The 115,026-nt window shown below is 71.0% G+C and carries 101 protein-coding genes and 1 pseudogene (1 of these 102 only partly in view); 63 read left to right on the top strand and 39 right to left on the bottom strand.

Annotated features, from left to right (window positions below; genetic code table 11):
* From ADL25_RS46175 to ADL25_RS16020, 3 genes and pseudogenes are all read right to left on the bottom strand, one after another.
* Window positions 1-149, bottom strand: partial view of a hypothetical protein gene (locus tag ADL25_RS46175; RefSeq protein ID WP_079050383.1) — the 5' portion only. Its footprint begins 118 nt before the window's first position; the window shows 149 of its 267 coding nt (coding positions 1-149); the start codon lies at window positions 147-149; the stop codon falls past the left edge of the window.
* A 29-nt stretch (window positions 150-178) separates the two neighbouring features.
* A pseudogene (locus ADL25_RS46170) lies at window positions 179-355 on the bottom strand (leucine zipper domain-containing protein); the annotation flags it as partial.
* A 69-nt stretch (window positions 356-424) separates the two neighbouring features.
* On the bottom strand, window positions 425-2,008 hold the full coding sequence (locus ADL25_RS16020; protein WP_059128403.1) for a hypothetical protein: 1,584 nt from the start codon (window positions 2,006-2,008) through the stop codon (window positions 425-427).
* A gap of 280 nt (window positions 2,009-2,288) precedes the next feature.
* Between ADL25_RS16020 and ADL25_RS16015 the strand changes: the two genes are divergently transcribed.
* A complete protein-coding gene (locus tag ADL25_RS16015; RefSeq protein WP_059128402.1) occupies window positions 2,289-3,323 on the top strand; it encodes a phosphotransferase in 1,035 nt (344 codons plus the stop codon).
* A 48-nt stretch (window positions 3,324-3,371) separates the two neighbouring features.
* Here ADL25_RS16015 and ADL25_RS16010 read toward each other — a convergent pair whose 3' ends face one another.
* The 4 genes from ADL25_RS16010 to ADL25_RS15995 all read right to left on the bottom strand — a co-directional run bounded on the left by ADL25_RS16010 (window position 3,372) and on the right by ADL25_RS15995 (window position 7,276).
* Window positions 3,372-4,142, bottom strand: coding sequence for a succinate dehydrogenase/fumarate reductase iron-sulfur subunit (locus ADL25_RS16010; protein ID WP_059128401.1), 771 nt, complete (start codon window positions 4,140-4,142; stop codon window positions 3,372-3,374).
* Window positions 4,139-6,088, bottom strand: coding sequence for a fumarate reductase/succinate dehydrogenase flavoprotein subunit (locus tag ADL25_RS16005; RefSeq protein WP_059128400.1), 1,950 nt, complete (start codon window positions 6,086-6,088; stop codon window positions 4,139-4,141). Before ADL25_RS16005 ends, ADL25_RS16010 begins: the two co-directional genes overlap by 4 nt.
* The gene (locus tag ADL25_RS16000) at window positions 6,088-6,921 is read right to left on the bottom strand and encodes a hypothetical protein (protein WP_059128399.1); all 834 of its coding nucleotides are present in this window, start codon (window positions 6,919-6,921) and stop codon (window positions 6,088-6,090) included. Before ADL25_RS16000 ends, ADL25_RS16005 begins: the two co-directional genes overlap by 1 nt.
* 64 nt (window positions 6,922-6,985) lie before the next feature.
* Window positions 6,986-7,276, bottom strand: a complete 291-nt coding sequence (locus tag ADL25_RS15995; protein ID WP_059128398.1) for a hypothetical protein — start codon at window positions 7,274-7,276, stop codon at window positions 6,986-6,988.
* Between the two features lie 390 nt (window positions 7,277-7,666).
* Between ADL25_RS15995 and ADL25_RS15990 the strand changes: the two genes are divergently transcribed.
* From ADL25_RS15990 to ADL25_RS15960, 7 genes are all read left to right on the top strand, one after another.
* Entirely contained in the window at window positions 7,667-9,727 is a 2,061-nt protein-coding gene (locus ADL25_RS15990) for an ABC transporter family substrate-binding protein (RefSeq protein WP_059128397.1), read from the top strand.
* 171 nt (window positions 9,728-9,898) lie between these two features.
* Window positions 9,899-11,806, top strand: coding sequence for a translational GTPase TypA (typA, locus tag ADL25_RS15985; protein WP_059128396.1), 1,908 nt, complete (start codon window positions 9,899-9,901; stop codon window positions 11,804-11,806).
* Between the two features lie 602 nt (window positions 11,807-12,408).
* Complete coding sequence (locus ADL25_RS15980; RefSeq protein ID WP_059128395.1) at window positions 12,409-14,034, top strand: peptide ABC transporter substrate-binding protein; 1,626 nt, start codon at window positions 12,409-12,411, stop codon at window positions 14,032-14,034.
* Window positions 14,035-14,178: 144 nt separating this feature from the next.
* Window positions 14,179-15,111 (top strand): ABC transporter permease, encoded by a 933-nt coding sequence (locus ADL25_RS15975; RefSeq protein ID WP_059128394.1) that lies wholly within the window; start codon window positions 14,179-14,181, stop codon window positions 15,109-15,111.
* Window positions 15,104-16,048: an ABC transporter permease gene (locus ADL25_RS15970; protein ID WP_059128393.1), complete on the top strand. Its 945-nt coding sequence runs from the start codon at window positions 15,104-15,106 to the stop codon at window positions 16,046-16,048. Before ADL25_RS15975 ends, ADL25_RS15970 begins: the two co-directional genes overlap by 8 nt.
* A gap of 11 nt (window positions 16,049-16,059) precedes the next feature.
* Window positions 16,060-17,118 carry an ABC transporter ATP-binding protein gene (locus ADL25_RS15965; protein ID WP_059128392.1) on the top strand — a complete coding sequence of 353 codons (1,059 nt, stop codon included), beginning with the start codon at window positions 16,060-16,062 and terminating at the stop codon, window positions 17,116-17,118.
* Window positions 17,111-18,259 carry an ABC transporter ATP-binding protein gene (locus tag ADL25_RS15960; RefSeq protein ID WP_059128391.1) on the top strand — a complete coding sequence of 383 codons (1,149 nt, stop codon included), beginning with the start codon at window positions 17,111-17,113 and terminating at the stop codon, window positions 18,257-18,259. Before ADL25_RS15965 ends, ADL25_RS15960 begins: the two co-directional genes overlap by 8 nt.
* A gap of 123 nt (window positions 18,260-18,382) precedes the next feature.
* Here ADL25_RS15960 and ADL25_RS15955 read toward each other — a convergent pair whose 3' ends face one another.
* The 6 genes from ADL25_RS15955 to ADL25_RS15930 form a co-directional block, all read right to left on the bottom strand.
* Window positions 18,383-19,369: an ABC transporter ATP-binding protein gene (locus ADL25_RS15955; protein ID WP_059128390.1), complete on the bottom strand. Its 987-nt coding sequence runs from the start codon at window positions 19,367-19,369 to the stop codon at window positions 18,383-18,385.
* Window positions 19,366-20,364, bottom strand: coding sequence for an ABC transporter ATP-binding protein (locus ADL25_RS15950; RefSeq protein WP_059128389.1), 999 nt, complete (start codon window positions 20,362-20,364; stop codon window positions 19,366-19,368). Before ADL25_RS15950 ends, ADL25_RS15955 begins: the two co-directional genes overlap by 4 nt.
* Window positions 20,361-21,275 carry an ABC transporter permease gene (locus tag ADL25_RS15945; RefSeq protein ID WP_059128388.1) on the bottom strand — a complete coding sequence of 305 codons (915 nt, stop codon included), beginning with the start codon at window positions 21,273-21,275 and terminating at the stop codon, window positions 20,361-20,363. Before ADL25_RS15945 ends, ADL25_RS15950 begins: the two co-directional genes overlap by 4 nt.
* Window positions 21,272-22,345, bottom strand: coding sequence for an ABC transporter permease (locus ADL25_RS15940; RefSeq protein ID WP_107116623.1), 1,074 nt, complete (start codon window positions 22,343-22,345; stop codon window positions 21,272-21,274). Before ADL25_RS15940 ends, ADL25_RS15945 begins: the two co-directional genes overlap by 4 nt.
* 30 nt (window positions 22,346-22,375) lie before the next feature.
* Window positions 22,376-24,232 carry an ABC transporter substrate-binding protein gene (locus ADL25_RS15935; protein WP_059128387.1) on the bottom strand — a complete coding sequence of 619 codons (1,857 nt, stop codon included), beginning with the start codon at window positions 24,230-24,232 and terminating at the stop codon, window positions 22,376-22,378.
* 322 nt (window positions 24,233-24,554) lie between these two features.
* Window positions 24,555-25,298: a class I SAM-dependent methyltransferase gene (locus tag ADL25_RS15930; RefSeq protein WP_059128386.1), complete on the bottom strand. Its 744-nt coding sequence runs from the start codon at window positions 25,296-25,298 to the stop codon at window positions 24,555-24,557.
* A gap of 433 nt (window positions 25,299-25,731) precedes the next feature.
* On the opposite strand from ADL25_RS15930, the gene ADL25_RS15925 reads away from it, so the two are divergent.
* The 5 genes from ADL25_RS15925 to ADL25_RS15905 are packed head-to-tail and all read left to right on the top strand — an operon-like array spanning window position 25,732 to window position 31,346.
* The gene (locus tag ADL25_RS15925) at window positions 25,732-27,354 is read left to right on the top strand and encodes a peptide ABC transporter substrate-binding protein (protein WP_059128385.1); all 1,623 of its coding nucleotides are present in this window, start codon (window positions 25,732-25,734) and stop codon (window positions 27,352-27,354) included.
* A gap of 34 nt (window positions 27,355-27,388) precedes the next feature.
* Complete coding sequence (locus ADL25_RS15920) at window positions 27,389-28,312, top strand: ABC transporter permease (protein ID WP_059128384.1); 924 nt, start codon at window positions 27,389-27,391, stop codon at window positions 28,310-28,312.
* Complete coding sequence (locus tag ADL25_RS15915; protein ID WP_059128383.1) at window positions 28,305-29,285, top strand: ABC transporter permease; 981 nt, start codon at window positions 28,305-28,307, stop codon at window positions 29,283-29,285. Before ADL25_RS15920 ends, ADL25_RS15915 begins: the two co-directional genes overlap by 8 nt.
* Before the next feature lie 5 nt (window positions 29,286-29,290).
* Entirely contained in the window at window positions 29,291-30,283 is a 993-nt protein-coding gene (locus ADL25_RS15910; protein WP_059128433.1) for an ABC transporter ATP-binding protein, read from the top strand.
* Window positions 30,270-31,346: an ABC transporter ATP-binding protein gene (locus tag ADL25_RS15905; protein ID WP_059128382.1), complete on the top strand. Its 1,077-nt coding sequence runs from the start codon at window positions 30,270-30,272 to the stop codon at window positions 31,344-31,346. Before ADL25_RS15910 ends, ADL25_RS15905 begins: the two co-directional genes overlap by 14 nt.
* 219 nt (window positions 31,347-31,565) lie before the next feature.
* On the opposite strand, the gene ADL25_RS15900 is transcribed toward ADL25_RS15905, so the two are convergent.
* Entirely contained in the window at window positions 31,566-33,728 is a 2,163-nt protein-coding gene (locus ADL25_RS15900) for a prolyl oligopeptidase family serine peptidase (RefSeq protein ID WP_059128381.1), read from the bottom strand.
* Between the two features lie 203 nt (window positions 33,729-33,931).
* On the opposite strand from ADL25_RS15900, the gene ADL25_RS15895 reads away from it, so the two are divergent.
* From ADL25_RS15895 to ADL25_RS15860, 8 genes are all read left to right on the top strand, one after another.
* On the top strand, window positions 33,932-34,126 hold the full coding sequence (locus ADL25_RS15895) for a hypothetical protein (RefSeq protein WP_059128380.1): 195 nt from the start codon (window positions 33,932-33,934) through the stop codon (window positions 34,124-34,126).
* A gap of 79 nt (window positions 34,127-34,205) precedes the next feature.
* Window positions 34,206-35,129 carry an N-acetyl-1-D-myo-inositol-2-amino-2-deoxy-alpha-D-glucopyranoside deacetylase gene (gene mshB, locus ADL25_RS15890; protein ID WP_059128379.1) on the top strand — a complete coding sequence of 308 codons (924 nt, stop codon included), beginning with the start codon at window positions 34,206-34,208 and terminating at the stop codon, window positions 35,127-35,129.
* Complete coding sequence (locus ADL25_RS15885) at window positions 35,129-35,545, top strand: DUF6113 family protein (protein ID WP_059128378.1); 417 nt, start codon at window positions 35,129-35,131, stop codon at window positions 35,543-35,545. The genes mshB and ADL25_RS15885 overlap by 1 nt, the downstream gene beginning before the upstream one ends.
* 225 nt (window positions 35,546-35,770) lie before the next feature.
* Window positions 35,771-37,903: a hypothetical protein gene (locus ADL25_RS49000; protein ID WP_059128377.1), complete on the top strand. Its 2,133-nt coding sequence runs from the start codon at window positions 35,771-35,773 to the stop codon at window positions 37,901-37,903.
* A 134-nt stretch (window positions 37,904-38,037) separates the two neighbouring features.
* On the top strand, window positions 38,038-38,961 hold the full coding sequence (locus ADL25_RS15875; RefSeq protein ID WP_059128376.1) for an ABC transporter ATP-binding protein: 924 nt from the start codon (window positions 38,038-38,040) through the stop codon (window positions 38,959-38,961).
* Window positions 38,958-39,701, top strand: coding sequence for an ABC transporter permease (locus ADL25_RS15870; RefSeq protein WP_059128375.1), 744 nt, complete (start codon window positions 38,958-38,960; stop codon window positions 39,699-39,701). Before ADL25_RS15875 ends, ADL25_RS15870 begins: the two co-directional genes overlap by 4 nt.
* Before the next feature lie 5 nt (window positions 39,702-39,706).
* Window positions 39,707-40,900, top strand: coding sequence for a sensor histidine kinase (locus ADL25_RS15865; RefSeq protein WP_059128432.1), 1,194 nt, complete (start codon window positions 39,707-39,709; stop codon window positions 40,898-40,900).
* Window positions 40,897-41,511 (top strand): response regulator transcription factor, encoded by a 615-nt coding sequence (locus ADL25_RS15860; protein ID WP_059128374.1) that lies wholly within the window; start codon window positions 40,897-40,899, stop codon window positions 41,509-41,511. The genes ADL25_RS15865 and ADL25_RS15860 overlap by 4 nt, the downstream gene beginning before the upstream one ends.
* A 79-nt stretch (window positions 41,512-41,590) precedes the next feature.
* On the opposite strand, the gene ADL25_RS15855 is transcribed toward ADL25_RS15860, so the two are convergent.
* Both ADL25_RS15855 and ADL25_RS15850 read right to left on the bottom strand, forming a co-directional pair.
* On the bottom strand, window positions 41,591-42,442 hold the full coding sequence (locus tag ADL25_RS15855; RefSeq protein ID WP_059128373.1) for a transglutaminase-like domain-containing protein: 852 nt from the start codon (window positions 42,440-42,442) through the stop codon (window positions 41,591-41,593).
* Window positions 42,443-42,459: 17 nt separating this feature from the next.
* Window positions 42,460-43,560, bottom strand: a complete 1,101-nt coding sequence (locus tag ADL25_RS15850) for a GNAT family N-acetyltransferase (protein WP_059128372.1) — start codon at window positions 43,558-43,560, stop codon at window positions 42,460-42,462.
* A 140-nt stretch (window positions 43,561-43,700) separates the two neighbouring features.
* Between ADL25_RS15850 and fdxA the strand changes: the two genes are divergently transcribed.
* A complete protein-coding gene (gene fdxA, locus ADL25_RS15845) occupies window positions 43,701-44,021 on the top strand; it encodes a ferredoxin (protein WP_043443616.1) in 321 nt (106 codons plus the stop codon).
* A gap of 218 nt (window positions 44,022-44,239) precedes the next feature.
* On the top strand, window positions 44,240-45,331 hold the full coding sequence (locus ADL25_RS15840; RefSeq protein WP_059128371.1) for a bifunctional succinyldiaminopimelate transaminase/glutamate-prephenate aminotransferase: 1,092 nt from the start codon (window positions 44,240-44,242) through the stop codon (window positions 45,329-45,331).
* Window positions 45,332-45,407: 76 nt separating this feature from the next.
* On the opposite strand, the gene ADL25_RS15835 is transcribed toward ADL25_RS15840, so the two are convergent.
* Window positions 45,408-45,857 (bottom strand): hypothetical protein, encoded by a 450-nt coding sequence (locus ADL25_RS15835; protein ID WP_059128370.1) that lies wholly within the window; start codon window positions 45,855-45,857, stop codon window positions 45,408-45,410.
* A gap of 323 nt (window positions 45,858-46,180) precedes the next feature.
* Window positions 46,181-47,137, bottom strand: coding sequence for a hypothetical protein (locus ADL25_RS15830; protein WP_059128431.1), 957 nt, complete (start codon window positions 47,135-47,137; stop codon window positions 46,181-46,183).
* A gap of 95 nt (window positions 47,138-47,232) precedes the next feature.
* Between ADL25_RS15830 and dapE the strand changes: the two genes are divergently transcribed.
* The gene (dapE, locus tag ADL25_RS15825; protein WP_059128369.1) at window positions 47,233-48,312 is read left to right on the top strand and encodes a succinyl-diaminopimelate desuccinylase; all 1,080 of its coding nucleotides are present in this window, start codon (window positions 47,233-47,235) and stop codon (window positions 48,310-48,312) included.
* A 114-nt stretch (window positions 48,313-48,426) separates the two neighbouring features.
* The gene (locus ADL25_RS15820) at window positions 48,427-49,185 is read left to right on the top strand and encodes a TIGR00730 family Rossman fold protein (RefSeq protein ID WP_059128368.1); all 759 of its coding nucleotides are present in this window, start codon (window positions 48,427-48,429) and stop codon (window positions 49,183-49,185) included.
* Between the two features lie 79 nt (window positions 49,186-49,264).
* Here ADL25_RS15820 and folP read toward each other — a convergent pair whose 3' ends face one another.
* A complete protein-coding gene (gene folP / locus ADL25_RS15815) occupies window positions 49,265-50,125 on the bottom strand; it encodes a dihydropteroate synthase (protein ID WP_059128367.1) in 861 nt (286 codons plus the stop codon).
* 151 nt (window positions 50,126-50,276) lie between these two features.
* On the opposite strand from folP, the gene ADL25_RS15810 reads away from it, so the two are divergent.
* Window positions 50,277-50,624, top strand: coding sequence for a DivIVA domain-containing protein (locus tag ADL25_RS15810; protein ID WP_059128366.1), 348 nt, complete (start codon window positions 50,277-50,279; stop codon window positions 50,622-50,624).
* Window positions 50,621-51,202, top strand: a complete 582-nt coding sequence (locus ADL25_RS15805) for a DNA-3-methyladenine glycosylase I (protein WP_059128365.1) — start codon at window positions 50,621-50,623, stop codon at window positions 51,200-51,202. Before ADL25_RS15810 ends, ADL25_RS15805 begins: the two co-directional genes overlap by 4 nt.
* Before the next feature lie 23 nt (window positions 51,203-51,225).
* On the opposite strand, the gene ADL25_RS15800 is transcribed toward ADL25_RS15805, so the two are convergent.
* Window positions 51,226-52,029 (bottom strand): enoyl-CoA hydratase/isomerase family protein, encoded by an 804-nt coding sequence (locus ADL25_RS15800; protein ID WP_059128430.1) that lies wholly within the window; start codon window positions 52,027-52,029, stop codon window positions 51,226-51,228.
* Window positions 52,030-52,401: 372 nt separating this feature from the next.
* Between ADL25_RS15800 and ADL25_RS46165 the strand changes: the two genes are divergently transcribed.
* On the top strand, window positions 52,402-52,569 hold the full coding sequence (locus tag ADL25_RS46165) for a DUF3117 domain-containing protein (RefSeq protein WP_003966491.1): 168 nt from the start codon (window positions 52,402-52,404) through the stop codon (window positions 52,567-52,569).
* Between the two features lie 161 nt (window positions 52,570-52,730).
* Here the strand turns inward: ADL25_RS46165 and ADL25_RS15795 are convergent, their stop codons facing one another.
* The gene (locus tag ADL25_RS15795) at window positions 52,731-53,414 is read right to left on the bottom strand and encodes an O-methyltransferase (protein ID WP_079050381.1); all 684 of its coding nucleotides are present in this window, start codon (window positions 53,412-53,414) and stop codon (window positions 52,731-52,733) included.
* A 240-nt stretch (window positions 53,415-53,654) separates the two neighbouring features.
* Between ADL25_RS15795 and sigE the strand changes: the two genes are divergently transcribed.
* The 5 genes from sigE to ADL25_RS15770 all read left to right on the top strand — a co-directional run bounded on the left by sigE (window position 53,655) and on the right by ADL25_RS15770 (window position 58,862).
* Window positions 53,655-54,353, top strand: coding sequence for an RNA polymerase sigma factor SigE (gene sigE / locus ADL25_RS15790; protein ID WP_059128364.1), 699 nt, complete (start codon window positions 53,655-53,657; stop codon window positions 54,351-54,353).
* On the top strand, window positions 54,350-55,339 hold the full coding sequence (locus ADL25_RS15785; protein WP_059128363.1) for an anti-sigma factor family protein: 990 nt from the start codon (window positions 54,350-54,352) through the stop codon (window positions 55,337-55,339). The genes sigE and ADL25_RS15785 overlap by 4 nt, the downstream gene beginning before the upstream one ends.
* 139 nt (window positions 55,340-55,478) lie before the next feature.
* The gene (locus ADL25_RS15780) at window positions 55,479-57,320 is read left to right on the top strand and encodes a trypsin-like peptidase domain-containing protein (RefSeq protein WP_079050380.1); all 1,842 of its coding nucleotides are present in this window, start codon (window positions 55,479-55,481) and stop codon (window positions 57,318-57,320) included.
* A 199-nt stretch (window positions 57,321-57,519) separates the two neighbouring features.
* Window positions 57,520-57,963 (top strand): sec-independent translocase, encoded by a 444-nt coding sequence (locus ADL25_RS15775; RefSeq protein ID WP_059128362.1) that lies wholly within the window; start codon window positions 57,520-57,522, stop codon window positions 57,961-57,963.
* Between the two features lie 242 nt (window positions 57,964-58,205).
* Window positions 58,206-58,862: a hypothetical protein gene (locus tag ADL25_RS15770; protein WP_181923151.1), complete on the top strand. Its 657-nt coding sequence runs from the start codon at window positions 58,206-58,208 to the stop codon at window positions 58,860-58,862.
* Between the two features lie 82 nt (window positions 58,863-58,944).
* Here ADL25_RS15770 and ADL25_RS15765 read toward each other — a convergent pair whose 3' ends face one another.
* Genes ADL25_RS15765 through ADL25_RS15755 form a run of 3 tightly spaced genes read right to left on the bottom strand, consistent with a single transcriptional unit; the run spans window position 58,945 to window position 61,967 of the window.
* Window positions 58,945-60,078, bottom strand: a complete 1,134-nt coding sequence (locus tag ADL25_RS15765) for an Mrp/NBP35 family ATP-binding protein (RefSeq protein WP_059128360.1) — start codon at window positions 60,076-60,078, stop codon at window positions 58,945-58,947.
* A 43-nt stretch (window positions 60,079-60,121) separates the two neighbouring features.
* Window positions 60,122-60,697 carry a DUF1003 domain-containing protein gene (locus tag ADL25_RS15760; protein WP_107116619.1) on the bottom strand — a complete coding sequence of 192 codons (576 nt, stop codon included), beginning with the start codon at window positions 60,695-60,697 and terminating at the stop codon, window positions 60,122-60,124.
* A complete protein-coding gene (locus ADL25_RS15755) occupies window positions 60,687-61,967 on the bottom strand; it encodes a magnesium transporter MgtE N-terminal domain-containing protein (RefSeq protein ID WP_059128359.1) in 1,281 nt (426 codons plus the stop codon). Before ADL25_RS15755 ends, ADL25_RS15760 begins: the two co-directional genes overlap by 11 nt.
* Window positions 61,968-62,141: 174 nt before the next feature.
* On the opposite strand from ADL25_RS15755, the gene ADL25_RS15750 reads away from it, so the two are divergent.
* Entirely contained in the window at window positions 62,142-62,894 is a 753-nt protein-coding gene (locus ADL25_RS15750) for a hypothetical protein (RefSeq protein WP_059128358.1), read from the top strand.
* A 70-nt stretch (window positions 62,895-62,964) separates the two neighbouring features.
* Here ADL25_RS15750 and ADL25_RS15745 read toward each other — a convergent pair whose 3' ends face one another.
* Window positions 62,965-63,474, bottom strand: a complete 510-nt coding sequence (locus ADL25_RS15745; RefSeq protein WP_059128357.1) for a hypothetical protein — start codon at window positions 63,472-63,474, stop codon at window positions 62,965-62,967.
* Between the two features lie 23 nt (window positions 63,475-63,497).
* Complete coding sequence (locus ADL25_RS15740; protein ID WP_059128356.1) at window positions 63,498-64,616, bottom strand: magnesium and cobalt transport protein CorA; 1,119 nt, start codon at window positions 64,614-64,616, stop codon at window positions 63,498-63,500.
* A gap of 517 nt (window positions 64,617-65,133) precedes the next feature.
* Between ADL25_RS15740 and ADL25_RS15735 the strand changes: the two genes are divergently transcribed.
* Window positions 65,134-65,718 carry a suppressor of fused domain protein gene (locus ADL25_RS15735; protein WP_059128355.1) on the top strand — a complete coding sequence of 195 codons (585 nt, stop codon included), beginning with the start codon at window positions 65,134-65,136 and terminating at the stop codon, window positions 65,716-65,718.
* A 40-nt stretch (window positions 65,719-65,758) separates the two neighbouring features.
* Here the strand turns inward: ADL25_RS15735 and ADL25_RS15730 are convergent, their stop codons facing one another.
* Window positions 65,759-67,018, bottom strand: coding sequence for an MFS transporter (locus ADL25_RS15730; RefSeq protein ID WP_059128354.1), 1,260 nt, complete (start codon window positions 67,016-67,018; stop codon window positions 65,759-65,761).
* 168 nt (window positions 67,019-67,186) lie between these two features.
* Here ADL25_RS15730 and ADL25_RS15725 point away from each other — a divergent pair, with 168 nt between their 5' ends.
* The 3 genes from ADL25_RS15725 to ADL25_RS15715 all read left to right on the top strand — a co-directional run bounded on the left by ADL25_RS15725 (window position 67,187) and on the right by ADL25_RS15715 (window position 69,570).
* Window positions 67,187-67,828 (top strand): DUF6758 family protein, encoded by a 642-nt coding sequence (locus ADL25_RS15725; protein WP_059128353.1) that lies wholly within the window; start codon window positions 67,187-67,189, stop codon window positions 67,826-67,828.
* Between the two features lie 109 nt (window positions 67,829-67,937).
* Complete coding sequence (locus ADL25_RS15720) at window positions 67,938-68,816, top strand: PHP domain-containing protein (RefSeq protein ID WP_059128352.1); 879 nt, start codon at window positions 67,938-67,940, stop codon at window positions 68,814-68,816.
* A 148-nt stretch (window positions 68,817-68,964) separates the two neighbouring features.
* On the top strand, window positions 68,965-69,570 hold the full coding sequence (locus ADL25_RS15715) for a MarC family protein (protein ID WP_059128351.1): 606 nt from the start codon (window positions 68,965-68,967) through the stop codon (window positions 69,568-69,570).
* 86 nt (window positions 69,571-69,656) lie between these two features.
* On the opposite strand, the gene ADL25_RS48085 is transcribed toward ADL25_RS15715, so the two are convergent.
* Entirely contained in the window at window positions 69,657-69,809 is a 153-nt protein-coding gene (locus ADL25_RS48085; RefSeq protein WP_107116618.1) for a hypothetical protein, read from the bottom strand.
* A 251-nt stretch (window positions 69,810-70,060) separates the two neighbouring features.
* On the opposite strand from ADL25_RS48085, the gene ADL25_RS15710 reads away from it, so the two are divergent.
* The gene (locus tag ADL25_RS15710; RefSeq protein WP_059128350.1) at window positions 70,061-70,957 is read left to right on the top strand and encodes an NYN domain-containing protein; all 897 of its coding nucleotides are present in this window, start codon (window positions 70,061-70,063) and stop codon (window positions 70,955-70,957) included.
* On the opposite strand, the gene ADL25_RS15705 is transcribed toward ADL25_RS15710, so the two are convergent.
* On the bottom strand, window positions 70,954-71,832 hold the full coding sequence (locus ADL25_RS15705) for an alpha/beta fold hydrolase (protein WP_059128349.1): 879 nt from the start codon (window positions 71,830-71,832) through the stop codon (window positions 70,954-70,956). The genes ADL25_RS15710 and ADL25_RS15705 overlap by 4 nt on opposite strands.
* A gap of 134 nt (window positions 71,833-71,966) precedes the next feature.
* The gene (locus ADL25_RS15700; RefSeq protein ID WP_234380936.1) at window positions 71,967-74,078 is read right to left on the bottom strand and encodes a DEAD/DEAH box helicase; all 2,112 of its coding nucleotides are present in this window, start codon (window positions 74,076-74,078) and stop codon (window positions 71,967-71,969) included.
* A gap of 463 nt (window positions 74,079-74,541) precedes the next feature.
* Here ADL25_RS15700 and ADL25_RS15695 point away from each other — a divergent pair, with 463 nt between their 5' ends.
* Window positions 74,542-75,279, top strand: coding sequence for a ferritin-like fold-containing protein (locus tag ADL25_RS15695; RefSeq protein WP_181923152.1), 738 nt, complete (start codon window positions 74,542-74,544; stop codon window positions 75,277-75,279).
* A gap of 146 nt (window positions 75,280-75,425) precedes the next feature.
* Here the strand turns inward: ADL25_RS15695 and ADL25_RS15690 are convergent, their stop codons facing one another.
* From ADL25_RS15690 to ADL25_RS15675, 4 genes are all read right to left on the bottom strand, one after another.
* Window positions 75,426-75,695: a hypothetical protein gene (locus ADL25_RS15690; RefSeq protein ID WP_059128346.1), complete on the bottom strand. Its 270-nt coding sequence runs from the start codon at window positions 75,693-75,695 to the stop codon at window positions 75,426-75,428.
* 196 nt (window positions 75,696-75,891) lie between these two features.
* Window positions 75,892-76,119 carry a DUF3107 domain-containing protein gene (locus tag ADL25_RS15685; RefSeq protein WP_059128345.1) on the bottom strand — a complete coding sequence of 76 codons (228 nt, stop codon included), beginning with the start codon at window positions 76,117-76,119 and terminating at the stop codon, window positions 75,892-75,894.
* Between the two features lie 154 nt (window positions 76,120-76,273).
* Entirely contained in the window at window positions 76,274-76,918 is a 645-nt protein-coding gene (locus ADL25_RS15680) for a TetR/AcrR family transcriptional regulator (RefSeq protein WP_059128344.1), read from the bottom strand.
* Between the two features lie 356 nt (window positions 76,919-77,274).
* Window positions 77,275-77,496: a hypothetical protein gene (locus ADL25_RS15675; RefSeq protein WP_059128343.1), complete on the bottom strand. Its 222-nt coding sequence runs from the start codon at window positions 77,494-77,496 to the stop codon at window positions 77,275-77,277.
* A gap of 206 nt (window positions 77,497-77,702) precedes the next feature.
* Between ADL25_RS15675 and ADL25_RS15670 the strand changes: the two genes are divergently transcribed.
* The 12 genes from ADL25_RS15670 (at window position 77,703) to moeZ (ending at window position 92,333) form a co-directional block, all read left to right on the top strand.
* Window positions 77,703-78,782, top strand: coding sequence for an alpha/beta fold hydrolase (locus ADL25_RS15670; protein WP_059128342.1), 1,080 nt, complete (start codon window positions 77,703-77,705; stop codon window positions 78,780-78,782).
* 8 nt (window positions 78,783-78,790) lie between these two features.
* On the top strand, window positions 78,791-80,200 hold the full coding sequence (locus ADL25_RS15665; protein WP_234380935.1) for a DUF3152 domain-containing protein: 1,410 nt from the start codon (window positions 78,791-78,793) through the stop codon (window positions 80,198-80,200).
* Between the two features lie 56 nt (window positions 80,201-80,256).
* Window positions 80,257-80,349, top strand: coding sequence for an Ms4533A family Cys-rich leader peptide (locus ADL25_RS51875; protein WP_319113919.1), 93 nt, complete (start codon window positions 80,257-80,259; stop codon window positions 80,347-80,349).
* Window positions 80,350-80,526: 177 nt separating this feature from the next.
* Complete coding sequence (locus ADL25_RS15660; protein ID WP_059128341.1) at window positions 80,527-82,239, top strand: ABC transporter substrate-binding protein; 1,713 nt, start codon at window positions 80,527-80,529, stop codon at window positions 82,237-82,239.
* 4 nt (window positions 82,240-82,243) lie between these two features.
* Window positions 82,244-83,260 carry an ABC transporter permease gene (locus ADL25_RS15655; protein ID WP_059128340.1) on the top strand — a complete coding sequence of 339 codons (1,017 nt, stop codon included), beginning with the start codon at window positions 82,244-82,246 and terminating at the stop codon, window positions 83,258-83,260.
* Window positions 83,257-84,255 carry an ABC transporter permease gene (locus tag ADL25_RS15650; protein WP_059128339.1) on the top strand — a complete coding sequence of 333 codons (999 nt, stop codon included), beginning with the start codon at window positions 83,257-83,259 and terminating at the stop codon, window positions 84,253-84,255. The genes ADL25_RS15655 and ADL25_RS15650 overlap by 4 nt, the downstream gene beginning before the upstream one ends.
* Window positions 84,252-85,868: a dipeptide ABC transporter ATP-binding protein gene (locus tag ADL25_RS15645; RefSeq protein ID WP_059128338.1), complete on the top strand. Its 1,617-nt coding sequence runs from the start codon at window positions 84,252-84,254 to the stop codon at window positions 85,866-85,868. The genes ADL25_RS15650 and ADL25_RS15645 overlap by 4 nt, the downstream gene beginning before the upstream one ends.
* Before the next feature lie 220 nt (window positions 85,869-86,088).
* Window positions 86,089-87,819 carry a GT4 family glycosyltransferase PelF gene (gene pelF, locus ADL25_RS15640; protein ID WP_059128337.1) on the top strand — a complete coding sequence of 577 codons (1,731 nt, stop codon included), beginning with the start codon at window positions 86,089-86,091 and terminating at the stop codon, window positions 87,817-87,819.
* Window positions 87,816-89,213, top strand: coding sequence for a hypothetical protein (locus tag ADL25_RS15635; protein ID WP_059128336.1), 1,398 nt, complete (start codon window positions 87,816-87,818; stop codon window positions 89,211-89,213). Before pelF ends, ADL25_RS15635 begins: the two co-directional genes overlap by 4 nt.
* Before the next feature lie 182 nt (window positions 89,214-89,395).
* Complete coding sequence (locus tag ADL25_RS15630; RefSeq protein ID WP_059128335.1) at window positions 89,396-90,355, top strand: NAD-dependent epimerase/dehydratase family protein; 960 nt, start codon at window positions 89,396-89,398, stop codon at window positions 90,353-90,355.
* The gene (locus ADL25_RS15625) at window positions 90,343-91,092 is read left to right on the top strand and encodes a spherulation-specific family 4 protein (RefSeq protein ID WP_059128334.1); all 750 of its coding nucleotides are present in this window, start codon (window positions 90,343-90,345) and stop codon (window positions 91,090-91,092) included. Before ADL25_RS15630 ends, ADL25_RS15625 begins: the two co-directional genes overlap by 13 nt.
* 62 nt (window positions 91,093-91,154) lie before the next feature.
* Entirely contained in the window at window positions 91,155-92,333 is a 1,179-nt protein-coding gene (gene moeZ, locus ADL25_RS15620; protein ID WP_059128333.1) for an adenylyltransferase/sulfurtransferase MoeZ, read from the top strand.
* Between the two features lie 120 nt (window positions 92,334-92,453).
* On the opposite strand, the gene ADL25_RS15615 is transcribed toward moeZ, so the two are convergent.
* From ADL25_RS15615 to ADL25_RS15600, 4 genes are all read right to left on the bottom strand, one after another.
* Entirely contained in the window at window positions 92,454-92,840 is a 387-nt protein-coding gene (locus ADL25_RS15615) for a DUF4440 domain-containing protein (protein WP_059128332.1), read from the bottom strand.
* A gap of 104 nt (window positions 92,841-92,944) precedes the next feature.
* A complete protein-coding gene (locus ADL25_RS15610; RefSeq protein ID WP_059128331.1) occupies window positions 92,945-94,480 on the bottom strand; it encodes an alpha/beta hydrolase in 1,536 nt (511 codons plus the stop codon).
* Window positions 94,481-94,645: 165 nt separating this feature from the next.
* Entirely contained in the window at window positions 94,646-96,211 is a 1,566-nt protein-coding gene (locus ADL25_RS15605) for an alpha/beta hydrolase (RefSeq protein ID WP_059128330.1), read from the bottom strand.
* Window positions 96,212-96,335: 124 nt separating this feature from the next.
* Window positions 96,336-99,155 carry a lysylphosphatidylglycerol synthase transmembrane domain-containing protein gene (locus tag ADL25_RS15600; RefSeq protein ID WP_059128329.1) on the bottom strand — a complete coding sequence of 940 codons (2,820 nt, stop codon included), beginning with the start codon at window positions 99,153-99,155 and terminating at the stop codon, window positions 96,336-96,338.
* Window positions 99,156-99,341: 186 nt separating this feature from the next.
* Between ADL25_RS15600 and ADL25_RS15595 the strand changes: the two genes are divergently transcribed.
* From ADL25_RS15595 to ADL25_RS15565, 6 genes are all read left to right on the top strand, one after another.
* Window positions 99,342-99,704 (top strand): MGMT family protein, encoded by a 363-nt coding sequence (locus tag ADL25_RS15595; protein ID WP_059128328.1) that lies wholly within the window; start codon window positions 99,342-99,344, stop codon window positions 99,702-99,704.
* 308 nt (window positions 99,705-100,012) lie between these two features.
* Window positions 100,013-103,345: an ATP-dependent helicase gene (locus ADL25_RS15585; RefSeq protein WP_079050377.1), complete on the top strand. Its 3,333-nt coding sequence runs from the start codon at window positions 100,013-100,015 to the stop codon at window positions 103,343-103,345.
* A gap of 143 nt (window positions 103,346-103,488) precedes the next feature.
* Complete coding sequence (locus tag ADL25_RS15580; protein WP_059128325.1) at window positions 103,489-107,238, top strand: ATP-dependent helicase; 3,750 nt, start codon at window positions 103,489-103,491, stop codon at window positions 107,236-107,238.
* 10 nt (window positions 107,239-107,248) lie between these two features.
* A complete protein-coding gene (locus ADL25_RS15575; RefSeq protein WP_059128425.1) occupies window positions 107,249-108,652 on the top strand; it encodes a dipeptidase in 1,404 nt (467 codons plus the stop codon).
* A 152-nt stretch (window positions 108,653-108,804) separates the two neighbouring features.
* Window positions 108,805-109,758 (top strand): NAD(+) diphosphatase, encoded by a 954-nt coding sequence (nudC, locus tag ADL25_RS15570; RefSeq protein ID WP_181923154.1) that lies wholly within the window; start codon window positions 108,805-108,807, stop codon window positions 109,756-109,758.
* A gap of 16 nt (window positions 109,759-109,774) precedes the next feature.
* Window positions 109,775-110,383, top strand: coding sequence for a class I SAM-dependent methyltransferase (locus tag ADL25_RS15565; RefSeq protein ID WP_059128323.1), 609 nt, complete (start codon window positions 109,775-109,777; stop codon window positions 110,381-110,383).
* Window positions 110,384-110,427: 44 nt separating this feature from the next.
* Here the strand turns inward: ADL25_RS15565 and ADL25_RS15560 are convergent, their stop codons facing one another.
* Entirely contained in the window at window positions 110,428-110,670 is a 243-nt protein-coding gene (locus ADL25_RS15560; RefSeq protein ID WP_059128322.1) for a mycoredoxin, read from the bottom strand.
* A gap of 298 nt (window positions 110,671-110,968) precedes the next feature.
* Here ADL25_RS15560 and ADL25_RS15555 point away from each other — a divergent pair, with 298 nt between their 5' ends.
* From ADL25_RS15555 to ADL25_RS15535, 5 genes are all read left to right on the top strand, one after another.
* Entirely contained in the window at window positions 110,969-113,224 is a 2,256-nt protein-coding gene (locus tag ADL25_RS15555; protein ID WP_324614050.1) for an ATP-dependent DNA helicase UvrD2, read from the top strand.
* 169 nt (window positions 113,225-113,393) lie between these two features.
* A complete protein-coding gene (locus ADL25_RS15550) occupies window positions 113,394-113,711 on the top strand; it encodes a hypothetical protein (protein ID WP_059128321.1) in 318 nt (105 codons plus the stop codon).
* 175 nt (window positions 113,712-113,886) lie between these two features.
* Complete coding sequence (locus ADL25_RS15545; RefSeq protein ID WP_019072119.1) at window positions 113,887-114,255, top strand: WhiB family transcriptional regulator; 369 nt, start codon at window positions 113,887-113,889, stop codon at window positions 114,253-114,255.
* A complete protein-coding gene (locus ADL25_RS15540; RefSeq protein ID WP_059128320.1) occupies window positions 114,252-114,578 on the top strand; it encodes a hypothetical protein in 327 nt (108 codons plus the stop codon). The genes ADL25_RS15545 and ADL25_RS15540 overlap by 4 nt, the downstream gene beginning before the upstream one ends.
* A gap of 142 nt (window positions 114,579-114,720) precedes the next feature.
* A complete protein-coding gene (locus ADL25_RS15535; RefSeq protein ID WP_059128319.1) occupies window positions 114,721-114,945 on the top strand; it encodes a hypothetical protein in 225 nt (74 codons plus the stop codon).
* Window positions 114,946-115,026: the final 81 nt, after the last annotated feature.

Here is a 115,026-nt window from a genome sequence, read left to right as displayed (position 1 = left end):
TCCTGTTGCACGTCCTTGAGCTGGCACCCGTACTTGATCTCGTCGCCCGACTTGACCAGGACGTCGAGGTCCAGACCCAGCTGCGGCTTCTTGTACTCGAAGGCCAGGTTTTCCACCCCGCGCGACTTAAGCTCCGCGGCGTACTCCATGGCTTGATGAACGGCGGGCATCATGCCCTTCGCTTGCGGTCGGCCCACCGCTGAGCCGTGGTGGGCGAGACCTGGAAACGTTCGGCGGCCCGCCGCAGCGGCCAGTCGTCATCGACCACGCAGCGGGCCAGACGCAGACGTCCGGTCTCGGTCAGGCGTGCATTACGGTGGGCACGAGGGCCTTTCTGTTGGTGTAGACGTCGCAATCCACACCGAACCGGAAGGCCCTCGCCCGTTCAGGATTCCCCAGCCGACAACCTCCTTGGACAGAACAGCTAGGGCGCTCTCGTCTCGTCCGGGAGCGGGCTCTGCGGTGGTGCCGGCCGGAACAGTTCACCCCCGTCGCGCCGCCCCCGTGTGCCCGGTCCGCCGTAGCTCGCGGGACCGCCGTCGCCCGGGTGGCCCGGTCGCTCGGCGGTCCGGTGGGGAGCGTCGAGCAGGATGCCGCCGAGCACGGCGCCGCCCGTCCACAGTCCCTCCCCGTACGGAGTCCCGTGGGCCCGCACGTCGCGCTCCGCGAGCTGCCGGGCCCGCCGGGCGAGCGCATCGGCCTCGCGGGCGTCGGCGAGGGCGTCGGCGGGCGCGAGGACGGGGGGCGTCTCGGTGTTCTCGGCCGCGTGCAGCCGCCGCTCCGCCTCGGCGAGCCGTGTCCGCGCCTCGCAGTGGACGGCACCGCGATGGGTCGTCACATGGTCCGACGCGGCACGGACGGCGGCGCGGGCGACGAGCAGGGCCCGCTGGAGCCGCGCAAGCGCGCGCGACCCGTCCGGCACCCGGTGCAGTGCCCGGTCCAGCCCGGTCGCCACCTGCTCGATCCGGCGCAGGGCGTCGAGCGGGTCATGCTCACGGGCGTCCCGCTCGCCCGTCGGGCCCGATCCCTCGCCGTCTGCCTCCTCCCGCACCGCCGCCACCACCGACTCCCCGTGCGAGATCCGGCCGTGCAGATCGGCTCGGGCCGTCCCGGTGTCCGGTTCTGCGCGGGCCTCCGCCAGATCGGCCTCCGCGGCGGTCGCAGCGGCGGGCAGCTCTCGCGCGGCGGCGCTCAGGTCCGCAGCGTGCCGGGTGACACCGTCGAGGAGCAGCACCGCCTGGTCGACGGCAGCCTCGGCCGCGCGCAGGGCGGCCACCGCGTCCTCCGTCCCGCCCCCGTCCAGGGCCTGGCGGGTCCGGTTGAGGCAGGCCGTGGCGAGGACGAGCCGGTCCTTCGCCTCCTCGTTGTGGCCCGCGACCGGGAGATACGCGGTGAGCGCATATCGCTCGCGCAGCCCGGCCAGCGTGCCGTCCGCCTCCGCGACCCGTGCCCTCAGCTCCCGGAAGCGTGTCTCGGTGTGCTCCAGCGCCTGGGGCGCCGTGCGTTCCAGCGCGCGTATCTGGTCGAATCCGGCGGCCGCCGCGTCCAGCCGCAGCCCGGCCGCCTCGCACCGCGCGAGGATCTCCTCCAGCAGCACCCGCGTGCGGCCCTCCCCGTCGTCGAGCCGCTGCCGCACCAGGAAGGCGTGGGCCAGTTCCGCCGCGGCGAACTCCAGCGCCTCGGCGGACGGACGCACCGCCTCACTCCCCGACAGGGCCTCGGCCGCCGCGAGTTCCTCCCCGCTGGTGCGTACGCAGTCGTCGGTCAGGACCAGCAACCGCTGTGCCCGGCGGTCGAGTTCGTCCAGCGGCACGACGGCGGCCGCACCCGTGCCCGGTGTCGTGCGGGTCGCCGTACGGCGTATGCGCCGTATCGACGCGTACGCCGCCACGGCGACGGCGGCGACCACGGCGACCAGCGGGAGCACCAGGTCGGCGTCCGAGGTGGGGTTCCGTACGATCCCGGTCACCGCGACCACGACCACCGGCACCAGCACCGTCGCACACACGACCGGCGCCCTCCGCACGGCGCGGTACGCGGCGGCCCTGCACGGCCGGCGTCGACGGTGGGTCGGCGTCACAGTTCGGAGCGTATGGCCCATGGCGCGGCACCGCGAGCGGGATGCGCCCGATGTGGCAGGCACGAACCCCCGGAAAGGATGTGGCCCTCCGTGACGCGTCGGTGCCATGATCCGGAGAAAACCTCACGGGGGGCTTGATGCCGCACGTCATGCCGCAGGGCGCCGTCCCGGCGGTCCTGGTCCACCCCGGCGTCGTCGGCGCGTCCGCATGACGGCCGCCCGCAGCGCCCTCACCCGCGACGACCTGGCCCCCCTCGCCCGAGCGGCGCTCGGCCGCACCCGTGTCCTCACCGGGGTGCGCCGACTGCGCGGCGGCAGCAAGAAGGGCGTCTACCGTCTCGCCCTCGACGACGGCTCCACCGCGGTCGCCTACGTCTGGTCACCGGACGAGGACTACTGGGACGAGCAGCCCGCCGACCCCCGCGACCCCTTTTCGCATGCCTCGGGCCTCGACCTGTTCACCGCGTCGTACGAGCGGCTGACGGCCGTGGGCGTCCGCACGCCCCGCCTGCTGCTCGCCGACCCCACCCGTACGCATCTCCCGGCCGACGCGGCGGTCGTCGAGGACGTGCCCGGTGGCAGCCTGGAGGAACTGCTGGAGCACGACCCGAATGCGGCGGCGGCCACGCTGGCGGAGCTCGCCCGAGCGCTGCACGCGATGCGCGGCCACATCGCTCCCGCCTTCGGCAAGGTCGCCGTCGTCGACCGCGGCGGCAGCGCGTACGGCGGTTCGTGCGAGGCGGTCGTACGGGACCGCGCGCTGCGGCACATCGAGGAGACCGCGGACCGTGAGCCCCGTGTCGCGGCGGTACGGGAACGGCTCAGGGACCGGGTGCACGCGCTCGCCGCGGCCGTCCGCCCGCGCGCCCGCCACTGCCTCGTCCACGGCGAGCTCGGCCCGGACCACGTCCTGGTGGACGGGGAAGGCCGGCCGGTGCTGATCGACATCGAAGGCCTCATGTACTTCGACGTCGAGTGGGAGCATGTGTTCCTGGAGCTTCGCCTCGGCCCGCGCCACGCCCACCTGAAGCCCCGTGACCTGGACGAGGACCGGCTGCGGCTGTACCGGTCGGCCATGCACCTTTCGCTCGTGGCGGGCCCGCTGCGCCTCCTGGAGGGTGACTTCGAGGACCGGGAGCCGATGCGGGCGATCGCCGAGTACAACCTCCAGCGGGTGCTGGAGAGCCTGGAGGACCGACCACCGGGCATCGGCGTCCGCCGACCGCGGCCCTCGGATCCGTGACGGCCCGCACGGTCGTCGAGGTCACGGGCCCGCACCCCCCGACGACCGTTACGAGGACCGCCTCCTGATCTTCGACCCCAGCCAGACCAGCGGGTCGTACTTGCGGTCCACCGCGCGTTCCTTCAGCGGGATCAGGGCGTTGTCCGTGATGTGGATGCCCTCGGGGCAGACCTCCGTGCAGCACTTGGTGATGTTGCAGTAGCCGAGACCGTGTGCGTCCTGGGCGGCGCGTTTGCGGTCCAGGCCCGTGTCGTCGGCCGCGTCGAGCGGGTGCATGTCCAGTTCGGCCATCCGCATCAGGAACCGCGGGCCCGCGAAGACCTGCTTGTTCTCCTCGTGGTCGCGCACCACATGGCAGGTGTCCTGGCACAGGAAGCACTCGATGCACTTGCGGAACTCCTGGGAGCGTTCCACGTCCTCCTGCATCATGCGGTACTCGCCGGGACCGAGGTCGGCGGGCGGCACGAAGGACGGGATCTCGCGCGCCTTGCGGTAGTTGAAGCCCACGTCCGTCACCAGGTCGCGAATCACCGGGAAGGCCCGCAGCGGCGTCACCGTGATCGTCTCGTCCCGGTCGAACACCGACATCCGCGTCATGCACATCAGCCGCGGCCGTCCGTTGATCTCCGCCGAACACGAACCGCACTTGCCGGCCTTGCAGTTCCAGCGCACGGCGAGGTCCGGCGTCTGGGTGGCCTGCAGGCGGTGGATGATGTCCAGCACCACCTCACCGTCGTTGACCTCGACCTTGAAGTCCTCCAGGTCGCCGCCCTGCACATCGCCCCGCCACACCTTGAAACGGGCCTTGTAGCTGCTCACTCGTACAGCTCCTCTTCGGCGAGGTACTTGACCAGCTCCTCCTTCTCGAAAAGGGCGAGCAGATCGGGGCGGATGGGTTCGGTGGTCTCCGAGGTGAGGGTGATCTGGCCGCGGACCGGGTCGGTCGCCGCCAGCCCGCCGGTGGGATCGGTGAGCGCGCACAGCAGATTGAGGCGGCGCCAGGCGCGTTCCATCGCGGGGTAGTCCTCACGCGTGTGGCCGCCGCGCGACTCCGTGCGCTCCAGAGCGGCCCGCGCCACGCACTCGCTGACCAGCAGCATGTTCCGCAGGTCCAGGGCGAGGTGCCAGCCCGGATTGAACTGCCGGTGCCCCTCGACGCCCGCCCTGCGCGCCCGCACCCGCAGCTCCGCCAGCTTCTTCAACGCCTGCTGCATCTCCGACTCGCGGCGGATGATGCCCACCAGGTCGTTCATGGTCTGCTGGAGCTCCTGGTGGAGGGTGTAGGGGTTCTCCGGCGGGCGGCTCCGCTCCTCGATGTCCTCGCCGGGCACCGGTCCCTCGGCCGAGAACGGGCGCAGGGCCTCCGCCGCCGCCGTGTCCACCTGGACGTCGTCCACCGTGGGGCGCGCCGTCGGCCCTGTCGCGTACTGGGCCGCGTGCAGGCCCGCGCGCCGCCCGAACACCAGGAGGTCGGAGAGCGAGTTGCCGCCCAGCCGGTTGGAGCCGTGCATGCCGCCTGCCACTTCTCCGGCGGCGTACAGGCCCGGGACCCCGCGGGCCGCGGCAGTGTCCGAGTCGACGGCGACACCGCCCATCACGTAGTGGCAGGTCGGGCCGACCTCCATCGCCTCGGCGGTGATGTCGACGTCGGCCAGTTCCTTGAACTGGTGGTACATGGACGGCAGCCGGCGCCGGATGACCTCGGCGGGCATGCGGGTCGAGACGTCGAGGAAGACTCCGCCGTGCGGGGAGCCGCGGCCCGCCTTCACCTCGGCGTTGATGGCGCGCGCGACCTCGTCACGGGGGAGCAGCTCGGGCGGACGCCGGTTGTTGTCCGGGTCCTCGTACCAGCGGTCGCCCTCCTCCTCCGTCTCCGCGTACTTCTCCTTGAAGACGTCGGGGATGTAGTCGAACATGAACCGCTTGCCCTCGGAGTTCCTCAGGACTCCGCCGTCGCCGCGCACCGACTCGGTGACGAGGATCCCCTTCACCGAAGGCGGCCAGACCATGCCCGTGGGATGGAACTGCACGAACTCCATGTTCAGCAGCGGGGCCCCGGCGAGCAGCGCCAGCGCGTGCCCGTCCCCGGTGTACTCCCACGAGTTCGACGTCACCTTGAAGGACTTGCCGATGCCGCCCGTCGCGATGACGACGGCGGGCGCCTCCAGGACGAAGAAGCGGCCCGACTCGCGCTCGTACGCGAAGACGCCCGACACCCGGTCCCCGTCCTTGAGGATCCTGGTGACCGTGCACTCCTGGAAGACCTTCAGCCGGGACTCGTAGTCCCCGGTCTCCTTCTCGTCCTCCTGCTGGAGCGCCACGATCTTCTGCTGGAGTGTGCGGATGAGCTCCAGGCCCGTACGGTCGCCGACGTGCGCGAGACGCGGGTACTCGTGGCCGCCGAAGTTGCGCTGCGAGATGCGCCCGTCCTTCGTGCGGTCGAAGAGGGCGCCCCAGGTCTCCAGCTCCCAGACCCGGTCGGGTGCCTCCCGCGCGTGCAGTTCGGCCATCCGCCACTGGTTGAGGAACTTCCCGCCGCGCATGGTGTCGCGGAAGTGCACCTGCCAGTTGTCGTGCGGGTTGGCGTTGCCCATCGACGCCGCGATGCCGCCCTCCGCCATCACCGTGTGCGCCTTGCCGAACAGCGACTTGCAGATCACGGCGGTACGGGCGCCCCGCTCACGGGCCTCGATGGCGGCCCTGAGGCCGGCGCCGCCCGCGCCGACCACGATCACGTCCCACTCCTGCCGGTCGACCACGGACATCAGAAGAACCTCGGATCGTCGAAGGCGCCGGACGCCACCAGGTACACGTAGAAGTCGGCGAGTGCCACGCTGACCAGGGACGCCCATGCGAGGAGCATGTGCCGGCCGTTCAGCCGACTGACGAACTGCCAGGCCCCGTAGCGCACCGGATGCTTGGAGAAGTGCTTGAGCTTGCCGCCGACGATGTGCCGGCAGGAGTGGCAGGAGAGGGTGTAGGCCCAGATCAGCACGATGTTCACCAGGAAGACCAGGGTGCCGAGCCCCATGTGGCCCCAGCGGTAGTGCTCGTCGCGGAAGGCGAGCACGGTGTCGTACGTGAGCACACCCGCCACGAGGAGTGCCGCGTAGAAGAAGTACCGGTGGATGTTCTGCAGGATGAGCGGGAAGCGGGTCTCACCGCTGTACGTGCGATGCGGTTCCGCCACCGCGCAGGCCGGGGGCGACAGCCAGAAGCCGCGGTAGTAGGCCTTGCGGTAGTAGTAGCAGGTCAGCCGGAAGCCGAGCGGGAAGATCAGGATGATGATCGCCGGCGAGATGCCCCACCAGCTGCCGAAGAGATCGGCGTTGGGGCCCGCGTGCATGGTCCGGCACCGCTCCGCCAGACACGGGGAGTAGAACGGCGAGACGTACGGCGCCGCGTAGTAGTCCGCATCGGCGAAGGCGCGCCAGGTCGAGTACACGACGAAGGCCAGCAGCCCGGCCGCGGTGGCGGCCGGTGCCAGCCACCAGCGGTCGGTGCGCAGATGCGGGGCGGTGATCGCGGCGCGCGTCCCGGTCCGCACGCCGCCGAGTGGATGGTCTTCCGTGCCGGGGGGTTCCGTATCAGTGGCCAACGCACCTTCTCCTCTGTCGGGGGCTCGGCTCGCCTACTCCGTCGGGACGGGGTTCCGCACCGGCTCAGGGGGCGTGCCGGTCACGGGCGCCGAGACCCTCGTCGTCGGAGTCCGTCCACAGCGTGCTGTCGTACGGCGTGTCAGGGATGGTGACGAGATCGGGCCGCCGGGTCGAGGCAGCGGTGGAGGCCGTCTCGCGCAGCAGTGCCACGCTCTCGCGCAGATGGTCGGTGTCGGTGCGGACACGGCGTATGTCGAGCCCACCACCGCCGATCTGTTGCTCCAGCCGACCCACCGACCGGCAGAGCTCGTCGAGGCAGCGCTGGACGGATGTCAGTTCGTCGTGCACGGACATGACGTGACCTCGCTTCCACGGGTCCTGGGGACCAGGGTGGCAACGCGCGTGCGCCTGCGAGTGTCGCGCGTCACACCGGCCGGTGTGAAGGGACGTGCAGTGATTGGCACCGGCGTGTCGCCGTGTACGAGTGCAAATTCGAATCGCCGGCCCGTCGGGGGCCGGAAGGGGCACGGCCTTTCGGGGAAGGCGCGGGGCCCGGGCCCGGGGATCCGGCCTCCGTGTGTGTGTGAGCCAGTCGGGTGACCTTCCCGGCCCACGTCGTCGTGTCGCCGCACGGCCCTCAACTCCGTCCTCTTCAGTGGGTCCATAACATCTGATCAGATCCAAATACCCCAAACCGGATCATAACCCCGCTCATCGGGCGAGCGGCTCCCGGAGGTGGACGTGATGTCCCACGATGTCGTCGGACTGCGCGCGGTGCTGCGCTCGGCCGCATTCCTCACCGCGGGGGCCCTCGCGGTGTCCGTGCTCGCCGGGTGCAGCTCGGACGAGGAGAAGAGCAAGCCGGTCGCCGCGCAGGACATCGCCCCGGCCTCCCGCTCGCTCGTCTCGGACGGTGGCGTGCTGCGCTGGGCCGTCGACTCGGTACCCGCCACGCTCAACGCCTTCCAGGCGGACGCCGGCCCCGCGACCGCCCGTGTCGCCGGGGCCGTGCTGCCCTCGATGTTCCGCCTCGACGCGAACGGCCGCCCCCAGCGCAACCCGGACTTCCTCGAGTCCGCCAAGGTGGTGTCAACCGAGCCCAAGCAGGTGGTGGTCTACCGCCTCAAGCAGCAGGCCGTCTGGAGCGACGGCCGGGAGATCGGTGCCGACGACTTCGCCGCCCAGTGGCGTGCCCTCTCGGGGAAGGACAGCGCGTACTGGACCGCCCGCAACGCGGGTTACGACCGCATCGAGAAGGTCGAGCGGGGCGCGAACAACCTCGAGGTCAAGGTCACCTTCAGCAAGGCCTACGCCGACTGGAAGTCCCTGTTCTCGCCGCTGTACCCGAAGGACGTCATGGGTACCCCGAGCGGCTTCAACGACGGGGCGAGGAGGACGCTGAAGGTCACCGCCGGCCCGTTCGCCCTTCAGAAGGTCGACCAGAAGGCGGGCGAGATCACCCTCAGCCGCAATCCGCGGTGGTGGGGCAACCCCGCCAAGCTGTCCGGGATCGTCCTCGTGGCCGTCCCGCGCGACAAGCGGTCCGACGCGGTCGCCGCAGGGAAGGTCGACATCGCCGACGTCGACCCGGAGGAGGCCGGCCGGATCAAGGCCGCAGGCAGCTCCGCACAGGGCTCTGCCGCGGGCGACCAGCGCTATGTGGTCCGCAAGTCCCTGGAACCCGCCTACACCCAGCTGGCCCTGAACGGATCCCGGGGGCCGCTCTCCGACGAGCGCGTGCGGCGGGCCGTGGCCCGCGCCATCAACCGCACCGAGCTGGCCGGACTGGTCCTCAAGCCGCTCGGGCTGCCCGCCGTGCCGGTCGGCAGCCACCTCGCCCTCTCGGGGCAGGACGCGTACGCCGACAACAGCGGAGCCCTGGGCGGCCAGGACACCAAGCAGGCCAAGGCGCTGCTGAGCGAGGCGGGCTGGGTGTCCGGCGGGCCCGTCAAGGAGAAGAAGACGGCCGGAACCGAGGCCAAGAAGCCGCAGGCCTCGGCCGAGCCCACGAAGGCTGCCCGCTCGGCGGAGCCCACGAAGGCGACCGGCTCGGCAGAGCCCAGCAAGGCCGCCGGGGCGAGCCAGAACAAGAACGCGGACCGTCCGGCCGGGACCGCCGCGGACGACGGCAAGGGGTACCCGGGCAAGGACCCCGGGGACCATCCGAAGAAGCAGGGCGGAATGCCGGGGGCGTACGCGCCCGAGGGCACCGCCGCTCCGGCCGGCGGCGCGATCAAGACGTTCGCCAAGGACGGCAAGGCCCTGGAGCTGCGGTTCGTGCTGCCGTCCGGGGCGGGCTCCCAGAGCCTGCGGACGGTCGGCGACCGTATCGCGAGCATGCTGGAGAAGGTCGGCATCCGTGTGGCGATCACCAAGGTGCCGGACGACAGCTACTTCAAGGACCACATCGCGTCCGGGGACTACGACCTGGCGCTGTACTCATGGCCCGCGTCCGCGTTCCCCGCGACCGACGCCCGGCCGATCTACGCCAAGCCGGTACCCGCCGCCGACGGCTCGCTCACCATCGAGCAGAACTACACGCGGGTGGGCACCGACCAGGTGGACCAGCTCTTCGACGAGGCGATGGTCACGCTGGACGAGTCGGACGAGCGGAACCTGGTGCGCAAGGCGGACGCCCGCATCTGGGCCGCCGCCGGGTCGATCCCCCTCTATCAGCGCCCCCAGCTCATGGCGACCCGCGCGAACCTGGCCAACGCCGGTGCGTTCGGCTTCCAGACCCCGATCTACGAGGACATGGGCTTCCTGAAGAAGGGGGCGAAGCCGTCGGCGAGCCCCTCGTCGTGACCGTGGGGGCGGGTCGGTGCAGCGTGCCTGGTCGCAGGGCCTGACCTGTACCCGGCAAGCCCGGACGGCGGCCTCCCTTTACCATGGGACAAGGCCGAGGCGCTGTTCAGCCCGGCAGGCCGGCGCTAACGATCGCGCAGGCCGTCCTCACACCCGGGAGTACGCCACATCATGGCCACGCGCCACGACATCCGCAACGTCGCCATCGTCGCCCACGTAGACCACGGCAAGACGACCATCGTCGACGGCATGCTGAAGCAGGCCGGTGCCTTCGCCGCTCACCAGCTCGAGCAGGTCGACGACCGCGTCATGGACTCGAACGACCTGGAGCGTGAGAAGGGCATCACGATCCTCGCCAAGAACACGGCGGTGAGTTACCACCCCAAGGACGGCGGGGACCCGATCACGATCAACATCATCGACACCCCCGGCCACGCCGACTTCGGCGGCGAGGTCGAGCGCGGTCTGTCGATGGTGGACGGTGTCGTCCTGCTCGTGGACGCCTCCGAGGGCCCGCTGCCGCAGACCCGCTTCGTGCTGCGCAAGGCGCTCCAGGCCCGGCTGCCCGTCATCCTGTGCATCAACAAGACGGACCGCCCCGACGCCCGTATCGACGAGGTCGTCAACGAGACGTACGACCTGTTCCTGGACGTGGACGCGGACGAGGACCAGATCGAGTTCCCGATCGTCTACGCCTGCGGCCGTGACGGCATCGCGTCGCTGACCAAGCCGGAGAACGGCACGGTCCCGGCCGACAGCGACAGCCTGGAGCCGTTCTTCTCCACGATCCTCGAGCACATCCCGGCCCCGACGTACGAGGACGACGCGCCGCTCCAGGCCCACGTCACCAACCTCGACGCCGACAACTTCCTCGGCCGTATCGCGCTGCTCCGCGTGGAGCAGGGCGAGCTGCGCAAGGGCCAGACCGTCGCCTGGATCAAGCGCGACGGTTCGGTCAGCAACGTCCGCATCAGCGAGCTGATGATGACCGAGGCCCTCACCCGCAAGCCCGCGGAGAAGGCCGGCCCCGGTGACATCTGCGCCGTCGCCGGTATCCCCGACATCATGATCGGCGAGACCCTCGCCGACCCGGAGAACCCGGTCGCGCTGCCGCTGATCACGGTCGACGAGCCCGCGATCTCGATGGTCATCGGTACCAACACCTCGCCGCTCGTCGGCCGGGGCGGCACCGGCAAGGGCGCCAACGCCAAGGCCACGGTCAAGGACCGCAAGGTCACCGCGCGCCAGGTCAAGGACCGCCTCGACCGCGAGCTGATCGGTAACGTCTCGCTGCGGGTCCTGGACACCGAGCGTCCGGACGCCTGGGAGGTGCAGGGCCGCGGTGAGCTGGCGCTCGCCATCCTGGTGGAGACCATGCGCCGCGAGGGCTACGAGCTGACCGTCGGCAAGCCGCAGGTCGTCACCAAGGACGTCGACGGCAAGGTCCACGAGCCCGTCGAGCGTCTGACGATCGACGTGCCCGAGGAGCACATGGGCGCGGTCACGCAGCTCATGGGCGTCCGCAAGGGCCGTATGGACAACATGTCCAACCATGGCTCCGGCTGGGTGCGCATGGAGTTCGTCGTGCCCTCGCGCGGTCTGATCGGCTTCCGTACGGAGTTCCTGACCGGCACGCGCGGCACGGGTATCGCCCACTCCATCCACGAGGGCCACGAGCCCTGGTTCGGCCCCCTCCAGACCCGTAACAACGGCTCGCTGGTCGCCGACCGCTCCGGCAGCGTCACCGCCTTCGCGATGACCAACCTCCAGGAGCGCGGCACGCTCTTCATCGAGCCCGGCACCGAGGTGTACGAGGGCATGATCGTCGGCGAGAACTCCCGCTCCGACGACATGGACGTCAACATCACCAAGGAGAAGAAGCTCACCAACATCCGGTCGGCCACGTCGGACATCGCCGAGTCGATCGTGCCGCCGCGCAAGCTGTCGCTGGAGCAGTCCCTGGAGTTCTGCCGCGACGACGAGTGCGTCGAGGTGACCCCGGAGTCCGTCCGCATCCGCAAGGTCGTCCTCGACCAGCGCGACCGCGCCCGGGCCGCCAGCCGCGCCAAGCACGGCTGACGAGTTCCCTGAACGGCCGGGTCCCAGGCGGGGCCCGGCCGTCGCTTTGCGGGAAGGGATAGGGAAAACCCTTCATTCCGGTGAGGCACCTGTGTGAAGCGCCGGATGCGTCTACTCTGCTTGGCGATATGCGCCCGGTCGGCGCCGCGTGGGCGGCCGGAGTGACGAACTCGGCACGGGTGCGTCCAGCGGAACGGGACGGCGTGTGCACTCTGCGTGCCGGGGCCAGGGCAGCCTTGGGGGCCCTCCCGGACACCCATTCTAAAAGCAACCGAATTATGAGTCCCCACTGTCCGGAATACGGACACCTCACACCGGTAGATGTGTAACAAGTCCGTTTCGCATGGATCTTTCGGGTAACGCTTTGTCCGGATTTTGGAAGAAGTACACGCCAGGTGTGATCGAACCGAGACCTTAGGAATGTGGTTCGGCCACGATTTCTGCCAGATAGTTAGGCGCGTAGAGCTCGGATCAACGGGTCATGCGCTGCTGGCGGCGCCGACTCACGAGCGCGGGGCACTTGACTATCCACAGCGCCGATGGCGGTGGCGTGTCATATGCCTCTCCATGCGGTGAACCATTGGACTCATGAGGAGGAACCCATGCGCGGTGCGAAGAGCGCCAAATGGGTCGCGATAGCCGCGGTTGTGGCGCTGGGCGTGACCGCCTGTGGTGGTGGCGGCGGAGACAAGGGCAGCGACAGCAAGGCCGCGATCGACCCGAACGGCAAGTTCTCGGTCGAGGTGGGCGAGCCGCAGAACCCCCTGCAGCCGGCCAACACGATGGAGTCCAACGGCAGCATCGTCATCAAGTCGCTCTTCGCGGGTCTCGTCGACTACGACGAGAGCGGCAAGATCGTCTACGTCAACGCGGACTCGATCGACTCCAAGGACAACAAGACCTTCACGGTCAAGCTGAAGTCGGGCTGGAAGTTCCACGACGGCACCCCGGTGACCGCCGACTCCTACGTCAAGGCGTGGAACTGGGCGGCCAACCCGGCGAACAAGCAGACCAACAGCTTCTGGTTCTCCGACATCCAGGGCTACGACGACGTCGCCCCGGCCAAGGGCGCGCCGAAGGCCGACAAGATGTCCGGCCTGAAGGTCGTCGACGACAGCACCTTCACGATCACGCTGTCGAAGCCGATCCCGTACTTCGTCTACAAGCTCGGCTACGAGGTCTTCGACCCGCTGCCGGAGTCCTTCTACAAGGACCCGAAGGCCGCGGGTGAGCACCCGATCGGCAACGGCCCGTACAAGTTCGTCAGCTGGCAGCACAAGAAGCAGATCGAAGTTGCCAAGTTCGCCGACTACAAGGGCCCGAACGCCGCGAAGAACGGCGGTGTGCTCTTCAAGAACTACACCAGCCTCGAGACGGCGTACGAGGACCTGAAGTCCAGCAACGTCGACGTCCTGCGCCAGATCGCGCCGAAGGACCTTCCCGTCTACAAGACGGACCTCGGCGACCGCGCGGTGGACAAGGCGTACTCGGCGATCCAGACCATCGCCGTCGCCTTCTACACCAAGCAGTGGAAGGACATCGACCCCAAGGTCCTCCAGGGCCTGTCGATGGCGATCGACCGCGACACCATCACGAAGACCGTGCTCCAGGGCACCCGTGAGCCCGCCACCGGCTGGGTCGCCAAGGGCGTCCTCGGTTACCAGCCGAACGCGGCCGGCGATGTCACCACGTACAACCCCGCCAAGGCCAAGGAGCTCATCAAGGCCGGCGGCGGCGTCCCGGGCAACGCCATCTCCATCCAGTACAACGCCGACGGCGGCCACAAGGAGTGGGTGGAGGCGGTCTGCAACTCCATCACCAAGGCCACCGGCGTCAAGTGCACCGGCGACTCCAAGGCCGACTTCCAGGCCGACCTGAACGCGCGTGACGCGCACCAGGTCAAGTCGCTGTACCGCTCGGGCTGGGTGCTGGACTACCCGTTCAACTCCAACTTCATCCGCGACCTGTTCGGCACCAAGTCGGACGGCAACCAGGGTGGCTTCTCCAACAAGAAGATCGACGACGAGATCGCCGCTGCCGACAGCGCGAGCTCGCTGGACGAGTCGGAGAAGAAGTACCAGGAGATCGAGAAGCAGCTGCCCGACTACATGCCGAGCATTCCGCTCTGGTACTACAAGGTCAACGCGGGCTACTCGGACAAGGTCACCGGCGTCGCGTACGCCCAGGACGGCGACCCGATCCTGACCGGCGTTCAGGTCAAGAAGTAACCGCAATCGACCGTTTGTCCCGGGGCGCGGCGGCACCGCGCCCCGGGGGACGGCAGCGGCCGGGGGGCCCTTTCCGCGCGCATCGTTCAACGGTGCGCGGGGAAAGGGCCCGACGGCTGCCGCCGTGACTGACATGGAGGCACGATGGGGCGCTACGTCGCACGACGACTGCTCCAGATGATCCCGGTGTTCATCGGGACAACCTTGCTGATCTTCCTCATGGTCTACGCGCTGCCCGGTGACCCCGTACGAGGGCTGTTCGGTGACAAGGGCGGCAGCCCGCAGGTGATTGCGCAACTGAGGCATCAGTACGGTCTGGACCAGCCGATCCTGGTCCAGTACTGGCACTACATGAAGAACATGATCCTGCACGGCGACTTCGGCACGCAGATCGCCAGTGGCAGGCCCGTCACGGACGTGCTCGGTGACGCGTTCCCCGTCACCCTGCGGCTCGGTGCGCTGGCGTTTGTGATCGAGTTCGTCCTGGGCATCGCTCTGGGCATCACGGCCGGCCTGCGTGCCGGACGCGTCACGGACAACGCGATCCTGCTGGTCACCCTGCTGCTGATCTCGGTGCCGGTATTCGTGCTCGGCTACATCCTCAAGGTCGTCTTCGCGTTCAACCTGAACTGGTTGCCACCGAACGTCAATGACTCGACGAACATCAACGAGTTGTTGATGCCGGCCATTGTGCTGGCGACCGCGTCACTGGCGTATGTGACCCGGCTCACCCGTACGTCGATCGCCGAGAACCTCCGCGCCGACTACATCCGCACGGCCATCGCCAAGGGGCTGCCGAAGCGCCGTGTGGTGGGTGTCCACCTCATGCGCAACTCGCTGATCCCGGTGATCACCTACCTGGGTACCGACATCGGTGCGCTGATGGGCGGTGCCGTCGTCACCGAGGGGCTGTTCAACATCCAGGGTGTGGGTGGCACGATCGCCCAGTCGATCGTGCGCCGCGAGGGCACCACGCTCGTCGGCCTGGTGACGATCCTCGTCATCGTGTACCTCCTCGCCAACCTGCTCGTCGACCTGCTCTACGCGGTCCTTGACCCGAGGATTCGCTATGCCTGACGTGACCAAGACCGACATCAAGAACGCTGTGGCGTCCGGTCCCCAGGCGGCGCTGCAACTGCCCGAGCCCAAGCCGGAGAAGTCCCGCAGCCTGTGGGGCGACGCCTGGGGGGACCTGCGCCGCAGCTGGATCTTCATCGTCTCGTCGGTGCTGATCGTCATACTCCTGCTGATCACCTTCTTCCCGGGGTGGTTCACCGGAGTCGACCCCACCTCGGGCGACCTGGCCAAGCACTTCCTGCAGAAGCCCCGGCTGGGCAACATCGGCTCGCCGGACTGGCTGGGCTACGACCAGCAGGGCCGCAGCGTCTTCGCCCGTGTCATCTACGGCACCCGGGCATCCATCGCCGTCGGCTTCGGCACCACCATCGCCGTGACGGTCGTGGGCGGCCTGGTCGGCATGATCGCCGGTTACTTCGGCGGCATCGTCGACTCGGTCCTGTCGCGACTGACCGACGTGTTCTTCGGCATCCCGTTCCTGCTCGGCACCATGGTCGTGCTCAACTCCTTCCAGGACCGCACGACCTGGGTCGTCATCGGCGCGCTCAGCTTCTTCGGCTGGACGCAGATCGCCCGTGTGATGCGCGGTGCGGTGATCACCACCAAGCAGGCCGACTATGTGCACGCCGCCCAGGCCCTGGGCGCGAGCACCCCGCGCATCATGTTCCGGCACATCCTGCCGAACACGCTGGCTCCGGTGATCGTCGTCGCCACCATCTCGCTCGGCATCTACATCTCCGCCGAGGCGACCCTGTCGTACCTGGGCCTCGGCCTGAACGGCGTCTCGTGGGGCAACGACATCTCGGACGGCGGCAACCAGATCCGCGTGGCGCAGTGGATCATGCTCTATCCGTCGATCATGCTCATCATCACTGTGCTGGCGTTCATCATGCTCGGTGAGGCGGTCCGCAACGCCCTCGACCCGAAGATGCGCTGAGGGAGGCGTACGTGACCACCATCGAAGAAGTCGTTCCCGTTCCCTCGCCGCGCGACGGCGGGACGGACGGCACCCCACTGCTCGAGGTGCGTGACCTGCACGTCGAGTTCCACACCCGTGAGGGCGTGGTCAAGGCCGTCAACGGCGTCAACTACAGCGTGAACGCCGGTGAGACGCTCGCGGTGCTCGGTGAGTCGGGCTCCGGCAAGTCCGTCACCGCCCAGGCGATCATGGGCATCCTCGACATGCCGCCGGCGAAGATCCCCCAGGGGGAGATCCGCTTCCGCGGCCAGGACATGCTGACCATGTCCGGTGAGGACCGCCGCAAGATCCGCGGACAGCGGATCGCCATGATCTTCCAGGACGCGCTCAGCTCCCTGAACCCGGTGCTGAGCGTCGGGTACCAGCTCGGCGAGATGTTCCGGGTCCACCAGGGCCTGTCCAAGAAGGAAGCCAAGGCCAAGGCGATCGAGCTGATGGACCGGGTGAAGATCCCGGCCGCGGCCGCCCGCGTGAACGACTACCCCCACCAGTTCTCGGGCGGTATGCGTCAGCGCATCATGATCGCGATGGCTCTGGCCCTGGAGCCGGACCTGATCATCGCCGACGAGCCCACCACGGCTCTCGACGTGACGGTCCAGGCGCAGGTCATGGATCTGCTCGCGGAACTCCAGCGCGAGTACAACATGGGCCTGATCCTCATCACCCACGACCTCGGCGTCGTCGCCGACGTCGCCGACAAGATCGCGGTGATGTACGCGGGCCGCATCGTGGAGCGTGCCCCGGTCCACGAGCTGTACAAGCGTCCCGCGCACCCGTACACGCGGGGTCTGCTGGACTCGATCCCGCGCCTGGACCAGAAGGGCCAGGAGCTGTACGCGATCAAGGGTCTGCCGCCCAACCTGCTGCGCGTCCCGAGCGGCTGCGCCTTCAACCCGCGCTGCCCCAAGGCCCAGGACGTGTGCCGCACCCAGGTTCCGGACCTGCTGCCGGTCACCGAGCAGGACGGCACCGAGCTGGTGGGCCGCGCCTCGGCATGCCACTTCTGGAAGGAGACGATCCATGGCTGAGCTCAGCAAGACCGACGAGCCGCAGGACGCCACGCCGAACGTCTCCGAGGTGGACGTCGTCGACGCGCGCACCGAGGAGGAAGCGGTCCACGCGATCGAGGCCCCCGTCGAGCGCGGCGAGCCGATCCTGCAGGTGCGCAACCTGAAGAAGCACTTCCCGCTCACCCAGGGGATCCTGTTCAAGCGGCAGATCGGTGCCGTCAAGGCGGTCGACGGTGTGTCCTTCGACCTGCACCAGGGCGAGACCCTGGGCATCGTGGGCGAGTCCGGCTGTGGCAAGTCCACGGTGGCCAAGCTCCTGATGAACCTGGAGCGGGCCACCGCGGGCGAGATCTTCTACAAGGGCCAGGACATCACCAAGCTGTCCGGGCGCGCATTGAAGGCCGTGCGCCGGAACATCCAGATGGTGTTCCAGGACCCGTACACCTCGCTCAACCCCCGTATGACGGTGGGCGACATCATCGGCGAGCCCTTCGACATCCACCCCGAGGTGGCGCCGAAGGGTGACCGGCGGCGCAAGGTCCAGGAACTCCTGGACGTCGTCGGCCTCAACCCCGAGTACATCAACCGCTACCCGCACCAGTTCTCCGGCGGTCAGCGCCAGCGCATCGGCATCGCCCGCGGCCTCGCGCTCAACCCGGAGATCATCATCTGCGACGAGCCGGTCTCCGCACTGGACGTGTCCGTCCAGGCGCAGGTCATCAACCTGATGGAGCGACTGCAGGACGAGTTCAACCTCTCCTACATCTTCATCGCGCACGACCTGTCGATCGTCCGGCACATCTCGGACCGTGTGGGCGTGATGTACCTCGGCAAGATCGCCGAGATCGGTTCGGACGAGCAGATCTACGATCACCCGACGCACCCCTACACGCAGGCGCTGCTCTCGGCGGTTCCCGTGCCGGACCCGGAGGCCCGTGAGGACCGCGAGCGGATCATCCTCACCGGTGACGTGCCGTCGCCGGCCAACCCGCCGTCCGGCTGCAGCTTCCGCACCCGTTGCTGGAAGGCGCAGGAGAGGTGTGCCTCGGAGGCTCCGCTCCTGGCGATTCCCGAGCGTTTCAAGGGCGCGGACTCGCCGGCGGCCCACGAGTCGGCCTGTCACTTCGCCGAGGAGAAGGACGTCGTCCACGCCGCCTGACCCCTGGTCGACCCCGGTTCCCGGCACGCCTCGTCCGAGGTGTGCCGGGAACCGGCGTTTCGGGGCCCGTACGACATCGCCGGGCCCCGGTGAATCGGTGGCCGGGGCGGGTCTAGGCGAGGTCTAGGCGGTCACGCCCGCCCGTGCCCAGTGGCAGGCGACCTGGGCCCCCGCCGCGCCGTCCAGCACCGCCAGGTCCCTGGTGCGGCATGCGTCCGCGACGCCCGCCGCCTCCGCCTCCCCGCCCGCCAGAATCTGGCAGCGGGCGTGGAAGCGGCAGCCGGTCGGGATGCGGGCCGGGTCCGGGGGCTCGCCGGTCAGGACCACCGGGGCGCCCGGAGCCTCCGGCAGCACCGACAGCAGCGCCTGGGTGTAGGGGTGACGGGGGGCCGTGAGCACCTGCTCCACGTCACCCGTCTCCACGATGCGGCCCAGGTACATGACCGCGACCCGGTCCGCGATGTTCCAGGCGAGACCCAGGTCGTGGGTCACCACCAGTGCGGACAGGCCCAGTTCGGCCCGCAGCCGCAGCAGCAGCGCGAGGATCTCGCCACGCACCGAGGCGTCCAGCGAGGCCACCGGCTCGTCGGCCACGATGAGTTCGGGTTCGAGGACCATCGCGCCCGCGATGACGACCCGCTGACGCTGGCCGCCGGAGAGCTCGTGCGGATACCGCAGGAAGAACCGCTCGGGCGGCCGGAGACCGGCCCGGTTCAGTGCCTCGGTGACGGCGGCCCGCTCGTCACCTCCGTGACCGTGGATGCGCAGCCCCTCGGCCACCGCGTCGTAGACCGTGTGCCGAGGGTTCAGCGAACCGCTCGGGTCCTGGAGGACCAGCTGGACCCGTTTCCGGTACGCCTTCAGGGCACGGGAGGAGTAGTCGAGCGGCGTTCCGTCGAACGTGACGCGTCCCGCGGTCGGGGGGACCAGGCCGAGCAGGGAACGAGCCAGCGTCGTCTTGCCGCACCCCGACTCGCCGACCAGCGCCACGATCTCGCCGGGCCGGATCTGCAGGTCCACGCCGTCCACCGCCCGGGCGGGCGGCATGCCGTGCCGGCCGGGAAAGGTGACGTGCAGGCCCTCGACACTGATCAGTGGGGCGGTCGTCATGAGGTGCTGCTCCTCACGTCTGCTTCCTCCTCGGTCACCGCGCTGTCCGGCGCCACGTGTACGCAGGCCGCCCGCCGCCGCTCTCCCGCCTCCCGCAGGGCCTGGTCCTCAGTGGCGCAGACGTCCAGCACGACCGGACAGCGGGGATGGAAGGCGCACCCGGACGACAGGGCCGCGGGGTCCGGCGGATCGCCCGGCAGTCCGCGGGGCGCGAACCGCGACGCAGGGTCGCCGATCCTCGGGAACGCCTCCGACAGCGCCCTGCCGTAGGGGTGGCGGGCGTCGTCGTAGACCTGCCGCGCGGGCCCCTCCTCGACCACCCGTCCCGCGTACATCACGGCCAGGCGGTCACAGGTGTCGGCGAGAACCGCGAGATCGTGGCTGATCATGATCAGACCCAGGTCCTGATCGCTGACCAGACGCTCGATCAGACGCAGGATCTGGGCCTGGATCATCACGTCAAGCGCGGTGGTCGGCTCGTCGGCGACGATCAGGCGCGGGTCGCAGGCCAGCGCCATGGCGATCATCACGCGCTGCCGCTGACCGCCGGAGAGCTCGTGCGGGTAGGCGTTCGCACGCGCTGCGGGCAGGCCCACGTGCTCCAGGAGCTCGCCGGTCTTCCTTCTCGCGCCCGCCGCGGTCGCCTTGCGGTGCAGCAGGATGGGCTCGGCGATCTGGTCGCCGATGCGATGGACGGCGTTCAGGGAGTGCATCGCGCCCTGGAACACGATGGAGGCGCCGGCCCAGCGCACCGCGCGCACCCGGCCCCACTTCATCGTGAGCACGTCCTCGCCGTCGAGCAGGATCTCGCCGCCGATCCGCGTCCCGGGCGGCAGCAGCCGCAACAGTGCCAGCGCCAGCGTGGACTTGCCGCAACCCGACTCGCCCGCGACACCGAGCTTCTCGCCCGCGGCGAGGGAGAGGTCGACGCCCCGTACGGCGGCCGCGCCGCCCGGGTAGGTCACCTCGAGGTTCCTGACATCGAGCAGACTCAACGGGACACCCCCAGCCTGGGGTTGAGGACGGACTCGACCGCGCGCCCGCACAGCGTGAAAGCCAGGGCGACGATCGCGATGGCGATGCCCGGCGGCACGAGGTACCACCAGTCGCCCGAGCTGACCGCCCCCGCCTCCCTCGCGTCCTGCAGCAGCCCGCCCCAGGAGACGATCGTTGGGTCACCGAGCCCGAGGAACGCGAGCGTCGCCTCGGCTAGAATCGCGGTCGAGATGATCAGCGTCGTCTGGGCGAGCACCAGCGGCATGACGTTGGGCACCACATGGCGCGACATGATGTGCCAGTGGCCGCCGCCCAGCGCCTTCGCGCGCTCGATGTACGGCCGTGACTCGACGGCCAGTGTCTGCGCCCGCACCAGTCTCGCGGTCGTGGGCCAGGTCGTGACCCCGATCGCCAGGATGATCGTGCCGAGCGAGCGGGACATCACGGTGGCGAGCGCGATGGCGAGCACCAGCGTCGGCATCACCAGGAACCAGTCCGTGATCCGCATGATCACGGTGGCGTACCAGCCGCGGAAGTGCCCGGCGGTGACACCGATGAGCGCCCCGATGGCCACCGACAGCACGGCCGCGAGCAGTCCGACGAGCAGCGAGACGCGCGACCCCCAGACGACCAGACCGAGCAGGTTGCGCCCGAACTGGTCGGTGCCGAGCGGGAAATGGAGGCTGGGGCTCTCCAGCGGCTTTCCGGGGGCGTCCGTCACGCTCTGCACGTCGGAGCCGACCGTCAGCGGCGCGGTCAGGGCGACCAACGCGAAGAGCACCAGTGCGGCGAGCCCGAACAGGCCCGCGCGATGCGTGCGGTACTCCCGCCAGAAGCGGGCGGTGGCGGCGCGGCGCCGCTGCCGGGCGAGGGCACGGGGAGCGGCGGTCGTGGCGGTTTCGGCGGTCATCGGCCCACCCTGGGGTCGAGCAGCGGATAGAGCAGGTCGGCGAGGGTGTTCATCACGATCACCGCCGCCGCGAAGACGAAGAACAGGCCCTGCACGAGCGGCAGGTCGGGCACGCTCAGCGCCTGGTAGAACAGCCCGCCGAGACCCGGCCAGGAGAAGACGGTCTCCACCAGGATGACGCCGGCGACGGTACGGCCCAGATTGACGAAGACCAGCGTCACGGTCGGCAGCAGCGCGTTCGGGACGGCGTGCCGGCGCCGTACGAGATCGTCCCTGAGGCCCTTGGCGCGCGCGGTCGTCAGATAGTCGCTGCCCATTTCGTCGAGCAGCGCCGACCGGGTGACGAGCAGCGTCTGCCCGTACTCCACCGCCACCAGGGTGACGACCGGCAGGACGAGGTGGTGGGCGACGTCCAGGACGTAGGCGAAGCCCTCCTTGCCGCCCGATTCCATGCCGCCGGTCGGGAACAGCCCCGGGACGGGGCCCACCCCGACGGACAGCACGATGATCAGGAGCAGCCCCAGCCAGAAGGACGGGATCGAGTAGAGGGTCAGGGCCAGACCGGTGTTGAGACGATCGCCCAGTCTGCCGTGCCGCCAGGCCGAGCGGGTGCCGAGGTAGACGCCGAGTGCGGTGTACAGGACGAAGGCCGTGCCGGTGAGCAGCAGGGTGTTGGGCAGGGCTTCGGTGATCTTGTCGAGGACGGGCGCCCGGAACTGGTACGAGGTCCCGAGGTCGCCGGTCAGCGCCTTGCCGCAGTAGTCCGTGAACTGCTGCCACAGCGGCAGGTCGAGCCCGAACTCCCGCCGGTAGGCGGCGATCTGCTGGGCCGAGACCGGGCGCCCTCCGGTCATGAACTTCACCGGGTCGCCGGGGATCAGCCGGAAGAGGAAGAAGCTGGTGACGAGGACGGCGAGCAGGGAGACGGCGGCGCCCGTCAGCTTGCCCGCCACATAGCGCAGATACGCGGTGGTGGTACGCGCGCGTGGCCCGCGGCCCGCCGCGGACCCGGTGTCTCCCGGGTCTGCGGCGGGCCCCTCGACCAGCGCGGGTGTCGCTTCAGCGGTCATGAGCACTCACTCGGTCGGTGGCCGGCCGGACTATTCGCGGTCTTCGGCGGTGACCCGGCGGCGCATCGCAAAGACCACCGCGAGGCCGACGAGGACGACGACGCCCGCGACGATTCCGATGATGACGCCCGTGGACGTGGACTCGCCCGAAGAGTCACCGGAGTTCGCCGGAACGGCTGACCACCAGCTCCAGTAGCCGTCCTGGCCGTAGATGTTGCCCGCCGCGGACGGCATGGTCGTGATCGACTTGATCTGGTCCGTGCGATAGGCCTCGACCGCGTTCGGGTAGGCCATGACGTTCATGTACCCCAGGTCGTACAGCCGCGACTCCAGCTGCTTCACGAGGTCCGCCCGCTTGGCCGGGTCGTACTCCGCGAGCTGCCGTGCGTAGAGGTCGTCGTACTCCTTGTCGCAGATGAAGTTGTCGGTGGCGCCGGTGTCCTTGGGAGTGGCCGGGAGCGCACCACAGGTGTGGATGGAGAGCACGAAGTCGGGGTCGGGATTGACCGACCAGCCGTCGAACGCGAGGTCGTAGGTGCCCGCGAGCCAGGGATCGGTCACATTGTCCAGGCAGTTGAGCGTGACTCCGATGCCGAGCTTCCCCCACCATTCCTGGAGGTACTTGCCGACCGCCTTGTCGTTGGGATCGGTGGCATGGCACAGGACGCGGTAGTTCAGCGGCTTGCCGTTCTTGCCGACACGCTTGCCGTCGGCGTTCTTCTTGTAGCCCGCCTGATCGAGGAGCCGGCCCGCCGCGGCGGGATCGTAGGCGAGCTCCTGGCCGGCCGTCGGCTGCCAGAAGTACGTCGAGAAGCGCGGCGGGATGTAGCCCTTGCCCTCGACGGCATGGCCCTGGAAGACCTTGTCGATCACGGCCTTGCGGTCGACCGCCATGAACAGCGCGTGGCGTACCCGCTCATCCAGCAGGGACGGGTCGCCGTCACCGAACTTGCTGCCGTCCTTCGCCTGTGCGCCCGGATTGGTGGCGATGGCGTAGAAGCGGCGCCCCGGCCCCTCGTTGACGTGGATGTTCTTGTCGCCCTTGAGGGAGGCCGCCTGGGCGGGCGTCAACGAGGGCGAACCGGCGACGAAGGAGACCTCGCCCTTGCGCAGGGCGGCCACCGCCGCGTCCTGGTCCTTGTAGTACCGGAAGACGAGCTCGTCGAACTTCGGTGCTCCGCGCCAGAAGCTCTTGTTGGGCTTCAGACGCACATAGCTGTCGGGCTTGTAGTCGGTGAGCACGAACGGCCCGTCGCCGACGATGGGAAAGCTCTTGTCGTTGTTGAACTTCGAGAAGTCCTTGACGCTCTCCCAGACGTGCTTGGGCACGATCGGCACGTCGAGCGCGGTCATCGTGGCCTGAGGCTTCTTCAGCTCGATGACCAGCTTGGTGGCGCTGGGTGCCGTCACCTTCTCGAAGTTGGTGACGAAGCTGCCGTTGGCGGTGGCGGCGCCCTCGTCGGACATCATCTTGTTGAACGTCCAGGCCGCGTCCTCGGCGGTGACCTGCTTCCCGTCCGACCACTTGGAGTTGGACCGGATGGTGTACGTCCAGGTCAGCTTGTCCGGCGACGACTCCCACTTGGTGGCCAGACCGGGGATGACGTGGGCGTCCTTGGGGTCGTAGTTGGTCAGGTACTCGTACGTCAGCCGGTGGATGCTCGTACTGACCAGACGACTTGCGAGGAACGGGCTGAGTGAGTCGACGCTCTGGGCGACCGCCACGGTCAGGACCGTCTTGTCCTTCGCCACCGCCTGTTGGGGGGCGGGGGCGAGCGATGTCGCGACGGCGGCCGAGAGTGTCAGGGCGGCGGCCAGGAACCGATATGTACGGGGTGATCTGCCCGGGCTTCGGCGCCCAGAGCCGTGCTCGTTGTGCGTGCTCATGGTCGTGACCTCGCGTCATGTGGTGCACGGGTACAGCTCGTTGGACTGGCCCGATCGGGTCGGATCGGGGGGTGGAGGCGGCAGGGTGAAGCCGTGTCTATCAGTGGCGGTCTGCACGCGTCAACGGCACGTGAATACCGCGTGGCCTGCGGAAACGCCGCGTTGACGGCCGGGCTGGAGCCATTGGTTTATACCTGTGATGCCCCCCTGGTGGGAGCCTGGCGAAACGATCGTGCAGACCGCCCGGCGCAGGTGCCGGGGACGGGGGACGCGCGGATCGGCCGAGCCGCGGACCGGGCACCGCGGGGAGTCCGGCGGAGTGCTACCGGCCGCCGGGCCGTGCGACGGTGATGATCTCGGGGCTGGTCGGAGTGAGGGGACTCCGCTCCCAGTCCCCGTACTGCTCGAGCACGGTGAGCCCGGCCCCGTTCAGGAACCGTGACAGGGTGCCCTGTTCGAGGAAGCGCAGTGTGCCCCGGCTGATCCGCGGGCGTTCCCATGCGGTGCCGTCGAAGGTCGAGGTGTACGTGACCCGGTCTCCGCGCACCGGCGTCTCCACGTGGTGCCGGACGCTCACGACACCCCTGTCGCCGAGCTCCGCCTCGTGGACGTGGTCCGAGGTCCACGACTCCCAGGCCCGGGCCCCCGGGTTGCGGGTCTCGAAGACGAACCGCCCGTCGGGGGCGAGGGCTTCGCGCACCCCGTCGAGACAACTCTCCAACTCTCCGTCGCCGACGAGCTCCTGAAAGGCGTGTCCGGTCATCACCACCAGATCGAAGGCGTTGTGCCACCGATGCGAGCGGAAGTCGCCGAGCACCCACTCGACACCGGGTACCCGTCGGCGTGCCTGGACGAGCATCGCGGCGGCGGGATCGAGTCCGCACAGCCGACCGTCGTGCCCGTTCTCCCGGGCCCGCGCCAGCAGCACGCCGGTCCCGCACCCGACGTCCAGAACACGCCGCGCGGACATCACAAGTCCCAGGTAGAAGTCGTGACTTGGACCCCACGGATTGAGGGCGTCGTACAGTCCGGCGAGGGCGGCATCGGAGAACGCGCGGTCGGCCATTCTGACAGCTTCTCAGCTACGAGCCGGGTTCGGGCGGACTGTACGCGATCTTTATCGATCGTGAGCAGTTACGTGGTCCTCGTGTCAACCGGGCGCAAACATGCTTCCGGATCCGCGTCCCCGGGGTCGGCGGAGGGGGGTGTCGGGCGGCGATCGCGGGCGGCCCGCGCTCCCGGTCGGCCGTCGGCCCGCCGCCGATGTGCCGCGCCGGCCGGGGCGGCACGGAGGGGGTCCACCGCCGGGCGGGCCGGCGTGCGGTGACACCGGCACGCCGGGCACGCCCAGGTGCCCATCGGGGCGTGCCTGCCATCCGGATGACGTCCGGTCCTCAGGGGTGGCGTGCGGGAGTGATATGTCCGCTGAATGCTGATATGGACCGATGACGTGCAGCGCTATGGCGCTGGAGGTACGGCCCACTCCGAGGAGGCACCCCATGCGTGGAGCCAGGCACGCACTGTGGGCGGCGTGTGCGGCTGCGGCGGTCCTCCCGGCGGCCGGCTGCGGCGGTGGCGGGAGCGGCGCCGGTGGTCCCGAGGTGTTCAGCGCCTCCTGGGGTGATCCGCAGAACCCGCTGGAGCCCGCCAACACCAACGAGGTCCAGGGCGGCAAGGTCCTCGACATGCTCTTCCGCGGACTGATGCGCTACAACCCGAGGACCGGTGCGGCCGAGAACATGCTCGCGCAGCGCATCGAGACCTCGGACTCGCAGAACTTCACCGTCACCGTCAAGGACGGCTGGACGTTCAGCAACGGGGAGCCCGTCACGGCCAGGTCCTTCGTCGATGCCTGGAACTACGGCGCCGATCTGAAGAACAACCAGAAGAACGCATACTTCTTCGGATACATCGAGGGGTACGACAGGGTGCACCCGGAGACCGGCACCCCGACGGCCCACACCCTCTCCGGGCTCAAGGTGACCGGCCCCCGAACCTTCACGGTCAGACTCAACCAGAAGTTCTCGACATTCCCGGACACTCTGGGCTATGCGGCTTTCGCCCCGCTGCCCAGGGCGTTCTTCGACGACCACGCGGCCTGGGTGAAGAGACCGGTCGGCAACGGCCCGTATCTGATCAAGTCCTACACCAGGGGCTTCATGATGTCGCTCAGGAAGTGGAACAGGTACCCGGGCCAGGACAAGGCGCAGAACAACGGGGTGGACCTACAGGTCTACACCGACAGCAACACCGCCTACACGGATCTGCTGGCCGGGAACCTGGACCTCGTCGACGACGTGCCCGCCCCGCAGCTGAAGTTCATCAGGACCGATCTGGACGGCCGGTACATCAACGCCCCGGCCGGCATCATCCAGACGCTCGCCTTCCCGTACTACGACCCCTCGTGGAACAAGCCCGGGACGGCGAAGGTCCGTACGGGCCTGTCCATGGCGATCAACCGGGACCAGATCACGGACACGATCTTCCAGAAGACCCGTACGCCGGCCACCGACTGGACCTCCCCGGTGCTCGGCACGGAAGGCGGCTTCCAGGACGGTCTGTGCGGTGACGCCTGCCGGTACGACCCGGTCCGGGCAAGGAAGCTGGTCCGGGAGGGCGGCGGGTTGCCCGGCGGCCAGGTCAGGATCACCTACAACGCGGACAGCGGCTCGCACAAGGAGTGGGTGGACGCCGTGTGCAACTCCATCAACAACGCCCTCGGCAACGACAAGGCCTGCGTCGGCAACCCGGTCGGCACCTTCGCCGACTTCCGCAACCAGATCGGCCGGCGCAGGATGCCGGGGCCGTTCCGGGCGGGCTGGCAGATGGACTACCCGCTGATCCAGAACTTCCTGCAGCCGCTCTACTACACCAACGCCTCCTCCAACGACGGCGCGTGGTCGAACAAGGACTTCGACAAGCTCGTCGACCGGGCGAACGCGGAGAGCGACCGGGCCGCGGCCGTGAAGCTGTTCCAGCAGGCCGAGGGGGTCGTACGGGACAACATGGCCGCCATCCCGCTCTGGTACCAGAACGGCAGCGCGGGCTATTCGCCGCGCCTGTCCCATGTGGCGCTCAACCCGTTCAGCGTGCCCGTCTACAACGAGATCAAGGTCGGCTGAGCCACCCGGCTGCCCGCTACCTCCGGAGGCCCCCATGGGACGGTACGTCGTCCGGCGTCTGCTGCAGATGATTCCGGTCTTCGTCGGCGCCACGCTGCTGATCTTCCTGATGGTGAACGTGATGGGAGACCCCATCGCGGGCCTGTGCGGTGAGCGCCGGTGCGACCCCGCCACAGCGGCCCAGCTGCGCCACGAGTTCGGCCTCGACAGGCCCGTGTGGCAGCAATACGCGACCTACATGGGGAACGTCTTCACCGGTGACTTCGGCACGGCCTTCAACGGTCAGCGGGTCACCGAGCTCATGGCGACCGCCTTCCCCGTCACCATCCGGCTCACCGTCGTGGCGATCCTCTTCGAGATCGTCGTCGGGATCGTGCTCGGGGTGGTCACCGGGCTGCGCCGCGGGCGGCCCGTCGACACGACGGTGCTGCTGCTGACCCTCGTCGTGATCTCGGTGCCGACGTTCGTCACCGGGCTGCTGCTCCAGTTGCTGCTGGGCGTCACATGGGGCTGGATCCGGCCCTCCGTCTCCCCGCAGGCCGCCTTCGGCGAGCTGATCGTGCCCGGTCTGGTGCTGGCGTCCGTCTCCCTCGCCTACGTCACCCGGCTGACCCGGACCTCCATCGCCGAGAACAAGCGCTCCGACTACGTCCGTACGGCCGTCGCCAAGGGGCTGCCGCGTCATCGGGTGATCACCCGGCATCTGCTGCGCAACTCGCTCATCCCCGTCGTCACCTTCATCGGAACCGACATCGGCGCCCTCATGGGCGGCGCCATCGTCACCGAGCGGATCTTCAACATCCACGGGGTGGGCTACCAGCTCTACCAGGGGATCCTCCGGCAGAACACACAGACGGTGGTCGGCTTCGTGACCGTCCTCGTGCTCGTCTTCCTGATCGCCAACCTGCTCGTCGACCTCCTGTACGCCGTACTCGACCCGAGGATCCGCTATGCCTGAACAGTCCCACGAGCCCGAGGGAGCCATCGCCGGGACCGGTATGGGCGGCGGGATGGACCTCGCCACGAGCGAGGCGACCACCCTCGAGAAGACACCGGGAGGCCCCCAGGGCACCGGTCCGGCGGCCAGGCCGCGCAGTCTGTGGTCCGACGCCTGGCGCGACCTGCGCCGCAATCCGGTCTTCGTCGTCTCCGCCCTGTTGATCCTCTTTCTCGTCGTCATCTCGGTCCGGCCGTCCCTGATCACCTCGGGAAACCCGCTCCAGTGCGAACTCGCCCGCTCCCAGGAGGGCGCACGGGCCGGGCACCCGTTCGGCTTCGACGGCCAGGGGTGCGACGTCTACACCCGCACCGTGTACGGTGCCCGCGCCTCGGTCACCGTCGGGGTCTGCGCCACGCTCGGCGTGGCGCTGCTGGGGTCGGTCCTGGGCGGGCTCGCCGGTTTCTTCGGCGGCGCATGGGACGCGATCCTGTCCCGGACCACCGACGTCTTCTTCGCCATCCCGGTCGTCCTCGGCGGTCTGGTCCTCCTCTCCGTGGTGACCAGCAACACGGTCTGGCCGGTCGTCGGGTTCATGGTGCTGCTCGGCTGGCCGCAGATCTCCCGCATCGCCCGGGGGTCGGTCATCACCGCCAAGCAGAACGACTACGTCCAGGCGGCGCGCGCCCTCGGCGCCTCCAACTCCCGCATCCTCCTGCGCCACATCGCGCCCAACGCGGTCGCGCCCGTGATCGTGGTGGCCACCATCGCGCTCGGCACCTACATCGCGCTCGAGGCGACCCTGTCGTACCTGGGCGTCGGGCTGAAACCGCCGAGCGTGTCGTGGGGGATCGACATCTCCGCCGCCTCGCCCTACATCCGCAACGCCCCCCACGCGCTGCTGTGGCCGTCCGGCGCCCTCGCCGTCACCGTGCTCGCGTTCATCATGCTCGGCGACGCCGTGCGCGACGCCCTCGACCCCAAGCTGAGGTGAGCGCCGTGCTGCTCGAAGTGCGCGATCTGCACGTGGAGTTCCGGACCAGGGACGGGATCGCCAAGGCGGTCAACGGCGTCAGCTACGCCGTGGACGCCGGCGAGACCCTGGCCGTGCTCGGCGAGTCCGGCTCCGGGAAGTCCGTCACCGCACAGGCCGTCATGGGCATCCTCGACTCGCCGCCGGGCCGGATCACCGGCGGCGAAGTCCTCTTCCAGGGGCAGGATCTGCTCACCCTGAGGGAAGGCGAGCGGCGCAGGATCCGCGGCGCCCGGATGGCCATGATCTTCCAGGACGCGCTGTCCGCCCTCAACCCCGTGCTCACCGTGGGCGCCCAGCTCGCCGAGATGTTCGTCGTGCACCGGGGGATGTCGGCGAAGGACGCCCGCGCCAGGGCCGTGGAGCTGATGGACCGGGTGCGGATCCCGGCCGCCGCGCAGCGCGTGCGCGACTATCCCCACCAGTTCTCCGGCGGTATGCGCCAGCGCATCATGATCGCCATGGCGCTGGCGCTGGAGCCCGCGCTGATCATCGCGGACGAGCCCACCACCGCCCTGGACGTCACCGTCCAGGCCCAGGTCATGGATCTGCTCGCCGAGTTGCAGCGCGAGTACCGCATGGGTCTGATCCTCATCACCCACGACCTCGGTGTCGTCGCGGACGTCGCGGACCGGATCGCCGTCATGTACGCGGGCCGGATCGTGGAATCGGCTCCCGTGCACGACATCTACAAGGCACCGGCCCACCCCTATACCCGGGGACTGCTCGACTCCATCCCGCGGCTCGACCAGAAGGGCAGACAACTCTACGCGATCAAGGGCCTGCCGCCGAACCTGATGGCCATCCCGCCCGGCTGCGCCTTCAATCCCCGCTGCCCCATGGCCCAGGACGTGTGCCGCACCGATGTGCCGCCGCTCTACGAGGTGGCCGGCGACCACGGGGGCGAGCGGGTGAGCGCCTGCCACTTCTGGAGGGAGTGCCTGCATGACCGGTCCTGAGCCGATCCTCGAGGTGAGCGGGCTGCTGAAGCACTACCCGCTCACCCGCGGAATCCTGTTCAAGAAACAGGTGGGTGCCGTCAAGGCGGTCGACGGGGTCGACTTCACCCTGGCCCGGGGGGAGACCCTGGGCATCGTCGGCGAGTCCGGCTGCGGGAAGTCGACGCTCGCCAGGCTGCTGGTCAACCTGGAGGCGCCGACCGCCGGTTCGATCCGTTACCGCGGCGAGGACATCACCAGGCTGTCCGGGCGGGCCCTGAAGGCCGTGCGGCGCAACATCCAGATGGTCTTCCAGGACCCTTACACCTCCCTCAACCCCCGGATGACCGTGGGGGACATCATCGGGGAGCCGTACGAGATCCATCCCGAGGCGGCGCCCAAGGGGGACCGGCGTCGGCGGGTGCGGGAACTGCTCGACGTGGTGGGGCTCAATCCCGAGTACATCAACCGCTACCCGCACCAGTTCTCCGGCGGCCAGCGTCAGCGCATCGGCATCGCGCGAGGGCTGGCGCTGCGTCCGGAGATCATCGTCGCCGACGAGCCGGTCTCCGCGCTCGACGTGTCCGTACAGGCGCAGGTGATCAACCTGCTGGCGACGCTCCAGGCCGAGTTCGGGCTGTCGTACGTCTTCATCGCGCACGACCTGTCGATCGTGCGGCACATCTCCGACCGGGTCGGGGTGATGTACCTCGGGCGGATCGTGGAGACCGGCAGGGACGCGGAGATCTACGACCACCCGACGCACCCCTACACACAGGCCCTGCTGTCCGCCGTCCCGGTGCCCGACCCCCGGGCGCGGGAGCACCGGGAGCGGATCATCCTGAGCGGTGACGTGCCGTCCCCGACGGACATCCCCTCCGGCTGCCGCTTCCGCACCCGCTGCTGGAAGGCCCGGGAGCGCTGCGCGCTGGAGGTGCCGCCGCTCGCGGTCCCCGAGGAGTTCCGGCTGACGACGGGACCGGCCGCACACGACTCGGCGTGCCACTTCGCGGAGGAGAAGCGGGTGGTGCCCCCCGAGGGACCGGCGGCGTCCGGGGACGAGCCACACACGGAGCCCGCATAGGCGGGTAAATGCACACAAAGGTCGTTAACAAGCAGGCAACTTCGTCGACGCCGTTCCGATATACGGACGCAGGACAGTGAACGACGTACGGCCGTGCGGGTGCCGTCAACGGGCCGGGGTGTACATGTCACCCCGGCCCGTTCTGCCGCGGCCGGTCCCAGCGCGCCGGGCCGGCGTGGTTCCTTTCGGCCCCCGGTGGCGTTGCGTCGCGGTGTCCGGTCAGCGGTCCCCGTGCTCCGGCTCCTGGGACTTCCCGTCGTCCGGCACGAGTCCCAGTGCGCGGCGCAGGAAGTCCAGTTGGAGCAGCAGCAGGTTCTCGGCGACGGTCTCCTGCGGGGTCATGTGGGTCACGCCGGACAGCGGCAGCACCTCGTGCGGGCGGCCCGCGGCCAGCAGGGCGGAGGACAGCCGCAGGGAGTGGGCCACCACCACGTTGTCGTCCGCCAGGCCATGGATGATCATCATCGGGCGCACCGGCTCCGCGGCTTCCACCAGGCCCGCGTCGTCGATCAGGGAGTTGCGGCGGTAGACCTCGGGCTGCCGTGCCGGGTGCCCCAGATAGCGCTCCTGGTAGTGGGTGTCGTACAGCCGCAGATCGGTGACCGGTGCGCCGACCACCGCCGCGTGGAACACATCGGGGCGGCGCAGGGCCGCGAGCGCCGCCAGATAGCCGCCGAAGGACCAGCCGCGGATCGCGACGCGGCTCAGATCCAGGGGGAAGTCGCCGGCGAGGGCGTGCAGCGCGTCGACCTGGTCCTCGAGCACGACCGCCGCCAGGTCTTCGTGCACCGACTTCTCCCAGGCGGGGGAGTGGCCCGGAGTGCCCCGCCCGTCCGCCACGATCACCGCGAAGCCCTGGTCGGCGAACCACTGCGAGGTGAGGTGCGGGTTGTGCGCGGCCACGACACGCTGCCCGTGCGGGCCCCCGTACGGGTCCAGGAGGACGGGGAGGGGGGTGTCACCGGAGTAGTCCGTAGGCATAAGCACGGCGCATGGGATTCGGCGTGCGCCCCCCTGTGTGAGCGTCACGCGCGGGGACAGACCGGGATGTTCCGCATGGGACGTCACGATCGCCGCCCTCTTGCCGTCGTGCAGCACCTGCGCCTGGGCGCCCGCACGGTCGAGCGTCGAGGAGACGAGCACGGTCACGCCGCCCGAACGTACCGCCGTGTGCACACCGGGCTCCTGCGAGACGCGTTCCATGCCGAGCTCGTTGACCCGGTACACATGGACCTCGCCGATCTCCGGATCGGTCGCCGCCTCGCCGGCCGACGCGGCCACGAGCACGTCGTCGGCCGTCACGTCGAGCACGGCCCGTACATGCAACTGGCCTCCCGTGAGCGGGCGTTCGCCCACCGTGAGTACCCGTGCGCCGCCCTCGTCGGCGATGCGCACCAGCTGTCCCGAGGGGCTCCAGCACGGGACACCGGGGAAAAGTTCCAGCCAATGTGGATCTTCATCCGCGTGCACCATCCGGGTCGCCCCGGTGTCCGGATCGACGGCCAGGAACAGCTGGCTGTGCTGGTCCCGCGCCTGCACCAGGATCAGCGGCGCACCGGCCGCTGACCAGTGCACTCGCGCCAGATACGGGTAGTGCGCCCGGTCCCAGACGACCTCCGTGCGTGCTCCGTCGAGGTCCACGACGAACAGGCGCACCTCCGCGTTGTCGGTGCCCGCCGCCGGATACGCGACCGGTTGCGGCTCCCTCTCCGGACGGGCCGGGTCGGAGATCCACCACCGGCGCACCGGCGTGTCGTCCGCGCGCGCGACGAGCAGCCGATCGGACGCGGGCGACCACCAGAAGCCCCGTGAACGCCCCATCTCCTCGGCCGCGACGAACTCGGCCAGCCCGTAGGTGACCGACTCCGACTCCGGTTCGGCCAGCACCCGGTCGCCCTCGCCCTCGGCGCCGACGACGCGCAGGGCGCCCCGGGCGACGTACGCGACGTGCCTTCCGTCGGGTGCCGGGCGCGGGTCGACCACCGGTCCGGGCACGGGCAGTTCCGATGCGGTGCCGGCCCGGAGTTCTGCCGTGAAAAGCCGCCCTGACAAGGCGAAAGACGCCAACTCGACGGCGTTGTCGGTGGCGTAGTCGACGATGCCGGCACCGCCCTCGCGGCTGCGTTCCCGGCGGGCTCGCTCCTCCGGCGGCAACTCCTCCTCGGCGCCGCTGAGGAGCGCGCCGGGATCGGCTGCCGGGCGTTCCGTGCCGCTCGCGAGGTCGAGGACCCACAGCTGGTGCGTGCGGTCCGCGCCGGACGCGGAGCGCAGGAACACGACGCGGGAACCGTCGGGTGCGACGGTGAAAGCACGCGGCGCGCCGAGCGTGAACCGCTGGGTCCGCGCGTGCCGTCGGGGGAAGGAAGCAGGCTCGGTCGTCATGCCCCGACCATATTGGCCATGCGCCCCCTTGTGCGGCCGTGCGCCGATCGATGCGCACGTACGGATAGTTATGATCACTACCGCATAGTGGGTATGAACCCGCTGGCATCCAGGTGGATTTATCTGCGTGGATTTGTCCGTACGGTTCACTGCCCCGACAGTCCGACTCCCGTGCCCTTGTGGATCCTTGGAGGTGAGCCGCCGTGGCACTCTCGATTTCGGCGGTGGTGCTGCTGGCGATCGTCGTCTTCCTTCTGATCAAGAAGTCAGGGCTGAAGGCAGGGCACGCGATCGTGTGCATGCTGCTCGGGTTCTATCTCGCCTCCTCGACCGTCGCCCCGACGATCAGCGAGTTGACGACGAACATCGCGGGGATGATCGGGAGCATCAAGTTCTGACCCGCTGATCCGCTGCCCGCGCACCCGCTGACCTCGGCCGGGGGAGGCGCGCGCCGGGCCGCCTCGTAGGGTGGAGGCCATGACGGATCTGCCCGACCGGCGTCTGCTCCTGGTGCACGCGCACCCGGACGACGAGTCGATCAACAACGGCGCGACCATGGCCAGGTACGCGGCCGAGGGCGCCCGGGTGACGCTGGTGACCTGCACCCTCGGTGAGGAGGGTGAGGTCATCCCGCCCTCCCTCGCCCGGCTCGCGCCCGACCGGGACGACGCGCTGGGCCCGCACCGCGCCGGCGAACTGGCCGCCGCCATGGCCGAGCTCGGCGTCACCGACCACCGCTTCCTCGGCGGTTCCGGCCGCTACCGCGACTCCGGGATGATGGGCGCCCCGCAGAACCACCGGCCCACCGCCTTCTGGGCCGCCGACCGCGACGAGGCGGCCGGTCACCTGGTGGCGGTCGTCCGGGAGGTGCGGCCCCAGGTCCTCGTCACCTACGATCCGAACGGCGGCTACGGCCACCCGGACCACATCCAGGCCCACCGCGTCGCCATGCGCGCCGCGGAGCTCGCCGCCGACCCCGGCTTCGGGCCGGACCTCGGCGCACCCTGGGACATCGCCAGGATCTACTGGAACCGTGTGCCCCGGCCGGTCGCGGAGGCCGCCTTCGCCCGGCTCGGCGAGGCGCTCGACAAGACACCCTTCGCCAAGGCGGGGACCGTCGAGGACATCCCCGGCGTGGTCGACGAGGCGGTGGTCACCACGGAGATCGACGGCGCGGCCTTCGCCGCCGCGAAGGCCGCGGCGATGCGGGCGCACGCCACCCAGATCGAGGTCGCCGAGCCGTGGTTCGCCCTCTCCAACGCCCTCGCGCAGCCCCTGTTCACGACCGAGTACTACGAGTTGGCGCGCGGCGAGCGGCGTGAAACGGTGCTTCCATCGGCCGGGAACCGGAGAAGTGCCGGCGCCCGCGAGACGGACCTGTTCCAGGGAGTGACCCCATGATGTCCGACGGCAAGCAGACGAGTGCGCTCGCCCAGCCGCTGAGGCCGCCCTCGATCGGTCGGACCGCCGCCTGGCTGGGCCTGTTCCTGCTCGGTGCGCTGGCCGGAGCGGCGGGTGCGCTCGTGCAGTCCGGGTGGTTCCCCGGCGGGTTGCTGCTCGCGCTCGTGGGCGCGGCCGGAGTCTTCGTCGGCGGCGGGAAGGCCATCGGGACGCGTGCGGGGGCCGTCGCGCCCGCCGCGGGCTGGGTGGTCGCCGTCATCCTGCTCACCGCCAGCCGTCCCGAGGGGGACTTCCTGTTCGGTGCCGGCGTCGGTTCGTATCTCTTCCTGCTCGGCGGAATGGCCGTCGCTGTGATCTGCGCCACCCTGGCCCAGGGGCGGCAAACGGGCGGACCGGGCGTCCGACTTGGCAAGTGACGTACCGGTTCGTCGTCCGGGGCGCGGGATGCCCTCCGGGAAAACGGTGGGCGCGCGTGGGGGTCCCGTGCGGGTTTCCCCAGCGGGCGCGGTATGCGGGCGACGCGCGGCCAGTATGGTGGTGCGCGCCGCCGCGCCTTCCCCGTGCCCTCGGCTTCGCCCGAGCAGGGGGATCCCACCTGTTGAGGTCGAAACAGGCGGTGGAGCCAACCGGGAGAACCTGCCTTGAGTCGTGAAACTGACAGTTCGTCCGCCGGACCCAACGGCCGCGGCGGAGCCGCCTACCCGTCCGGGACGCCGCCGTACGGGACCCCCATGGCTTCCGAGGACGGTCTCGCCCCGGGCCGTCCGGCCACGCAGCCGGAAGAACGCAAGACCGAGACCACACTGACGACGCGGATCCGGATCAACATCCCCGGGTCGCGGCCGATCCCGCCGGTCGTCGTGCGCACGCCCGTCGCGGGCGGCGACACCGCGGACGAGCCGAACGTCGACACCCCGCCGCCGAGCCCCGTGAGCCCGCCCGGCAACGACACCCCCGCTCAGCCCCCGGCACCGGCCGAGGAGAAGGCCAGCGACTGGTTCGCGCCCCGCAAGCCCTCGGCGGCCAAGGGCCCCCAGGGCGGCGGGTCGACCAATGGCGCCGGCATGCCGACGGGCGGTATACAGAGCCCGGACGCGGCCCGGCCCGCGCCCGGCGGGCCGGGAGCCTCCGGCGCACGGCCGGGTGGGGGCACGGGCGGCACGGGTCCGCTCGGCGCACGCCCGGGCGGCACGAACGGCAAGGGGCTTCCGGGCGCCACCGGCGCGGGACCCGTCGCGCCGGGGCACGGCGGTGGCACCGGCTCCTTCGACGTCTCCGAGGCGGTGGCCGCCACCACCGCGTCGATGCCGGTCATCCGCCCCGACGGCGGCACCGAACCCGGCCGTGACGGTCTGCCCTACTTCTCCGAGCCCGGCTCGCAGCATCCGTCGGGCCCCACCGGCGGCCCGGTCACGGGCGACGGACCCGTCGTCCCGCCCGTCGGCGGCCCCGGCACGGTCCCCGGTAGGCCGGGCCCGATGACCCCTGGCAATCAGGGTGCGCCCGGGGGCGGCCCCTTCGGTCCCGGTGGGCCGGGCGCGCACGGTGCCGGCGCGGGACAGGGACGTTCCGGCGGCCTGAGCGACGACACGGCGATCCTCACGCCGCAAAGGCCCGCGCCCGATTCGGGCGGTCAGGGCTTCGGCGGCCCCGGCGACCACATCTCCGGGCACACCGTCACCAGTGGCATCCCGGTCGTCCCGCCGGGCGCCCAGAACGGCCCGTTCGCGCCCACCCAGCCCGAGACGCCGGCGCCGCACACGCCGCCGAAGTTGCCCGACCCCGCCAAGGCGCAGACCTCCGCGGGCGCGAGGCCGGCCAAGAAGAAGGGGCGCAGCAAGACGGTGCTCCTGGTCGGCGCGCTGGTCGTCGTGGCCGGTGTGGCCTACGGTGCCGGGCTGCTGATGAACCACTCCGACGTGCCCAAGGGCACCACGGTGCTCGGCGTCGACATCGGCGGCGGCACGCGCGACGAGGCGATCCAGAAGCTCGACGACGGGCTCGGCAGCCGTACGGCCAAGCCGCTCCAGCTGTCGGTCGACGGCAGGACGACCGCCCTCAAGCCGGACCAGGCGGGCCTGCAGCTCGACAGCAAGGCCACCGTCGCCGCCGCCGCGGAGAGCGACTACAACCCGATGTCGGTGATCGGCTCCCTCTTCGGACAGGAGCGCGTGATCGATCCGGTGATGCCGGTCGACGAGGAGAAGCTGCAGGCCGCCCTCGAGGGTGTCGCCGGGGGCAGCGGTTCGATGACCGAGGGCGGGATCAAGTTCGAGTCCGGCAAGGCCGTCGCCGTGTACGGCAAGGAGGGCAAGGGCATCGACGTCGGCGCCTCGACCGCGGCCGTCGAGCAGGCGTACCGCACCCAGGTGGAGACGAACAGCGCCGCGCCCGTGAAGGTCCCCACGACCACCCGCAAGCCGACGGTCTCGAACGCCGAGGTCGACCGGATGATGAAGGCGTTCGCCGAGCCGGCGATGTCCGGCAACGTGACGGTGCGCACGGACGCGGTGCACACCATCTCCTTCAGCCCCCAGAACTCCCTGTGGAAGTTCCTCGGTGTGAAGGCCGTCAACGGCAAGCTCGTCGACACCTATGACAGGGCGGCGCTGCAGGAGCTGTACGGCAACACCTTCGACGGCGTGCTCATCAACCGTGGCACCGGCAAGAAGACGGCGGTCACGGTGGAGGACGTGATCGGGGCGCTCCGGCCGGCGCTGCTGGCGAAGACCCCGGCCGCACGGATCGCCACGATCGAGACGAACCCGAGCTGACCGAAGCGGCACAGAAGGGCGCCCGGTCCCGACCGGGCGCCCTTTCGCCGTCGTGTGCGGCATGACATCTGTCATGCCGGAGTGACGACGCCCGGCACTGCCCCGCGGGGCCCGGGCACCGCCACGATGGGGCCATGACGACGACACGTACGACCACCGGACCGGTGGTCGGGTTCGACCGCGTGACCAAGGCCTACGGGGACGTCCGGGCCGTCGACGGGCTGTCACTCGAGCTGCACCCGGGCGAGACGGTGGCCCTGCTCGGGCCGAACGGGGCCGGCAAGTCGACCGCCCTCGACCTGCTGCTCGGCCTCAAGCACGCCGACGACGGCACGGTCCGGGTGTTCGGGACCGGCCCGCGCGAGGCCATCGTCGCGGGGCGCGTGGGCGCCATGCTGCAGAGCGGTGGCCTGATGGACGAGGTCACCGTCGCCGAGCTGGTCAGGCTCGCCTGCGATCTGCACCCGAAGCCGTACAAGCCCGCCGATGTGCTCGCCCGCGCGGGCATCTCGCAGATCGCCGACCGCAAGGTCAACAAGCTCTCCGGAGGTCAGGCGCAGCGCGTCCGCTTCGCCCTCGCCACCGCGGGCGACAGCGATCTGATCGTCCTCGACGAGCCGACCACCGGCATGGACGTGGCGGCCCGCCAGGCATTCTGGGCCACCATGCGCGAGCAGGCGGATCAGGGACGCACGGTGCTGTTCGCCACGCACTACCTAGAAGAGGCCGACGCGATCGCCGACCGGGTCCTGGTCCTGCACCGCGGGCGGCTCCTCGCCGACGGCACCGCCGCCGAGATCAAGGCGAAGGCGGGTGCCCGCCGGGTCTCCTTCGACCTGGAGGGCACGATCGACGAGGCTCCGCTGCGCGCGCTGCCCTTCCTGACCTCGATAGACGTCTCCGGGCAGACCGTCCGCATCCAGTCCACCGACGCCGACGCCACCGTCCACGCGCTGTACGGCCTCGGTGTCTACCCCCGCAACCTCGAAGTCGCCGGTCTCGGGCTCGAGCAGGCCTTTGTCGCCATCACTGAGGCCGAGGAGGCCCGGCAGTCATGAACAGCCTCATCAAGCTGGAACTCGCCCGCGCACTGCGCAACCGCAAGTTCCTGTTCTTCTCGGTGATCTACCCCTCGGCCCTGTTCCTGCTGATCTCGAGCACCTCCGGCGGTCCGACCACCAAGGTCACCGGGAGCGATCTGACCGTATCGACGTACATGATGGTCTCCATGGCGTCCTTCGGTGCCCTGACCGCCGTGCTGATGGGCAACAGCGAGCGCATCGCCAAGGAGCGGGAGAACGGCTGGGTGCGGCAGCTGCGGCTGACCACCCTGCCCGGGCGCGGCTACGTCCTCGCCAAGACCGCCAGCGCGGCCGTGGTCAGTCTGCCGTCCATCGTCGTCGTCTTCGTGGTCGCGGCGGCCCTGAAGGACGTCCGTCTGGACGCCTGGCAGTGGCTCGCCCTCACCGGGGCCATCTGGGCAGGCAGCCTGGTCTTCGCCGCGCTCGGTGTGGCCATCGGCTACCTCGCCAGCGGTGACGCCGTCCGCCCGATCACCATGATCACCTACTTCGGCCTGTCGATCCTCGGCGGCCTGTGGTGGCCGTCGGCGGTCTTCCCGGGCTGGCTGCAGGACATCGCGAAATGGCTGCCCACCCATGCGTACGCTGCCCTCGGACAGGCCATCGAACAGAGCCGGGCCCCGCACGCCGAGGACATCGCCGTCCTCGTCGCGTTCTTCGTGCTGTTCGCGGGTGGGGCGGCCTGGCTGTACCGGAAGGACACGCTGAAGGCGTGAGCGCGATGACAGAGGACCCGCGGACCCACGAAGCCCGGGCGGAGCGGCTGATGCGTCTCGGGCAGTCGCCCAGCAACCGTCCCGAACTGCTGCGCAAGTCGCTGTGGATCGGCGTGTGGCTGGTCTTCCTCAGCTCGCCGGTCCACGACCTCGCCGCCGGGAACCACGCCACCGCGGGCACCGTGGCCGGCTGGCTGGGCCTTGTGGCCTTCGTCGGGGTCTATCTGATGCTCGTCTTCCGGAACATGGGACGTCCGAGCTCCCGCCCGTTCGCCGGTGGCCTCATCGTCGTCCTCGCCGTTCTCGCCGCCGCGCTGTCCTTCTCGCTCGGCTCGGCCTGGCTCGGTCTCTTCGTCTACGTCTCCGTTGCCTGCGGGGCGACCCTGCCGCTGCGGACGGCCTACTGGACGATCCCCGTCACGGCCGCCGCGATGCTCCTCATCGCACTGCGCCTCGGCGAGGACGACCTGTGGAGCCTGGTCGTCCTGGTGCTGCTCATCGGGTACGCGATGACAGGCGTCGGCCAGCTGATCCGGACGACGATCGAGTTGCGCAAGGCCCGGGCCACCGTCGCCCAGCTCGCCGCCAATGAGGAGCGGTTGCGGCTGGCCCGTGATCTGCACGACCTGCTCGGCCACTCGCTCTCCCTGATCACCCTGAAGAGCGAGCTCGCCGGTCGCATGCTCCCCGGCCATCCGGACAAGGCGGCCCAGCAGGTGGCCGACATCGAACAGGTCAGCCGCCAGGCCCTCGTCGACGTGCGCGAGGCGGTCACCGGCTACCGGCGCCCCCGCCTGGCGGCCGAACTCGCGGGGGCACAGGTCGCCCTGACGGCCGCCGGGGTCACGGCGCAGGTGCCGGCGGAACCCGACCTCGCCGGCGTCCCGGAGGACAACGGGTCCGCCCTGGCCTGGGCGCTGCGCGAGGCGGTCACCAACGTCGTACGGCACAGCGGCGCGGAGCGCTGCACGGTGGAGGTGCTCCGGCGGCAGACCCTGGACGGCCCGGTGCTGGAGCTCTGCGTGGAGGACAACGGCTCGGGCGGCTCGGGCAGGGCCCCCGGAAACGGGCTGACCGGTCTGACCGAGCGGCTGGAGAAGGTCGGCGGGACGCTGGAGGCGGGCCGCGTCAAGCACGGATTCCGGCTGGTCGCCCGCGTGCCGGCCGACAGCGGGGCCGACGTAGGATCCGGGGCATGAGCCGCACGATCAAGGTCCTGCTCGCCGAGGACCAGTCGATGGTCCGGGAGGCGCTGGCAGCGCTGCTGGGGCTGGAGGAGGACATCGAGGTCGTCGCCCAGGTCGCCCGCGGCGACGAGGTGCTGGCGGCGGCGCGCGCCCACGGGGTGGACGTGGCGCTGCTCGACATCGAGATGCCCGGTGCCACCGGGATCGAGGCGGCGGCCGAACTCCGACGGGAGTTCCCGGCCCTCAAGGTGGTCGTCCTCACCACGTTCGGGCGGCCCGGCTACCTGCGCTCCGCGATGGAGGCGGGCGCCGACGCCTTCCTGGTGAAGGACGCGCCCGCGGCCCAACTCGCCGAGGCCGTGCGGAAGGTGCTCGCCGGTGAGCGCGTGATCGACCCGACACTGGCGGCGGCCGCCCTCGCCGACGGCGCCAATCCGCTGACCGACCGCGAGCGCGAGGTGCTGCGCGCGGCGGCGGGCGGCGCCACCAACGCGGAACTGGCCGCGGCGCTGCACCTGTCCCAGGGCACGGTCCGCAACTACCTCTCGACGGCGATCCAGAAACTCGCGGTGCGCAACCGGGCGGAGGCGGTCCGGATCGCGCGCGAGAAAGGGTGGCTGTAGCGCCCGTACGGGGCTCGGCCACCGTGCCCCACTCGGCCGCGCACGTGGCACGGCACCGCCACGGTGTCCGGCCGAGTCCTCAGTTGAGCATCGCCCGGGCCGCCTGGGCCTGACCCCGCATCCGGTCGGCGGCCTCCTCGTCGACGGCGGACAGCACGTCGGCATACGCGTCGAGTTCCGCGGCCCCTTGCAGGAATTCCCCTCGCTGCACGAGCAGTTGAGCGCGCTCGTAGCGCAGCCGTGCCGGGTGGGCAGGCAGCAGCAGCGACAACTCGACTGCCCACAGGGCGACATCCGACCGTTCCGGTCGGGCGGCGGCCCACGCGCGTACGTTGTTGAGCACCCGCAGCACGACCTGAAGCGGATCCGCGGGCGCGAGCATCGACGGTTCGAGCGGCGCTCCCGTGGCCCCGGCGACCAGCATCCCGGCGTCGTCGCCCGACAGCACCCGGCCCCCGTCGAAGGGGTCGGCCAGGACCTGGTCCGCCACCGGGCCGAACCCGACGACGAAGTGGCCGGGCAGCGCGACCCCGTACACCGGTGCGCCCGCCCGCCGCGCCACCTCGATCCACACCACCGACAGCAGGATCGGCAGCCCGCGTCGCCGGCGCAGCACCTCGTGCAGCAGCGAGGACTGCAGCCGCTCGTAGTCGGCGGGGGCGCCGTGGAACCCGTGCCGCTCGCCGAGCAGCCCGGCGAGGGCGCTCGCCCAGGCCCCGGGCCCGCCCGGTGCGAACGGCAGCTGTCCGGCCAGCCGGTCCAGCTCGATCTGCGCGGCGTCCATCCCGGGCTCGTCCAGCGTTCCGTCCGCCGCCGCGCACACGAGCAGGCACAGGGCCGCGAGATCGGGCCGCGCGGAGCGGGCCTCTTCGCCGAAACGGCGCCGCACCTCGGCGGCCCGTTCCGGCTTCGGGGGATAGGGGGCGTGCATGGCGGTCCCGAAACCTCTCACACCACCGGTCCCGGACCCGTGACCACCCGGCCGCCGGCGTCCGGACCGCGGGAGCCCTCCGGCTCCCGGTAGTGGTGATAGGCATGATGCGCCTCGAAGCCGAGTCCCGTGTACAGCGTACGCGCGCCCTCGTTGTCGTCCTCCACCTGGAGCCAGGCCGCCGAGGCGCCCTCCTGGAGCGCCTGCCGGGCCAGTGCGGCCATCACGGCCGTGGCGAGGCCACGTCGGCGCTGCTCCGGGTCGACCTCCACGGCCGCGAAACCGGCCCACCGTCCGTCCACCACACATCGCCCGATCGCCGCAGGCGGGGCACCTTCCGCGCCGGGCACCGCCGCGAACCACACCGAGGGCCCACTGCCCAGTACCTCCAGGGCCACCTCGCCCAGCCCCCTGCGCCGGTAGCGGGCGAGCCACAGCTCGTCCACGGTGCGTGACAGCACGACTCCGGGCGCCTCACGGTCCGCCAGGGGCGCCAGTGCACCGGTCCACAGCTCCGCGGTGACCTCCCGTGTCCAGCCACGAGCCTCCAGCTCCGCGCGCAACGGTTCCTGGGTGCCCTGCGCCCCGGTGGCGAGCTGTATCCGGGCCGGCAGGCCGCGCGCCGCGTACCAGCGCCGTACGGCCGCCAGCGCCTCGTCCAGCGGTGTCCCGGGATCGCCGAGGGGCAGCACCGAATTGGCCCGGCGGGTGAATCCGGAGGCGGCACGCAGCTCCCAGTCGCCGATCCGCTCCCGCTCCACCGGCTGCCACGCCCGGGCGGAGATCCGCGCCAGCTCCTCGTAGAAGGCCACGGGCCCCCTGGGGCGCGCCGGGGCCGCCGCGGCCCGTCGCGACGCGTCCGCGCGGGGACGGGCGGCCGGGGGTGCCGCGGGCACGACCTTGCCCGCGACCAGTGATGATTCGGCGATCCTGACGCTCTGTCCGTCCCGCCGCGTGATCATGAGCACACCGTCGTCCCATGATGTGAGAACACCGACCGTATCGGTGAACCTCTCACCCTCGGCGGCATGTTCGCTCCACCGCCGTACGGAGACGCGTTTTCCCACGTCAGCGGCGGTGATTCGGACCTCGAGCCGTCCGCCCGCAGAGATTTCCACAGGTCAGTTCACCCCTCCTGTTCGGATCATGCCCAGGAACGGAGATACTAGGTGCGGGCATCGACGACGCCGCGCTCCCGCGCGCCAGGCGGCGGAGCCTGAAGAGGCCCGCCAGCGCCCTACCGAGGAGGAACGACAGCGTGACCTACGTCATCGCAGAGCCTTGTGTCGACGTCAAGGACAAGGCGTGCATCGAGGAGTGCCCGGTCGACTGCATCTACGAGGGCCAGCGGTCCTTGTACATCCACCCGGACGAATGCGTCGACTGTGGAGCCTGCGAGCCGGTCTGCCCGGTCGAGGCCATCTTCTACGAGGATGACACTCCCGAGGAGTGGAAGGACTACTACAAGGCGAACGTCGAGTTCTTCGACGAGCTCGGCTCGCCCGGTGGTGCCAGCAAGCTGGGGTTGATCGAGCGCGACCACCCCTTCATCGCGGCGCTGCCCCCGATGAACCAGTAAGCGACGGGGCGCACCGGTGCCGGGCGTCCGTGTGCACACAGGCCCGAAGGGCCGAGCACGGGCGGGCCCCCGGCACCGGCCGACGCGCCCCGGAAGCAGAATGGGCCGACGCCGCCTCGGTCCCTTACGGTGCCCGCCGCGCCGCACGGGACCGAGGCGTTCGGCGCCCACAGCCTCGAAAAGGGCGCCCGTCGTAGCAGAAAGTGAGCCCGATCCCCGTGTCAGCAGTATCCGACCGGCTTCCGGCCTTCCCCTGGGACAAGCTGGAGCCCTACAAGAAGACGGCCGCCGCGCACGCGGGCGGAATCGTCGACCTGTCCGTCGGCACTCCGGTCGACCCGGTTCCCGAGCTGATCCAGAAGGCGCTCGTGGCGGCCGCGGACTCCCCGGGCTATCCGACCGTCTGGGGCACGCCCGAGCTGCGCGACGCGATCACGGGCTGGGTGGAGCGCCGCCTGGGCGCCCGGAACGTCACCCACCGCCATGTGCTGCCCGTCGTCGGCTCCAAGGAACTCGTCGCCTGGCTTCCGACCCAGCTGGGTCTCGGTCCGGGCGACACGGTCGCGTACCCGCGCCTGGCCTATCCGACATACGAGGTCGGAGCGCGCCTGGCCCGCGCGGACCACGTGGCCTACGACGACCCGACCGAGCTCGACCCGGGGAACCTGAAGCTGCTGTGGCTCAACTCGCCGTCGAACCCGACGGGCAAGGTGCTGGCCAAGGAGGAACTGGCCCGGATCGTGTCCTGGGCGCGTGAGCACGGCGTGCTGGTCGTCTCCGACGAGTGCTACCTCGAACTGGGCTGGGAGGCCGATCCGGTCTCCGTCCTGCACCCGGACGTGTGCGGCGGTTCGTACGACGGCATCGTCGCGGTGCACTCGCTGTCCAAGCGGTCGAACCTCGCAGGCTACCGGGCGGCGTTCCTGGCGGGTGATCCGGCGGTCCTCGGCCCTCTTCTGGAGATCCGCAAGCACGGCGGCATGATGACGTCGGCACCGACGCAGGCGGCCGTGGTCGCCGCGCTGGGCGACGACGCGCATGTGCGTGAGCAGCGCGAGCGCTACGCCGCCCGCCGGACGATGCTGCGCGAGGCCCTGCTGAAGCACGGTTTCCGCATCGAGCACAGCGAGGCGAGCCTGTATCTGTGGGCGACCCGCGACGAGTCGTGCTGGCAGACGGTCTCGCACCTTGCCGACCTGGGCATCCTGGTCGCTCCCGGTGACTTCTACGGTCCCGCGGGCGAGAGGTTCGTCCGGGTGGCCCTGACGGCCACGGACGAACGCATCGCGGCGGCGGTGGAGCGGCTCTAGGCCGACGGCCGACAGGCCCGGAGGGGGTCCGGGGCGCCGCCGCCCCGGACCCCCTCCGGCATACGGCGTGCCCCGCTCAGCCGCCCAGCGGCAGGCCCTGCACCGGCAGCTGTCCCGGCAGCCCGGTCCTGGCGGTCCCGCCGAGCAGACCACCGGCCTGGCCCGTGGCGTCCGCCGCCACCTTCTGTGCGACCGGCGCGGCCTTCCTGACGACGTTTCCGCCGGTGGCGTTCGCGGTCGGTGCCACCTTCTTGACCGTCCCGCCGCCGGCCTTGACCGTCCGGCTGCCGGCTTCACCCGCGAGCCCGGTGACCTTCTGGGCCGCACCGTCGACCTTCTGGGCCGCGCCGTCGACGCCGGTGCCCAGCTGTGCGTTGTCCAGGGCCGTCAGCCCGGCGAGCTCCGGGTTGGCCGGCAGGTCGGTCGTCGCCGCGCAGGCGGAGCCGGCCGCACCGACCACGGGCGCCGCTCCCGCTGCGATGAGCAGCGCGACACGGGCGATCCGGCGGGTCAGGGGGAGGGACATGATGCTCCTTGACGGGAGAGAACGGTGAAGTGTCCGTCACCACCCAGAGGTTGATCGTTCCGGGATCGGACGCAGTGACTACCGCTCGAAGCCCTCGAAGGTTGCGGTGCCCAGATGTAAAGAGTTGGCAATGTGTCGCATTATCGGGTGGGGAGGAAATCGGGCAAACGGCGTCCCGTCGGAAAGGTCGCCGAATCCTTACAGCCCTTTGCCCCCAAGGGTTTCGGCGGATACCGCGACGGTCGCGCGTAAAACGGCGCGCCCCGTCGACGAGGCGCGCCGCGCAGTACCCGGAAGGGTGAGGTGCCGTACTGCTGCCCGGGTTATTCGCCGGTGACGATACGGACTTCGGATTCCGACGCCTTCGCGTCGGAGCCACCGGCGGCACGCCACTCGTCCGCGAAGCCCCCGCGCGACCACTCGCGGCCCGCGTAGGAGACGCGCGCGATGTGCAGCGCCGAGGAGTTGGCGACAGCCCAGTGCGCCAGCTCCCAGCCGCGCTCGCGGACGGTGCCCGAGGCCGTGGACTTCCGGGGCACCGGGACCGTCACGGCGTCGGCGGCGGACGTCACCGCGGCCATGGGGGAGGACGTCGACCTCCCCTTGCCCACCTCCGCGCCGGCCGTCTGCAGCACGTCGCGCCCGAAGTCCCTGACGAGCGCGGCCCGTACGGCGTCGGGGCCGCCGCCCACCGTCGGTGTGGGGCGTCCCTGGCAGGTCAGCGTGGCGGCCGCGTGCCCGGTCAGTGCGGCGGCGAGCAGCACGGCGTCGGGCTCGTGCTTCGCGTACGCCTCGGGATAGCCGCTGCGCTGCACGCGCTGCGCGGCCACGGTGAGCGGCAGCCGGGAGTAGTCGGGGACCTTGGCCAGGTGGTCGTAGAACACGCCTGCCGCGTACGTGGGATCCATGATCTGCTTGCCGGTGCCCCAGCCCTGCGAGGGGCGTTGCTGGAACAGGCCGAGCGAGTCCCGGTCGCCGTGCTCGATGTTGCGCAGTCCAGACTCCTGGATCGCGGTCGCCAGGGCGATGGTCACGGCGCGCTCCGACATTCCCCGTGTGGTGCCGACGGCGGAGATCGTCGCCGCGTTGACCGCCTGCTCGGGGGTGAACTCGTACGACGCCTGGTCGCCCTTGGCCGATACGACCCGGCACTTCGGCGCGGCCGAGCCGGTGAGGTACTGGACGGTGAGGTAGCCGGCTACGGCGACCAGGACCACGAGGGCCGCCCCGAATCGGAGGAGGCGGCCGCGGCGTTTGGGCTTGGGGGACGGCTCTGACACCCGTACAAGGTACTGGAGCAGACCCATGGGTATGCCGGGGTTGTGGACAACTCGTGGTGCAGGTGTGTGCGGCCGGGCGCGCTAGGGTCGACGGCATGGCGGACACCCCTCTTGACCTCACGCTGGACGCCGCGCGGCTGACCGCGCGGCTCGTCGACTTCCCCTCCGAGAGCGGCAATGAGAAGTCGCTCGCGGACGCGATCGAGGCCGCCCTGCGCGATCTGCCCCATCTGACGGTCGATCGGCACGGCAACAACGTCGTGGCCCGGACGCGTCTCGGACGGCGGGAACGCGTCATTCTGGCGGGCCACGTCGACACGGTCCCCATCGCGGACAACGTGCCCTCCCGCCTCGACGGGGACGGCGTGCTGTGGGGCTGCGGCACCTGCGACATGAAGTCGGGCGTCGCGGTCCAGCTCCGTATCGCCGCGACCGTCCCGGCACCCAACCGCGACCTCACGTTCGTCTTCTACGACAACGAGGAGGTCGAGGCGCACCTGAACGGTCTCGGGCATGTGGCGGACGCCCATCCCGACTGGCTGAAGGGCGACTTCGCGGTGCTGCTCGAGCCGTCCGACGGCCAGGTCGAGGGCGGCTGCCAGGGCACGCTTCGGGTCGAGCTGAGGACCAGGGGCGAGCGGGCCCATTCGGCGCGCAGCTGGATGGGCTCCAACGCGATCCATGCGGCGTCCCCGATCCTGGCCCGACTGGCCGCCTACGAACCGCGCTACCCGGTGATCGACGGCCTGGAGTACCGGGAGGGCCTGAACGCGGTCCGCATCTCGGGCGGGGTCGCCGGAAACGTGATCCCCGACGAGTGCGTGGTCACGGTCAACTTCCGCTACGCCCCCGACCGCACCGAGGAGGAGGCGATCGCCCACGTCCGGGACGTTTTCGCGGACTGCGGGGTGGAGGAGTTCACGGTCGTCGACCACAGCGGCGGCGCCCTGCCCGGGCTCTCGCACCCCGCCGCGGCGGCGTTCATCGAGGCGGTCGGCGGCACCCCGCAGCCCAAGTACGGGTGGACGGACGTGTCCCGCTTCAGCGGGCTGGGCGTCCCGGCGGTCAACTACGGACCCGGGAACCCGCATTTGGCGCACAAACGGGACGAGCGCGTCGACACGGCCAAGATCCTCGCCGGGGAGGAGCGCCTGAGGGCCTGGCTGACCTCCTGACCTGCCGCCGGTTGTGGGGAACGTCGCTTCATGGCGGTCATGCGGGCGTACCCCGTCCTTAACCCGCGTGGATCTACGCTGGGGTGGAACGACGCCCGAGCGGAGGGAGCGCACATGCCTACCGGCAACCCCGAGGGCAAGAAGGTGCCGCCGGACGAGCAGCGGCTCGGACCGGTGCTGCGCAGACGCGGCCAGGTGACGAGGAGCACCACCGACCAGCGGCTGCTGGACGCGGGTGGACCCTCGGACTGGGTCCACACGGATCCGTGGCGTGTCCTTCGCATCCAGTCGGAGTTCATCGAGGGATTCGGCACGCTGGCCGAACTCCCGCCCGCGATCAGCGTGTTCGGCTCGGCGCGGACAGCGGTGGACTCGCCCGACTACGAGGCGGGCGTGCGGCTCGGGCGCGGCCTCGTGGAGGCCGGCTGGGCGGTGATCACCGGGGGTGGCCCCGGGGCGATGGAGGCGGCGAACAGGGGCGCCTGCGAGGCCAAGGGGATCTCGGTCGGCCTCGGCATCGAGCTCCCCTTTGAGCAGGGGCTGAACCCGTACGTCGACATCGGGCTGAACTTCCGCTACTTCTTCGTGCGCAAGATGATGTTCGTGAAGTACGCGCAGGGGTTCGTCGTCCTGCCGGGCGGCCTCGGCACGCTGGACGAGCTCTTCGAGGCCCTGACCCTGGTCCAGACCCAGAAGGTGACCCGTTTCCCGATCGTGCTGTACGGCACGTCGTACTGGGGCGGCCTGGTGGACTGGCTCAAGCACACCCTGGTGGCCGAGGGGAAGGCGACGGAGAAGGACCTGCTCCTGTTCCACCTGACGGACGACGTGGACGAGGCGGTGGCACTCGTCTCCAAGGAGGCCGCGCGCTAGGGCCCGTCGGCACCCCGGAGTGCGCCGCGTACCCGCGCGCACCCCGGGCCTCGCCGGAGGCCTCCCCCGCCCGGGCGGGCTACGCCAGCCCGCGGCGGGCCACGGCGGGCGGGCGGTGGCCCGCGATGGACGCCACCATGTCCAGGACCTGCCGTGTCTCGGCCACCTCGTGCACCCGGTACACCTGCGCCCCCAGCCACGCCGAGACCGCCGTGGTCGCCAGCGTCCCCAGCACGCGCTCCTTCACCGGCCTGTCCAGCGTCTCGCCCACGAAGTCCTTGTTGGACAGTGACACCAGCACGGGCCACCCGGTGGCGGTCATCTCCTCCAGCCGCCGCGTCGCCTCCAGGCTGTGCCGGGTGTTCTTCCCGAAGTCGTGGCCCGGATCGATCAGCACCGACTCACGCGGCACGCCCAGGGCGACCGCCCGCTCGGCCAGCCCCAGGGTCACCCGGAGGATGTCGGCCATCACATCGTCGTAGGTCACCCGGTGCGGACGGGTCCGCGGCTGCGCGCCCCCCGCGTGGGTGCACACCAGCCCCACCCGGTACCGCGCCGCGACCTCGGCGAGCCGCGGGTCGACACCGCCCCACGCGTCGTTGAGCAGGTCCGCACCCGCCTCGCACACCGCCTCGCCGACCTCGTGGCGCCAGGTGTCCACGCTGATCACGACGTCGGGGAAGCGCCGCCGCACCTCCGCGACGAAGCCGACCGTCCGCCGTGCCTCCTCCTGGGCCGTGACCTCTACGCCCGGTCCCGCCTTGACCCCGCCGATGTCGATGATCGCGGCGCCGTCCGCCACCGCCTGTTCCACGCGCGCGAGGGCGGGCTCGTCGCGGAACGTGGCCCCCTGGTCGTAGAAGGAGTCCGGGGTCCGGTTCACGATCGCCATGATCACCGGCTCGTGCTCGCCGAATTCCCGCCTGCCCAGCCTGAGCATCCCCTGTGACCTCTTCCGTGCGTCCCGTTCCTTCGCCGCCTGCGACCTTAATCGTCGGTGCCGCATGGCACGATCTGACCCAGACGGATTCGACGTCGGCAATTCCGCGTCGGCGCGCAGCGCGCCGGCACCGAGCGTGGGGACCTCACCGATGTACATGTTCTTGTTCCTGGTCGTCGCGCTCGCCGTCGTGGTCGCCGCGGTGACACTGGCCGTGGTGGGCGGCGGCGAGAGCGCACCCCTGCCGGAGGCGGCGCCCGAGCGCTACGACGACCCGCTGCCGCCCGACCGCCCGGTCGGCCGCGCGGACGTGGAGGCCCTGCGCTTCCCGCTGGCCGTCCGCGGCTACCGCATGGCGGACGTGGACGACGCGCTCGGCCGCCTCGGCGCCGAGATCGCCGAGCGTGACTCCCGCATCGCCGATCTGGAGGCCGCGCTCGCCGGTTCCCGCCGGCACGGCGTCCCCATGGACAAGCCGGCCGAGGGGGAGCAGCGATGAGCGGCGCGGCCGTCCCGGGGCCCGACGGTGTGCTGCGCTGCCCCTGGGCCCTGTCCACCGAGGACTACGTGGCCTACCACGACGAGGAGTGGGGACGCCCGGTCCGCGGTGACGACGCGCTGTACGAGCGGCTGAGCCTGGAGGCCTTCCAGTCCGGGCTGTCGTGGATCACGATCCTGCGCCGCCGCGAAGGCTTCCGCGCCGCCTTCGCGGATTTCCGGATCGCCAAGGTGGCCGCCTTCACGGAGGCCGACCAGGAGCGCCTGCTGGCCGACCCGGGCATCATCCGCAATCGCGCCAAGATCTCGGCGACGCTCGCCAACGCGCGGACCCTGGCCGACTGGGCCCCCGGCGAGCTCGACGAGCTGATCTGGTCGTTCGCGCCGGACCGGGCCTCACGCCCCGCACCGAGGACACTCTCCGACGTACCGGCGGTCACCACCGAGTCGACCGCTCTGTCCAAGGCGCTCAAGGGGCGCGGCATCCGGTTCGTCGGCCCTACGACGGCGTACGCGCTGATGCAGGCCTGCGGGCTGGTGGACGACCACCTCGCCGACTGCGCCGCCCGGAGCAGCTGACCCCGGGCGGCGTGCGGCCGTCCTCAGCGGCCCACGTACTTCGGCCTCTCCTTGCCGACGAACGCCCGCACCGCGATGGTGTGGTCCTGCGAGGCTCCCGCGCGGCTCTGCAGCTCGTCCTCCTTCTCGAGAGTCTCGTCGAGGGAGTGGGCGAGGCCGAAGGCGAGGGACTCCTTCAGGGCGGCGTAGGCGAGCGTCGGCCCCTCGGCCAGCGAACGGGCCACCTTCTCGGCCTCCGCACGCAGCTCGGCCGCGGGTACCAGCCGGTTCGCGATGCCCCACTCGTAGGCCTGCTGGGCACTGACGCTGCGCGGGAAGAGCAGCAGGTCCGCGGCGCGGGAGGGGCCGACGACCCGCGGCAGGGTCCAGGAGATCCCGGAGTCCGCGGTGAGCGCGACCCCGGCGAACGAGGTGTTGAAGGCCGCCGTGTCCGCGACGATCCGGTAGTCCGCCGCGAGGGCGAATCCGAAGCCGGCCCCGGCCGCCACCCCGTTCACGGCGGCGACCACCGGCTTCGGCGCTCCGGCCAGCGCTCGCACGATGGGGTTGTAGTGCTCCCGCACGGTGCTCATCACGCCGGCGTCGGAGCCGGAGTCCTGGGCCTGGAGCAGTCCGATGTGCTCCTTGAGGTCCTGCCCCACGCAGAAGGCGCGGTCCCCGGCGGCGGTGAGCAGGATCGCGCGCACGGCCTCGTCGGCCGCCGCCTCCCGGGCCGCATCCCTGAGGGCGACCTTGGTCGCGATGTTCAGGGCGTTCATCGCCTCGGGGCGGTTCAGCGTGATCGTCGCGAGTCCGTCGCTCACCTCGTAGAGCACGGTGTCGGCCATGGTGGTCCCCTCCGGTGTCGCGGCTCCGTCGTACCCGTCGGTACGCCCTGCGTCGAAGGACAGCATGGCGGAGATCATCGCCCGGGGAATGGAACGGTCGTGTGACCTGCGTCAAAGAATTCCGGTGCGCGTCCGGGACGCAGATGTCCGTGCGGGAGCGAAGTATTACAGCCACATCGCCGAATTGAGTGGTTTTGCTCGCGCGTGTTGCCCAAGCGATGCCGACTGATGTTGGTCATCGGGTCCTGGGATGCGGGATAATGGCTTGGAAGCAATGTGTTCGATGCCGGTGTCGCGTGTCCTGTGAAGGACCGCCCGCCTTTCGGTGGGCCGTCGGCTGACGATGAGCTGGTTTCAGGAAGGGGAACGAGCATGGCGGCCATGAAGCCGCGGACGGGCGACGGCCCGCTCGAGGTGACCAAGGAGGGGCGGGGCATCGTCATGCGCGTTCCGCTCGAAGGCGGCGGTCGGCTCGTCGTCGAGTTGACCCCTGACGAGGCCGACGCGCTCGGCGACGCCCTCAAGAAGGTTGTCGGCTGACGACGCGCCACCGACCACGGTTTTCGGTCGCCCCGGCATCGTACGCGGTGCCGGGGCGGCTGTTTTCGAGGGGTGGGGTCCCCGTCCTTCCAGGGGATACGGCCTGCTGCTGCGGCGCGTGCGCCGGCCGGCGGACCGGACGCCGTCCGCGGTCCGTTGCCTCAGCGCTTGACCGCGCAGAGCAGCCCGTCGCCCACCGGCAGCAGCGAGGGCACCAGGTCCGCGCTCTCGCGCACCGCACGCAGCAGTTCCCGCAGGCGCAGGACCTCGGTGGGCTGGGGCCCGGAGCCCACCGTGCGCCCGTTGGCGAAAACGCCCTCGAAGACGACGAGCCCGCCCGGGCGCAGCAGACGCAACGATTCGGCGAGGTAGTCGAGGACCTCGAGCCGGTCGCCGTCGCAGAAGACGAGGTCGTAGCCGGCGTCCGCGAGCCGGGGCAGCACGTCCAGTGCGCGCCCCGGAATGATCCGGGCGCGATTGCTGGCGAAACCGCAGGCGCGGAAGGCCTGGCGCGCGAACTGCTGGTGCTCCGGCTCCGGGTCCACCGTGGTCAGCACCCCGTCCGGTCGCATGCCGTGCAGCAGATGGATCCCGGAGACACCGCAGCCGGTCCCGATCTCCGCCACCGCCTTCGCGTCCACGGTGGCGGCGAGCACCCGCAGCGCGGCGCCCGTGCCGGGCGACACCGAGCGCAACCCCGCTTCACGGGCCCGCTCACGGGCCCAGTGCAGCGCGTCGTCCTCGGCGACATAGGCGTCGGCGAACGCCCAGCTCGTCTGCCGGTTGCCGGTAATGACCCTCTCCTGTCCCCGTGATTGCCTGGGCGTGACTGTATCCGTTGCCACCGGGAACCCGCAGATGGGACCAGGCGTTTACAGGGGTGGGAAGAGTGACGGGGGAAAGACGGGGGCAAACGGATGGAACCGGACGCCGAGCACGTGATCACGCAGCCGCATCAGCTCACATCAATCTCTCGCAAAACCGCTTATCCGGAGCTAACGGACGAGGTGGCTATGGTAGGGGCTCCACTGGACACCACCAGAGCCGACAGGGGAGGTGCGGCTGCGCCCGTGGATCGGGGAGGGGTGCTACGGCGCCTCCTCAGGTCGTCGGGTGAGCCGAAATCCGTGACCGACATCGCTGACAACGACCACGCTTCAGACACCGCGCAGACCGCGACTTTCGCCACCGACGCGGACTCGCAGGCGTGGACTCCGCCCACCTGGGAGGAGATCGTCAGCACGCACAGCGGCCGGGTCTACCGGCTGGCGTACCGCCTGACCGGAAACCAGCACGACGCCGAGGACCTCACGCAGGAGGTCTTCGTCCGGGTCTTCCGCTCCCTGTCGACGTATACGCCCGGCACCTTCGAGGGCTGGCTGCACCGCATCACGACGAATCTCTTCCTGGACATGGTCCGCCGCAAGCAGCGCATCCGTTTCGACGCGCTGGGCGAGGACGCCGCCGAGCGGCTGGCCAGCCGTGAGCCCACCCCGCAGCAGGTCTTCCACGACGCGCACTTCGACGCGGACGTCCAGCAGGCGCTGGACACGCTCGCCCCGGAGTTCCGTGCGGCCGTCGTCCTGTGCGACATCGAAGGACTGTCGTACGAGGAGATCGCCGCGACCCTGGGCGTCAAGCTCGGCACGGTCCGCTCCCGTATCCACCGCGGCCGCTCGCAGCTGCGCAAGGCCCTGGCGCACCGCTCGCCCGAGGCCCGCGCGGAGCGCCGTTCCTTCGTGCCCCGCGTTCCCGCGCTGGGGGGAGGGGGCGCGAGCGCGTGAGTGGATCCCGACGGCCGACACCGGCAGAACAGCACCTGGGGGACCGACTCTCCGCCCTCATCGACGGGGAGCTCGGTCATGACACGCGTGAGCGTGTGCTGGCCCATCTGGCCACCTGCGCGAAGTGCAAGGCCGAGGCGGACGCGCAGCGCCGGCTGAAGAACGTCTTCGCGGAGGCGGCACCGCCGCCTCCGTCCGAGAGTTTCCTCGCCCGTCTGCAGGGCCTGCCCGCGGGGGGTGACGTCGACGGCGGTGGTACGCCGCTCGGCGGGGGAGGATTCGGACGACGGCTCCCGACCGCCACCGGGCTGCCCACCGCCCCGGGCGTCTTCGGAGTGACGCCGGAGCCCTTCGCATACGTCCCCGCCGGGCCGCACGCGACGGCGCTCTCCCCCTCCGACGACAGCGCCCTGTCCGCGGAGGGCGGCTTCCGTATCCATCAGGTGGGCCGCCCCGACGCCGAGCGGTCCGCCTCGCGCGGGCTGCGGTTCGCGTTCGCCGCCGCGGGCGCCGTCTCGCTGGCCGCCATCGCACTCGGCGGGGTCTCCACCGGCATCACGACCGACTCGGGTGTGGAGGCGCGCGGGGGCTCCGGCAGCGGAAGCAACGTGACCCCGATGCGTTCGCCGGGCACAGGCGGGGCCACGGCGCCCGAGACCCAGCGCCGGCGCTCAGGTACCCCGCTGCTCGGTCAGCGCACGCTCGACCGGACGCCCGCGTCCACGGAGGCCTCGGCCCCGCTGCTGCCCGGAGTCTCCACACCGGGAGTCCAGGACGCCTCGGAGATCCGTGCCCTGACCGCCCCCGTGGTCGCCGGGGCCGCCGCGATGTCCCCGCTCATACGTCCCCTGACCGCGACCGCTCCGGCCGCGCTGACCTCGTGGTCGACCGCCCCCGCGATCATGGCCCCCGCGGCGCCCTCCGCCCCGGTGCCGACCTCGTCCGCCTCCTCGTCCCCCACACCCACCTCGCGCATCGCCCGCTGAACGCGGCATCTGCGCGGCTCGCCCGGGAACCTGGTTGAATCCGGAGTGGGCCGCGCTCAGCCGATCTTCCGGGCGCGGAATCGACGATCGAGCCGCGACCGCCGGTGCCGCAGTGCCGCGGCCCGGGTGTGGGGAGAGCATGGACGAGGGGAAGCCGGTCCCCCCAGGGGATCCCGAGACACGGCTGCCCGAGGTGCCCACCGGCGCCGAGGCGGCCTCAGGCGTGGCCGGGCGCGAGCCGTCCGCCGAAGCGGAGGGCCCGACGGGCACCGGCCGGACGAAGGGCACGAGCGACGACGGCGACTACGAGCTGAGCCGTCCCCTCGCTGCACAGGTGCGTGCGGGAGCCCACCGCGACGGGGACTTCGAGCTGCAACGCCCTGCCGCCTCCGCACCGCCCGAGGACGGGGACGCTCGCCCCGGGACGCGGCCCGGGTCCCCCGGCTCCACGACCGCCGATGCGGTGAGCGCCGGTACCGCGGAGCGGTCCGCCCCCGAAGCAGCCCTTCCCGACCCGGCCGGCGCCCCGCACACGGCCTCCACCGACCGCCCCGAGCCCCTGCACGCCGGTGACCCCTACGGCACCCCGCCCTACGGCGAACCGGGCCCCTGGGCGCCCGCCCCGCCGGTCCAGCACCCTGCGCGCGCGGCGGAGACCGTGGCGCCGGGAGCCGTGCCCCCCGCGGCCGCGCCCCAGGGCGCGGCACCGATGCCTGACGCGACCGCGCCGGTCCCGGCCGAGTCCGCCTCCGGCGCCGCCCTCCCGGCGAACCCGGCCCCCTACCCCACGGCCTGGCAGAACTACGACCCCTGGGCGTCCGGGTCGCCCTTCCAGCTGAACGGCACCCCGGCCCCCGGCGACGAGCGGCGTCGCGGGCGGCGCCGGCGCACGCTGGTGCTCGGCGCCGCACTGATCGCACTCGTGGCCGGAGGGGCCGGCGGTGTTGTCGGTGCCGCGCTCGAGCGCGACGGCGGTGCGGGGGACATCCGGTTGCCGCAGGCCGGTCCCGAGCCCACGGGGCGTGCCTCGGACAGCGTCGCCGGGATCGCCGCGCAGGCACTGCCCAGCGTGGTGACCCTGCACGTCAAGGGCACCGACGCCGAGGGCACCGGCACCGGGTTCGTCCTCGACGGGCGCGGACACATCCTCACCAACAACCACGTCGTCGAACCCGCCGGAACGGGCGGCCGGATAAGCGTGACGTTCAACGGGGGCGAGACGGCCGCGGCGACCGTCGTCGGCCGGGACGCCGGCTACGACCTCGCCGTCGTCGAGGTCGAAGGCGTGCGCGGACTGAGGCCCATGCCCCTCGGCAACTCCGACAACGTCCAGGTCGGTGATCCGGTGGTCGCCATCGGAGCGCCCTTCGACCTCGCGGGCACCGTCACCTCCGGGATCATCAGCGCCAAGGAGCGGCCGATCACGTCCGGCGGCGAGAAGGGCGACGGGAGCGATGTGTCGTACGTCGACGCACTGCAGACCGACGCCCCCATCAACCCCGGAAACTCCGGTGGACCGCTCCTCGACACCAGGGGCCGGGTCGTCGGCATCAACTCCGCCATCCAGTCGGCCGGCAACGGCTCCGCACAGGGAGGTCAGGCCGGCTCCATCGGGCTCGGCTTCGCCATCCCGGTCAACCAGGCCAAGCGCGTCGCCGAGGAGCTGATCAACACCGGGCGGGCCACCCACCCCGTCATCGGTGTCACGCTCGACATGAACTACGCGGGGGACGGCGCACGTGTCGGTAGCGGGGGCGCGAACCGCGGCCCCGCCGTCACCAAGGGCGGTGCCGGGGACAAGGCAGGCATCGAACCGGGCGACGTCATCACCGGGGTGGACGGCGTGCGCATCCACTCCGGCGAGGAACTCATCGTCAAGACCCGCGCCCACCGCCCCGGCGACCGGCTGACGCTCACCGTCGTCCGCGACGGCAGGAAGCGGACGATCTCGCTCGTCCTCGGCTCCGCGGGCGGCAATTGACCCGAACCTCACGAAGACACGTCCGAAACCCGACCCTTAAGGCAAACATCCCGGAAAACCCGTCGTGTACACGCGGTCCCGGTGCCGGGACGGTACCGGTACGACGGGAACGCCGGGTACCGTGGATCCGGCCCGGACCACGGAAGACCCGCACAGACCACCGAGTGCCGAGGACCGAGGACATCGCAAGGAGCTTCAGGTGTTCAATGACATAGGACCGCTCGAGCTGGTGACGCTCGTTGTCCTCGCCGTGCTCGTCTTCGGTCCGGACAAGCTCCCGAAGATGATCCAGGACGTCACCCGGACCATTCGCAAGATCCGGGAGTTCTCCGAGAACGCCAAGGACGACATCCGGAGCGAGCTGGGCCCCGAGTTCAAGGACTTCGAGTTCGAGGACCTCAACCCCAAGACGTTCATCCGCAAGCAGCTGGAGAACGACGACCTGGGGCTGAAGGAGATCCGCAACGGCTTCGACCTCAAGAAGGAAATGGCCGAGGTCACGGACGCGGTCCACGGCCGGGAGTCGGAGACCCCGTCCTCGTCGTCCTCGTCGTCCTCGTCGTCCGGCTCGGTCGACATGACGAAGAAGCCGGAGAAGACCGACCCCGACGAGCGCCCGCCCTTCGACGCGGACGCCACCTGAGCCGTTCGCGCCCGCCGCGGCGGGACGTGACACCCGCCGTGATGTGACACAGGTCATACGGCGATCGGTGGGTGCGCGGCGATATCACGACGCTCAAAAGGCCGTACGCGCCGGGCGTTTTCCTGCTGTTCGGACTGGTGTGGCTATGCTGCCCAGTTGTTGTGCGGACCGATTTCGGAGCCAGGACGCCCGTGGGGGGCGGGCCGCTCGGGTCCGACGAGAGCGAGGAGGCGTCCGGGCAGATGGAGACGACGAGTCGGGTGGGCACTCAGCCGCCGGCCGCGGAGGGCGGACATCAGCTTCCCTTCGCCCGGCGTGCGGTCGACGGGTATCTCCGGGCGTCCTTCCCCTGGTACGGCCTCGACGAGGCGTTCACGGGCCCCCGCTGGCTGATGCAGGTGGGCACCGGGGCCGACGGCGTCGTGGAGCACGGATCGATCGGACACGGCGAAGAGCCCTCCGTGCGCAACGAGGCCAGCGAGGACAAGGAGCGGTTCGCGGTCGTGGTCACCGTGGCCGCCAACCCGGTACGGCACAGCCCTGACGGCACCGGCCTGCTGGAGGCCACGTCGGTCTCCTCCGCGGCCTGGCTCGCGGGAGTGGGACTGCTGTCGGTCACCTGGCCCGGGCAGATGGACCACGGTCTGCGGGACGACTGGCTCGACCAGCAGACCGAGACGGCATGGGCCCTCGCCGACGACCTGTCCGGCCCCGCGTGGTCCAGCCTGTCGCTGCCCGTGGACGGCGTCCCGACGGCCTTCCACTACCGCGAGTCCGAGTTCGGCTGGGTGCTGGCCGGTTCGACGCAGGCCGGGGTGCACGTGGGCGCCTACGGCAGAGGGATGAGCGCGTACGGTCTCGGTTTCTCCGCGGTCAAGGACATCGCGGCCTACGCATAGCCGGGACGACGCCGATGGGGGCGCCGTCCCGCTCGGACGGCGCCCCCATCGGCGTACGGCACGTGGAACGACCCGATCGGCCCTAGAACTTGTTCCTCGGGGTGATCCCCAGCGACATGCCCGCGAGGCCGCGCTGACGCCCGCCCAGCTTGCCCGCGATCGCGAGCAGGGCCGAGCCGGCCGGAGAGTCCGGATCGGTCAGCACCACCGGCCTGCCGTCGTCACCGCCCTCGCGGAGACGGACGTCGATGGGGATGGAGCCGAGCACCGGGACCGTGGCACCCGTGGTGCGGGTGAGGCCGTCGGCGACCAGCTGGCCGCCGCCCGTGCCGAAGACGTCCACCATCTCGCCGCAGTGCGGGCAGGGCAGGCCCGCCATGTTCTCGACCACACCGACGATCTTCTGGTGGGTCTGGACGGCGATGGAGCCCGCTCGCTCCGCCACCTCCGCCGCCGCCTGCTGCGGGGTGGTGACCACCAGGATCTCCGCGTTCGGGACCAGCTGCGCCACCGAGATCGCGATGTCGCCGGTGCCCGGCGGGAGATCGAGCAGCAGCACGTCCAGGTCACCCCAGAAGACGTCCGCCAGGAACTGCTGGAGCGCGCGGTGCAGCATGGGGCCGCGCCAGACGACCGGTGCGTTGCCGGGTGTGAACATGCCGATCGAGATGACCTTCACGCCGTTCGCCTGCGGCGGCATGATCATGTTCTCGACCTGGGTCGGCCGGCCGTCGGCGCCCAGCATGCGCGGCACGCTGTGTCCGTAGATGTCGGCGTCCACAACGCCGACCTTCAGGCCGTCGGCCGCCATCGCGGCCGCCAGGTTCACCGTCACCGAGGACTTGCCGACGCCGCCCTTGCCGGACGCCACCGCGTACACACGGGTGAGCGAGCCGGGCTTGGCGAAGGGGATCTCACGCTCGGCCTGGCCGCCTCGCAACGCGGTCGCCAGCTCGCGGCGCTGCTCGTCGCTCATCACGTCGAGCGTGACGTCCACCCGGGTGACGCCCTCCACGCGGGAGACCGCGTCCGTGACGCGCTGGGTGATCGTGTCGCGCATGGGGCAGCCGGAAACCGTCAGGTACACGGTGACCGCGACCGCTCCGTCCGCACCGATCTCCACCGATTTGACCATCCCCAGTTCGGTGATGGGTCGCTGGATCTCGGGGTCGTTCACCGTCGCCAGTGCCTCGCGCACCGCGTCTTCCGTAGCCATAACCACGATGGTACGGCGCTCGACGGGGGCCCGGAACGCCCCGTCAGCGGTCGTCTACGTCACGTCCGCGGCCGCGTTCCGCCGGGAATACGTGGTGGCCGTCGGGCCGCCCGCCGTTCAGATCCTTGACGAGGTCCTGGAGTTCGGAGCGGATCCAGTCACGGGTGGCGACCTCGCCGAGACCCGTGCGCAGCGCCGCGACCTCCCGGGTCAGGTACTCGGTGTCCGCGATCGACCGCTCGTTCTGCTTGCGGTCCTGCTCCAGGTTGACCCGGTCGCGGTCGTCCTGGCGGTTCTGCGCCAGCAGGATCAGCGGGGCCGCGTAGGAGGCCTGGAGGGACAGCATCAGCGTTAGGAAGATGAAGGGGTAGGGATCGAAGCGCAGAAAGTACGGGGCGGTGATGTTCCAGACCAGCCAGATGATGATGACGACCGTCATCCAGACGATGAACCGCCCGGTGCCCAGGAAGCGCGCGATGCGCTCCGACAGGCGGCCGAACGCCTCGGGGTCCCACTCGGGCAGGATGCGGGTGCGCCTGCGCTGCGGCTGGTCGAGCCGGATGCGGGAGCGGGTGGCGGCGGTCGCGCCGGAGGGCGTCTTCTCGCGGTCAGGCACCATCGGGGGCCCCCTCGTCGACCAGGTGGAACTCCGTCTCGCGCCAGTCGTCGGGAAGCATGTGGTCCAGTACGTCGTCCACGGTCACCACGCCGAGCAGCGAACCGGCCTCGTCGACGACGGGCGCCGCCACCATGTCGTAGGTCGCGAAGAACCCGGCCACGACGGGCAGGGGCGCGCCGGGCGCCAGGGCCTGGAGGGCGTCGTCCAGGATGGAGCTGACGAGGGTGTAGGGCGGATCGCGCAACAGCCGCTGGAAGTGGACGGTGCCGAGGTACTTGCCGGTCGGTGTCTCGTCCGGCGGGCGGCAGACGTACACCTGGGCGGCGAGTGCGGGGGACAGGTCGGGGTTGCGGACCCGGGCCAGGGCGTCCGCGATGGTGGCGTCGGGCCGGAGCACGATCGGCTCCGTGGTCATCAGGCCGCCCGCGGTCCTCTCCTCGTACGCCATCAGACGGCGCATGTCGGCCGCGTCGTCCGGCTGCATCAGGCTCAGCAGCCGCTCCTTCTCGTCCTCCGGCAGCTCGGCGAGCAGGTCGGCCGCGTCGTCCGGGGCCATCGCCTCCAGTACGTCCGCGGCGCGTTCCTCCTTGAGCTTGCCGAGGATCTCGATCTGGTCGTCCTCGGGGAGCTGCTCGAGCACGTCGGCGAGCCGGTCGTCGTCCAGGGCGGCGGCCACCTCGGCGCGCCGTTTGGCCGAGAGGTGGTGCAGGACGTTGGCGAGGTCGGCGGGCCGCAGCTGCTCGAAGGTGGCCAGCAGGCTCTCGGCGCCCTGCCCCTGTTCCTCCAGGGAGAATCCGCTGACGGCGGACCACTCGACCGTGAGCGCCTCGCCCTTGCTGCGCCGGAACGTTCCTGCCCGGCCCTTGCGGACGAAGACCTTGTCGACCTCCCACTCCCGCCGGGCCGGCAGCTGGTGGACGGCGAGGTCGAGGACGGTCACGTCCTCGCCGGTCTCGGTGAGCCGGACGCGGCGGTCGAGCAGTTCCCCGAAGACGAGCCGCTCGGTGGGCCGCTGTTCGAAGCGGCGCACGTTCAGCACGCCGGTCGTGATGATCTGGCCCGACTCGATACCGGTGACCCGGGTCATGGGCAGGAAGATGCGGCGACGGGTGGTGAGTTCGACCACCAGGCCGAGCAGGCGCGGGGGACGCCGGCCGACGCGCAGCATGACGACGAGGTCGCGCAGGCGTCCCACCTGGTCGCCGTTGGGGTCGAAGACGGCGACACCGGCCAGGTGCGAAACGAAGATGCGAGGGGCGCCTGCCGCCATGCCCGCGCCTCCTGTTCCAGCCGTTTTGTCCGCTCGCGTGGGCTTCAGGCTAGCCCGTCCCGATGCAATACGCCCTGGCGAGAGGGGCGGACGGACTGGCTCCGGAGGGACCCACGGGCACCGGTACGCTGCCGTACGCCGACGACGACTCCCGCACGAGAGGCAGCCCTATCCGTGACTGCAATCCCCCAGGGCCGTGGCCGCAGGGCCGCACTGGTGAGCGCGATCTGTGCACTGGTGGTGACTGGGACGGGGCTCACGGGGTGCGGCAGCGGCGACCCCGACGCCGGGACGAACGGGGTGGGCAAGCTGCCGGCCGGCACGATCGAGTCCCGCACGCGTGCGGCGGCGAAGTCGGCCTCGGCGCTGCGGCTGTCGGGGACCGTGGTCGGCAACGGCGGCACGTACACCCTGGACATGCGGCTGAAGAGCGACGGCGGCACCGGTTCGGTCACCTCCAGGACCGGCTCGTTCAAGGTGCTGCGGGTGGGCCCGCACCTGTTCCTGAAGGCCGATGCCGCGTTCTGGAACCAGGAGGGGGCCGACGGTGGCGGCGATTCGGCGGCCGCGGCGAACAAGCTCGAGGGAAAGTACGTGAAGGTGCCGACGGGAGACCCGGCCTACAAGCGCTTCAGCGGGTTCACCGACAAGGACGTGCTGCTGGACAGCCTCCTCACACTGCACGGATCGCTGGGCACGGACGGCCACCACGAGCAGGACGGGATCCGCACGATCCGTATCACCGGCGACAAGGGCTCCGGCGGCACGCTGGACGTCTCCCTGGAGGGCACTCCGTATCCGCTGAGCCTGGTGCGCGCCGGCAACGCCGGGACCCTCCGGATGTCGGACTGGGGGAAGGACTTCTCCCTGGCCGAGCCGCCGAAGAAGGAGACGGTGGACTACGGGAAGCAGCTGCCGGCGTCCTGACGAGCGGGACCGCCCGTCCTGCCCGGCGCGGCGGCCGGGTGCCGAGGGGCGGGGTAGGGGTCCGCGGTGGCTACCGCCGCTTGCGGCGCAGCAGCCGGGGCAGCGCGGCCGGGATCGGACGGCGGGTCGTCGCCGGCGTCGGGGGCGGCGGAGCCGCCTGTGAATCGCTGGGCAGCGGCACCGTGCGACCGTGGGGCTCCAGGCGCAGCACCCGGCATTCGCGGCGCCACCGCTCCGGCATCTCCTCGCCGTCGGGGGCGTTCAGCCGCTTGCCCTTCAGCTCGGCGACGGTGCTCTCCCACTCCGGCGACCCCGCGGCGAGCTCGACCACATGCGCGGGCCAGGTGACGATCCGGCCCCCCTTGTCCTTGCTGCGCACCATGACGACCGCGTCCTGGCCGTCGACCAGACCGGGCAGCGGCTGCTCGCCGGGGCCGTCGCCCACCACGCAGGCCGCGCCGTCGTGCCACACGTGCCACAGCGCCCGGGCGGGCGCGGGCATCGCGCCCTGGACCCAGATCATCCCGGACTTCTTCGTGGCCTCCTCGACGAGGGCCCGGTCGAGCAGCTCGCTTGTCATGCGCCCAGCCTAGTGGGGCAGGGTCACAGCCAGCCGTTGCGCTTGAGCGTGCGGTGGATGCCCAGACAGATGGCCACCGTGATGCTCATGATCACCGGGTAGCCGTACTTCCAGTGCAGTTCCGGCATGTACGTGAAGTTCATGCCGTAGACGCCGCAGACCATCGTCGGCACGGCGATGATCGCCGCCCACGCAGTGATCTTGCGCATGTCCTCGTTCTGCGCGACGGACGCCTGCGCCAGGTTGGCCTGGAGGATCGAGTTCAGCAGCTCGTCGAAGCCCACCACCTGCTCGTGGACCCGGGCGAGGTGGTCGGCGACATCGCGGAAGTACTTCTGGATGTCCGGGTCCACCAGCCGCATCGGCCGCTCGCTCAGCAGCAGCATCGGCCGCATGAGCGGTGCCACCGCCCGCTTGAACTCCAGTACCTCGCGCTTGAGTTGGTAGATGCGGCCGGCGTCCGTGCCCCGGGGCGTGCCGCCCTTCCTGCTCGGCGAGAATACCTCCGTCTCCACCTCGTCGATGTCGACCTGCATCGCGTCGGCCACGGCGATGTAGCCGTCCACGACATGGTCGGCGATCGCGTGCAGTACGGCCGAGGGGCCCTTGGCGAGCAGTTCCGGGTCGTCCTGCAGCCGGTGCCGCAGCGTCCGCAGCGAGCCCTGGCCGCCGTGCCGGACGGTGATGAAGAAGTCCCGTCCGGTGAAGCACATGACCTCGCCGGTCTCGACGACCTCGCTGTTGGCGGTCAACTCGTCGTGGTCGACGTAGTGGATGGTCTTGAAGACCGCGAAGAGGGAGTCGTCGTACCGCTCCAGCTTGGGGCGCTGGTGTGCCTGCACCGCGTCCTCGACCGCCAGGGGGTGCAGCCCGAACTCGCTTGCGATACCGGAGAATTCGGCTTCGGTCGGCTCGTGCAGACCGATCCACACAAAGCCTCCGTCACGACGCACCTGCCGCATCGCCTCGTGCGGGGACAGCGGCTTCTGGGTCTCGATGCGCACGCCGTCGCGGTAGACGGCGCAGTCCACGACGCAGGACGGAGTGGCGGGGTCGCGCGTGGTGTCGTACGTGCCGGTGTCCTTGCGCAGGGAGGGGCGGGACGGGCGGACCGCGGCGCGCAGGTCACGGATCATCGACATGGCAGGCTCCTTCGCAGCGAGCAACAAAGGCGCTCACGAGGGGTGGAACTGCCCGGAATGGGGACGTCCTGTGTACCGATGTTTGGCACGTCCACAAAGCGGGAAGCACCGCACCATCGCGGTGGCGGACTTCGCTACTGATTCAGATCAGTCAGATCAGGCAGAACGAAACGAAGTGCTCTTCCGCGGTGCACCTGGGAATCCGGAGCGGGTCCCCCGGGGGAGGTCCCACATGGGACACGGTGTGCAGGTGAGAGGTGGCGGTCAGCCGGAACAGCTGCATCAGAGGCCGGAAGAGCGGGTGGTACTGCACGGTCGACTTCGATCCATTACAGCCCCACCTCCTCCGGCCGGTCCCTGGTGAGGGACGATCCATCCCCCGTAGGGGAGTCTCACGGTGTCGGGACTCGATCGCGACGCTCCTGCGTGCTGCCCGGAACCACCGAGCAAGAGTATCAGCCGACCGAAGTGTCAAGGCGCCGCTTTGCCCGCCGCTGACGAGTTCTATGCTCGCCGCATGGTTGATGTTCTCGCTCTTGTCGAGGCCCGGCTGCGTACCGCGCTCGGCGAACCGGACGCCCGCGCCGCCGTCACCTTCCTGGGCACCGACCGCGTCGAGGTGCTGCGCTTCCGGGAGGGGGACATCCTCCGCTACGCCACGCTCGGCATGTCCGCGCGGCCGATGACCGACCCCGGGGCGATGCTCGCCGACCCCGTCGAAGGACCCCGCGCCGAGCTCGTCCTGTCGGTGCGCGGCGGCGCCGCCGACACCGACAAGCTGCTGCGCCCGCTGGCGGTGCTCGCCGCGTCCCCGCAGGTCGAGGGTGTGATCGTGGCCCCCGGCGCCTCGCTGGACGTGGGTGAGCCCCTGTGGCCGGGCGCGCCCTTCACCTCGGTGCTGGTCGCCGAACCGGGCGGCCTGGTCGAGGATCTGGACCTGGACGAACCCCTCGACCCCGTGCGGTTCCTGCCGCTGCTGCCGATGACCCCGAACGAGGCCGCCTGGAAGCGGGTGCACGGCGCCCAGGCGCTCCAGGAGCGCTGGCTCACGAGCGGAACGGACCTGCGCGATCCGTCCCGCAGGTCCGTTCCGCTGGACTGAACCGGGGTGAGCAACCTCACCAACCGGCCACCGCCGCCCGTCAGTTGGCGAACACGGTGACGCTGTCCTCGTTCGCGTGGCGTGACTCCAGCTCCTCCGCGGTGTGGGTGAGGGCCTTGCGCCGTACGAGCACCACGACCGCGCCCATGACCGCGGTGAGCGCCGCGACGAGGAACGGGACGTGGAGGTCGGTCCACTCCTCGATCTTCGGCGCGAGGTAGGGCGCGGCCGCCGCGGCGAACCAGCGCACGAAGTTGTAGCCCGCGCTGGCCACCGGGCGCGGTGCGTTCGAGACCCCGAGGGCCAGTTCGGTGAAGACCGTGTTGTTCACACCGATGAACGCGCCGGACAGGATCGTGCAGACGACGGCGGTGGTGTGGTCCCCGTAGCCGAGCACGGCGACGTCGATCGCCAGCAGCACCAGAGAGCCGCCGAGCACCTTCAGCGAACCGAGGCGCTTTTGCAGGCGAGGGGCCACGATCACCGAGAACACGGCCAGCAGCACACCCCAGGCGAAGAAGACCGCCCCCGATGTGTACGGCGTCATGTTCAGCACGAAGGGCGTGAAGGCCAGCACGGTGAAGAACGTGTAGTTGTAGAAGAAGGCGGAGACGGCCGCCGAGGCCAGTCCGCCGTGGCCGAGCGCCCTGATCGGATCGAGCAGTGAGGTCCTGCGTGCCGGCCGCGGCTGCTCCTTCAGGAACCCCGTGATGCACAGGAAGCCCACCGCCATGAGCGTCGCCGTGCCGAAGAACGGGTAGCGCCAGCTGAAGTTCCCGAGTACCGCGCCCAGCAGCGGGCCGCACGCCATCCCGAGGCCGAGCGCCGACTCGTACAGCAGGATCGCCGCGGCGCTGCCCCCGGCCGCCGCGCCGACGATGACGGCGAGGGCCGTGGAGACGAAGAGCGCGTTGCCGAGGCCCCAGCCCGCCCGGTAGCCGACGAGCTGGCCGACCGAGCCCGAGGTGCCCGCGAGGGCCGCGAAGACCACCACGAAGGCCAGCCCGAGCAGCAGCGTCCTTCGGCCGCCGACACGGCTGGACACGAATCCCGTGACCAGCATCGCGACGGCGGTGATCAGGAAGTACGAGGTGAACAGCAGCGAGACCTGACTGGGTGTCGCCTGCAGGCCCTTGGCGATGGACGGCAGGATCGGGTCGACGAGCCCGATGCCCATGAACGCGACGACGGACGCTCCGGCCGTCGCCCAGACGGACTTCGGCTGGCGCAGAAGGCTTCCGGCTCCCGCGTCGAACGGATCCTCGGCCGGGTCGGGCCCTCCGGTGTTCCTGCTGCTCATGGGCGTCCTCGCAGTGTCGAGACGGTTGCTCTATACACACATTAAGTTAGTCGAGCTAATTAATGCAACTTACATCTATATCGCTGCGGTGAAGCGGGTGTGCGGGGCACACGCCGGACGGGTGATCGTCCTTGACGCGGCGCGGGTCGGGGAGGACCGTGGGGCCCTATGAGGGGCGAACCCAGTTGCCCGAAGTGTGGTGGCCGGGTCAGGGCTCCCGGACTCTTTGCCGACTCCTGGCAGTGCGATGTGCACGGCAACGTGCATCCGCTGCAGCCCGTGATCCCGCCCAGTGTCGAGGCCCTCGGCGTCGTGGTGCACCGTGCCCGGGTGCCGGTGTGGATGCCGTGGCCGCTGCCCGTGGGCTGGCTGTTCACGGGTGTGGCCTGTGCGGGTGACGACCGCAGTGGGGGACGTGCGACGGCCGTGGCCTGCTCGGGCCCCGGACCGCTCGGCGGCATGGGGGAGTTGATCCTCGTGGCCGAGGAGCTCGGCGTGGGGCTCGGTGCGCGGTACGCGGGCATCACGGGCCCGGACCCGGGCCCGTACCTGAACGTCGAGAAACCGCCCCAGGCCAAGGTGCTGGCCGCCGGCCGCCCCACCCCGCTGTGGCATGTCACGGGCACGCCCGACGACCGCGCCGTCTTCGCGGGCGAGGCGCGCGGGCTGTGGTTGTGGGCGGTGGTCTGGCCCGAGCAGACGGGCATGCTGATGTACGACGAACTGGTGCTCACCGATCTGCGGGACGCGGGGGCCGAGGCGGACCTGCTGCCCATCGGCGCACTCTCCCCGCGGCTGATCGAGCCGTGACGCGGGAGTCCCGCCGGGGGTAGGGGGCGCATGCCCGCCGCGGGTGTGACAGGGGACTCCGTTATCCTTGAGCGTCCCCCTCGTCCCGTCACCGCTTGGAGTCCGTGTCGTGCGCATCGACCTGCACACCCACTCCACCGCCTCCGACGGTACGGACACCCCGGCCGAGTTGGTGCTGGGCGCCGCTGCCGCCGGACTCGACGTCGTCGCGCTCACCGACCACGACACCACCCGCGGCCATGCGGAGGCGATCCGCGCGCTGCCCGAGGGGCTGACCCTCGTCACGGGTGCCGAACTCTCCTGCCGGATGGGCGGCATCAGCCTGCACATGCTGGCCTACCTCTTCGACCCCGAGGAGCCCGAACTGCTCGCCGAGCGCGAGCTGGTGCGGGACGACCGGGTCCCCCGGGCCCACGCCATGATCGACAGGCTGCGGGAGCTGGGGGTGCCGATCGGCTGGGAGCAGGTGGCGCGCATCGCCGGCGAGGGCTCCGTCGGGCGGCCGCACATCGCCTCCGCGATGGTCGAACTCGGCGTGGTGGAGACCGTCTCGGACGCGTTCACGCCCGAGTGGCTGGCCGACGGCGGACGGGCCTACGTCGAGAAGCACGCGACCGATCCGTTCGAGGCGATCAGGCTGGTCAAGGCGGCGGGCGGGGTGACCGTCTTCGCGCACCCGGCCGCGTCACGGCGCGGGCGGACCGTGCCGGACTCCGTGATCGCGGATCTCGCCGCCGCGGGGCTCGACGGCATCGAGGTCGACCACATGGACCACGACCCGGCGACCAGGGCGCGGCTGCGCGCTCTCGCCGGTGAGCTGGGCCTGCTGACCACGGGCTCGTCCGACTACCACGGCAGTCGCAAGACCTGCGTGCTCGGGGAGTACACCACCGATCCGGAGGTGTACGGGGAGATCACCCGACGGGCCACCGGGGCGTTCCCGGTGCCGGGCGCCGGCGGACACAACCGGAGCCTGGTCGGCCCGTAGTCCCCTCGCCCGCCGTCCCGGGCGCCGTGCGTCCGCCGCGCCCCCACCGCCTCGCGCCGTCCGGCGCGCCCACGTCCCCCCGTATCCACGTCTCCCGCGGCCGCGGCCGACCGCCGTGCGCCCGTCCGCACTTGAGTTCAAGGTCCCCATGTTCGACGTCGCCCTCTTCGCGTCCCTGTTCTTCACCCTCTTTGTGATCATGGATCCCCCGGGGATCACCCCGATCTTCCTCGCCCTCACCGCCGGCCGCCCCTCCAAGATCCAGAAGCGGATGGCCTTCCAGGCCGTCTGTGTGGCCGGTGGTGTCATCGGGGTGTTCGGCGTGCTCGGCCATCAGATCCTCGACTACCTGCACGTCTCCGTGCCCGCGCTGATGATCGCGGGCGGGCTGCTCCTGCTGCTGATCGCCCTCGACCTGCTGACCGGCAAGACCGACGAGCCGAAGCAGACCAAGGACGTCAACGTCGCGCTCGTTCCGCTCGGTATGCCGCTGCTCGCCGGACCCGGCGCGATCGTCTCCGTGATCCTGGCGGTCCAGAAGGCCGACAGCGTGAGCTCACAGGTGTCGGTATGGGCGGCGATACTCGCGATCCACGTCGTGCTGTGGCTGGTCATGCGCTACTCGTTGGTGATCATCCGGGTGATCAAGGACGGCGGCGTCGTGCTCGTGACCCGGCTTGCGGGCATGATGCTCTCCGCGATCGCCGTGCAGCAGATCATCAACGGGGTCACCCAGGTCGTCCGGGGCAGCTGACCGGCCGGCGGTACCGCAACGCGCGGAGCCCCGTACGGCGGTCGCCGTACGGGGCTCCGAAGCATCACATGGGCCCGCGTCGGGTCTTACGATGCGGGCGAGTCGGCCGGGCGGATCCAAAGTCGCTGCCCTATGGCTGCGGCCTGCTGAACGATCTGCTTGACGGAGGCGGCGTCCACGACGGTGGTGTCCACGGGGGTGCCGTCGACGTCGTCGAGTCGCATGATTTCGAAGCGCATAAGGCTTCTCCCTTCGTCTGGTCATCCTCCTGAGGAGAACTACTGGCGTGCGGAGCGAGGAGCGTCGGTGTCCCCGTTCCTGTACCGATTCAACGGGATGCTTGTTACAAACATTCCCTACGCTAAGGAAAATTTTCGAGTCGCTAATTACTCACCGGTAAGGCGGATGGGGTCCGAGTGCGGTGTGTTCACGGTGCACTGATGGGGACCGGTTGTGATCGCAGCGTGACCGCCGGGACAATGGGGTCAGTATGAACGACGACCTGGCGGCGCTCGGCGCCCGTATCGACCGCACGAACGAGTTGCTTCAGCGCATGCTCGCCGAGGTGGCGAAGACGCCCTCGACCCATGCGATCTTCGTCGACGCCGGCTATCTGTACGCGGCTGCCGGACGCCTCATCGCCGGGACCGAGGACCGCCGGGCCTTCGACCTCGACGCCGAGGGGCTGATCGAGGCGCTCATCGACAAGGCACGCACGATCTTCGCGGACAGCAGGCTGCTGCGCGTGTACTGGTACGACGGCGCGAGGCGCCGTATCCACACCGCAGAGCAGCAGTCCATCGCCGAGCTGCCCGATGTGAAGGTGCGGCTCGGCAACCTCAACGCCAACAACCAGCAGAAGGGCGTCGACTCCCTCATCAGGTCCGACCTCGAGTCACTCGCCCGGCACCGCGCCATCAGCGACGCGGCGCTCATCGGCGGCGACGAGGACCTGGTGTCGGCGGTCGAGGCGGCACAGGGGTACGGGGCGCGGGTGCACCTGTGGGGCATCGAGGCACCCGAGGGCCGCAACCAGGCGGAGCCGCTGCTGTGGGAGGTGGACAGCCAGCGCACCCTCGAACTCGACTTCTTCAAGCCGTATGTCACCCGGCGGACGGCCGCCACGTACGAGGCCGCGTCGGCCGCCAGGCCCACGCGTGAGGACGTCCGCTTCGTGGGCGCGCAGATCGCGGCGAAGTGGCTGGTGGCGCGCGGCCGGGAGACGCTGGCGGACCTGCTGCCCGGCCATCCGTATCTGCCCGGCTCCGTCGACCAGGACCTGCTGGTGGAGGCGGAGGGTCTGCTGCAGTACTCGCTGCGCGGCCAGTCGGACCTGCGGCGCGCCCTGCGGGACGGCTTCTGGGACCACCTCCAGGGCCAGTACTAGACCGACTGCGCGAACCGGTCCCAGAAGGCGGTGAGTGCGCGGGCCGTGCGTCCGGGCTGCTCCGTGTTGGGGGAGTGCTCCGCGTGCGCCACGACGGTGCGCTCGGCACCGAGCCGGGTCGCCATCTCGTCCAGGAGCGGTACGGGCCAGGTGTCGTCGCGGTCGCCGGACAGCACGTGGACCGGCAGACCCACGGCGACCAGCTCCGCCACGCGGTCCGGCTCCACGCACAACTGCCGACCGGTGGCGAGGAGCTGGGCGGGGCTGTTGCGGAGCCAGCGGCGGCGCAGGTCCTCTCCGTCGGCGAGCCCTTCGTCGATGTTCCCGGCGTCGACGTCCTCCGGAGGCTCCATGGCCTGGATGGCCTCCCAGACCTCGGCCATGTCCATCACGGCGAGCGCGTCGCGCAGCAGCTTCACGCGCTGCTGCTGCGGGACGGAGATCTGGGCCGGTCCGGAGGCCATCAGGGTGAGCGAGACGAACGGGGACGCGTCCAGCAGGACAGCGGCGCGGCCGATCTGACCGCCGAGGGAATGGCCGAGAAGATGCACGGGCGCGCCGACCGTGTGCGCCTGCGCGAGCACGTCCCGCGCCAGCTCGGTCTGCGCGTAGGGGGCTTCGTCGTCCCGGGGACCGGGGGACTCGTACTGGCCGCGCCCGTCGACGGCGACGGTCCGGTACCCGGCCGCCGCGAGGAGCGGCTGCAGAACGATGAAGTCCTCCTTGCTTCCGGTGTATCCGGGCAGCAGGAGGACGGTCCCCTTGACCTGTGACGCCATCGCGTCCGCCTCCAGGACGGCGAACTCCCCGCGTTCCGTTGTGAGTCGACGGGACCGGACACCAGGGGGCGGTACGAAGGCGGGGGGACGGCTCATGGGGCGAGGTTACCGGGCGGCAGGGGCCGGGCGCGGCCGGAGCCGGGTGACATCACGGTGTACGGAGGAGGAGCGGGAACGCCGACGGCCCGTCACCACCGGATGGGGTGACGGGCCGTCGAGCGGGTGTCGCATCAGCCCTCGGCGGGCTCTGCGGCCTTGCGCGTCCGCCGCCGGGGCTTCGCGGGGGCCTCGACCGGCTGGGCCGGGATCTCCGCCTCGGCGTCCGCAGCCTTGCGCGTGCGGCGCCGGGGCTTCACCTCGGGCTCCTCGACGGACTGCGCCGGGATCGCGGGCTCCGCCGCCACCGTCTTGCGGGTGCGCCGGCGGGGTTTGGCCTCGGTGGCCTCGGCGGTGTCGACGGCCGTCTCGGCGGCGGCCTCCGCGGTCGCTGCCTTGCGGGTGCGCCGGCGCGGCGTGGCCTCCGCACCGTCCGCGGTCCCGGCGGCCGCCTCGGCCGTCTTGCGGGTGCGCCGCGGCTTGGCGGGCGCCTCGCCCTCGGTCACCTCGGGTGCAACCTCCGCCGTCTTGCGGGTGCGCCGGCGGGGTTTGGCCTCGGTGGCCTCGGCGGTGACGACGGCCGTTTCGGCGGCGGCCTCGGCGGTCACTGCCTTGCGGGTGCGCCGGCGGGGCTCGGTCTCCGCCGTGTCGACCGCGGCCTCGGCGGCGGGAGCCGCCTCCACCGCGTCCACGGCGGCCTCGGCCGCAGCCGGTGCCGTCTCGGCGGCCTTGCGGGTCCGGCGGCGGCGCGGCTTCACCGGTTCGGCCGTGTCGACGGCGGTCTCCGCCGCCTCGGACACGGTCGTCTCCGTCGTCTCCGTCGCCACGGCGGCCGATTCCGCCGGCACCCCGCCGCGCATACGGCGACGGCGGCGCGGCGTGCGCGCCTCCAGCGCCTCGGCCGTGTCTACGGCGGTCTCCGCCGCGTCCGGGGCGGCCGGCGCCTCGACGGGCGCCCCGTTCCGGGTGCGGCGGCGGTTCCGCGACGTACGTGCCGGACGCTCGCTCTGCGTCGACGGGGCCGGGGAACGGCGGTCGCGCGGCCCGCGGCCGCCCGTCTCGCCGAGATCCTCCAGCTCCTCCGCCGCAAGCCCGGCACGGGTGCGCTCGGAGCGCGGCAGGACACCCTTCGTGCCCTCGGGGATCCCGAGAACGGCGAAGAGGTGCGGGGAGGTGGAGTACGTCTCCACCGGGTCGTTGAAGTCCAGCTCCAGCGCCTTGTTGATCAGCTGCCAGCGCGGGATGTCGTCCCAGTCGACGAGCGTGATCGCCGTACCCGAGGCGCCGGCGCGGCCCGTACGGCCGATGCGGTGCAGATATGTCTTCTCGTCCTCGGGGGACTGGTAGTTGATGACGTGGGTGACGCCCTCGACGTCGATGCCGCGCGCGGCGACGTCGGTGCAGACGAGTACGTCCACCTTGCCGTTCCGGAAGGCCCGCAGGGCCTGCTCGCGCGCGCCCTGGCCGAGGTCGCCGTGGACCGCGCCGGCCGCGAAGCCCCGTCGCTGGAGCTGTTCCGCGATGTCGGCCGCCGTCCGCTTCGTCCGGCAGAAGATCATCGCCAGCGCGCGGCCCTCGGCCTGCAGTATGCGCGAGACCATCTCCGGCTTGTCCATCGAGTGCGCGCGGAAGACGTGCTGCGCGATGTTCGCGACGGTGGCGCCCTGGTCGTCCGGCGCCGTGGCCCGGATGTGCGTCGGCTGCGACATGTAGCGGCGGGCGAGGCCGATGACCGCTCCCGGCATGGTCGCCGAGAAGAGCATCGTCTGGCGCTTCGCCGGCAGCATGTTGATGATCTTCTCGACGTCGGGCAGGAAGCCCAGGTCGAGCATCTCGTCGGCCTCGTCGAGCACCAGGCACTTCACGTGCTTCAGGTTCAGCTTCTTCTGGCCCGCGAGGTCCAGCAGACGGCCCGGGGTGCCGACGACCACGTCGACGCCCTTCTTCAGGGCCTCCACCTGGGGCTCGTAGGCCCGGCCGCCGTAGATCGCCGTGACCCGGACGTTGCGCACCTTGCCCGCGGTGAGCAGGTCGTTGGTGACCTGGGTGCACAGCTCACGGGTGGGGACGACGACGAGCGCCTGGGGGGAGTCGGTGAGCGCCTCGGGCTTGGCGCGGCCCGCCTCGACGTCCGCGGGGACGGTGACGCGCTCGAGGAGCGGGAGCCCAAAACCGAGCGTCTTGCCGGTGCCGGTCTTGGCCTGGCCGATGACGTCCGTGCCCGAGAGGGCTACGGGGAGTGTCATCTCCTGGATGGGGAAGGGGTTGACGATGCCGACGGCTTCCAGGGCCTCGGCCGTCTCGGGAAGGATTCCGAGTTCGCGGAAAGTGGTAGTCAGGGTGCTGCCTCTTCTGTGAGCGCGGTGCGAGGCGAGCGCGGGGGGTCGTGACCGTGCGGATGACGTCGGCCTGCTCGGGGGACGGGCCTGTGGCACGGGACCACGCCGACGCTCCAGCGCTCGAACCGCTGAGGGTCTCTCCGGATGCCGTACGCACAGTGCCGTACGGACCGTGAGAGCTGTCAGGTCGGAGCCGATCGGGCCACCGACCGGGCATCCTCATACATGCAGCCCGTCGAATACTCGGCAGGCGCATTACCACCATACCCCGGAATCGCGCACACGTGATGGCCGATTCGGTCACGTAGCCGTCGTCACAGTGATTGACCAGGGACTTCCACAGGGCGACGAGCGGGCTATTGTGCGCTTCATGACGACGTCTGACAACGCCTCCGACGCTTCCGCCGAACCCACCCCGGTCGCCGCCCAGGACTGGGACACGGCCTCCGTAGACCCCCAGTACCGTGCCGCGGTCGTGGACCTGCTCGGGGCGCTCGCGTACGGCGAGCTGGCGGCGTTCGAACGGCTCGCGGAGGACGCCAAACTCGCTCCCACGCTGACGGACAAGGCGGAACTGGCGAAGATGGCGTCCGCCGAGTTCCACCACTTCGAGCGGATCAGGGGCCGGCTCACGGAGATCGGCTCGGAGCCCACCGAGGCGATGGAGCCGTTCGTCGCGGCGTACGACAGCTTCCACAAGCAGACGGCGCCCTCGGACTGGCTCGAAGGGCTCGTCAAGGCGTACGTCGGCGACTCGATCGCCAGCGACTTCTACCGGGAGGTCGCGGCCCGCCTCGACACCGACACGCGTGAGCTGGTCCTGGCCGTGCTGGACGACACCGGGCACGCCGGCTTCGCCGTCGAGAAGGTCCGTGCCGCGATCGACGCCGAGCCGCGTGTGGGCGGGCGGCTCGCGCTGTGGGCGCGGCGGCTGATGGGCGAGGCCCTGTCGCAGTCGCAGCGGGTCGTCGCGGAGCGGGACGCGCTGTCGACGATGCTCGTGGGCGGCGTCGCGGACGGCTTCGACCTCGCCGAGGTGGGCCGGATGTTCTCCCGGATCACCGAGGCGCACACCAAGCGGATGGCGGCCCTGGGGCTGGCCGCGTGATCACCGCCGCGCCCGTCCACGGGTCACAGCGGCCGCCGGTCCGGGGCCGTGTCCCGGGGCGGCGGGCGGACGCGGCCATTGCCTCAGGGGTGCCGGGGGTGTCCCGTCGGGGGAACTCCAGGTGCCGCCGGGTCCGGCGAGCGGCCTCAGGCCGTCGCCGACCGGCGGCGGAATCTTTCCGCGGGACGCAGCAACAGCGACAGTGAGGCCGCGGAGACGACCAGCGCTCCGAGAAGGATGACGAGCAGGCTCCCCGCGCCGACCGCGCTGTGGGTGACGAACGCTCCGAAGAGGGCCCCCGCGACGCCCGTCGGCACCACGAGCAGACGCGGCGGCAGCCGGTGGGGCAGCCGGTGTGTCGCGAACCATGCCAGGGCCAGACCGAGGACGGCGGAGCCGAGCGCTTCCAAGAACATGACGAGGTTCCCTCCCGCACGGCTGCTGCCTGGGCAAATCGGTCGTAGCCGGTACTACCCGCGGCGTGCGGAACGCAATCCTCCTCTGTGCGGGGGATGTGCTCCGTCTGTGTGCGTGTTCCGCCTGGACGGCCGCAGGGGCGCAACGAAAAGGGGCCCGCCGGCACTCGCCGGCAGGCCCCTGATCCGTTCGGCACTACAGCGTGCCGAAGCCCACCTTGCGCGGGGCCTGCTCGCCGATCTCCACGTACGCGAGGCGGTCGGCCGGGACGAGGAGCTTGCGGCCGTGCTCGTCCACGAGGCTGAGCAGCGGCGACTTGCCTCCCAGTGCCTCGGCCACGAGGCGCTCGACCTCCTCGGCAGTCTGACCGCTCTCCAGAACGATCTCGCGGGGCGCGTGCTGCACGCCGATCTTGACCTCCACGGCTTTGTCCCTCCGACGGTCAGTGATGTGCGCGGCCGTCCGCGCCGTACCAGCACACATTAGCCCGGTGAGGGGACGTGCACGCTCCGCTCCGGCACGCCATGAGCGAACAGCCTGCGGGAACAAAACCGCAGTACATCCTTGCGAGAACGACTCAGTGGTGTTGTTCGCTGCCGTGGAGCGGGAATCCGGCGATGCCCCGCCAGGCCAGCGAGGTCAGCAACTGGACCGCCTGGTCGCGTGGCACGCTGCGGTCGCTGTGCAGCCAGGAGCGCGCCACCACCTGGGCGAGGCCGCCGAGGCCCGAGGCCAGCAGCATCGATTCGGCTCGGGACAGACCCGTGTCCTCGGCGATGACGTCGCAGATCGCCTCGGCGCACTCGAACGTGACCTTGTCGACGCGCTCGCGTACCGCGGGCTCGTTCGTCAGGTCCGACTCGAAGACCAGCCGGAAGGCGCCGCCGTCGTCCTCGACGTAGGCGAAGTACGCGTCCATCGTGGCCCGCACGCGCTGCTTGTTGTCCGTCGTCGACGCGAGCGCGTTCCGCACGGCTTCGAGCAGGGCCTCGCAGTGCTGGTCCAGCAGGGCCAGATAGAGGTCGAGCTTGCCGGGGAAGTGCTGGTAGAGCACCGGCTTGCTGACACCGGCACGCTCGGCGATGTCGTCCATCGCGGCCGAGTGGTAGCCCTGGGCCACGAAGACTTCCTGGGCGGCGCCCAGCAGCTGGTTCCGTCGGGCACGGCGCGGCAGGCGCGTGCCTCGCGGGCGTGCTGCCTCTGTCTGCTCGATGGCTGTCACGCCGCCTCCCAAAATCGTCCACTTGCGGTGTGCGCCGCGCCGCCATCGTACTTTTCGGTAACCGTGCTGTGCGCGGTGCGAACGCAGAATTTCACGGACCGGACGGCGGCGAAAGCCGCGCGGAGTTCCCTCAACGGGACAGGTCGGGCGAAAGGCCGCTCGGTGCCGGTCACGGGCGCGTGCTCCCGCGTCCCGTCCATCGTCCGTGCGCCGGTCCGGGCGGATCGTCCCGGCCCGGCCGAGGGTCTCTCCCGGCGCCGTCGTCTCCCGACGAGAACATGTCCGGGGACGGCCGTACCGCCCGGGGTGATCGCCCTCGTACCTCACCGATCCTGTGCCCCATGACCGCTCACCACTCAGCGGTAGTCGTCCTCGTCGAGCCGCACGACGCGTTTCTGCTCCACCAGGTCCGCCTCGTTGGCGCGCAGGATCTCCTCCTCGGTCAGGGGCTCGTCGCCCTCCGGGTCGAGTTCCGTGTGCTGTTCGGCGGCGTCGTTCTCCGGGGCCTCCACGTCGAGTTCGGCGGCCTCGGCCTCGTCCTCCTCGAACGTCTCGGGATCAGTGGGGTCTACGGCCATGGTGGGCTCCCTTCCTAGAACTCCTGGAGTCTCCCCGAAAGAGGGGGGATCCACATGCGGGTGCCCTGCTATGAGCCTAGGAGACACCCGATCGGGACGCTATGTGTGGTGAAAGGCCGTTTCGGGATCCCTCCCGCGGGACCGACCTCGCCCGCTGTGACGGCGAACACACGAATCACTGCGTGATCGTCTCGTAACATTGCCGCATGTCTTCGACCGAGCTCCCGTCCGTCGCGGCCGCCAATGTGCTCCCGAAGGTCGCGCCCGTCAGGGTCGAGGAGGGGGAGCGGCTCCGGTCGGTCGGACTCCCGGGCATCACGCTGACCGTCCGGTCGAGACCACCGGAGCGCGAGGGGCTGGCACCCGCGCTCTACATCCACGGGCTCGGCGGTTCCTCCCAGAACTGGTCGGCCCTGATGGCGGAGGTCGACGGACTCGTCGACGGCGAGGCCCTGGACCTGCCGGGCTTCGGCGACTCGCCGCCGCCGGACGACGGCGACTACTCGGTCACCGGGCACGCGCGCGCGGTCATCCGCTATCTCGACGCGTCGGGGCGCGGTCCCGTGCACCTGTTCGGCAACTCCATGGGCGGTGCCGTGGTCACACGGGTGGCTGCCGTACGCCCCGATCTGGTGCGTACGCTCACCCTCGTGTCGCCCGCACTCCCAGAGATCTTCATTCAGCGCGGTGCCGTCCCGACGGGATTTCTCGCGCTCCCGGGTGTCGCCGCACTGTTCACCCGCTACACCCAGGGCTGGACGGCCGAGCAGCGGGTCCGCGGGGTCATGGCGCTGTGCTACGGCGACCCCGGGCGCGTCACGCCGGAGGGCTTCCGCAACGCCGTCGAGGAGATGGAGCGGCGGCTGCGGCTGCCGTACTTCTGGGACGCGATGGCACGCTCGGCGCGTGGAATCGTGAACGCGTACACGCTGGGCGGGCAGCACGGCCTGTGGCGTCAGGCGGAGCGCGTCCTGTCCCCTACGCTGCTGGTGTACGGCGGCCGGGACCAGCTGGTCTCGTTCCGCATGGCCCAGCGGGCGTCGCGCGCCTTCCGCGATTCCCGGCTGCTGACCCTGCCGGAGGCGGGGCACGTGGCGATGATGGAGTACCCCGAGGTGGTCTCCACGGCGTTCCGCGAGCTGCTCGCGGACACCGGCGAGCTGCCCGGGAGGGCGGACGGGCCCGAGGGCAGGCACGACGGCCGCGGAGCCGGTGACGGTGCCGTGCCCGACAAGGGTGGTTCCAGGAAGAACGACGAGTCCGGCACGGCCGGCGCGGGGAGCTGAGGCGCGGCGTGGGACGGCACAGCCGCAAGGGGCGGGGCGACAGGACCCAGATGAACACGGGCACGGTGCCCGGCATATCGGCGACGGACGTCCCGGACCGCGGCGCGCGGGAGGCGTCCCGCGAGGCCGACGGAACGCCGGCGCGAGGCGTCCCGCGGTTGCCGGACGGCACGCCGGCCCGCGGAGTGCCCCGATTCCCCGGCGGGGCTCCGGCGCAGCGAGCGCCGCGTCCGGCCGGGGCGACTTCGGCCCACGGGGTGCCACGTCCGGCCGACGGCACCCCCGCCCACGGTGTTCCCCAGGTCCGCGGCGGCCACCCTCAGCAGCGTGAATCAGGCGGCGGCTGGGGCGAGTTCAGGTCTGGGGCGGTCTCCACTGGGACGCCGCAGGCCGCGCCCCCCGGCCGTCGCGGGCCCCGTATCCCCGCACAGCGGTCGCGGACGGACGGCCCCCGCCAGGACTACCTCGACGCCTTCGACGAGGACGACGACGTCTTCACGCCCCGCTGCACGGGCGGCACCGTCCCCCTCACCGACGCCGGTGCCACCGGGAAGGACGCCGAGAGCGGCGACACGCCGGGGCCCACGGCCGAGGAGGCGCCGCGCACAGGGAACGGCAGGGGACGCACGCTCGCCGGGGTCGCGGCCGCCGCCGTCACCACGGTGCTCGCGGTCGTCGTCGCCGGCCAGGTCACCGACGGGCAGGACGACACCGCCGCACGGTCCGCGGTCAGCACCGACCGGGCCCGCGACATCCACGGCTCCGCCACCCGCGGCGACGGCCGTCCGACCCCCTCCACCGCGCCCGGCGCGACACCGCTGACGTACGAGCAGGCCATGGGCAGGAGGTACCCGCTCAGCGCCACGCTGAAGGGCTCGGGGAAGTTCGCCGCCGTCCCCGGTTTCTCCAAGGCGCCGGGCACGGGCCGGAAGTACACCTATCGCGTGGACGTGGAGAAGGGGCTCGGCCTCGACGGGGAACTGTTCGCGCAGGCCGTCCAGAAGACCCTCAACGACGGGCGCAGCTGGGCCCACAGCGGTGCCCGGACCTTCGAGCGCGTCTACTCCGGCAAACCCGACTTCGTGATCACGCTCGCCAGCCCCGGCACCACCGCCGTCTGGTGCGCCAAATCGGGCCTCGACACCACGGAGGACAACGTCTCGTGCGACTCGGCCGCCACCGACCGCGTGATGATCAACGCCTATCGGTGGGCCCAGGGATCGACGACCTACGGTGACGCGATTCACTCCTACCGTCAGATGCTGATCAACCACGAGGTCGGCCACCGGCTCGGCTACGGCCATGTCACCTGTGACAAGGACGGCGAGTTGGCGCCGGTCATGCAGCAGCAGACGAAGTTCCTCGACCACGACGGGATCCACTGTCTGCCCAACCCCTGGCCGTACCCCCGGAGTTGACGGGTGACGCTTTCGTCACATTGACATGCCCAGAGAGTTCGTTCATATTTCTAGGCATGTCGCCCCGTCACGCCTTCAGCCGCGCCGCCATCGAGCTGGCGCTCATCGGCGTGACCCCGCTCTGCGTGGCCGACATCCTCTGTCGCTGACGCCCGCCCCTGGCGTTCGCGTCGCGATCCTCGCCTCCTCCGTGCCCCCTCGGCATCGCTGATCGGTTCACGGATTCCCACGACCCGGCGCCCGGGCAGACGTCTGCTTCCATCCGTCTCACCCGTCGTTCACCTGTCTCGTCATTCGAGACGCGCCCTCGAGAGGTCGTCATTCCGATGCGTCAATCGTCCGTCATAGCGCGCCGCCTGGCAGCGGCATCCGTCGGCCTGGTCGTGGCAGCGGGCGCCGCCGCCTGCGGGCCCAAGGACAACGATGCCAAGGGTGCCGGTGGCGACTCCACGCCCCACAAGGGCGGCACGCTGACCGTCCTGAACTCCGTCCCGCAGGAGGACTTCGACCCGGCCCGCCTGTACACCTCCGGCGGCGGCAACGTCCCCTCCCTGGTCTTCCGCACCCTCACCACACGCAACCGCGAGAACGGCGCCGCCGGCGCCAAGGTCGTCCCGGACCTCGCGACGGACACCGGGCGCCCGAGCGAGAACGCGACCGTGTGGACGTACACCCTCAAGGAGGGCCTGAAGTACGAGGACGGCAGCCCGATCACCTCGGCCGACATCAAGTACGGCATCGAGCGCTCCTTCGCGCCGGAACTCTCCGGCGGTGCCCCCTACCTGCGCGACTGGCTGTCCGGTGCCGCCGACTACCAGGGCCCGTACAAGGACAAGAAGGGTCTTGCGGCGATCGAGACGCCGGACGACCGGACCATCGTCTTCCACCTGAACAAGCCCGAGGGCGAGTTCCCCTACCTGGCCACCCAGACGCAGTTCGCGCCCGTGCCGAAGGCCAAGGACACCGGCACCAAGTACGAGGAGCACCCGGTCTCGTCCGGCCCGTACAAGGTCGTCGAGAACCAGAACGACGGTGAGCGGCTCGTCCTGGAGCGCAACACGCACTGGTCGGAGGACGACCAGCGCAAGGCCTACCCGGACAAGATCGACGTGCGCTCCGGGCTCGACTCCTCCGTGATCAACCAGCGGCTGTCGGCGTCCCAGGGCGCGGACGCCGCCGCGGTCACCACGGACACCAACCTCGGCCCGGCCGAGCTCGCCAAGGTGACCGGTGACAAGGAGCTGGCGTCGCGCGTCGGCACCGGCCACTTCGGCTACACGAACTACATCGCGTTCAATCCGACGGTCAAGCCGTTCGACAACGCCAAGGTGCGACAGGCGGTCTCGTACGCCATCGACCGGTCGTCGGTCGTCAACGCGGCGGGCGGATCCGCGCTGGCGGAGCCCGCGACCACCTTCCTGCCCGACCAGAAGTCCTTCGGCTACACGCCGTACGACCTCTTCCCGGCGGGCCGAACGGGCGACGCGGCCAAGGCCAAGGAGCTGCTGAAGGAGGCCGGTTACCCGAACGGGCTCACCGTCACCCTGACCCACTCCAACAGCAAGGACTTCGAGACGAGTCCGGAGATCGCCACCGCGATCCAGGACGCGCTCAAGAAGGCCGGCATCACGGTCAAGCTCCAGGGCCTGGAGGACAACGACTACAGGGACAAGATCCACAACGTGAAGACCGAGCCGGGCTTCTTCCTGGCTCACTGGGGCGCCGACTGGCCGTCCGGCGGTCCGTTCCTCGCCCCGATCTTCGACGGCCGGCAGATCGTCAAGGACGGCTCGAACTTCAACAACGGTCTGCTGAACGACTCGTCCGTCAACACCGAGATCGACGCGATCAACAAGCTGACCGACCTCGACGCGGCGGCCAAGCGCTGGGGCGCACTGGACCGGAAGATCGGTGAGCAGGCCCTGACCGTGCCGCTGTTCCACCCGGTCTACAAGCGCCTGTACGGCAAGGACGTCAAGAACATCGTGATCAGCGACTGGACCGGTGTGCTGGACATCTCGCAGGTCGCGGTGAAGTGACGTCGTGAGTGAGGCACTTGTCGCCTCTCAGGCCCCCGGGACGGACACATCCGTCCCGGGGGCCTCGGGGGCTCATTCGTTCTGGCGGCGGCTGCGGGCGCAGCGCGCCGCCCTTGTCGCGGCGGTCGTCGTCGCGCTGCTGGTCCTGGTCGCGCTCGTCGCGCCCCTGCTCACCGCGCTCGAGGGCCAGGACCCGACCACGTACCACCCCTCGCTCATCGACTCGGCCCGGGGGGGAGTGCCCGTGGGATCGTTCGGCGGCATGAGCGCCCACCACTGGCTCGGCGTCGAACCCCAGACCGGTCGCGACCTGTTCGCGCGTCTGGTGTACGGGGCCCGGGTGTCGCTCGGCGTCGCCCTCGCGGCGACCGTGGTGCAGGTCGTCATCGGGATCACGATCGGAGTCGCTTCGGCGCTCGGCAGCCGATGGGTCGACCAGCTCCTGAGCCGTGTCACCGACATCATCGTCGCCATGCCTCTCATGATCATGTCCCTGGCGCTGCTCGCCATCGTGCCGTCGAGCTTCCCGCGGCCCGTCCTGGTCACCCTTGTCATCGGACTGATCGCCTGGGGCAACATCGCCAAGATCGTGCGCGCGCAGACGCTCACGCTCAAGGGGCTCGACTACGTCTCCGCGGCCCGGCTCAGCGGCTGGGGGACATGGCGTATCGCCCGCCGCGAACTCCTGCCCGGCCTCGCCGCGCCCGTCATCACGTACGCGGCCCTGCTCGTCCCGATCAACATCTCGGTCGAAGCCGCCCTGTCCTTCCTCGGCGTGGGCGTGAAACCGCCGACTCCGTCCTGGGGGCAGATGCTGACCGCCGCCGACGTCTGGTACCAGGCGGCCCCCCAGTACCTGCTGTTCCCCGCCGGCGCGCTGTTCGTGACCGTCCTCGCGCTCACCGTCCTCGGCGACGGGGTGCGCACCGCGCTCGACCCGCGCGCGGCCTCCCGGCTGCGCGTCGGCGCGGGCCGCAGGCGCGGGGCCGGTTCCGGACCCGGGAAGGGAGCGGACGCATGAGCGGCTTCGGCGGTTTCGTGCTGCGCCGCGGTGTCGGGGCAGTGATCACCCTGTTCGCCATCTCGGTGATCATCTACGTCGTCTTCTACGCCACTCCCGGCAACGTCGCGCAGATCACCTGCGGCCCGCGCTGCTCGCCGGAGCAGGTGCACCAGGTGGCCCAGCAGCTCAGGCTCGACGACCCCCTGTACCTGCGCTACTGGCACTTCCTGGAAGGCATCCTCGTCGGCCAGGACTACTCGACGGGTACGGCCGTGCAGCACTGCTCCGCGCCGTGCCTCGGTCTGTCGTACCAGAGCGACCAGCAGGTCACCGAGCTGATCCTGGCCAAGCTCCCGGTCAGCCTGTCCCTCGTGCTCGGTGCGATGGTCCTGTGGCTCGTCCTGGGCGTCGGGACCGGCATGCTCTCCGCATGGCGGCGCGGCCGGCTGAGCGAGCGCGTGCTGACCGGCATCACCCTGGCGGGCACGGCGACACCCGTGTTCGTCATCGGCCTGGTCCTGATGATCGTGGTCTGCGGCGAGCTGCACCTGCTGCCCTTCCCGCAGTACGTCGCCTTCACCGACGACCCCGAACAGTGGGCGTGGAACCTGCTGCTGCCCTGGCTCTCGCTCGCCCTGATCGAGGCCGCCACGTTCGCCCGCCTGACCAGGGCGTCGATGCTGGAGACCCTGGCCGAGGACCACATACGGACCTTCCGGGCCTACGGCGTCGGCGAGCGCTCGGTCATCGGGCGGCACGCACTGCGCGGCGCGCTCGCCCCGGTCATCGCGCTGAACGCGAACAACTTCGGATCGGCCGTCGGCGGCGCCGTGCTCACCGAGACGCTGTTCGGACTCCCCGGCATCGGTCAGGAACTGGTGCACGCGGTGGCGGTCGTCGACCTGCCGGTGGTCGTCGGCATGGTCCTGGTCATCGGCTTCTTCGTGGTCATCGCCAACGCCGTCGCGGACCTGATGTACGCGGTGGCCGACCGACGGGTGGTACTGGCATGAGCGACTCCCCTGTGACGGCTCCGCTGGTACAGGTCGCGGACCTCACCGTCGAGTTCGGCGGGCTGCGTGCCGTCGACGGACTCTCCTTCGAACTGGCGGAAGGAGGCGCCCTCGGCCTGGTCGGCGAGTCCGGCTCGGGCAAGTCCACCGTCGCGTCCGCCCTGCTGGGGCTGCACCGCGACACGGGAGCCCGGGTCGGCGGGTCGGTGCTGGTCGCCGGGACCGACGTGGGACGGGCGTCCGACGAGGAACTGCGCCGGCTGCGCGGCGCAAAGGCCGCGATGGTCTTCCAGGACCCGCTGTCGTCCCTGGACCCCTACTACGCGATCGGCGACCAGATTGCCGAGGTGTACCGGGTGCACACGCGCGCCTCCCGGCGTGCCGCACGCGCGCGTGCGGTCGAGGTGCTGGACAGGGTGGGGATCCCGGACGCGGCCCGGCGGTCCCGCTCGCGCCCGCACGAGTTCAGCGGGGGCATGCGCCAGCGCGCCCTGATCGCCATGGCACTGGCCTGCGAACCCGATCTGCTGATCGCCGACGAACCGACCACCGCGCTGGACGTGACCGTCCAGGCCCAGATCCTCGACCTGCTGCACACCCTGCGGCAGGAGACCGGGATGGGGCTGCTGCTGGTCACGCACGACGTGGGTGTCGCCGCCGAGAGCGTCGACGAGGTGCTCGTCATGCGGGACGGGAAGGCAGTCGAGCACGGCTCGGTCGCCACCGTGCTCGGGGCGCCCGGCGAGGAGTACACCCGGGACCTGCTGAGCGCGGTCCCGCGCGTGGACGTCTCCCGGGTCTCCCCGGCCGCCCCCTCGGAGGAGGTCGTGATCGAGGCGGTGGGGCTGCGGCGCGAATTCGGCCGCGGCAGGGGCAGGTTCGCCGCCGTGGACGATGTGTCGCTGACGGTCAGGCGCGGGGAGACCCTCGGAGTCGTGGGCGAGAGCGGCAGCGGGAAGACCACGCTCGGGCGCATGCTGGTCGGGCTGCTCGAGCCCACGGCCGGAGAGGTCCGCTACGAGGGAGGCGTGCGGTCGGGGGTGGGCCCGGCCGTCCAGATGGTCTTCCAGGACCCCGTCTCCTCCCTCAACCCCCGGCGCAGTGTGGGCGAGTCGATCGCCGACCCGTTGCGGGCACGCGGAGAGCGCGACGAGCGGCACATCCGGCACCGCGTGGGCGAACTCCTCGCACGCGTCGGGCTCGATGCGGAGCACTACGACCGCTACCCGCACGAGTTCAGCGGTGGGCAGCGCCAGCGCGTCGGTATCGCGCGGGCCCTCGCCGCCGATCCGCGCGTCATCGTGTGCGACGAACCGGTCTCCGCCCTCGACGTCACCACCCAGGCCCAGGTGGTCGCCCTGCTCGGCGAGCTGCAGCGCGAACTCGGGCTCGCGCTCGTCTTCGTGGCGCACGACCTCGCGGTCGTGCGCCAGGTCAGCGACCGGGTCGCCGTGATGCGCGGCGGACGGATCGTCGAGTACGGGCCGGCCGACGAGGTGTACGGGGCGCCCCAGGACCCGTACACCCGGCAGCTCCTGGCCGCCGTGCCGGCCCTCGACCCCGTGGTGGCCGCCCGGCGGCGCAGCGCGCGCAAGGAGCTGACCTCGGCGTGACGCCCCGTCGGGCAAGGCTCGGCATCGGGACGGAGTGTGATCCGTTGAACTCATAGCGCGACCGAACGCGCTCCGTCCGGGAAAGTTACGACCGTTCACCCCTTTTGGTGGCGCGATGGACAACCGTCCATCGCGCCACCGCCTTGTCCGCATACGTTCGTCCCGCTGCGAGCCGCCGGGGCCAACGGCGGTTCCCATATGGGAGATCGGGGGTGCACACGTGCGCATCGGACTGCTTACGGAGGGTGGCTATCCGTATGTGAATGGTGACGCCGGGCTCTGGTGCGATCGGCTGGTGCACGGACTCGGGCAGCATGAGTTCGACGTCTACGCGCTCAGCCGCACGGAACGGCAGGAAGCCGAGGGCCGGATCCCGCTGCCGCCACAGGTCGGCAGGGTGCGGACGGCGCCCCTGTGGAGACCGCAGGACGACGGGGCGGTGCACGGGCGCCGTGCGCGGCGGCGGTTCACCGATGCGTACGCGGAACTGGCCGCCGCGCTCTGTGCTGCGCAGCAGCCGGGCCCGACGCAGCAGGACTCCGAGGGCGCCGGCCCCGAGGCGGACCGTTTCGGCGCAGCGCTGTACGCGCTTGCCGAACTCGCCCGCGACGAGGGCGGACTGACCGGTGCCCTGCGCTCCGAGACCGCCCTGCGCGCCCTCGAACACGCCTGCCGCGCGCCCCACGCCCTGCGTACGGCGCGCGCGGCGCGCGTTCCCGAACTGCTCGAAGTCGCCGCCCAGGTCGAACGCGCCCTGCGCCCCCTCTCGCTCCGCTGGTACGAGGACGACGCCCTCGGCGCCGTCGACCTCTGCCATGCCACCACGGGCGGTGCCGCGGCCCTCACCGGGCTGCTCGCCGGACACTTCACCGGAGTTCCGCTCCTGGTCACGGAGTACGGCGTCCAGTTGCGAGCGCACTACCTGGGGGCGCAGGAGGAGGCGTCCCCGGTACGCGCGCTGCTCGCCTCCTTCCACCGGCGGCTGGCCGCCGAGGTCTACCGCAGGGCGGCCTGCATCACACCCGGCAACACCCATGCCCGCCGCTGGCAGGAACGGTGCGGCGCCGACCGGGAGAGGCTGCGCACGGTCTATCCCGGCATGGAGGCGTCCCGCTTCACGGAGGTGGGCGAGTCGGCCGACGGCGCGGACCCGCACACCCTGGTCTGGGTCGGCCGTGTCGAACCCGCCAAGGATCTGATCTCCCTGCTGCACGCCTTCGCGGAGATCCACCGGGAGGAGCCGAAGGCGCGCCTGCGGATCGTGGGCGCCGCCGCCGACGCCGACGGCACGGCCTATCTGGGGCACTGCAAGGCGCTGGCCGCACAGCTCTTCCCCGACGAGGCCGAAGGCGTGCACGCCATCGGCGACAACCCGGTGTCCTTCGAGGAGATCGGCGGGCCGGAGGTGCCCGACCTGGCGGCGGCGTACGCCGCCGGCGCGGTCGTTGTCCTGTCGAGCGTGGTCGAAGGGTTCCCGATCAGCCTGGTGGAGGCCATGTTCTGCGGCCGGGTGACGGTCTCCACGGACGTGGGCGCGGTGGTGGAGGTCATCGGTGGCACGGGACTCGTGGTCCCGTCGCGCAATCCGCGGGCGCTCGCGGAGACGTGCCTGGCGTTGCTGAGTGACCCCGAGCGCCGTGAGCGCCTCGGCGCGGCCGCCCGCGCGCGGGCCCTGGAGCTGTTCACCGTCGAGCAGAACGTGGCGGCATTTCACGGCATTTACCTGGAGATCGTCTCGCACGCCCCGGTGCGGCGGGTGCTGGTGAACGAATCGGGCGAGCCGCTGCCCTTCGGAGCACCGGCGGAGTCCCATCTGCCCGGCCGCTGGACCGAGGTGCGGACGCCGGGCGGCAGGCCTCGCTGGGCGTGGGCGCCGGGCGAGCCGACGGCTTCCGGGCGTCCCGCACGACAGCGCAAGGGATCCGTCCCGGCCGTGGAGGGGGCGCGATGAGCGACCTCGGAGAACTGGACCGCCCCGGCACACCGGGCGACTCCGGCCCCTGGGACACACAGTCGGAGGAATGGCTCGCCGGGGTGTGGGAAGGGCACGCGGACGAGGCCGTCCCGGACGCCGACCGCGAGGTTCGACCCCAGGGCGGAGCATCGTCCGGCGGGACCGAGAGCACGGCGGACAGGACGGACCCGGGCCGGGCGGCGGTCCGTGCACCGGGCGCCGAGCCGCGCTCGAATGCCGGCACGCCGGAGCATGCGCCCCCTGCCGCGGGAGTCACCGCCCACGCGGCCGACAGCGGCGACCCGGGCCGCAGGGCCTCTGCCCGCCGCGGTGCCGTCGACCCGGTCAAGACCCTCCTCCACCGGCACCGCGAGCTGTGCGAGCGCGCCGTCGACCCACTGGAGATCGCGGCCGGTCTCGAGGCGCACGGCCTGACCGACCGGACCGCCGCCCGCTTCCGGCACCGGGACGTCTTCTCGCTGGCCGAGGAGATGTACGCGCGCGTGCCGCGCGACGGCGACGCGCCCCCGCCACGATCCGGGCCCGCGCCGGCCGCCCGCGGGAACTGGGTGTGGGTGCTCCTCGCGCTGCTCCCCGGCGCGCTGTGCACGGCCGCCGTCATCGGGCTGCGGGCCACCGAGGGCAGGGTCCGGCTCGCCGTCGCCGCGTTCGGCGTCCTCGCGGTCGCGTTCGGCCTGCGCACGGCGCTCCGACGCGGCCCGCTCCGCGCGCCCGCCCGAGCCGCGTCCACCGCGACCCGCGTCTGGACCTGCTGGCTGCTCGCCTACGCCCTCCTCGGCGACGGCCTGTTGGAGGCCGCGCTGAACGGCGGCCCGCACGGGACCTGGACCTTGGCCGTCGCCCCGGTCCTCGCCCTCGCCCTGGCCGTCGCCCCCGCCGTCTGGTGCGCCCACCTCTTCGCGCTGCGCGCCCGCCGCAAACTCACCGTCAGCCGCGGCCTGGAGGACTTCACGTCCTCGGCGAAGCCGCTCCTGCTCGGCACGTTCGGACTCTTCCTCTGCGCCCTCGGAGCCCTGCTCGCACTGTGCGGGGCACTGCTGGGCGAGCCCACCGCATACGCCGGAGCCGCCGCGGTGGGAGCGCTCCTTCTGCTTGCCCGGCTGCTCTGCGTGCACGGTTTCGGCCATGCCCCGGCGGTCGTCCTCGGCACCGTCGCCGTCGCCGAGGCCACTGCCCTGGCCTCGGTCTTCGCCGGACGGCTCCCCGGCTGCTCGTTCCTTGCCGCGCCGGTGCGGACCCTGACAGACACCGGGGGAGCGGACGCCGTCCCGGCCCTGCTGTGCGCGCCGGCCGCCCTGGCCCTGCTGGCCCACGCGCTGCGGACCCTGACCCGGGCGTCCGCCCACGCCAGGCCGCCCGGATCCCCGTGAGTCCGGTCCATGGCGTCCCGCCTCCGACGTCGTGAACCGCCGTTGCAGCCGGGGACCTCGTCCCCGGCACCCGTCTCCCGCGGGGCCGACACCGCGGGCCCTCTCATCCCACGGCACCACCCCGAAGGAGAACGTCAGATGATCACCTCCCGAACCGGAGAATCCGCCCCGGGAGCCGCCCGATGAGGGTCCTGCTGATCGGAGCCAACGGATATCTCGGACGCTTCGTCGCCGACCGGCTGCTCGCCGACCCGGCCGTGCAGCTCACCGCGCTCGGCCGCGGCGACGACGCCGACGTACGGTTCGACCTCGCCTCCGGCAGCCCGGGCGCGCTCACCCGCTTCCTGGACGCCGTCCACCCCGGGGTCGTCATCAACTGCGCGGGAGCCATCAGAGGCGGCGCCCGCGACCTCACCCGGCACAACACCGTCGCCGTCGCCACCGTGTGCGAGGCCCTGCGCCGCAGCGGCTGCGGGGCCCGGCTGGTGCAGATCGGCTGCGGGGCCGAGTACGGACCCAGTCAGCCCGGCTCCTCCACGGCCGAGGACGCCATCCCGCGTCCCGGCGGCCCGTACGGCGTCAGCAAGCTCGCCGCGACCGAACTGGTCCTCGGCTCGGGCCTGGACGCCGTCGTGCTCCGCGTCTTCTCACCCGCGGGACCCGGCACCCCCGCCGGATCCCCGCTGGGTCGCCTGGCCGAAGCGCTCCGCCGTGCCATGCAGTCCGGCGACGGCGAACTGAAGCTGGGCGGTCTCGGCGCCCAGCGTGACTTCGTCGACGTCCGCGACGTCGCCCGGGCCGTCCATGCCGCGTCCCTCTCCGCGGCGCAGGGTGTGATCAACATTGGCTCCGGCCGCGCGGTACGGCTCCGCGACGCGGTCGCCGTCCTCGCCCGTGTGGCCGGCTACGGCGGCAACCTGCATGAACTCGACGGACCTCCCGGACCGATGCGGTCGGCCATCGGCCATCCGCGCAACGACCCGGAGCATGCCGCTCCCGTCGCCCATCCCTACCCGGACGGCTGCGGCAGCTGGCAGCAGGCCGATGTGCGCACCGCCCGCGACAGGCTCGGCTGGCGCCCGCGGATCAACCTCGAAGAGTCCCTCGCCGACATCTGGATGGAGGCGGCATGCCGCATCTGACCAGCACCACAGCGGGCACCACGAGCACCGGCCTGGACATGGGCCTCGGTATTCCCGGTTATGCGCACCCGCTCGTCGCCCCGCTGGAGTGGGGGGAGCTCACACGCCCCGGCACCCCGGTGCACTGGGCGGTCCTCAACGTGAGCGGAGGCCCGGGCATCCGGCCCGACCCGCACTGCCTGGAGGCGGCGGGACGGCTGACCAACGCGGGCGTCCGTGTTCTCGGTCACCTCGACGTCACCTATGGCGCGCGGCCCCACGGCGAGTTGATCTCCGAGGCCCACCGCTATCTCGACTGGTACCGGGTCGACGGATTCTTCCTGGACCGGTGCCCGACCGAGCGCGCCGCACTTCCCGAGATCCGCCGCACCATCACCACCCTGCGTACACTCCTCGCTCCGGGCCACATCGTGCTGGGGCACGGCGCGCACCCGTATCCCGGATACGCCGAGAACGGCGACCAGTTGGTCACGTACTCCGGCCCCTGGAGCGAGTACCGCTGGTCGCAGGTGGCCGAGTGGACCGCCGACTATCCGCCCGAGCGGTTCTGCCACTTCGTGCACGGTGTTCCCCGCCGCCATCTCGAGGAGGCATTACGCATCGCGCGCTGGCAGGGGGCCGGGACGATCTGGTTCACCGACCGCTACGGCCGGGGTGGCCGAACCGACCCCTGGGAGTCCCTGCCCGGCTACTGGGACGAAATCGTCTCGCGCATCGGACCGGGTGTCTCGGAATGAAGAAGGGCGTGGCAGTGTTACGGGTGAACAACCGTAGTGATTGACCGACCAACGGAGTCCCCGTGTCGCTGCCACCCCTGGTTGAGCCGGCTGCCGAGCTCACCGTAGACGAGGTCCGCAGGTACTCCCGCCACCTGATCATCCCCGATGTCGGGATGGACGGGCAGAAGCGGCTGAAGAACGCGAAGGTGCTCTGTGTGGGCGCGGGCGGTCTGGGCTCGCCCGCCCTGATGTACCTGGCCGCGGCCGGCGTGGGAACGCTGGGGATCGTGGAGTTCGACGAGGTCGACGAGTCGAACCTGCAGCGGCAGATCATCCACAGCCAGGCCGACATCGGCCGCTCGAAGGCCGAGTCCGCGCGTGACTCGGTGCAGGGCATCAACCCTTACGTGAACGTGATCCTTCACGAGGAGCGGCTCGAGGCCGACAACGTGATGGACATCTTCAGCCAGTACGACCTGATCGTCGACGGCACGGACAACTTCGCCACGCGCTACCTGGTCAACGACGCGTGCGTGCTGCTGAACAAGCCATACGTGTGGGGCTCGATCTACCGCTTCGACGGCCAGGCCTCCGTCTTCTGGTCCGAGCACGGCCCCTGCTACCGCTGCCTGTACCCGGAGCCCCCGCCGCCGGGCATGGTCCCGTCGTGCGCCGAGGGCGGCGTCCTCGGCGTGCTGTGCGCGTCCATCGGCTCCATCCAGGTGACCGAGGCGATCAAGGTCCTCACCGGCACGGGCGAGCCGCTCGTCGGCCGGCTGATGATCTACGACGCCCTGGAGATGCAGTACCGCCAGGTCAAGGTTCGCAAGGACCCGAACTGCGCGGTCTGCGGTGAGAACCCGACCGTCACCGAGCTCATCGACTACGAGGCCTTCTGTGGCGTCGTCTCCGAGGAGGCCCAGGCGGCCGCCGCCGACTCGACGATCACTCCCAAGCAGCTCAAGGAGTGGATCGACGACGGCGAGAACATCGAGATCATCGACGTCCGCGAGCCGAACGAGTACGAGATCGTCTCCATCCCGGGTGCCCGGCTGATCCCGAAGAACGAGTTCCTCATGGGCACCGCGCTGGAGAGCCTCCCGCAGGACAAGAAGATCGTCCTGCACTGCAAGACGGGTGTCCGCAGTGCGGAAGTCCTCGCCGTGCTGAAGTCGGCGGGCTTCGCGGACGCGGTCCACGTGGGCGGTGGCGTGATCGGCTGGGTCAACCAGATCGAGCCCGACAAGCCCGTGTACTGACCCCTACGGCGTACCGGCGAGACACAACAGGCCCACGGCTGCGACCAGTCCAGCTGCCGTGGGCCTGTGCCATGGCCGGTCGCCCTCGGCCTGCGCGCACGGGCAGGGAACCCCCGGCGCTCAGTCCACATCTGATGGCACGCGCGTGGCCTGGTGGTAGTACATCCGCCAGCCTTCGGCTCCGTCCCCCTTGCGCCAGATCGAACTGTGCCTGGTCCTGCGCTCGCCGATCATGGTCTCGAACGTCAGATGCACAAGCCCGGGCGCGAGCAGCACCCCCGAGATCTTCGAGGGCTCGTAGTGCGGACCGTCCTCCGCGCTGCCGGCAAGCCCGGCCAGTTCGGCCAGCATGGAGTCGTACGTCCACCGCCGTCCCGACCCGCCGATCTCGACGAACTCCGGGTCGAGAAGCCGCCCGGCACGTTCGCGCGAGGCACGCACATCCGGATCCATGAGAAGCAACTCGCCCGCGATGGCCTGGCTCACATCGTCTGTCGCACTGTCCATGGGCCCATCCTCACCCGGCCCGTCCGGCCGGCCGCCACCGGGCGGGCGCCGGCACCCTTGCCCGAGGGCTTCGGGCGCCGCGATGCCCGAAGCCCTCGCGATCGTCATGAGCAGACCTTGCCCTCCGCCGGGACAGTGCCGTTCAGCAGATAGGCGTTCACCGCCGAGTCGACGCAGTCGCTTCCGCTCCCGTACGCCCCGTGTCCCTCGCCCTTCCAGGTGAGCAGGACGCCGACGCCCTTGCCGAGCCCGTCGGCCATCTTCTGCGCGCCCTCGTACGGCGTCGCGGGATCCCCGGTGTTGCCCACCACCAGGACGGGCGCCGCTCCCGGGGCGCTGACCTCGGGATGGTCGAACTCCCCGGCCACCGGCCAGTCGTGACACCAGCCGGCCGTGTCCCAGCCCAGGAAGTCGCCGAACACGGGGGAGATCTTCTCGAACTCCGGCAGCAGCTTCTTCATCTGCTGCGCCGTCGGCCGCTGCTTGTCGTCGAGGCACGATATGACCCGCTGGGAGTGCGTCGTAGTGCCGTAGCGGCCCGAGGCGTCCCGCTCGTTGTAGGAGTCGGCGAGCCTCAGCAGCTCCGAGCCGTCGCCCGACTGGGCCGACTGCAGGGCGATGGTGAGGGCGGGCCAGCTGTCCTTGCTGTAGAGCGGCAGGACGATGCCGGTGAGGGCCAGGCTCTGGGTGAGCTTGCGCCCGGAGGACGTCGGCAGCGGCTTGGCGTCGATCCGCTTCATCAGGTCCGCGATCTCGCGGGAACCCTGCTTCGGGTCCTGGCCGGTCGACTTGAGGTAGTCGTCCAGGGCCCGCTGGAAGCCGAGGGTCTGGTTCTTGGCGTGGCCCACGCTGTCGGCCGTCGGGTCCACGACCGCGTCGAGCACGGACCGGCCGATGTGGGTCGGGAACAGATGGGCGTACACACCGCCGAGTTCGGTGCCGTAGGAGATGCCGAAGTAGTGCATCTTGCGGTCGCCGAGCACCTCGCGGATCAGGTCCATGTCGCGTGCCGTGTCGGTGGTCGACACATGCGCGAGCAGCTTTCCGGCGGCCTTGGCGCAGCCCTTGCCGAAGTCGGCGGCGTCGCGGAGATACGCCGTCTCCTCGGCGGAGTCGTCCGGAGTGGTGTCGACGGTCTCGGCCGCCTGGATCGCCTTGTCGCTGCGGCAGCGGATCCCCTCGCTGGCGCCGACCCCGCGCGGATCCCAGCTCACCAGGTCATAGCGCTCGTGGAGCTTGGAGACGACGTTCGCGTACGACGGCAGTATCGAGACGCCCGACCCTCCAGGCCCGCCGAAGTTGAAAAGGAGCGAGCCTATGCGGCTGTCTCCGGTGGCCTTGGAGCGGATCAGTGCCACGCCGATGGTCTCACCACCCGGCTTCGACCAGTCCAGAGGCACCTTCACCGTCGCGCACTGCCAGTCGCCGGACGGCGCGGAGGCGCCCGTGCAGCGACCCCAGTCGAGCTTTTGGGAGGTGAGGGAGGAGGGCAGGCCGGAGGACGTCGCGGGAGCGGACGCCGAGAACGCGTCGTCGGACCCGTGCTTCGCGTCGTCGTCGGACGCGCCGGACGAACCGCCGCAGCCTGTCAGCAGCACCGCCGCGGCGACCGCGGCCGTCCACCATGCGAAACGTGACATGTGCACCCCCCTGACGAGCTCCCCGCACGGAGACGCGAGGAACAGTCAGGCCATAGTAGGCGGGCCCGGCCGAGACCATGCCCGCCTGTGGATAAGTCACTGACCTGCGCTTTTCCTGTGATTGTGCGCCGGTCGAGGAAGGGTCGCCACCGGGAGCCGGCGGGATCAGTAGCAGACGGTACCGGCCGGCGGGATCCGTCCGTTCAGCAGATAGTTGTTCACGGCGTTCTGCACGCACTTGCTGCCGCTGTCGTAGGAGCCGTGCCCCTGGCCGTGGTAGGTCAGCTCGATGCCGACACCCTTGCCCAGCGCCTGCGCCATCCTCCTCGCGCCCTCGTACGGGGTGGCGGGGTCACCGGTGTTGCCGACGACCAGGATCGGCGGGGCACCGGGCGCGCTCACGTTCGGATGGGTGGCCGCTCCCGCGACCGACCAGTCGGTGCAGCTGACCATTCCCCAGGCCAGGAGCTCGCCGAACAACGGGGACGCGGCCCGGAACTGCGGCAGGCTCGCCTTCACGTCCGCGGTGGTGTAGCGCGCCTTCTGGTCCGCGCAGTTGATGGCGATGTTCGCGGGGATCAGATTGCTGTACTGGCCGTTGTCGCTGCGCCCGTTCATCGCGTCGGACAGCAGCATCAGCACCTTGCCGTCGCCGGCGTACGCCTGCTGGAGGCCCTCGGTGAGGTACGGCCAGAAGTCCTTGGAGTACAGGGCCTCGGCGATGCCGTTGACCGCGGCGGTCTGGGTGAGCAGCCGGGGCGCGATGCCGGGGATCGGCTTGCTGTCGAGCCTCTTGATCAGCGCGGCGATGCGGTTCCTGACGTCCTGCGGCGTCTTGCCGATCGGGCATCCCGTGCTCTGCTGGGTGCAGTTCCGGGCGAAGTTGTCGAACGCGAGCTGGAAGCCCTTGGCCTGTCCGAGCGCGCTCTGTTTCGAGTCCTGTGTCGGGTCGACGACCGCGTCGAGCACGGCCCGTCCGAGCTTTCCGGGGAACAAGTGGGCGTAGACGCCGCCGAGTTCGGTGCCGTACGAGATGCCGAAGTAGTTCAGCTTGGCGTCGCCGAGCACCTGACGCATCAGGTCCATGTCCCGGGCGGCGTCGGTGGTGCCTACATACGGCAGCACCTTGCCGGAGTTCAGCTTGCAGGTCCTGTTGAACCGCTCGGTGTTGTAGAGGTACGTCTTCTTCTCGGCCGGGGTGTCGGGCGTCGCGTCCTGCTGGAAGAACGCGTCGAGTTGCTGGTCGTTCTCGCAGATCACGGGCGAACTGCGGCCGACGCCGCGCGGGTCGAAGCTCACCAGGTCGAAACGGGTGCGCAGGGCCGCGTAGTCCTGCGCGAAGGCGGGCAGCGTGCTGACGCCGGAGCCGCCCGGGCCCCCGAAGTTGAAGACGAGGGAGCCGATGCGCTTGCTCGGGGGGCCACTGGCCTTCACCCGGATCAAGGCTATGTCGATGGTGCCGCTCTTGGGGTTGTCCCAGTTCAGGGGCGCTTTCATGGTGGCGCACTGCCATCGGCTGCCGTCGGGCAGCGGCGCCGGGGCGCTGCCGCCGCCCTGCGCGGCGGAGGGCGCGGGGCAGTCCTTCCAGTTCAGCTTCTGACCGGCCGTGTTCGCGGTCGGGCCCGAAGGCGCCCCGGTTGCGGGGCCGGTGGTCCAGCCCGTCAGCAGGGGGGTGGCGAGGACAGCGGTGGCGGCCAGTGAGACGGCGCGGATCCTGTGAGGGTTCGACATGATCCCATCGTGCGGGCGCACGGCGAGAAGCGCTCAGAATGCGGGCCGTGCGGGTGAGTTCGGGTGCCGAAAACCGCGTGTCGCTTTGCGTGTCGGGGGCCGGCGCCCGCCCCTGGCCCCGGTACTAGAGCGACCCCTTGCGCGTCAGATGGTTGAAGAACAGCCACCCGGGCAGGACAGGCAGCCACAGCGTCAGCAGCCGGTACAGCAGCACCGCCGGCGCGGCCACCTCCTTGGGGAGGCCGACGGCGATGAGGCCGACGGTCAGGGTGGCCTCCACCGCGCCCACGCCGCCCGGGGTCGGCGCGGCCGATCCGAGCGCGTTGCCCGCGAGGAAGACGACCGCGACGCTGGCCAGGGTCAAAGTGGTCGGCTCCTCGTGACCGAACGCCCGGATCGACGCGTCCAGGCACATCACGAACGACGCGGTCAGCAGCAGCATGCCGCCGATACCGGTGACCAGCTTCTGGGGGCGCTGCAGCACGTCCAGCATGCGCGGCACGACACCCGCGAACAACGACCTCACGCGCGTGACGACGAACTTCCGCAGGAACGGCACCGACGTGACCACCAGGACGAGCACCGCGACCGTCAGCAGGCCCGCGATGACCGTACGGGAGGGGGACAGCGAGGGTGTCTTCTCGGTGCCCGTGAGATAGCCGAAGGAGAGCAGCATCAGCACATGACAGCCCAGTCCGAACAGCTGCGAGGCGCCGACGCTGGCGACCGCGAGACCCGGCCGTACGCCGGCGCGCTGCAGGAAGCGCGTGTTGAGCGCCACTCCGCCGACCGCCGCGGGCGCCACGATCTTCACGAAGGAGCCGGCGACCTGCGCCGCCACGGTCCGCCAGAACGGCACCCGCTCGGGCACGAAGCCCAGCAGCGCCATTGCGGCCGCGACATAACTCAGGGCGGAGAAGAGCACGGCCGCCGCCACCCAGCCCCATTCGGCGCTGGAGAAGAGCGTGCCGAACTCGATGTGAGTCAGCTGGGTGAGCAGGAAGTACGCGCCGATGGCACCCGCGATGAAGCTGATCAGGGTTCGGGGCCGCACTCGCTCCAGGCGAACCGGCTCGACCGGCGCCTGCGGGCGGATCCGCAGCACCTGGTGGCGGATCTGGGTGAGCAGATCCTCCTCGCGTGCCTCGTCGAGCGCCTCGTCGAGCGCTCGCTTCTCGGCCCGGTGCTCTGCGCGGGCCGCCTTCTTGTCGGGCTTGTCGAGGACGACTTCCGCGCCCTCGTGGCCTTCCTCCAGGCGGGCCGCCTTGGCCTGCCGGGACGCCTCGAGGACCGCCTCCCGCTCGCGATGCGCCCGTTCGCGGGCGAGTTTCCTGAGCGTCGCGCGCGTGGAGCGCGTCAGGGCGATGGGCTGGAGCATGGGCAGACAGTCGGCGACCGCGTCCGGGCCGAGCACGCCGACCGCGGACGCCACCGCGCGCGGGGCACCGACGCGCAGCCCGAGCGTGGTCAGCAGCTGCGCGATGTCCATCCGCAGTACCAGGTCGCCGGCCGCGATCTCGCCGTTGCGCAGATCCGTCAGGATCACCGCGCCCGAGCCGTCCACCACGATGGCGTCGCCGGCCAGCCGGCGGTGCGCGATGCGCCGTGACTGGAGGGCGCGCACCTGCTGCCAGGTGTCGCGCATCAGCTCGTCGGTGATCTCCTCGTCGGCCAGCTGGTCCAGGTTTCGGCCGCCGGTGTGCTCGTAGACGAGCATCACGGCGTCCGGGCCGAGCTCCGAGGTCGCGATCAGCTTGGGGGCGTTCGCTCCTGCCGCGATGGCCGCGTACGCGAGGAGCGCCTCCTGCTCGAGGGCCTGGCGGAGCGACTGCAGGCTGCGGCGAGTGGTGATGCCGCGCAGGGTCAGCTGCCGCCACACACGGTAGAAGAAGGCCTGGGCCTGCTGCTCGCGGTCGACGACGGTGACGTCCAGGGGCGGGCCGTCCTCCAGGGTGACGAAGTAGCGCCGGCCGCGGTCGCCGCTGTCCGTCGTGTCGGGCATGTCCTCGCGCGCCGCGGTCACGGGGCGGAAGCCCACGGTGCGCAGGCCCGCCATCAGGGTCCGCCCGGTGGGCCGTACGTTCGGAGAGCCGACCGCGTACAGCGTCCCGGCCGCCACGGTCCAGCCGATCAGGACCGTCAGGACGATCGAGAACGGGGTGGTGTAGCCGGTGACCAGCATCGAGAAGGCGTCGAGCAGCAGCACCACCCACAGCACGGCGCGCCAGCGGGGTCGGCGTGACATGCCGACGGCCGTCATATAGGCGATGACGGGTGCGAGGTAGCCGTGCACCGGGTCGGTCAGGGCGTGGATGTCGCCGGGGGAGGGCTGGGTGAGTGCGTCCTGGATGGAGGGCGGCGCCGCCCGCGCGACCCACAGGTCCGTGGCGAGCGTCACCCCGTGGGCGAGGACCGCCGCGAGGACGCCGTCGGCGATCCGCAACCCGTCCCGCTTGATCAGCCGCTCGATCGCGAAGGCGACGGGCACCAGAAGGATCGCGATGCTCGACGCCAGACCCGCGATCTTGATCAGGAGGTCGGGTGCCTGCCCGGTCCCCTTGTTGATGTCCTGTTCGAGCCCCGATGTGGTGCCGTGTGCGAACGCCGCGATCGCAAGGAGCACCGCGATCGCGAGCACGCCCACCAGGAGGCGCATGAGATCGGAGGGACGGTGCACGCGCGCGGGGAGCAGCGGTTCGTCGCCCTCGACCTCGTCGTTGTGGGCGTCGACGCGGTCCTCCTCGGACTGGTGACGCGGGCCGGTCTTCGGGGCCTCCGGCGGCCCCTTCGCGTCGTGTGCCTTATTGTGCGCGTTTTCGCCGGTCTGCGGCTTCTTGTCGTCGGTGCCTTCGCTGCGGGTCCGTCCGGCTGCGGCGGTGTCCGGGCGCGACGAAGCCTCAGAGGTGCCCTCCGCGTCGTCGGGGTGCACACCCTGCTGTTTCATCGTCTCTTCTTGATCTCGTATCACCAGTCACCGCCCGCATGATGGTGGCATGGCACCCCGACACACGGGGGCATCAGGGTGCAAATGCGGGGGCGCACAGTCTGCCCGAAGCGCCGCCCCGGGGCGAGGCATACGCCCGGAGGCTCTCATGTCACATTGTCGGTCCCGTGGGGCAGGATGGGGCGGATGAGCGAGGAGAGCCTGCCGGACGCCCTGCCGGAGTACGCGGAACGTGTCCTTGACGTGGCGGATCGTATTCCGCCGGGACGCGTGATGACGTACGGGGACGTGGCGGAGTGGCTGGAGGAGGGCGGACCGCGTCAGGTGGGTCGTGTGATGGCCCTCTACGGAGGCGCGGTTCCCTGGTGGCGCGTCATCCGCGCGGACGGTGTGCTGCTGCCCGGCCATGAACTGGAGGCGCTGGGCCACTACCGCGAGGAGGGGACCGCACTGCGCGAGGCGAGCCGCGCCGCCGAGGGCCATCTGCCCCGGGTCGACGTGAGACGGGCGCGCTGGGACGGCGAGGAGCGCCCGCAGGGGCACCCCTGACGGCTTCCGGTGCCGGAGGGGGCCCAAGACGGCCTGTCGCCCGTTCGGGGCAACCAGGGCACGTCTGTGGCCTGGGTTACGTTCGTGCTGCGGGGGACACCAGTGGCCCGTGAGGCGTGCCGGACCAAGGGGAAGGCCTGCTTCCGCCGTTCGCACGGGCGTAGCGTCGACGACGCGCGTGACGACCCTCATCCCTCCGTCACCGCCCGGCAGCCCTTCGGACCCCCGCCCGACGACCACACACCGACGACGGCGTTCCGCGCCGGCAGCGACAAGCACGAGCACGACGACCAGGACCGGCGAACCACGTGAGCTCCTCTTCCTCCACCCGGCGCCTGCCGCACCCCGGGGTGCGGCAGGGGAGCCGTGGCGCTTACCGACTGGTGCGTACCCCGCCTGTCCGGGTGGATCCCCCTCTGCTGGACGCAGCACAGCGGACGGTGGTTGACCACGGGGCCGGCCCGCTGCTCGTCCTCGCAGGCCCGGGCACCGGCAAGACGACCACACTGGTCGAGTCCGTCGCCGCCCGGATCGCCCGCCGCGGCGACCCGGAGCGCATCCTGGTCCTGACGTTCAGCCGCAGGGCCGCCATCGACCTGCGCGACCGGATGGCGCAGCGCACAGGGGCGGCGCACGCCCCGCAGGCCACCACGTTCCACTCCTTCTGCTACGCCCTGCTCCGCGCCCACCAGGACAGCGACCTCTTCGTCGAGCCCCTGAGGCTGCTGTCGGGACCCGAGCAGGACGTGGCCGTGCGGGAGCTGCTGGCCGGCCAGCCCGACCTGGAGCGCCTCGGCCTCGCGCACGTCCGCTGGCCCGACGAACTGCGTGCCTGCCTGACCACGCGGGGCTTCGCCGACGAGGTCCGCGCCGTACTGGCCCGCACCCGCGAACTGGGCCTCGGCCCCCACGCCCTGCGCCGCTTCGCCGAGCGCATCGGCCGCCCCGACTGGCAGGCGGCCTCCGCCTTCCTCGCGGAGTACCTGGACGTCCTGGATCTCCAGGGAGTGATCGACTACGCCGAGCTGGTCCACCGTGCGGTGCTGCTGGCCCGTCGCCCCGAGGTCGCGGAGCGGCTGGCCGCCCGGTACGACGCGGTCTACGTCGACGAGTACCAGGACACCGACGCGGCGCAGGTCCGCCTCCTGAAGGCGCTCGCGGGCCGCGGCCGCACGCTGGTGGCCTTCGGGGACCCCGACCAGTCGATCTACGCGTTCCGCGGCGCCGACGTGGGCGGCATCCTGGACTTCCCGCACGCCTTCCCGCGCAGGGACGGCGCCCCGGCGCCCGTCGAGGTCCTCAGGACGTCCCGCCGCTCCGGCGCCGCCCTCCTGGCCGCGACCCGGATGCTGACCCAGCGCATGCCCCTCACCCGGCTTCCGGCGGAGAAGGTGCGCGCCCACCGCGAGCTCGGCGCGGTGCGCGACGGCGGCCGGATCGAGGTCCTCACCTGCCCCACGGCCGGTGCGGAACTGGACAACATCGCCGACATCCTGCGCCGGGCGCACCTGGAGGACGGCGTCGCGTGGGGCGAGATGGCCGTCCTGGTCCGCGCCGGAACGCGCACGATCCCGATGGTCCGCCGCGCCCTGACGGCCGCCGGAGTCCCTCTGGACATCGACGGCGACGACCTGCCGCTGCGCCACGAACCGGCCGTGACCCCCCTGCTGACGGCACTGCGCGCGGTGGCACGGGCGGAGGTCGCGGGCACGCCCCCCGGGGAGGCCGGGCAGCAGGGCGCCGGGCCCGAAGAGGCGCAGCCGGAGCCCTGGCTCGACACCGAGACCGCCCTCGCCCTCCTCGCCTCCCCGCTGGCCGGCATGGACGCCGCCGACCTGCGCCGCCTGGGCCGTGCGCTGCGCGAGGAGGAGCGGGCAGCGGGCAACCCCGTGCCCCCGCCCTCCGACGAACTGCTCGCCCGGGCACTGGCCGAGCCCGAGCGGCTGGTCGCGCACGACCCGGCCTACGCGCGCGGAGCCCAGCGCCTCGGCGGGCTCCTGAGGAAGGCACGCGAGCGGCTCGCGGGCGGCGGCACGGCCGAGGAGGCCCTGTGGGAGCTGTGGGACGGCACCCCCTGGCCCAGGCGACTGGAGAACTCCTCGCGCCGCGGCGGCGCGGCGGGCCGCAACGCCGACCGCGACCTCGACGCCGTGTGCGCTCTGTTCGCGACCGCCGCACGCGCGGAGGAACGCACCGGCGGCCGGGGCGCCCTGAACTTCCTGGAGGAGATCGAGGCCCAGGACATCGCCGCCGACACGCTCACCCGGCGCGCCGTGCGTCCCGACGCCGTACGCCTGATGACCGCGCACCGCTCCAAGGGACTGCAGTGGCGCCTGGTCGTCGTCGCGGGCGTCCAGGAGGGTCTCTGGCCCGACCTGCGCCGCCGCGGCTCCCTGCTGGAGGCCGACCGCATCGGCCGGGACGGACTCGCCGAACCTCTCACCCCCGGCGCGCTGCTGGCCGAGGAGCGGCGCCTGTTCTACGTCGCCTGCACACGCGCGCGTGAACGTCTCGTCGTCACCGCCGTCAAGGCCCCGGCCGACGACGGCGACCAGCCCTCCCGTTTCCTCACCGAACTCGGTGTCGAGCCCAGGAACGTCACCGGGCGCCCCCGTCGTCCGCTGTCCGTCGCCGCGCTCGTCGCCGAACTACGGGCCACGACCGTCGACCCGCGCGCGTCCGACACCCTCAGGGAGGCCGCCGCCCGCAGGCTCGCCAGGCTCGCCGCGCTCACCGACGACGACGGCCGTCCACTGGTGCCGTCCGCACACCCCTATCGCTGGTGGGGCATGTGGGACCCGACGCGGAGCAAGGTGCCGCTGCGCGATCGCGACCAGCCCGTCGTGCTCTCCGGAAGCGCACTGGACCAGCTCGCCAACACCTGCGCCCTGCAGTGGTTCCTGGGGCGCGAGGTGAAGGCCGACGCGCCGGCGACCGCCGCCCAGGGGTTCGGCAACGTGGTGCACGTGCTCGCCGACGAGGTGGCCTCCGGTCGCACCCCCGCCGACCTGAACGTTCTCCTGGAACGGCTCGACTCGGTGTGGAACGCCCTCGCCTTCGACGCACCGTGGAAGTCCGACCAGGAGAAGGCCAACGCGCGCGTGGCACTCGAACGCTTCCTTCAGTGGCACGTCATGGACCGCACCGGACGCACACCCGTGGCGAGCGAGCACGACTTCGACATCACGCTCGAAGAGGGCGACTACCAGGTGCGCATCCGCGGCTCCATGGACCGTGTCGAGGCGGACGGCGAGGGCCGCGCCTACGTGGTCGACTTCAAGACCGGCAAGCAGGCACCCAGCGCCGCCGAGGTGGCCCGCCATCCGCAGCTCGCCGTCTATCAGCTCGCCGTGCGTGAGGGCGCCGTCGACGAGGCGTTCGGCGGTCTGCGCCCGGAGCCGGGCGGCGCCGAACTCGTCCAGCTGCGGCAGGGCGCCGCTAGGAAGGACGGCGGCGACACCGTGCCCAAGGTGCAGGCCCAGGAGCCGTTGGCGGGGGAGTGGGTCGGTGAACTGCTCGCCACCGCGGCAGGCAAGGTCCTCGACGAACGCTTCTCGCCGACCACCGGGCAGCACTGCACGCACTGCGCGTTCCGCGCCTCGTGCAGCGCGCGGCCGGAGGGCCGCCACGTCGTGGAGTGACGGCACCTGGTGGACCGCCCCTGAGGGCCGTGCCGGTGAGCCCTCCCTGTGATGCACCGCACCACGCGTGCTGACCAGCGCTTCTCCCGGCGCGGCAGGCGAGGTGGCATCCACTGTCGGTGGCCGCCGATAGCCTCTGAGTTGTGCCCGCCCGTATCACCGACCCCGAACAGCTCAAGGAGCTCCTCGGGATCCCGTTCACCCCTGAGCAGACGGCCTGCATCACGGCGCCGCCCGCCCCGCAGGTGATCGTGGCCGGCGCAGGCTCGGGCAAGACCACGGTGATGGCGGCCCGCGTGGTGTGGCTGGTGGGCACGGGTCAGGTCGCCCCGGAGCAGGTCCTCGGCCTGACGTTCACCAACAAGGCCGCCGGTGAACTCGCCGAGCGCGTGCGCAAGGCGCTCGTGAAGGCGGGAGTCACCGACCCGGACGTGATCGACCCCGACCACCCGCCGGGCGAGCCGCTGATCTCCACGTACCACGCCTTCGCGGGCCGCCTGCTGACCGACCACGGCCTGCGCATCGGGCTCGAGCCCACCTCGCGCCTGCTGGCGGACGCCACCCGCTACCAACTCGCCGCGCGTGTGCTGCGCGAGGCGCCCGGCCCCTACCCGGCCCTGACCCGCTCCTTCCCCGACCTCGTCAGCGACCTCCTCACCCTCGACTCCGAACTGTCCGAGCACCTCGTGGAGCCCACACAGGTGCGCGCCCACGACGCCGAACTGCTGCATGCCCTGGAGCGCGTCCGGCTCACCAACGCGGATCTGCGCAAGGTTCCAGAGACGGCGGCGGCCCGCCGTGAACTGGCCGAGCTGGTGAGCCGCTACCGCGTGGCCAAGCGGGAGCGCGACCTCCTCGACTTCGGCGACCAGATCGCCCTATCGGCGGCACTCGGCCGCATCCCCGAGGTCGGCCGCATCCTGCGCGAGGAGTTCCGCGTCGTGCTGCTCGACGAGTACCAGGACACGTCGGTGGCCCAGCGCGTGCTGCTCGCCGGACTGTTCGGCGGCGGCAGCGGACACCCGGTGACCGCCGTGGGCGACCCGTGCCAGGCCATCTACGGCTGGCGCGGCGCGTCCGTCGCCAACCTCGACGACTTCCCCGAGCACTTCCCGCACACGGACGGCCGCCCCGCGGCCCGCCAGGCGCTCAGCGAGAACCGCCGCAGCGGCGGCCGGCTCCTCGACCTGGCCAACGGGCTCGCCGAGCCGCTGCGCGCGATGCACGCGGGCGTGGAGGCACTGCGCCCGGCCCCCGGCGCCGAACACGACGGACAGGTCCGCTGCGCACTGCTGCGCACCCATGCCGAGGAGATCGACTGGATCGCCGACTCCATCGCCCACCTGGTGCGTACCGGCACGGCGCCCGGGGAGGTAGCGGTGCTGTGCCGCACGGCGGCCGACTTCGCGGAGATCCAGGGCGCCCTCGTCGCCCGTGACGTCCCCGTGGAGGTCGTGGGTCTTTCCGGGCTGCTCCACCTGCCCGAGGTGGCCGACCTCGTCGCCGTCTGCGAGGTCCTGCAGGACCCCGGCGCCAACGCCTCCCTGGTCCGTCTGCTCACCGGCCCGCGCTGGCGCATCGGCGCCCGCGACCTCGCGCTCCTGGGCCGGCGCGCCCGGCTGCTCGTGTCGCACGCGCGCGCGGACGCCGACGACGACATGGACCGCCGGCTCGCCGCGGCCGTCGAGGGCGTGGACCCCTCCGAGGTGACCTCGCTCGCGGACGCCCTCGACACCTTTCTCGAGCTGCCGATCGAGGCGGAGCGGGAGGACGACGGCCTCCCCTTCTCGCCCGACGCGCGTGTGCGGTTCGCGCGCCTCGCCGCAGAACTGCGCGAGCTGCGCCGCTCCCTCGCCGATCCGCTGATGGACGTCCTGCACCGGGTCCTCACCGTCACCGGCCTCGAGGTGGAGCTGTCCGCCTCCCCGCACGCGCTGGCCGCCCGCCGCCGCGAGACACTGTCGAACTTCCTGGACGTCGCCGCCTCGTTCGCCGCCAACGACCCCGACGCCTCCCTTCTGGCCTTCCTCGGCTTCCTGCGCACGGCCGCCCAGTACGAGAAGGGCCTCGACAACGCCCTGCCCGGCGGCGAGAACACCGTCAAGGTGCTCACCGCCCACAAGTCCAAGGGCCTGGAGTGGGACGTCGTCGCCGTCCCCGGGCTGGTCACCGGCGCCTTCCCCAGCACCCAGGGACGTGAGAAGTGGACGTCCCAGGGCAAGGTGCTGCCGCACGCCCTGCGCGGCGACGCCGACACGCTGCCCGACGTCGCGACATGGGACTCCCGGGGACTGAAGGCCTTCCACGAGGCCATGAAGGAGCACCAGCACACCGAGGAGCTGCGCCTCGGCTACGTCACCCTCACCCGCCCCCGCTCCCTGCTGCTCGGCTCCGGTCACTGGTGGGGGCCCGCCCAGAAGCGTCCCCGCGGACCCTCGGACTTCCTCCATGCCCTCTACGAGCACTGCGCCGCCGGGTACGGCGAGATCGAGGTCTGGAGCGAGGAGCCCGCCGAGGACGAAGAGAATCCGGCGCTGCACCGGGCCTCCGCCGACCACGCCTGGCCGCTGCCGCTGGACGAGGACGCACTCGCCCGCCGCCGCGCCGCCGCGGAGACGGTGCTCGGCCACCTCGACGCGATCGCCTCGCACGACGGAGCCCACCCCGCGGCAGGCGGCGACCCCGCCGTGTACGACGACCCCGAATGGCCGCCCCCGCCCGACGACGAGGAGGATCTCCGCGGCGACGAACCCTCCCACGAGGACGCACGCCGCTACGACGACCGCCTCCGCGAGGAGCAGGACCCCTACGAACACGTGCCCGACGCCGGCCCCGGTCCGGGGTTTTCCGGAGAAGGCCCCAACGACGGTTTCGCCGACGGCGGCCACGACGGGTATCCCGAAGAAGGGACCGCCGACGGCTTTCCCGGCGAAGGCCCCTACGACGGGTTCCCCGACGGCGACCCCTATGAGGGGTTCCCGGACAGTGGCCTCGACGACGGCTTTCCCCACGATCCCCGGGACGCGGACCCCTCCTACGTGGATTCCCGGACGGTGGACCACCGCGCACACCGGCCGGCCGCCTCCCACGCACGCGCGCCGCACGGCGAGGCCGCCCCGACCGTCCCGCTTCCCCGCCGGCACCCCGTGGAGGACGACAGCGGGCCCACCCCGGAGGAGAGCCGCACCATCGCCTCCTGGGACCGCGACCTGGACGCCCTCACCGGAGAGCTGCTGCGTGCCCGCGCGGCCGTGACCGACGTCACCCTGCCGCAGTCCCTGACCGCGTCGCAGGTGCTGCGCCTGGCCGCCGACCCCGACGGGCTCGCGCAGGAACTGGCGCGCCCCATGCCGCGCCCCCCGCAACCCGCCGCGCGCCGGGGCACCCGATTCCATGCCTGGGTCGAGGCGCGCTTCGAGGAACTGCGATTGCCCATGCTGGAGCCGGAGGAACTGCCCGGCGGGGACGCCGAGATCGCCGACGAACGCGATCTGGAGACCCTCAAGGACGCCTTCGAACGCACCCCCTACGCGCACCGCACCCCGTACCGCGTCGAGTCCCCGTTCCAGCTCGCCATCGCCGGCCGCGTGGTGCGGGGGCGCATCGACGCCGTCTACCGCACGGACGACGGCGACGCGGCGTACGAGATCGTCGACTGGAAGACCGGCCGCGGCCGGACCGGCGACCCGCTCCAGCTCGCCCTGTACCGGCTCGCCTGGGCCGAGCAGCAGGGGGTGCCCCCGGAAGCCGTCAAGGCCGCGTTCCTGTACGTCCGCACAGGGGAGGTCGTACACCCCGAGGGCCTACCCGACCGGGCCGCGCTGGAGCGGCTGCTGCTGGGCGAGCCCTACGCCGAGGAACCGGCGGACGAGGATGCCGGCGCGGGCGGATAGGCTCGTGACCATGAGCGAGACCCCGGACAGTGCCGTCCGCACGTACATCGACGACCACCGTGCCGCCTTCCTCGACGACCTCGTGGAGTGGCTGCGCATCCCGTCGGTGTCCGCCCAGCCCGAGCACGCGGCGGACGTGCGCCGCAGCGCCGAGTGGCTCGCCGCCAAGCTCCTGGAGACCGGATTCCCCACCGCCGAGGTGTGGCCGACCGCAGGTGCTCCCGCCGTCTTCGCCGACTGGCCCGCCGACGACCCCCAGGCGCCCACCGTCCTCGTGTACGGGCACCACGACGTTCAGCCCGCCGCCCGCGAGGACGGCTGGACCGGCGACCCCTTCGAGCCGGAGATCCGCGAGGGCCGCCTCCACGCGCGCGGGGCGGCCGACGACAAGGGGCAGGTGTTCTTCCACACACTCGGCGTCCGCGCCCACCTCGCCGCCACCGGCCGGACCTCCCCGGCGGTCCACCTGAAGCTGCTGATCGAGGGCGAGGAGGAGTCCGGCTCGCCGAACTTCCGTGCCCTCGTCGAGCAGCACGCGGACCGGCTCACGGCCGACGCCGTGATCGTCTCCGACACCGGCATGTGGTCCGCCGACACCCCCACCGTGTGCACGGGCATGCGGGGCCTGGCCGAATGCGAGATCACCCTGCACGGGCCCGAGCAGGACATCCACTCCGGCTCCTTCGGCGGTGCGGTGCCCAACCCGGCCACCGAGGTCGCCCGGCTGGTCGCCGCCCTGCACGACGAGCACGCGCGCGTGGCGATACCCGGCTTCTACGACGGCGTCACCGAGCTCACCGACCGCGAACGCGAACTCTTCGCCGAGCTCCCCTTCGACGAGGACCAGTGGCTGCGGACCGCGAAGTCGACCGCGATCCACGGTGAGGCCGGGCACACCACCCTGGAGCGCATCTGGGCCCGCCCCACCGCCGAGGTCAACGGCATCGGCGGCGGCTACCAGGGCCCCGGCAGCAAGACGATCATCCCGTCCTCGGCGATGGTCAAGCTCTCCTTCCGCCTCGTCGCGGGACAGGACCCCGACCACATCGAGAAGGCCGTCCGGGCCTGGGCCGCCGACCGGGTGCCCGCCGGGATCCGGTACGAGATCACCTTCGGCGCCGCCACCCGCCCCTGCCTGACGCCCCTGGACGACCCCGCCCTGCAGTCCGTCGTACGGGCCATGCGGCGCGCCTTCCAGCAGCCCGTCCGCTTCACCCGCGAGGGCGGCTCCGGACCGGCCGCCGACCTTCAGGAGGTGCTCGGCGCGCCCGTGCTGTTCCTCGGCATCTCCGTCCCCTCCGACGGCTGGCACGCGCCGAACGAGAAGGTCGAACTCGATCTGCTCCTCAAAGGTGCGGAAACCTCCGCATATCTGTGGGGCGAGCTCGGCGAGAGGCGGCACCGTGCGGACTGACGATCTCGCGGGCCGGACGGTCGGCCGACCGTCCCGCGGGGCGCGGCACACTGGAAGGGCCGCCCCGCAGGCACAAGGTCCACCGAACCCGGTCCCCTCCAGCCGTACGTCCCGCTGAACCGCCTGCCGAAACCACCGCTGCACCGGGGGAGTTGGAAGTACCCGTGACCATCTGGACCGACCACACCGCCGACCGACCCATTTCGCTCACCGCACCGAGCGGCATCGACCGCGCCGCCCACCACCGGCTCGACGAGGCGTGGCTCGCCGCGGCGTGGAGCCACCCCACGACGCGCTGCTTCGTCGTCTCCGGCGGCCAGGTCCTCATCGACGAGACGTCCGACGGCCGGACCGAACTCGTCATGACCCCCTCCTTCGAGGCCCCCCTCACCGAGGCCCACCGCTACTTCCTGGGCACCGACGAGGACGGCGTCAGCTACTTCGCGCTCCAGAAGGACGCCCTGCCCGGCCGTATGGACCAGTCCGCGCGCCCCGCGGGCCTGCGCGAAGCCGGCCTGCTGCTGTCCCCGCGCGACGCCGGCCTGATGGTGCACGCCGTCGCCCTGGAGAACTGGCAGCGCATGCACCGCTTCTGCTCGCGCTGCGGCGAACGCACCGTCATCGCGGCCGCCGGTCACATCCGCCGCTGCCCGGCCTGCGGCGCCGAGCACTACCCCCGCACCGACCCCGCAGTGATCATGGCCGTCATCGACGACGAGGACCGGATCCTGCTCGGCCGCCAGGTCCACTGGCCCGAGGGCCGCTTCTCCACCCTGGCTGGCTTCGTGGAGCCCGGCGAGTCCATCGAGCAGTCCGTGCGCCGCGAGGTCTTCGAGGAAGCGGCCGTCTCCATCGGCCAGGTCGAGTACGTCGCCAGCCAGCCCTGGCCCTTCCCGTCCAGCCTGATGCTCGGCTTCCTCGCCCGCGCCACCTCCACCGACATCGAGGTCGACGGCGACGAGATCCACGAGGCGCGCTGGTTCTCCCGCGAGGAACTGCGCGCCGCCTTCGAGTCCGGCGAGGTCCTGCCCCCGTACGGCATCTCCATCGCCGCACGCCTGATCGAACTGTGGTACGGCAAGCCCCTGCCGACCAGGAGCGTCTGACCTCGGGGCGTACACCGTGAGCGACCCGTACTGGAACCACGACGTCCACTACCACCGCGCCGTGCTCACCGCCCTGCCGCAGGGCTGCCGGGCGGCACTGGACGTCGGCTGCGGAGACGGGCTGCTCGCCCGCAAGCTCGCGGACCGGGCCGGATCCGTGACGGGTGTGGACCGCTCGCTCGACATGATCCGACTCGCCCGGCAGAAGACGCCCCCGAACGTCACCTTCGTGGAGGGGGACTACCTCGACACGGCCGCACTGCCGGCGGGCGCGTACGACTTCGTCAGCGCGATCGCCGTCGTCCACCACACCGTCTTCGAGGACGCCGTGGCGGCCCTCGGGCTGCTGACCCCCGGCGGACGACTGATGATCGTCGGCCTGGCGTACGACCGGACGTTCACGGACTGGGTGATCAGCGGGTGCGGTGTGCCCGCGAGCAGGCTCCGCGCACTGCTCAAAGGGGGGAAGCGCGGCCCGGCCGCAATGCCCCTCGAGGACCCGAACATGCACTGGACCCAGATCCGCGAGGCCGCGTCCCACCTGCTGCCGGGATGCAGCTTCCGCCGCCGGCTCCTGCGGCGCTACACGCTGGTGTGGGACAAACCGCGAAGAGGCGGCCCCTGAGGATCCCGGGGACCGCCTCCTGCCAAGCCGCAACCGCGAAGCGGTCAAGCGCCGATCTTCTGCTTGACCTGCGCGAGCGACGGGTTCGTGAGGGTCGAACCATCCGCGAACAGCACGGTCGGGACCGTCTGGTTTCCGCCGTTCGCCTTCTCCACGAACGCCGCGGACTCCGGGTCCTGCTCGATGTTGATCTCGTTGTACGTGATGCCCTCACGGTCCATCTGGCTCTTCAGCCGACGGCAGTAGCCACACCACGAAGTGCTGTACATCGTCACAGTGCCCGGCATGTCTGTCGCGCTCCTCTACGGCTCGGTGTGCATGGTCGCAGTGAAGGCAACGTATGTGAACCTTCCACCATTCCCGCCACCCGGCGCGCACACCCCCGTCCCCACGGTGACGAAGAGCGGCCGCGGCGAGCGATGACACCCACCATGGTGAGGAGCGTTGACACCAGGTGAGCGAGCGGCGGTGTGCGCTGCGGTGAGCGACCGCGACTGCCCCAGCGAGCGCCTGCGTCAGCTGCGGCGAACGGCCCCGCCCGTCACATCGACGACCGGCTCTGCTGCCGCACTAATACGACTGAATGTGCCTGCCTGTGGACAACCGCCGCACCCGTCTCCGCCGACCTGGCAGCATGGCGGGGTGACAGCAGCAACGCACTCCACCCTCTTCCCGCAGGTTCCGGACTCGGCCGACGCGGTGCTCGACGGGCTCGACCCCGAGCAGCGCGAAGTGGCGACCGCCCTGCGCGGCCCGGTGTGCGTACTGGCAGGCGCAGGCACCGGCAAGACCCGCGCCATCACCCACCGCATCGCCTACGGAGTCCGCTCCGGCATGCTCCAGCCCTCCAGCGTGCTCGCCGTCACCTTCACCAACCGCGCCGCGGGCGAGATGCGCGGCCGCCTGCGCCAGCTCGGCGCCACCGGCGTCCAGGCCCGCACCTTCCACTCCGCCGCCCTGCGCCAGCTCCAGTACTTCTGGCCGAAAGCCGTAGGCGGAGGCATCCCCAAGATCGTCGACCGCAAGATCCAGATCGTCGCCGACGCGGCCGCCGCCTGCCGCATCCGCCTCGACCGCAACGAACTGCGTGACGCGGCCGCCGAAATCGAATGGGCCAAGGTCACCCAGACCGTCCCCGCCGACTACGCCGCCGCTGCCGCCAAGACGGGCCGCGAAGCCCCCCGCGACCCCGCCGAGATCGCCCAGCTCTACGCCGCATACGAAGACCTCAAGCGCGACCGCGCCGTCATCGACTTCGAGGACGTCCTCCTGCTCACCGTCGGCATCCTCCAGGACCGGCACGACATCGCCGACGAGGTCCGCGCCCAGTACCAGCACTTCGTCGTCGACGAATACCAGGACGTCAGCCCGCTCCAGCAGCGCCTGCTGGAACTCTGGCTCGGCGACCGCGACAGCCTGTGCGTCGTCGGCGACGCCAGCCAGACCATCTACTCCTTCACCGGAGCCACCCCCGACCACCTCCTCGACTTCCGCATCCGCCACCCCGGAGCCACCGTCGTCAAGCTCGTCCGCGACTACCGCTCCTCACCCCAGGTCGTCCACCTCGCCAACGGCCTCCTCGCCCAGGCCCGAGGCCGCGCGGCCGACCACCGACTCGAACTGATCTCCCAGCGCGCCGCAGGCCCCGACCCCGTCTACACCGAATACGCCGACGAGCCCGCCGAAGCCGAAGGCGCCGCCCGCCGCATCCGCGACCTGCTCGCCACCGGCGTACCACCGGCGGAGATCGCGATCCTCTTCCGCACCAATTCCCAGTCCGAGACCTACGAACAGGCCCTCGCGGACGCCGGAATCCCCTACCAGCTCCGCGGCGCCGAACGGTTCTTCGACCGCCCAGAGGTGCGCAAAGCGGGCATCGCCCTGCGCGGCGCCGCCCGCTTCGGCACCAACGACACCCTCCTCGACGACGCCGTGGACCTCCCCTCCCAAGTGCGCGCCGTCCTCTCCGGGGAAGGCTGGACATCCACACCCCCCGCGGGTTCGGGAGCCGTCAGGGAACGATGGGAATCCCTGGCCGCACTCGTGAACCTCGCCCAGGACTTCGCCGCCGCCAAAGCGGGCGCCACCCTCGCCGACCTCGTGGCGGAACTGGACGAGCGGGCAGGTGCCCAGCACGCCCCGACCGTGCAGGGCGTCACCCTCGCTTCCCTGCACTCGGCCAAGGGCCTGGAATGGGACGCCGTCTTTGTCGTCGGCGTCGCCGAAGGCATGATGCCGATCACCTACGCCCGTACGGACGAACAGGTCGAAGAGGAACGCCGCCTCCTCTACGTCGGCGTCACCCGCGCCAGAGAACACCTCCACCTCTCCTGGGCCCTGTCCCGGTCACCCGGCGGCCGGCCCAACCGACGGCCCAGCCGCTTCCTCGACGGACTGCGCCCCGGCTCCTCCGGCACCGCCGGACGCGCGGCCACCGGCGGCCTCGGAGGCGTCGAACGCGGCTTCAGTACCGCCGGCTCCACCCCCGCCCCGCGCCGCACCAACCGGACCCCGGCCCGCTGCCGGGTCTGCGGACGCACCCTGTCCGACGCCGGCGAGATGAAACTGATGCGGTGCGACGACTGCCCCTCCGACATGGACGAGGGTCTCTACGAGCGGCTGCGCACATGGCGGGCGGTACAGGCACAGCGCAGCGGTCAGCCCGCGTTCTGCGTCTTCACCGACCGGACCCTCGTCGCCATCGCCGAAACCGTCCCCGGCGACCCGGGTGAACTGGCGCGCGTCCCAGGGGTCGGAGCCCGCAAGCTCAACCGCTATGGGGCAGATGTCCTGGCTCTCTGCGCGGGCCGCGACCTCGCGGAAGAGGACAACGACGGCTGAGACGAACTCGTCGAAAAAATAGTTTGCGCATGCCCCAGCAATCCCCATAGGTTCTAAACCACGGGAGCGGCGGCCTTCTCGGAGGCCCTGATTCCGTGTTGTACTTACCTACCTATCCGTCGGACCGGCAGACGCCGGCCCCCCGAGGCGCCGAGAGGAGGCGATTGAAGTGATCAGCATTCAGACCAGTTCTGTCAGCACTGCCAAAGTGACCGATCCCTCGGTCGTCTCCACGTGCATGCTCGGCGCCTTCGACCTGGGCACCGGTCTGTCCGGCATTCGTGCCGTGCGTCCGGCGTCCTCCCCGTCTCTCGCGGGCCTGCCCGTGCGAGAGCGCAATGAGCGACCGACCAAGGCACTGGAAGCAGTAGCGGCACAGGCACAGGCCTATGCCTTCGCGGCGGCCGGTGCCGGATTCCGGAAGCAGACGCAGCACCACCTGATGTGGGCCTTCCGTGGGCCAGAACCCTGGAGTGATCCAGCCTGATCGCCGATCAGGCCGGCGCCTTCAGGGCCGCGGAACCCCACCCGGGATCCGCGGCCCTTCTGTTTTCCCCGAACGGGGACGGCAGAGCGAAGGGGCCTCGGGACAAGAAAGAACCCGGTACCAAGCCGACACCCGGCCCAACAGGGCCGGAACGACCAGACGAGGAAAACCAGCCGTGCAACTCGAAGCGCACGCCCCGTCCGTACCGCCTTCGGAAACGATCCCCCCGCCCGGCCTCACGGAGGACTCCACCTTGACCCCGCTCACTGCGCTCACCGCGCTCGACGACGCCATCGAGAACCTCGGCGTACCCGTCCCCTGCCGCTCCTACGACCCGGAGGTCTTCTTCGCCGAGTCGCCGGCCGACGTCGAGTACGCCAAGTCCCTCTGCCGCACCTGCCCGCTGATCGAGGCCTGCCTCGCCGGCGCAAAGGAGCGGCGTGAGCCCTGGGGCGTCTGGGGCGGCGAACTGTTCGTCCAGGGTGTCGTCGTCGCCCGGAAGCGGCCGCGTGGCCGCCCGCGGAAGAACCCGGTCACGGCATGAACACCACCGGAACGATCGATCGCCCCCTCACGCACGACCCCAAGAAGCAGGCCCCGATGAAGCAGTCCGTCAGCGAGCCCACCGGCTCCGCGATTCCAGACTTCACCACCAGTGGTGCGGACAACGCCTCGCGCCAGAACAGGACCCGAGAGATGCAACTCATTCCAGAAGCCCTGGCTCGTGCGCATATGCACGAGCGACTGCATGAGGCCGAGCGGGAACGCCAGGCCGTGCGCCTGGCGATGGCCCGCCGGATGCAGCGCCGGGCCGAGCGCGCCTCCATGCGCGCCCGCCGTGCGCTCGCCATGGCCGTCATGCACTAGCTCCGACGTTCTCCGTCGGCATGCGGTAGACCGACGCTCACCGTCGGCACCCGGAAAGTCTCGCGGGGGCCGGTCCGAAGGGACCGGCCCCCGCGGTGCGTTGTCTGCGCCGAAGGAGCCCGGCGGCGATATCGTCACAAGGGTGACGAGTCTTCCCGGGGACAGTGACAACAGCGGCTCCGCACGGCGGCCGGACACCGCACGGACGCAGTACCCCGTGTGTGCCCGATGCGGCACCCGGGCCGACGGCCCCCGGCTCACCTGGACCTGCTCCGTGGAGAACGGCGTCCGTCAGTACTTCTGCGACAACTGCGCCCGGGACAACATCAGGGCGATCGAGGGGCGGCTGGACTCGGCCTGGTGGTAGGGCGCTTCTTGTGGGGGCCTCCCCCCCCCCCCCCCCCCCCCCCCCCCCCCCCCCACCCCCGGGCCCCCCACTACCCCCCCC

This window comes from Streptomyces sp. NRRL F-5122 (genome assembly GCF_001507435.1).
GTDB lineage: Bacteria > Actinomycetota > Actinomycetes > Streptomycetales > Streptomycetaceae > Streptomyces > Streptomyces lannensis.
This window is presented reverse-complemented; position numbering and strand designations above follow the sequence as displayed.

Excerpts from the sequence above, each read along its gene's own strand:
- ADL25_RS16015 (WP_059128402.1), top strand. The coding sequence starts at position 2,289 with ATGACGGCCGCCCGCAGCGCCCTCACCCGCGACGACCTGGCCCCCCTC.
- ADL25_RS16005 (WP_059128400.1), bottom strand. The coding sequence starts at position 6,088 with ATGTCCGTGGTCGACCGGCAGGAGTGGGACGTGATCGTGGTCGGCGCG.
- ADL25_RS15995 (WP_059128398.1), bottom strand. The coding sequence starts at position 7,276 with ATGTCCGTGCACGACGAACTGACATCCGTCCAGCGCTGCCTCGACGAG.
- ADL25_RS15990 (WP_059128397.1), top strand. The coding sequence starts at position 7,667 with ATGTCCCACGATGTCGTCGGACTGCGCGCGGTGCTGCGCTCGGCCGCA.
- typA (WP_059128396.1), top strand. The coding sequence starts at position 9,899 with ATGGCCACGCGCCACGACATCCGCAACGTCGCCATCGTCGCCCACGTA.
- ADL25_RS15980 (WP_059128395.1), top strand. The coding sequence starts at position 12,409 with ATGCGCGGTGCGAAGAGCGCCAAATGGGTCGCGATAGCCGCGGTTGTG.
- ADL25_RS15975 (WP_059128394.1), top strand. The coding sequence starts at position 14,179 with ATGGGGCGCTACGTCGCACGACGACTGCTCCAGATGATCCCGGTGTTC.
- ADL25_RS15970 (WP_059128393.1), top strand. The coding sequence starts at position 15,104 with ATGCCTGACGTGACCAAGACCGACATCAAGAACGCTGTGGCGTCCGGT.
- ADL25_RS15960 (WP_059128391.1), top strand. The coding sequence starts at position 17,111 with ATGGCTGAGCTCAGCAAGACCGACGAGCCGCAGGACGCCACGCCGAAC.
- ADL25_RS15955 (WP_059128390.1), bottom strand. The coding sequence starts at position 19,369 with ATGACGACCGCCCCACTGATCAGTGTCGAGGGCCTGCACGTCACCTTT.
- ADL25_RS15945 (WP_059128388.1), bottom strand. The coding sequence starts at position 21,275 with ATGACCGCCGAAACCGCCACGACCGCCGCTCCCCGTGCCCTCGCCCGG.
- ADL25_RS15940 (WP_107116623.1), bottom strand. The coding sequence starts at position 22,345 with ATGACCGCTGAAGCGACACCCGCGCTGGTCGAGGGGCCCGCCGCAGAC.
- ADL25_RS15935 (WP_059128387.1), bottom strand. The coding sequence starts at position 24,232 with ATGAGCACGCACAACGAGCACGGCTCTGGGCGCCGAAGCCCGGGCAGA.
- ADL25_RS15930 (WP_059128386.1), bottom strand. The coding sequence starts at position 25,298 with ATGGCCGACCGCGCGTTCTCCGATGCCGCCCTCGCCGGACTGTACGAC.
- ADL25_RS15925 (WP_059128385.1), top strand. The coding sequence starts at position 25,732 with ATGCGTGGAGCCAGGCACGCACTGTGGGCGGCGTGTGCGGCTGCGGCG.
- ADL25_RS15920 (WP_059128384.1), top strand. The coding sequence starts at position 27,389 with ATGGGACGGTACGTCGTCCGGCGTCTGCTGCAGATGATTCCGGTCTTC.
- ADL25_RS15915 (WP_059128383.1), top strand. The coding sequence starts at position 28,305 with ATGCCTGAACAGTCCCACGAGCCCGAGGGAGCCATCGCCGGGACCGGT.
- ADL25_RS15905 (WP_059128382.1), top strand. The coding sequence starts at position 30,270 with ATGACCGGTCCTGAGCCGATCCTCGAGGTGAGCGGGCTGCTGAAGCAC.
- ADL25_RS15900 (WP_059128381.1), bottom strand. The coding sequence starts at position 33,728 with ATGACGACCGAGCCTGCTTCCTTCCCCCGACGGCACGCGCGGACCCAG.
- mshB (WP_059128379.1), top strand. The coding sequence starts at position 34,206 with ATGACGGATCTGCCCGACCGGCGTCTGCTCCTGGTGCACGCGCACCCG.
- ADL25_RS15885 (WP_059128378.1), top strand. The coding sequence starts at position 35,129 with ATGTCCGACGGCAAGCAGACGAGTGCGCTCGCCCAGCCGCTGAGGCCG.
- ADL25_RS15875 (WP_059128376.1), top strand. The coding sequence starts at position 38,038 with ATGACGACGACACGTACGACCACCGGACCGGTGGTCGGGTTCGACCGC.
- ADL25_RS15870 (WP_059128375.1), top strand. The coding sequence starts at position 38,958 with ATGAACAGCCTCATCAAGCTGGAACTCGCCCGCGCACTGCGCAACCGC.
- ADL25_RS15865 (WP_059128432.1), top strand. The coding sequence starts at position 39,707 with ATGACAGAGGACCCGCGGACCCACGAAGCCCGGGCGGAGCGGCTGATG.
- ADL25_RS15860 (WP_059128374.1), top strand. The coding sequence starts at position 40,897 with ATGAGCCGCACGATCAAGGTCCTGCTCGCCGAGGACCAGTCGATGGTC.
- ADL25_RS15855 (WP_059128373.1), bottom strand. The coding sequence starts at position 42,442 with ATGCACGCCCCCTATCCCCCGAAGCCGGAACGGGCCGCCGAGGTGCGG.
- ADL25_RS15835 (WP_059128370.1), bottom strand. The coding sequence starts at position 45,857 with ATGTCCCTCCCCCTGACCCGCCGGATCGCCCGTGTCGCGCTGCTCATC.
- dapE (WP_059128369.1), top strand. The coding sequence starts at position 47,233 with ATGGCGGACACCCCTCTTGACCTCACGCTGGACGCCGCGCGGCTGACC.
- ADL25_RS15820 (WP_059128368.1), top strand. The coding sequence starts at position 48,427 with ATGCCTACCGGCAACCCCGAGGGCAAGAAGGTGCCGCCGGACGAGCAG.
- folP (WP_059128367.1), bottom strand. The coding sequence starts at position 50,125 with ATGCTCAGGCTGGGCAGGCGGGAATTCGGCGAGCACGAGCCGGTGATC.
- ADL25_RS15810 (WP_059128366.1), top strand. The coding sequence starts at position 50,277 with ATGTACATGTTCTTGTTCCTGGTCGTCGCGCTCGCCGTCGTGGTCGCC.
- ADL25_RS15805 (WP_059128365.1), top strand. The coding sequence starts at position 50,621 with ATGAGCGGCGCGGCCGTCCCGGGGCCCGACGGTGTGCTGCGCTGCCCC.
- ADL25_RS15800 (WP_059128430.1), bottom strand. The coding sequence starts at position 52,029 with ATGGCCGACACCGTGCTCTACGAGGTGAGCGACGGACTCGCGACGATC.
- ADL25_RS46165 (WP_003966491.1), top strand. The coding sequence starts at position 52,402 with ATGGCGGCCATGAAGCCGCGGACGGGCGACGGCCCGCTCGAGGTGACC.
- ADL25_RS15780 (WP_079050380.1), top strand. The coding sequence starts at position 55,479 with ATGGACGAGGGGAAGCCGGTCCCCCCAGGGGATCCCGAGACACGGCTG.
- ADL25_RS15770 (WP_181923151.1), top strand. The coding sequence starts at position 58,206 with ATGGAGACGACGAGTCGGGTGGGCACTCAGCCGCCGGCCGCGGAGGGC.
- ADL25_RS15765 (WP_059128360.1), bottom strand. The coding sequence starts at position 60,078 with ATGGCTACGGAAGACGCGGTGCGCGAGGCACTGGCGACGGTGAACGAC.
- ADL25_RS15760 (WP_107116619.1), bottom strand. The coding sequence starts at position 60,697 with ATGGTGCCTGACCGCGAGAAGACGCCCTCCGGCGCGACCGCCGCCACC.
- ADL25_RS15755 (WP_059128359.1), bottom strand. The coding sequence starts at position 61,967 with ATGGCGGCAGGCGCCCCTCGCATCTTCGTTTCGCACCTGGCCGGTGTC.
- ADL25_RS15745 (WP_059128357.1), bottom strand. The coding sequence starts at position 63,474 with ATGACAAGCGAGCTGCTCGACCGGGCCCTCGTCGAGGAGGCCACGAAG.
- ADL25_RS15740 (WP_059128356.1), bottom strand. The coding sequence starts at position 64,616 with ATGTCGATGATCCGTGACCTGCGCGCCGCGGTCCGCCCGTCCCGCCCC.
- ADL25_RS15735 (WP_059128355.1), top strand. The coding sequence starts at position 65,134 with ATGGTTGATGTTCTCGCTCTTGTCGAGGCCCGGCTGCGTACCGCGCTC.
- ADL25_RS15730 (WP_059128354.1), bottom strand. The coding sequence starts at position 67,018 with ATGAGCAGCAGGAACACCGGAGGGCCCGACCCGGCCGAGGATCCGTTC.
- ADL25_RS15725 (WP_059128353.1), top strand. The coding sequence starts at position 67,187 with ATGAGGGGCGAACCCAGTTGCCCGAAGTGTGGTGGCCGGGTCAGGGCT.
- ADL25_RS15715 (WP_059128351.1), top strand. The coding sequence starts at position 68,965 with ATGTTCGACGTCGCCCTCTTCGCGTCCCTGTTCTTCACCCTCTTTGTG.
- ADL25_RS48085 (WP_107116618.1), bottom strand. The coding sequence starts at position 69,809 with ATGCGCTTCGAAATCATGCGACTCGACGACGTCGACGGCACCCCCGTG.
- ADL25_RS15710 (WP_059128350.1), top strand. The coding sequence starts at position 70,061 with ATGAACGACGACCTGGCGGCGCTCGGCGCCCGTATCGACCGCACGAAC.
- ADL25_RS15705 (WP_059128349.1), bottom strand. The coding sequence starts at position 71,832 with ATGAGCCGTCCCCCCGCCTTCGTACCGCCCCCTGGTGTCCGGTCCCGT.
- ADL25_RS15700 (WP_234380936.1), bottom strand. The coding sequence starts at position 74,078 with ATGACACTCCCCGTAGCCCTCTCGGGCACGGACGTCATCGGCCAGGCC.
- ADL25_RS15695 (WP_181923152.1), top strand. The coding sequence starts at position 74,542 with ATGACGACGTCTGACAACGCCTCCGACGCTTCCGCCGAACCCACCCCG.
- ADL25_RS15690 (WP_059128346.1), bottom strand. The coding sequence starts at position 75,695 with ATGTTCTTGGAAGCGCTCGGCTCCGCCGTCCTCGGTCTGGCCCTGGCA.
- ADL25_RS15675 (WP_059128343.1), bottom strand. The coding sequence starts at position 77,496 with ATGGCCGTAGACCCCACTGATCCCGAGACGTTCGAGGAGGACGAGGCC.
- ADL25_RS15670 (WP_059128342.1), top strand. The coding sequence starts at position 77,703 with ATGTCTTCGACCGAGCTCCCGTCCGTCGCGGCCGCCAATGTGCTCCCG.
- ADL25_RS51875 (WP_319113919.1), top strand. The coding sequence starts at position 80,257 with ATGTCGCCCCGTCACGCCTTCAGCCGCGCCGCCATCGAGCTGGCGCTC.
- ADL25_RS15660 (WP_059128341.1), top strand. The coding sequence starts at position 80,527 with ATGCGTCAATCGTCCGTCATAGCGCGCCGCCTGGCAGCGGCATCCGTC.
- ADL25_RS15650 (WP_059128339.1), top strand. The coding sequence starts at position 83,257 with ATGAGCGGCTTCGGCGGTTTCGTGCTGCGCCGCGGTGTCGGGGCAGTG.
- ADL25_RS15645 (WP_059128338.1), top strand. The coding sequence starts at position 84,252 with ATGAGCGACTCCCCTGTGACGGCTCCGCTGGTACAGGTCGCGGACCTC.
- ADL25_RS15635 (WP_059128336.1), top strand. The coding sequence starts at position 87,816 with ATGAGCGACCTCGGAGAACTGGACCGCCCCGGCACACCGGGCGACTCC.
- ADL25_RS15630 (WP_059128335.1), top strand. The coding sequence starts at position 89,396 with ATGAGGGTCCTGCTGATCGGAGCCAACGGATATCTCGGACGCTTCGTC.
- ADL25_RS15625 (WP_059128334.1), top strand. The coding sequence starts at position 90,343 with ATGCCGCATCTGACCAGCACCACAGCGGGCACCACGAGCACCGGCCTG.
- ADL25_RS15615 (WP_059128332.1), bottom strand. The coding sequence starts at position 92,840 with ATGGACAGTGCGACAGACGATGTGAGCCAGGCCATCGCGGGCGAGTTG.
- ADL25_RS15610 (WP_059128331.1), bottom strand. The coding sequence starts at position 94,480 with ATGTCACGTTTCGCATGGTGGACGGCCGCGGTCGCCGCGGCGGTGCTG.
- ADL25_RS15605 (WP_059128330.1), bottom strand. The coding sequence starts at position 96,211 with ATGTCGAACCCTCACAGGATCCGCGCCGTCTCACTGGCCGCCACCGCT.
- ADL25_RS15600 (WP_059128329.1), bottom strand. The coding sequence starts at position 99,155 with ATGAAACAGCAGGGTGTGCACCCCGACGACGCGGAGGGCACCTCTGAG.
- ADL25_RS15595 (WP_059128328.1), top strand. The coding sequence starts at position 99,342 with ATGAGCGAGGAGAGCCTGCCGGACGCCCTGCCGGAGTACGCGGAACGT.
- ADL25_RS15575 (WP_059128425.1), top strand. The coding sequence starts at position 107,249 with ATGAGCGAGACCCCGGACAGTGCCGTCCGCACGTACATCGACGACCAC.
- ADL25_RS15560 (WP_059128322.1), bottom strand. The coding sequence starts at position 110,670 with ATGCCGGGCACTGTGACGATGTACAGCACTTCGTGGTGTGGCTACTGC.
- ADL25_RS15540 (WP_059128320.1), top strand. The coding sequence starts at position 114,252 with ATGAACACCACCGGAACGATCGATCGCCCCCTCACGCACGACCCCAAG.